General features: G+C 65.6%; 98 protein-coding genes, 2 tRNA genes, 2 other RNA genes and 2 pseudogenes. 51 read left to right on the top strand and 53 right to left on the bottom strand.

Annotation, left to right across the window (positions count from 1 at the left end; all coding sequences use genetic code 11):
* Window positions 1-79 precede the first annotated feature (79 nt).
* Both groL and BJD12_RS15320 read right to left on the bottom strand, forming a co-directional pair.
* Window positions 80-1720: a chaperonin GroEL gene (gene groL, locus BJD12_RS15325; RefSeq protein ID WP_039421754.1), complete on the bottom strand. Its 1641-nt coding sequence runs from the start codon at window positions 1718-1720 to the stop codon at window positions 80-82.
* A gap of 146 nt (window positions 1721-1866) precedes the next feature.
* Window positions 1867-2154 carry a co-chaperone GroES gene (locus BJD12_RS15320; RefSeq protein WP_003483210.1) on the bottom strand — a complete coding sequence of 96 codons (288 nt, stop codon included), beginning with the start codon at window positions 2152-2154 and terminating at the stop codon, window positions 1867-1869.
* A 424-nt stretch (window positions 2155-2578) separates the two neighbouring features.
* Here BJD12_RS15320 and BJD12_RS15315 point away from each other — a divergent pair, with 424 nt between their 5' ends.
* The 7 genes and pseudogenes from BJD12_RS15315 (at window position 2579) to accC (ending at window position 11132) form a co-directional block, all read left to right on the top strand.
* Complete coding sequence (locus BJD12_RS15315) at window positions 2579-4372, top strand: endonuclease (RefSeq protein ID WP_005997576.1); 1794 nt, start codon at window positions 2579-2581, stop codon at window positions 4370-4372.
* Between the two features lie 590 nt (window positions 4373-4962).
* On the top strand, window positions 4963-5295 hold the full coding sequence (gene cutA / locus BJD12_RS15310; protein ID WP_005997572.1) for a divalent-cation tolerance protein CutA: 333 nt from the start codon (window positions 4963-4965) through the stop codon (window positions 5293-5295).
* Between the two features lie 5 nt (window positions 5296-5300).
* Window positions 5301-7625 carry a protein-disulfide reductase DsbD family protein gene (locus tag BJD12_RS15305; protein WP_005997570.1) on the top strand — a complete coding sequence of 775 codons (2325 nt, stop codon included), beginning with the start codon at window positions 5301-5303 and terminating at the stop codon, window positions 7623-7625.
* Between the two features lie 661 nt (window positions 7626-8286).
* Window positions 8287-8733 carry a type II 3-dehydroquinate dehydratase gene (aroQ, locus tag BJD12_RS15300; RefSeq protein WP_005997569.1) on the top strand — a complete coding sequence of 149 codons (447 nt, stop codon included), beginning with the start codon at window positions 8287-8289 and terminating at the stop codon, window positions 8731-8733.
* 100 nt (window positions 8734-8833) lie between these two features.
* The gene (gene accB, locus BJD12_RS15295; RefSeq protein WP_005997567.1) at window positions 8834-9316 is read left to right on the top strand and encodes an acetyl-CoA carboxylase biotin carboxyl carrier protein; all 483 of its coding nucleotides are present in this window, start codon (window positions 8834-8836) and stop codon (window positions 9314-9316) included.
* 77 nt (window positions 9317-9393) lie between these two features.
* A pseudogene (locus BJD12_RS15290) lies at window positions 9394-9722 on the top strand (four helix bundle protein).
* A gap of 42 nt (window positions 9723-9764) precedes the next feature.
* Window positions 9765-11132 carry an acetyl-CoA carboxylase biotin carboxylase subunit gene (accC, locus tag BJD12_RS15285; protein ID WP_005997562.1) on the top strand — a complete coding sequence of 456 codons (1368 nt, stop codon included), beginning with the start codon at window positions 9765-9767 and terminating at the stop codon, window positions 11130-11132.
* Window positions 11133-11261: 129 nt separating this feature from the next.
* Here accC and BJD12_RS15280 read toward each other — a convergent pair whose 3' ends face one another.
* Window positions 11262-11627, bottom strand: a complete 366-nt coding sequence (locus BJD12_RS15280) for a hypothetical protein (protein WP_005997560.1) — start codon at window positions 11625-11627, stop codon at window positions 11262-11264.
* On the bottom strand, window positions 11624-12550 hold the full coding sequence (locus BJD12_RS15275; RefSeq protein ID WP_039421748.1) for a hypothetical protein: 927 nt from the start codon (window positions 12548-12550) through the stop codon (window positions 11624-11626). Before BJD12_RS15275 ends, BJD12_RS15280 begins: the two co-directional genes overlap by 4 nt.
* A 501-nt stretch (window positions 12551-13051) precedes the next feature.
* Here BJD12_RS15275 and prmA point away from each other — a divergent pair.
* Window positions 13052-13972: a 50S ribosomal protein L11 methyltransferase gene (gene prmA, locus BJD12_RS15270; protein WP_005997556.1), complete on the top strand. Its 921-nt coding sequence runs from the start codon at window positions 13052-13054 to the stop codon at window positions 13970-13972.
* Window positions 13973-13985: 13 nt separating this feature from the next.
* Here prmA and BJD12_RS15265 read toward each other — a convergent pair whose 3' ends face one another.
* Entirely contained in the window at window positions 13986-14483 is a 498-nt protein-coding gene (locus BJD12_RS15265; RefSeq protein ID WP_039421745.1) for a hypothetical protein, read from the bottom strand.
* A 145-nt stretch (window positions 14484-14628) separates the two neighbouring features.
* On the opposite strand from BJD12_RS15265, the gene BJD12_RS15260 reads away from it, so the two are divergent.
* The 3 genes from BJD12_RS15260 (at window position 14629) to fis (ending at window position 16780) form a co-directional block, all read left to right on the top strand.
* Window positions 14629-15006 carry a helix-turn-helix transcriptional regulator gene (locus tag BJD12_RS15260; RefSeq protein ID WP_005997552.1) on the top strand — a complete coding sequence of 126 codons (378 nt, stop codon included), beginning with the start codon at window positions 14629-14631 and terminating at the stop codon, window positions 15004-15006.
* A gap of 441 nt (window positions 15007-15447) precedes the next feature.
* Window positions 15448-16392, top strand: coding sequence for a DUF3426 domain-containing protein (locus BJD12_RS15255; RefSeq protein ID WP_005997550.1), 945 nt, complete (start codon window positions 15448-15450; stop codon window positions 16390-16392).
* Between the two features lie 115 nt (window positions 16393-16507).
* On the top strand, window positions 16508-16780 hold the full coding sequence (gene fis, locus BJD12_RS15250; RefSeq protein WP_002804983.1) for a DNA-binding transcriptional regulator Fis: 273 nt from the start codon (window positions 16508-16510) through the stop codon (window positions 16778-16780).
* A gap of 402 nt (window positions 16781-17182) precedes the next feature.
* On the opposite strand, the gene BJD12_RS15245 is transcribed toward fis, so the two are convergent.
* The 9 genes from BJD12_RS15245 to BJD12_RS15205 form a co-directional block, all read right to left on the bottom strand.
* Entirely contained in the window at window positions 17183-21472 is a 4290-nt protein-coding gene (locus BJD12_RS15245) for a beta strand repeat-containing protein (protein WP_074059411.1), read from the bottom strand.
* 936 nt (window positions 21473-22408) lie between these two features.
* On the bottom strand, window positions 22409-23383 hold the full coding sequence (locus tag BJD12_RS15240; RefSeq protein ID WP_005990757.1) for a phosphatidate cytidylyltransferase: 975 nt from the start codon (window positions 23381-23383) through the stop codon (window positions 22409-22411).
* A complete protein-coding gene (locus tag BJD12_RS15235) occupies window positions 23380-24012 on the bottom strand; it encodes a lysophospholipid acyltransferase family protein (RefSeq protein WP_005990755.1) in 633 nt (210 codons plus the stop codon). Before BJD12_RS15235 ends, BJD12_RS15240 begins: the two co-directional genes overlap by 4 nt.
* Entirely contained in the window at window positions 24009-24653 is a 645-nt protein-coding gene (locus BJD12_RS15230) for a CDP-alcohol phosphatidyltransferase family protein (RefSeq protein ID WP_005990753.1), read from the bottom strand. Before BJD12_RS15230 ends, BJD12_RS15235 begins: the two co-directional genes overlap by 4 nt.
* Window positions 24653-26143: a TIGR04222 domain-containing membrane protein gene (locus tag BJD12_RS15225; protein ID WP_005990752.1), complete on the bottom strand. Its 1491-nt coding sequence runs from the start codon at window positions 26141-26143 to the stop codon at window positions 24653-24655. Before BJD12_RS15225 ends, BJD12_RS15230 begins: the two co-directional genes overlap by 1 nt.
* Window positions 26140-26583, bottom strand: coding sequence for a hypothetical protein (locus tag BJD12_RS15220; RefSeq protein WP_005990750.1), 444 nt, complete (start codon window positions 26581-26583; stop codon window positions 26140-26142). The genes BJD12_RS15225 and BJD12_RS15220 overlap by 4 nt, the downstream gene beginning before the upstream one ends.
* Window positions 26580-27923 (bottom strand): phosphatase PAP2/dual specificity phosphatase family protein, encoded by a 1344-nt coding sequence (locus BJD12_RS15215; RefSeq protein WP_005990749.1) that lies wholly within the window; start codon window positions 27921-27923, stop codon window positions 26580-26582. Before BJD12_RS15215 ends, BJD12_RS15220 begins: the two co-directional genes overlap by 4 nt.
* A complete protein-coding gene (locus BJD12_RS15210; protein WP_005990747.1) occupies window positions 27920-29674 on the bottom strand; it encodes a bifunctional alpha/beta hydrolase/class I SAM-dependent methyltransferase in 1755 nt (584 codons plus the stop codon). The genes BJD12_RS15215 and BJD12_RS15210 overlap by 4 nt, the downstream gene beginning before the upstream one ends.
* Window positions 29675-29759: 85 nt before the next feature.
* Window positions 29760-30374 carry a CDP-alcohol phosphatidyltransferase family protein gene (locus BJD12_RS15205; protein WP_005990744.1) on the bottom strand — a complete coding sequence of 205 codons (615 nt, stop codon included), beginning with the start codon at window positions 30372-30374 and terminating at the stop codon, window positions 29760-29762.
* A 75-nt stretch (window positions 30375-30449) separates the two neighbouring features.
* On the opposite strand from BJD12_RS15205, the gene purH reads away from it, so the two are divergent.
* The 4 genes from purH (at window position 30450) to yccS (ending at window position 36689) form a co-directional block, all read left to right on the top strand.
* Complete coding sequence (gene purH / locus BJD12_RS15200) at window positions 30450-32033, top strand: bifunctional phosphoribosylaminoimidazolecarboxamide formyltransferase/IMP cyclohydrolase (protein ID WP_005990742.1); 1584 nt, start codon at window positions 30450-30452, stop codon at window positions 32031-32033.
* 22 nt (window positions 32034-32055) lie between these two features.
* Window positions 32056-32904 (top strand): hypothetical protein, encoded by an 849-nt coding sequence (locus BJD12_RS15195; RefSeq protein ID WP_005990740.1) that lies wholly within the window; start codon window positions 32056-32058, stop codon window positions 32902-32904.
* Window positions 32905-32938: 34 nt separating this feature from the next.
* Window positions 32939-34234 (top strand): phosphoribosylamine--glycine ligase, encoded by a 1296-nt coding sequence (gene purD / locus BJD12_RS15190; protein WP_005990738.1) that lies wholly within the window; start codon window positions 32939-32941, stop codon window positions 34232-34234.
* A gap of 241 nt (window positions 34235-34475) precedes the next feature.
* Entirely contained in the window at window positions 34476-36689 is a 2214-nt protein-coding gene (gene yccS / locus BJD12_RS15185) for a YccS family putative transporter (RefSeq protein WP_005990734.1), read from the top strand.
* Window positions 36690-36836: 147 nt separating this feature from the next.
* Here the strand turns inward: yccS and BJD12_RS15180 are convergent, their stop codons facing one another.
* On the bottom strand, window positions 36837-38027 hold the full coding sequence (locus BJD12_RS15180) for an MFS transporter (protein ID WP_005990732.1): 1191 nt from the start codon (window positions 38025-38027) through the stop codon (window positions 36837-36839).
* A gap of 97 nt (window positions 38028-38124) precedes the next feature.
* On the opposite strand from BJD12_RS15180, the gene BJD12_RS15175 reads away from it, so the two are divergent.
* The 4 genes from BJD12_RS15175 (at window position 38125) to BJD12_RS15160 (ending at window position 42058) form a co-directional block, all read left to right on the top strand.
* Window positions 38125-39027 (top strand): LysR family transcriptional regulator, encoded by a 903-nt coding sequence (locus BJD12_RS15175; protein WP_005990731.1) that lies wholly within the window; start codon window positions 38125-38127, stop codon window positions 39025-39027.
* A 66-nt stretch (window positions 39028-39093) separates the two neighbouring features.
* The gene (locus BJD12_RS15170; RefSeq protein ID WP_005990729.1) at window positions 39094-41016 is read left to right on the top strand and encodes an MFS transporter; all 1923 of its coding nucleotides are present in this window, start codon (window positions 39094-39096) and stop codon (window positions 41014-41016) included.
* A 287-nt stretch (window positions 41017-41303) separates the two neighbouring features.
* Window positions 41304-41648: a CD225/dispanin family protein gene (locus BJD12_RS15165; RefSeq protein ID WP_005990727.1), complete on the top strand. Its 345-nt coding sequence runs from the start codon at window positions 41304-41306 to the stop codon at window positions 41646-41648.
* The gene (locus BJD12_RS15160) at window positions 41648-42058 is read left to right on the top strand and encodes a DUF2752 domain-containing protein (protein ID WP_005990725.1); all 411 of its coding nucleotides are present in this window, start codon (window positions 41648-41650) and stop codon (window positions 42056-42058) included. The genes BJD12_RS15165 and BJD12_RS15160 overlap by 1 nt, the downstream gene beginning before the upstream one ends.
* Window positions 42059-42274: 216 nt before the next feature.
* Here BJD12_RS15160 and ampE read toward each other — a convergent pair whose 3' ends face one another.
* From ampE to BJD12_RS15135, 5 genes are all read right to left on the bottom strand, one after another.
* The gene (gene ampE / locus BJD12_RS15155; protein ID WP_005990723.1) at window positions 42275-43168 is read right to left on the bottom strand and encodes a regulatory signaling modulator protein AmpE; all 894 of its coding nucleotides are present in this window, start codon (window positions 43166-43168) and stop codon (window positions 42275-42277) included.
* Window positions 43169-43301: 133 nt separating this feature from the next.
* Entirely contained in the window at window positions 43302-44201 is a 900-nt protein-coding gene (gene nudC / locus BJD12_RS15150) for an NAD(+) diphosphatase (RefSeq protein WP_039425823.1), read from the bottom strand.
* A gap of 327 nt (window positions 44202-44528) precedes the next feature.
* A complete protein-coding gene (gene erpA / locus BJD12_RS15145) occupies window positions 44529-44915 on the bottom strand; it encodes an iron-sulfur cluster insertion protein ErpA (RefSeq protein WP_005990719.1) in 387 nt (128 codons plus the stop codon).
* 78 nt (window positions 44916-44993) lie between these two features.
* Window positions 44994-45443: a bactofilin family protein gene (locus tag BJD12_RS15140; protein WP_005990717.1), complete on the bottom strand. Its 450-nt coding sequence runs from the start codon at window positions 45441-45443 to the stop codon at window positions 44994-44996.
* Between the two features lie 3 nt (window positions 45444-45446).
* Window positions 45447-46184, bottom strand: coding sequence for a DUF6776 family protein (locus BJD12_RS15135; protein WP_039427069.1), 738 nt, complete (start codon window positions 46182-46184; stop codon window positions 45447-45449).
* Between the two features lie 128 nt (window positions 46185-46312).
* Between BJD12_RS15135 and BJD12_RS15130 the strand changes: the two genes are divergently transcribed.
* From BJD12_RS15130 to BJD12_RS15120, 3 genes are read left to right on the top strand one after another with little or no spacing between them, the layout of a single operon-like run.
* On the top strand, window positions 46313-46939 hold the full coding sequence (locus tag BJD12_RS15130; RefSeq protein WP_005990713.1) for a DUF4126 domain-containing protein: 627 nt from the start codon (window positions 46313-46315) through the stop codon (window positions 46937-46939).
* A 38-nt stretch (window positions 46940-46977) separates the two neighbouring features.
* The gene (locus tag BJD12_RS15125; protein ID WP_005990711.1) at window positions 46978-48942 is read left to right on the top strand and encodes an EAL domain-containing protein; all 1965 of its coding nucleotides are present in this window, start codon (window positions 46978-46980) and stop codon (window positions 48940-48942) included.
* 39 nt (window positions 48943-48981) lie between these two features.
* Window positions 48982-51240: an ATP-binding protein gene (locus BJD12_RS15120; protein WP_039428934.1), complete on the top strand. Its 2259-nt coding sequence runs from the start codon at window positions 48982-48984 to the stop codon at window positions 51238-51240.
* Between the two features lie 267 nt (window positions 51241-51507).
* On the opposite strand, the gene bfr is transcribed toward BJD12_RS15120, so the two are convergent.
* From bfr to BJD12_RS15105, 3 genes are all read right to left on the bottom strand, one after another.
* Window positions 51508-51978 carry a bacterioferritin gene (gene bfr / locus BJD12_RS15115; protein ID WP_005990707.1) on the bottom strand — a complete coding sequence of 157 codons (471 nt, stop codon included), beginning with the start codon at window positions 51976-51978 and terminating at the stop codon, window positions 51508-51510.
* Window positions 51979-52254: 276 nt separating this feature from the next.
* Window positions 52255-52464 (bottom strand): (2Fe-2S)-binding protein, encoded by a 210-nt coding sequence (locus BJD12_RS15110; RefSeq protein WP_005990704.1) that lies wholly within the window; start codon window positions 52462-52464, stop codon window positions 52255-52257.
* A gap of 80 nt (window positions 52465-52544) precedes the next feature.
* A complete protein-coding gene (locus BJD12_RS15105) occupies window positions 52545-53162 on the bottom strand; it encodes an RNA pyrophosphohydrolase (RefSeq protein ID WP_005990702.1) in 618 nt (205 codons plus the stop codon).
* A 118-nt stretch (window positions 53163-53280) separates the two neighbouring features.
* Here BJD12_RS15105 and BJD12_RS15100 point away from each other — a divergent pair.
* Window positions 53281-53357: transfer RNA gene (locus BJD12_RS15100), tRNA-Met, on the top strand.
* Between the two features lie 52 nt (window positions 53358-53409).
* Window positions 53410-53484 (top strand) — tRNA-Gln (locus tag BJD12_RS15095).
* A gap of 511 nt (window positions 53485-53995) precedes the next feature.
* Here BJD12_RS15095 and rpsI read toward each other — a convergent pair.
* Together rpsI and rplM are read right to left on the bottom strand one after the other, a co-directional pair.
* Window positions 53996-54388 carry a 30S ribosomal protein S9 gene (rpsI, locus tag BJD12_RS15090; RefSeq protein WP_005990700.1) on the bottom strand — a complete coding sequence of 131 codons (393 nt, stop codon included), beginning with the start codon at window positions 54386-54388 and terminating at the stop codon, window positions 53996-53998.
* 2 nt (window positions 54389-54390) lie between these two features.
* Complete coding sequence (gene rplM / locus BJD12_RS15085; RefSeq protein WP_003483082.1) at window positions 54391-54819, bottom strand: 50S ribosomal protein L13; 429 nt, start codon at window positions 54817-54819, stop codon at window positions 54391-54393.
* A gap of 181 nt (window positions 54820-55000) precedes the next feature.
* Here rplM and coq7 point away from each other — a divergent pair, with 181 nt between their 5' ends.
* The gene (gene coq7, locus BJD12_RS15080; RefSeq protein WP_039423233.1) at window positions 55001-55654 is read left to right on the top strand and encodes a 2-polyprenyl-3-methyl-6-methoxy-1,4-benzoquinone monooxygenase; all 654 of its coding nucleotides are present in this window, start codon (window positions 55001-55003) and stop codon (window positions 55652-55654) included.
* 178 nt (window positions 55655-55832) lie between these two features.
* Here coq7 and BJD12_RS15075 read toward each other — a convergent pair whose 3' ends face one another.
* The gene (locus BJD12_RS15075) at window positions 55833-56147 is read right to left on the bottom strand and encodes a DMT family transporter (protein ID WP_005990694.1); all 315 of its coding nucleotides are present in this window, start codon (window positions 56145-56147) and stop codon (window positions 55833-55835) included.
* Between the two features lie 163 nt (window positions 56148-56310).
* Window positions 56311-57105: an adenosylmethionine decarboxylase gene (gene speD, locus BJD12_RS15070; RefSeq protein WP_005990692.1), complete on the bottom strand. Its 795-nt coding sequence runs from the start codon at window positions 57103-57105 to the stop codon at window positions 56311-56313.
* A 137-nt stretch (window positions 57106-57242) separates the two neighbouring features.
* Between speD and crp the strand changes: the two genes are divergently transcribed.
* Entirely contained in the window at window positions 57243-57935 is a 693-nt protein-coding gene (gene crp / locus BJD12_RS15065; protein ID WP_029218612.1) for a cAMP-activated global transcriptional regulator CRP, read from the top strand.
* Window positions 57936-58238: 303 nt separating this feature from the next.
* Here the strand turns inward: crp and BJD12_RS15060 are convergent, their stop codons facing one another.
* The 11 genes from BJD12_RS15060 to rpe all read right to left on the bottom strand — a co-directional run bounded on the left by BJD12_RS15060 (window position 58239) and on the right by rpe (window position 68685).
* Window positions 58239-58955, bottom strand: a complete 717-nt coding sequence (locus BJD12_RS15060) for a haloacid dehalogenase-like hydrolase (protein ID WP_005990684.1) — start codon at window positions 58953-58955, stop codon at window positions 58239-58241.
* Complete coding sequence (gene trpC / locus BJD12_RS15055) at window positions 58948-59745, bottom strand: indole-3-glycerol phosphate synthase TrpC (RefSeq protein ID WP_005990682.1); 798 nt, start codon at window positions 59743-59745, stop codon at window positions 58948-58950. Before trpC ends, BJD12_RS15060 begins: the two co-directional genes overlap by 8 nt.
* Before the next feature lie 141 nt (window positions 59746-59886).
* Window positions 59887-60924, bottom strand: a complete 1038-nt coding sequence (trpD, locus tag BJD12_RS15050; RefSeq protein WP_005990680.1) for an anthranilate phosphoribosyltransferase — start codon at window positions 60922-60924, stop codon at window positions 59887-59889.
* Window positions 60925-61052: 128 nt separating this feature from the next.
* The gene (locus BJD12_RS15045) at window positions 61053-61685 is read right to left on the bottom strand and encodes a flavin reductase family protein (protein ID WP_005990678.1); all 633 of its coding nucleotides are present in this window, start codon (window positions 61683-61685) and stop codon (window positions 61053-61055) included.
* Window positions 61686-61860: 175 nt separating this feature from the next.
* Window positions 61861-62439, bottom strand: a complete 579-nt coding sequence (locus BJD12_RS15040) for an anthranilate synthase component II (RefSeq protein ID WP_005990676.1) — start codon at window positions 62437-62439, stop codon at window positions 61861-61863.
* Between the two features lie 10 nt (window positions 62440-62449).
* Window positions 62450-63238, bottom strand: coding sequence for an SIMPL domain-containing protein (locus BJD12_RS15035; protein ID WP_042827829.1), 789 nt, complete (start codon window positions 63236-63238; stop codon window positions 62450-62452).
* A 5-nt stretch (window positions 63239-63243) separates the two neighbouring features.
* Window positions 63244-64332: a threonine aldolase family protein gene (locus BJD12_RS15030; protein WP_005990672.1), complete on the bottom strand. Its 1089-nt coding sequence runs from the start codon at window positions 64330-64332 to the stop codon at window positions 63244-63246.
* Window positions 64332-65807 carry an anthranilate synthase component I gene (trpE, locus tag BJD12_RS15025; protein WP_005990671.1) on the bottom strand — a complete coding sequence of 492 codons (1476 nt, stop codon included), beginning with the start codon at window positions 65805-65807 and terminating at the stop codon, window positions 64332-64334. The genes BJD12_RS15030 and trpE overlap by 1 nt, the downstream gene beginning before the upstream one ends.
* 427 nt (window positions 65808-66234) lie before the next feature.
* Window positions 66235-67164, bottom strand: coding sequence for a lipid kinase YegS (yegS, locus tag BJD12_RS15020; RefSeq protein WP_005990669.1), 930 nt, complete (start codon window positions 67162-67164; stop codon window positions 66235-66237).
* A 361-nt stretch (window positions 67165-67525) separates the two neighbouring features.
* Entirely contained in the window at window positions 67526-68017 is a 492-nt protein-coding gene (locus BJD12_RS15015; RefSeq protein ID WP_005990667.1) for a GNAT family N-acetyltransferase, read from the bottom strand.
* Complete coding sequence (gene rpe / locus BJD12_RS15010; RefSeq protein ID WP_005990665.1) at window positions 68014-68685, bottom strand: ribulose-phosphate 3-epimerase; 672 nt, start codon at window positions 68683-68685, stop codon at window positions 68014-68016. Before rpe ends, BJD12_RS15015 begins: the two co-directional genes overlap by 4 nt.
* 129 nt (window positions 68686-68814) lie before the next feature.
* Between rpe and BJD12_RS15005 the strand changes: the two are divergent.
* Window positions 68815-69653 (top strand): annotated as a pseudogene (locus BJD12_RS15005) (outer membrane protein).
* A gap of 56 nt (window positions 69654-69709) precedes the next feature.
* A non-coding RNA gene (locus tag BJD12_RS15000) (sX9 sRNA) lies at window positions 69710-69784 on the top strand.
* Between the two features lie 149 nt (window positions 69785-69933).
* On the opposite strand, the gene BJD12_RS14995 is transcribed toward BJD12_RS15000, so the two are convergent.
* Complete coding sequence (locus BJD12_RS14995) at window positions 69934-70263, bottom strand: J domain-containing protein (RefSeq protein ID WP_005990661.1); 330 nt, start codon at window positions 70261-70263, stop codon at window positions 69934-69936.
* Window positions 70264-70469: 206 nt separating this feature from the next.
* Between BJD12_RS14995 and BJD12_RS14990 the strand changes: the two genes are divergently transcribed.
* From BJD12_RS14990 to BJD12_RS14970, 5 genes are all read left to right on the top strand, one after another.
* The gene (locus BJD12_RS14990; RefSeq protein WP_005990659.1) at window positions 70470-71396 is read left to right on the top strand and encodes a phosphoribosylaminoimidazolesuccinocarboxamide synthase; all 927 of its coding nucleotides are present in this window, start codon (window positions 70470-70472) and stop codon (window positions 71394-71396) included.
* A gap of 221 nt (window positions 71397-71617) precedes the next feature.
* The gene (locus BJD12_RS14985) at window positions 71618-72289 is read left to right on the top strand and encodes a hypothetical protein (RefSeq protein ID WP_074059408.1); all 672 of its coding nucleotides are present in this window, start codon (window positions 71618-71620) and stop codon (window positions 72287-72289) included.
* A 51-nt stretch (window positions 72290-72340) separates the two neighbouring features.
* Window positions 72341-74203, top strand: coding sequence for a C40 family peptidase (locus BJD12_RS14980; protein ID WP_042827827.1), 1863 nt, complete (start codon window positions 72341-72343; stop codon window positions 74201-74203).
* A 436-nt stretch (window positions 74204-74639) separates the two neighbouring features.
* Window positions 74640-76235, top strand: coding sequence for a M4 family metallopeptidase (locus tag BJD12_RS14975; RefSeq protein ID WP_042827826.1), 1596 nt, complete (start codon window positions 74640-74642; stop codon window positions 76233-76235).
* Between the two features lie 109 nt (window positions 76236-76344).
* On the top strand, window positions 76345-76830 hold the full coding sequence (locus BJD12_RS14970; protein WP_005990648.1) for an Mpo1 family 2-hydroxy fatty acid dioxygenase: 486 nt from the start codon (window positions 76345-76347) through the stop codon (window positions 76828-76830).
* A gap of 132 nt (window positions 76831-76962) precedes the next feature.
* On the opposite strand, the gene BJD12_RS14965 is transcribed toward BJD12_RS14970, so the two are convergent.
* Window positions 76963-77865, bottom strand: coding sequence for an NAD-dependent epimerase/dehydratase family protein (locus BJD12_RS14965; protein WP_039425384.1), 903 nt, complete (start codon window positions 77863-77865; stop codon window positions 76963-76965).
* 169 nt (window positions 77866-78034) lie between these two features.
* Between BJD12_RS14965 and BJD12_RS14960 the strand changes: the two genes are divergently transcribed.
* The 6 genes from BJD12_RS14960 to BJD12_RS14935 are packed head-to-tail and all read left to right on the top strand — an operon-like array spanning window position 78035 to window position 83999.
* Window positions 78035-80863, top strand: a complete 2829-nt coding sequence (locus BJD12_RS14960; RefSeq protein ID WP_005990642.1) for a monovalent cation/H+ antiporter subunit A — start codon at window positions 78035-78037, stop codon at window positions 80861-80863.
* On the top strand, window positions 80863-81237 hold the full coding sequence (locus BJD12_RS14955) for a Na+/H+ antiporter subunit C (RefSeq protein WP_005990640.1): 375 nt from the start codon (window positions 80863-80865) through the stop codon (window positions 81235-81237). The genes BJD12_RS14960 and BJD12_RS14955 overlap by 1 nt, the downstream gene beginning before the upstream one ends.
* The gene (locus BJD12_RS14950; protein ID WP_005990638.1) at window positions 81234-82793 is read left to right on the top strand and encodes a monovalent cation/H+ antiporter subunit D; all 1560 of its coding nucleotides are present in this window, start codon (window positions 81234-81236) and stop codon (window positions 82791-82793) included. The genes BJD12_RS14955 and BJD12_RS14950 overlap by 4 nt, the downstream gene beginning before the upstream one ends.
* The gene (locus BJD12_RS14945) at window positions 82790-83296 is read left to right on the top strand and encodes a Na+/H+ antiporter subunit E (protein WP_005990635.1); all 507 of its coding nucleotides are present in this window, start codon (window positions 82790-82792) and stop codon (window positions 83294-83296) included. Before BJD12_RS14950 ends, BJD12_RS14945 begins: the two co-directional genes overlap by 4 nt.
* Window positions 83293-83577, top strand: a complete 285-nt coding sequence (locus BJD12_RS14940; RefSeq protein ID WP_005990632.1) for a K+/H+ antiporter subunit F — start codon at window positions 83293-83295, stop codon at window positions 83575-83577. The genes BJD12_RS14945 and BJD12_RS14940 overlap by 4 nt, the downstream gene beginning before the upstream one ends.
* Complete coding sequence (locus BJD12_RS14935) at window positions 83574-83999, top strand: Na+/H+ antiporter subunit G (protein ID WP_005990629.1); 426 nt, start codon at window positions 83574-83576, stop codon at window positions 83997-83999. Before BJD12_RS14940 ends, BJD12_RS14935 begins: the two co-directional genes overlap by 4 nt.
* A 389-nt stretch (window positions 84000-84388) precedes the next feature.
* On the opposite strand, the gene BJD12_RS14930 is transcribed toward BJD12_RS14935, so the two are convergent.
* Window positions 84389-85036 (bottom strand): hypothetical protein, encoded by a 648-nt coding sequence (locus tag BJD12_RS14930; protein WP_042827825.1) that lies wholly within the window; start codon window positions 85034-85036, stop codon window positions 84389-84391.
* Window positions 85037-85174: 138 nt separating this feature from the next.
* Here BJD12_RS14930 and BJD12_RS14925 point away from each other — a divergent pair, with 138 nt between their 5' ends.
* Complete coding sequence (locus tag BJD12_RS14925) at window positions 85175-85732, top strand: hypothetical protein (RefSeq protein ID WP_005990625.1); 558 nt, start codon at window positions 85175-85177, stop codon at window positions 85730-85732.
* Window positions 85733-86095: 363 nt separating this feature from the next.
* Here BJD12_RS14925 and hmgA read toward each other — a convergent pair whose 3' ends face one another.
* The 3 genes from hmgA to hppD form a co-directional block, all read right to left on the bottom strand.
* A complete protein-coding gene (hmgA, locus tag BJD12_RS14920) occupies window positions 86096-87409 on the bottom strand; it encodes a homogentisate 1,2-dioxygenase (protein ID WP_005990624.1) in 1314 nt (437 codons plus the stop codon).
* Window positions 87410-87463: 54 nt separating this feature from the next.
* The gene (locus BJD12_RS14915; RefSeq protein ID WP_074059407.1) at window positions 87464-87856 is read right to left on the bottom strand and encodes an endonuclease domain-containing protein; all 393 of its coding nucleotides are present in this window, start codon (window positions 87854-87856) and stop codon (window positions 87464-87466) included.
* Window positions 87857-88157: 301 nt separating this feature from the next.
* Window positions 88158-89273 carry a 4-hydroxyphenylpyruvate dioxygenase gene (gene hppD, locus BJD12_RS14910; RefSeq protein ID WP_039425377.1) on the bottom strand — a complete coding sequence of 372 codons (1116 nt, stop codon included), beginning with the start codon at window positions 89271-89273 and terminating at the stop codon, window positions 88158-88160.
* Window positions 89274-89395: 122 nt separating this feature from the next.
* Here hppD and BJD12_RS14905 point away from each other — a divergent pair, with 122 nt between their 5' ends.
* Window positions 89396-89884 carry a MarR family winged helix-turn-helix transcriptional regulator gene (locus BJD12_RS14905; RefSeq protein ID WP_005990619.1) on the top strand — a complete coding sequence of 163 codons (489 nt, stop codon included), beginning with the start codon at window positions 89396-89398 and terminating at the stop codon, window positions 89882-89884.
* 285 nt (window positions 89885-90169) lie between these two features.
* Here the strand turns inward: BJD12_RS14905 and BJD12_RS14900 are convergent, their stop codons facing one another.
* The 3 genes from BJD12_RS14900 to BJD12_RS14890 all read right to left on the bottom strand — a co-directional run bounded on the left by BJD12_RS14900 (window position 90170) and on the right by BJD12_RS14890 (window position 93738).
* Entirely contained in the window at window positions 90170-90760 is a 591-nt protein-coding gene (locus BJD12_RS14900; RefSeq protein ID WP_005990617.1) for a thioredoxin family protein, read from the bottom strand.
* Between the two features lie 11 nt (window positions 90761-90771).
* On the bottom strand, window positions 90772-92292 hold the full coding sequence (locus BJD12_RS14895) for a peptide MFS transporter (protein WP_042827823.1): 1521 nt from the start codon (window positions 92290-92292) through the stop codon (window positions 90772-90774).
* Between the two features lie 549 nt (window positions 92293-92841).
* Window positions 92842-93738 carry a tryptophan 2,3-dioxygenase gene (locus BJD12_RS14890; RefSeq protein ID WP_005990614.1) on the bottom strand — a complete coding sequence of 299 codons (897 nt, stop codon included), beginning with the start codon at window positions 93736-93738 and terminating at the stop codon, window positions 92842-92844.
* 584 nt (window positions 93739-94322) lie between these two features.
* On the opposite strand from BJD12_RS14890, the gene BJD12_RS14885 reads away from it, so the two are divergent.
* The 8 genes from BJD12_RS14885 to BJD12_RS14850 all read left to right on the top strand — a co-directional run bounded on the left by BJD12_RS14885 (window position 94323) and on the right by BJD12_RS14850 (window position 104705).
* Window positions 94323-97910, top strand: coding sequence for a lamin tail domain-containing protein (locus BJD12_RS14885; RefSeq protein WP_058564011.1), 3588 nt, complete (start codon window positions 94323-94325; stop codon window positions 97908-97910).
* Window positions 97911-98087: 177 nt separating this feature from the next.
* The gene (pdhA, locus tag BJD12_RS14880) at window positions 98088-99176 is read left to right on the top strand and encodes a pyruvate dehydrogenase (acetyl-transferring) E1 component subunit alpha (RefSeq protein ID WP_005998103.1); all 1089 of its coding nucleotides are present in this window, start codon (window positions 98088-98090) and stop codon (window positions 99174-99176) included.
* Window positions 99169-100239, top strand: a complete 1071-nt coding sequence (locus BJD12_RS14875; RefSeq protein WP_005998105.1) for an alpha-ketoacid dehydrogenase subunit beta — start codon at window positions 99169-99171, stop codon at window positions 100237-100239. The genes pdhA and BJD12_RS14875 overlap by 8 nt, the downstream gene beginning before the upstream one ends.
* A gap of 1 nt (window position 100240) precedes the next feature.
* A complete protein-coding gene (locus tag BJD12_RS14870) occupies window positions 100241-100624 on the top strand; it encodes an SH3 domain-containing protein (RefSeq protein WP_042828781.1) in 384 nt (127 codons plus the stop codon).
* Entirely contained in the window at window positions 100621-102114 is a 1494-nt protein-coding gene (locus tag BJD12_RS14865) for a dihydrolipoamide acetyltransferase family protein (RefSeq protein ID WP_005998108.1), read from the top strand. Before BJD12_RS14870 ends, BJD12_RS14865 begins: the two co-directional genes overlap by 4 nt.
* A 287-nt stretch (window positions 102115-102401) precedes the next feature.
* On the top strand, window positions 102402-103007 hold the full coding sequence (locus BJD12_RS14860; protein WP_005998109.1) for an SMI1/KNR4 family protein: 606 nt from the start codon (window positions 102402-102404) through the stop codon (window positions 103005-103007).
* 139 nt (window positions 103008-103146) lie between these two features.
* Window positions 103147-103208, top strand: a non-coding RNA gene (locus BJD12_RS14855) — sX9 sRNA.
* 207 nt (window positions 103209-103415) lie between these two features.
* Entirely contained in the window at window positions 103416-104705 is a 1290-nt protein-coding gene (locus BJD12_RS14850) for a DEAD/DEAH box helicase (RefSeq protein ID WP_005998111.1), read from the top strand.
* Between the two features lie 305 nt (window positions 104706-105010).
* On the opposite strand, the gene BJD12_RS14845 is transcribed toward BJD12_RS14850, so the two are convergent.
* Window positions 105011-105343 (bottom strand): DUF6172 family protein, encoded by a 333-nt coding sequence (locus BJD12_RS14845; protein WP_005998112.1) that lies wholly within the window; start codon window positions 105341-105343, stop codon window positions 105011-105013.
* Between the two features lie 382 nt (window positions 105344-105725).
* Window positions 105726-106130 carry a winged helix-turn-helix transcriptional regulator gene (locus tag BJD12_RS14840; RefSeq protein WP_005998113.1) on the bottom strand — a complete coding sequence of 135 codons (405 nt, stop codon included), beginning with the start codon at window positions 106128-106130 and terminating at the stop codon, window positions 105726-105728.
* A 129-nt stretch (window positions 106131-106259) separates the two neighbouring features.
* On the opposite strand from BJD12_RS14840, the gene BJD12_RS14835 reads away from it, so the two are divergent.
* Window positions 106260-107015 carry an SDR family oxidoreductase gene (locus tag BJD12_RS14835; protein WP_126936647.1) on the top strand — a complete coding sequence of 252 codons (756 nt, stop codon included), beginning with the start codon at window positions 106260-106262 and terminating at the stop codon, window positions 107013-107015.
* Window positions 107016-107503: 488 nt separating this feature from the next.
* Here the strand turns inward: BJD12_RS14835 and BJD12_RS14830 are convergent, their stop codons facing one another.
* The 4 genes from BJD12_RS14830 to BJD12_RS14815 form a co-directional block, all read right to left on the bottom strand.
* Window positions 107504-108310, bottom strand: coding sequence for an oxidoreductase (locus BJD12_RS14830; protein ID WP_005998117.1), 807 nt, complete (start codon window positions 108308-108310; stop codon window positions 107504-107506).
* A 135-nt stretch (window positions 108311-108445) separates the two neighbouring features.
* On the bottom strand, window positions 108446-111538 hold the full coding sequence (locus BJD12_RS14825; protein WP_005998119.1) for an efflux RND transporter permease subunit: 3093 nt from the start codon (window positions 111536-111538) through the stop codon (window positions 108446-108448).
* On the bottom strand, window positions 111535-112683 hold the full coding sequence (locus BJD12_RS14820) for an efflux RND transporter periplasmic adaptor subunit (RefSeq protein ID WP_005998121.1): 1149 nt from the start codon (window positions 112681-112683) through the stop codon (window positions 111535-111537). The genes BJD12_RS14825 and BJD12_RS14820 overlap by 4 nt, the downstream gene beginning before the upstream one ends.
* A 75-nt stretch (window positions 112684-112758) precedes the next feature.
* Window positions 112759-113376, bottom strand: coding sequence for a TetR/AcrR family transcriptional regulator (locus tag BJD12_RS14815; RefSeq protein WP_005998122.1), 618 nt, complete (start codon window positions 113374-113376; stop codon window positions 112759-112761).
* Between the two features lie 87 nt (window positions 113377-113463).
* Here BJD12_RS14815 and BJD12_RS14810 point away from each other — a divergent pair, with 87 nt between their 5' ends.
* Window positions 113464-114924: an efflux transporter outer membrane subunit gene (locus tag BJD12_RS14810; protein ID WP_074059406.1), complete on the top strand. Its 1461-nt coding sequence runs from the start codon at window positions 113464-113466 to the stop codon at window positions 114922-114924.
* Window positions 114925-114981: the final 57 nt, after the last annotated feature.

Below are 114981 nucleotides of genomic sequence, written 5' to 3'. Positions count from 1 at the left end.
ATGATGCGGCTTGCTCGGCACAAAAAAACCCCGCCGTTCGGCGGGGTTTTTCGTCAAACAGACAACCGATGGGGCTGGATCAGAAATCCATGCCGCCCATGCCGCCCATGCCACCGCCGGCCGGCATCGCCGGCTCGTCCTTCTTCGGTGCATCGGCCACCATGGCTTCGGTGGTGATCATCAGGCCGGCGATCGAGGCTGCGTTCTGCAGCGCCGAACGGGTGACCTTGGTCGGGTCCAGGATGCCGAACTCGACCATGTCGCCGAACTCGCCGTTGGCCGCGTTGTAGCCGTAGTTGCCGGTGCCTTCCTTGACCTTGTTCAGGATCACGGACGGCTCTTCGCCGGCATTGGCCACGATTTCGCGCAGCGGGGCTTCCATGGCGCGCAGGGCGATCTGGATGCCGTGGGTCTGGTCTTCGTTGGCACCGGTCAGGTTACCGACGGCCACCAGCGCACGCACCAGGGCCACGCCGCCGCCCGGGACCACGCCTTCTTCGACCGCTGCACGGGTGGCGTGCAGGGCGTCTTCGACGCGGGCCTTCTTTTCCTTCATTTCGATTTCGGTCGACGCGCCGACCTTGATCACTGCAACGCCGCCGGCCAGCTTGGCCACGCGTTCCTGCAGCTTCTCGCGGTCGTAGTCGGACGAGGTGTCTTCGATCTGGGTCTTGATCTGGCCGACGCGCGACTCGATCGCGGCCGAATCGCCAGCACCGTCGATGATGGTGGTGTTTTCCTTGGAAACCTGCACCTTCTTCGCGCGGCCCAGGTCCTTGATGGTCGCCTTCTCAAGCGCCAGGCCCACTTCCTCGGAGATCACGGTGCCGCCGGTCAGCACGGCCATGTCTTCCAGCATCGCCTTGCGACGGTCGCCGAAGCCCGGGGCCTTGACGGCTACGACCTTGACGATGCCGCGGATGGTGTTGACCACCAGCGTCGCCAGCGCTTCGCCTTCGACTTCTTCAGCCACGATCAGCAGCGGCTTGCCGGCCTTGGCCACGCCTTCCAGCACGGGCAGCAGATCGCGCACGTTGGAGATCTTCTTGTCGTGCAGCAGGATGAACGGGTCGTCCAGGTCGGCCGACTGGCTCTGCTGGTTGTTGATGAAGTACGGGGAGAGATAGCCGCGATCGAACTGCATGCCCTCGACCACGTCCAGCTCGTTTTCCAGGCCCGAGCCTTCTTCAACGGTGATCACGCCTTCCTTGCCGACCTTCTGCATCGCTTCGGCAATGATGTTGCCGATCGATTCGTCCGAGTTGGCCGAGATGGTGCCGACCTGGGCAATCGCCTTGTCGTCGGTGGTGGGCTTGGAGATGTTCTTCAGCTCGATGACGGCGGCCTTGACGGCCTGGTCGATACCGCGCTTGAGGTCCATCGGGTTCATGCCGGCGGCCACGGCCTTGGCGCCTTCGCGGATCAGGGCCTGGGCCAGCACGGTGGCGGTGGTGGTGCCGTCGCCAGCGTTGTCATTGGTCTTGGAAGCAACTTCCTTGACCATCTGCGCGCCCATGTTCTCGAACTTGTCAGCCAGTTCGATTTCCTTGGCGACGGAGACGCCGTCCTTGGTGATGGTCGGCGCGCCGAAGCTCTTTTCGAGCACGACGTTGCGGCCCTTCGGGCCCAGGGTGGCCTTGACGGCATTGGCAAGCACGTTCACGCCACGAACCATACGGGTACGTGCGTCTTCACCGAAACGAATGTCTTTAGCAGCCATTTGTATGTAACTCCGGAAATGGGGAATAGGAAATGGGGAATCGGTAGATCAACAGCGTGAATCGGGGCGGGGTGGATGGCGAAGGGCGCTAGCCGCTTTGCCTATTCCCGATTCCCAACTCCCGATTCCCGGCGCATAGCGCCTGATCAGCCGATGACGGCCAGAATGTCGTCTTCGCGCAGCACCTTGTACTCGACGCCTTCGGACTTGTAGCTGCTGCCGGCGTACTGGCCGTAGATGACCTTGTCGCCGACCTTGACCACCGGCGCGCGCAGGCTGCCGTTGTCCAGGGGCTTGCCGGCGCCGATGGCGACGACTTCACCCTTGGTGGACTTTTCCTTGGCGGAGTCCGGGATCACGATGCCGCCGGCGGAAACTTCGTCGGCTTCGATCGGCTTGACTACAACGCGGTCGTGAAGCGGCTTGATGCTCATAGAGAAAGACCCTCTTAAGTGATTGATTGGCCTGGAAATTATCGGCGATGTTAGCACTCGTATGTGACGACTGCCAGCACAGCGCGCGGAAAAAACCCGACAGAGCGGGTGCGGGCCAGAGATTGTGCTGCGCGGGCGGGTTTCAAGGGCCGGACGCAAAATTTTTTCTTCGGCTGGTCTCCTTCGGAGGCCGGGCGGCGGCGGCAGAACGCAGCGAACCGTTGTCGGCCGGGCGGGGATCGCACGAAGGAAGACGGACACCGTGCGCGGGTGCCGTCACTGGCTGCAGGCGACCATCCATTTGCCGATCCGAGGCCACTGCCGCCCGGGCGCCACTCGCTCTAAAAATGGAACCAGGTTCCATCACTTGTCATGCGCAGCCTCTACAGTCGGGAACGCATTCCCCGATCACAAGGAGCTGTCGATGAGGTTGCCGTCCCGTGCTGTATCGCTGCGTTGCACCCTTCCCCTGGCCTGCGCGTTTGCGCTGACCGTCACCTCCGCCAATGCGGCGGTGTTCATCAATGAACTGCATTACGACGACGCAGGCGCCTCCGGCGACACCGGCGAAGGCGTGGAAGTGGTGGCCACCGCCGGCGAATCGCTGAGCGGCTACCGCATCTACCTGTACAACGGCAGCGCGCCCAGTGCGGCAACCGTCTATGCCAACACGGCGGTCCCGGCCGGCAGCCTGATCAGCTGCGGCAGCCAGGTGCGCATTGCCACCGTCAGCTACGCCAGCAACGGCGTGCAGAACGGGCCCAACGACGGCGTGGCGCTGGTGGACCCGGGTGGCCAACTGGTGCAGTTCCTGAGCTACGAAGGCGCCATCACCGGCAGCGGTGGCCCGGCGGGCGGTGTCACCAGCCAGAACCTGCCGGTCAGCGAGAGCAACAGCAGCGCGGTGGGCAGTTCGCTGCAACTCACCGGTACCGGCAGTGCCGCAGCCAACTTCAGCTGGGCGGGCTCGGCAGCGCAGACCTTCGGCGCGTGCAATCGCGGCCAGACCTTCAACGGCAGCGGCGGTGGCGGCGAAACCGGCGCCGCGCCGACGATCACCAGCACCACGCCCGCCCAGGGCGCGAGCGGCTTCCCGGCAGCCGGCGATCTGAGCGTTGGCTTCAGCGAAGCAGTGACGCTGAGCGGGGGCGCCTTTGCGCTGCGCTGCGCCAGCTCCGGTACGGTGGCGCTCAGCTACCCGACCAGCGGTACCCGCTTCACCCTGTCCACCAACACCGCGCTGGTCGGCGGCGAGCGCTGCACCCTGGCGATCACCGCCAGCGCCATCCGCGATGCCAGCGGGCTGAGCCCGGCGGCCAATCAATCCATCGCGTTTACCGTGGCGACCGCCAGCGGCGGCGGCACCGGCTACTACTCGCGGGTGAACACCACCAGCCCCAGCCAGCTGCGCTGCTCGCTCAACGCCACCATCCGCGGCCACACGGTCTACCCGTACAGCGGGACCGGCACCAACACCTGGACCATCCTGGAGATGGCCGACGAGGACCCCAACAACAGCGGCCGCATCCTGGACGCCTACCGCAACCGCAGCTACGCCAAGGTCAGCGACCGCGCCGGCACCGGCAGCGGGCTCACCTACAACCGCGAGCACACCTGGCCCAACTCGCTGGGCTTCGGCAGCGCCACCGGCGACCGCGGCCTGCCGTACGCGCCCTACACCGATACCCACATGCTGTACCTGACCGACACCACCTTCAACGCCGACCGCGGCAACAAGCCTTACGCCACCTGCACCAGCAGCTGCGGCGAGCGGGTGACCGAGGTCAACGACGGCAGCGGCGGTGGCAGCGGGCGCTATCCGGGCAATTCCAACTGGGTCCGCACGCCGGACGGCAACAGCGGCACCTTCGAGGTGTGGGGCCGGCGCAAGGGCGATATGGCGCGCGCGGTGATGTACATGGCGATCCGCTACGAAGGCGGCCTTGATGCGGCCACCGGCCAGTCCGAGCCGGACCTGGAACTCACCGACGACCGCAGCCGGATCGTGCAGACCTCGGCCTCGTCGGCCTACATGGGCCTGTTGTCCACCTTGCTGGCCTGGCACCAGGCCGACCCGCCGGACGATGCCGAGCGCGCGCGCAACCAGGTGATCTTCAGCTTCCAGGGCAACCGCAACCCGTTCGTCGACCATCCCGAATGGGCCACCGCCGGCCTGTTCACCTCGGCCAAGCCGGCCAGCTGCCAGCTGGCCAACTGAGACCTATCGGCCCGACGCAGGGTGCGTCGGGCCGCTACGGCTTCAGTGGTGTTCCGCGTGTGCCGAAATGGCGCCGTGCCGTGGGGCGTCGGGCGCCAGTGGCGGCGATCGCCACGCAGTAGCACCTCGCCGGTCACAGGTTGGACCCGCACTGCATCGCGGGTCCGATGCCGCATGCGGCACGACCACCACCGTCGGCACCAGGCGCTCATACACCAGCACACCCTGCGCATCGCGATGCCGGGTTGGGGCAAGTGGTCGCTCCAACCCACGTTCCTGGAGTAACGGGGCTCTGTTGCTAATCGTGCGCCAGCCTCGCTTTTCTCTGCGCGAACCCGACGTTGGCGCGGAGCATGGTCCAGGCACGTCTCGGCCAGCGGTATTCGGCGCTGGCGAGTCACCCGGCGTGTTACGTTCATGGGCGTACGCACAGACGCCGTCATGGCCGCCCAGCGCACCTCTCTGGCTACCCAACCACCAACAGTCGCTACCGCCCGGCCCGCCTGCGGCGCCAATCCAGCGAAGTTGACGCCCTATTGCGGAACGCGCAGTCGATCCCCCGCAGGCAGGGGATTACACTGCCGGGCCGAATGAACGCCTCTTCCCTCCATTTGTTGTTCAGCACCTGCCCGGATGCCGACAGTGCCGACCGCATCGCGCGTGCCTTGCTCGACGAACGGCTGGCCGCCTGCGTCACCCAGCTGCCCGGCGCGCAATCGCTGTACCGCTGGAATGGTGCGATCGAGCGCAGCACCGAGGTGCAGCTGCTGATCAAGACCTGGGAAGACGTCCTGCCCGACACCATCGCGCGGCTGCGGGCACTGCATCCGTATGAACTGCCGGAGGCGGTCGCTGTCCAAGCCAGCGCCGGGCTGCCGGCCTATCTCGATTGGGTCCGGGCCGACACCCGCAAGGAATCCTGACGTCCATGAAGTTTCTGTCCCGCTGGATCGCCCGCTGCGCACTGTTGTCCGCCCCTGTCATCGCCGCCTCGCTCGCATTGGTGGCGCCGGCCGCGCAGGCGGTCAGCGAGGCCGACCTGCTGCCGGTGGACCAGGCGTTCGTGCTCAGCGCCCAGGCCGACAGCCGCGACAGCATCGGCCTGACCTGGAAGATCGCGCCGGGCTATTACCTGTATCGGCACCGCATCAGCGTCAAATCCGGACAGGGCTTTTCTGCCGGCGAACTGGCGCTGCCGGAGGGCGAGAGCAAGCACGATGAGTTCTTCGGGCAGGTGCAGACCTACCGCAAACAATTGCAGGCCACCTTGGCCGGCAAGGCCGATCCGGCGCTGAAAACCGCGGTGTTGCAGGTGCAGTACCAGGGCTGCGCCGATGCCGGGGTGTGCTACCCGCCGCAGCGGCGCGAGATCCGCGTCACCCTGCCCGGCGCACAGACAACGGCGGCAGCCACCGGCATGCCGCAACGCGAGAATCTGGGCGCGCTGGTGCCACGCGCCGTGCCCGGCCCGCGCCTGTTCGGGTCGCCCGGCCAGACTGCCGGCGTGGACGCGTTGCCACTGCCCGCCGAGCAGGCGTTCAACTTCGAAGCCATCGTCGGCGACGGCAACAGCCTGCTGCTGCGCTTCACCCCGGCACCGGGTTATTACCTCTACCGCGACCGCACCTCGCTGGCGCTGGAAGGCAGCAGCGGCGTGCGTACCGGGCTGCCACGCTGGCCGCAAGGCAAGACCCATCGCGACGAACACTTCGGCGATGTGGTGGTGTATTTCGACCAGGCCGAGGTCACCTTGCCGCTGCTGCGCGAGCATCCCGACCCGGCGCGCGTGACCCTGGTGGCCACCTTCCAGGGCTGCCAGACCGATGGCATCTGCTACCCGCCCATGACCCGCCGCGTAACGCTGGACCTGCCCGCCGGCACGGTGTCGCCGCAGAACCAGGCGCAAGCCGCCCCGCTGATGATCTCGCCGCTGGCCGCCGGGCAGGCGCCCCCCGAGCCAGCCCCGGCACAGCGGTCAGACAGCGAGACACAGTCCGCGCCGACGGCGGCAGCCGATAACCCACAGCGCACCCAGCCGCCGCACACCGACAAGAGCCTGCTGGCGATGCTGGCGCTGGCGCTGCTCGGTGGCCTGGTGCTGAATTTGATGCCGTGCGTGCTGCCGATCCTCTCGCTGAAAGTACTGGGTCTGGCCCACAGCGGCGAGAGCCGCAGCCACGCGCGCAGCCATGCCATCTGGTATTCGCTGGGCGTGCTGGTGTCGTTCGCCGCCATCGGCGGGCTGGTGATCGCCCTGCGCGCGGCCGGCCAGGCGGCCGGTTGGGGCTTCCAGTTACAGCAGCCGTGGTTCGTGGCAGCGTTGGCATATTTGATGTTCGCAGTGGGCCTGAGCCTGTCGGGCGTGTTCACGCTGGGCAGCAATCTTGGCGGCATCGGCCAGTCGCTGGCCGCGCGCAACGGCCCGCTGGGCGATTTCTTCACCGGCGTGCTGGCCTGCGTGGTCGCCAGCCCCTGCATCGCCCCGTTCATGGGCACCGCTCTGGCGTATGCGTTCACCGCGCCTGCGCTGCTGGCGATGCTGGTGTTTCTGGCGCTGGGCCTGGGCCTGGCGCTACCGTTCCTGCTGATCGGCTTCATTCCGTCGCTGGCGCGGCGCCTGCCCACGCCCGGTGCGTGGATGGAGACGCTCAAGCAGGTCCTGGCGTTCCCGATGTATCTCACCGCGATCTGGCTGCTATGGGTGCTGGGCAAGCAGCGCGGCGTGGATGCGCTGGCGCTGATGCTGGTCGGCGCCACCCTGCTGGCGCTGGGCCTGTGGTGTTTCGAGCGCAGCCGCTGGAACAGCAATCGCGCGGGCATGCGCCTGGCCGCGGTGATGCTGGTGCTGGCCATCGTGCCGGTGGTGGGTGTCACCCGCCTGCGCCTGCCGGCCGCCACCGCCGCCAGCGAAGGGGCAGTCGCGTTTTCGCCGCAGTTGCTGGATCGCCTGCGTGCCGACAACCGCGTGGTGTTCGTCAACATGACCGCCGACTGGTGCGTGACCTGCAAGGCCAACGAAAAGAACGTGCTGGGCGGCGCCGACTTCCGCGATGCGCTGCGCCGTGTCGATGCGGTCTACATGAAAGGCGACTGGACCAATGTCGACCCGGCCATCAGCACCTTCCTCGACCAGCACCAGGCAGTCGGCGTACCGCTGTACGTGGTCTACGGCCCCGGCGCGCCGCCGGCGATCCTGCCCACCGTGCTGACCAATGCGATCACCGAGGATGCGTTGCTGCGCGCGGCGCGTTGAGCCGCGTTTCGGAATGCGGGCAAGAACGTGGTGTTCTACGAACGCATCGAGGCCGGCGTACCAACCCCGCCGACGACGTCCAGGCGGCGCATGGCGCTGCACTGACATGGAGCGTTGCCGTGGCGGCGCTCCGCTGCGGAGCGCAAGCAGATCCGGCGACTAACGGCGCGCATCCGCTTGCCGTCTGTGGCGCCGACAGACGCCAGCCGCGACCGGCGGCATCGCTGGCGGCACGACTTGCGGCACGCCATTGCGGCCACTGCGCCGATTTCCGCGGCAAGCCCCCGGGCGATCCACCATTGCATGGGCAGCACAATTGAAGACCCGAACGATGACCTGCTGCTGCCGGAACAAAATCCTGACGCGCGGCAGTGGAGGATGCGAACCTGCAGACCGGCAGCGCTGCCGTCGTGGCCGTGTCTCACGGTTGCCGCGCCCCAGCGCATCGCGCCTGACTGCATGCCCCTGCGAGGATGCTGCACGCAGGGCAGGTAGCAGACCTCGCAACCGGACCTGTTCTGCCCGGATGCCCGCCAGCACTCGCACCGGCCGCGACCCGCGGCCATTTAAAACATCTGTTTAAAACACGCATAACTTCTGCTATCTGGACAGCATCGCCAGCATCGCGCAGACTTCCGGCCTTTCCGCTCTACTGGATGTCATGGCCCACCTGCTGCTGCTGCACGGCCCTAACCTCAATCTGCTCGGCACCCGCGAGCCGGAGGTCTACGGGCGCACCACGCTGGCGCAGATCGATGCGGCCCTGGTGGACCGCGCGCAGGCCGCCGGGCACACGCTCAGCAGCCTGCAGTCCAACGCCGAGCATGTGCTGGTGGAGCGCATCCACGCCGCCCGCGAGGACGGCACCGCCTACATCCTGATCAACCCGGCCGCCTTCACCCACACCTCGGTGGCGCTGCGCGACGCGCTGCTTGGCGTGGGCCTGCCGTTCGTGGAGATCCATCTGTCCAATCCGCATGCGCGCGAGCCGTTCCGCCACCACAGCTATCTCAGCGACAAGGCCGACGGCGTGATCTGCGGCTTCGGCGCAGATAGCTACCGGCTGGCGCTGGAGGCGGTGATCGCGCGCCTGGAGCGCGACGCATGACACCTGCAGCAACGACCACGGCAGCCATGCCGACGGTCTGACCCCCATTCCGCCGGCAACCCCGCCGGCACTCTCCACCGATTCACCTCATGAGGCCCTTATGGATCTCCGCAAAATCAAGAAACTGATCGACCTGCTCGAAGAATCCAATCTCGCCGAAATCGAGATCAAGGAAGGCGAAGAAAGCGTGCGCCTGGCGCGTGTACCCAAGGGCACCCAGGTGATGAGCGCACCGGTGCAGCAGTACGCCCCGGCCCCCGCCGCGCCGCCGCAAGCGGCCTCCATGCCGATGCAGTCGCCCACCGAGGCCTCCACGGGGGGCGCCAAGCAGGCCGCCGCGTTGCCGGAAGGCCATGTACTGCGTGCGCCGATGGTCGGCACGTTCTACACCTCGCCCTCGCCGGACAAGCCGGCCTTTGTCACCGTCGGCCAGCAGGTCAAGGCCGGCGACACCCTGGCGATCATCGAGGCGATGAAGATGTTCAACCCGATCGAAGCCGACGCCTCTGGCACCATCGTCGCCATCCTCGGCGAAACCGGCCAGCCGGTGGAATTCGACCAGCCGCTGTTTGTGATTGGCTGAAGCGCCGGGAATCGGGAGTGGAGAATCGGGAATCGGCAAAGCGGCCTCATGAACGTCTTGAAGCGTGGCGCGATTCCATGGAGTTAGTTGAGATGGTCTACCGACTGGCCGAAGTTTTTCCTGAGCAGGAGCGCTATGGCCTGACCGCGCAACTGCGTCGTTCGGCCGTCAGCATTCCGTCGAACATCGCCGAAGGTGCCGCGCGGCGCTCCACCCCCGACTACGCGCGCTTTCTGTCGATTGCGCGGGGTTCGCTGTCAGAACTCGACACGCAAGTGCAGATTGCCGCACGACTGGGCTATAGCACCACCGAAGACGACGACATTGTCGGCCGCAAGTCGACCAAGTCTTCGCCAAGCTCACCGCATTGATGAATGCCTTACGCAAACGTGGAGCCGCACCATGATGCCCGCTTCTACCCATTCCCCATTCTCGACTCCCTATTCCCATGCTCGATAAAGTTGTCATTGCCAACCGAGGCGAAATCGCGCTACGCATCCTGCGCGCGTGCCATACGCTCGGCATCCGCACGGTCGCGGTGCATTCCACGGTCGACCGCAACCTCAAGCACGTGGCCATGGCCGACGAGTCGGTGTGCATCGGCCCGGCCGCGTCCAGCGACAGTTACCTCAACATCCCGGCGTTGATCGCTGCGGCCGAGGTCACCGATGCGCAGGCCATCCATCCCGGCTACGGCTTTTTGTCGGAAAACGCCGACTTTGCCGAGCGCGTGGAAGAATCCGGCTTCATCTTCATCGGCCCCAAGGCCGACACCATCCGCCTGATGGGCGACAAGGTCGAAGCGATCCGCGCCATGAAGGCCGCCGGCGTGCCGTGCGTGCCCGGCTCGGGCGGCCCGCTGGGCGACGACATCGTCGCCAACACCAAGGTGGCGCGCGAAATCGGCTACCCGGTGATCATCAAGGCCGCTGGCGGCGGCGGCGGACGCGGCATGCGCGTGGTGCATTCCGAAGCGGCGTTGAAGGCCGCGATCGAAACCACCAAGTCCGAAGCCAAGGCCGCTTTCAGCAACGACCAGGTCTACATGGAGAAGTTCCTGGAAAATCCGCGTCACGTGGAAATCCAGGTGCTCGCCGATGGTCAGGGTGGTGCGATCCATCTGGGCGAACGCGATTGCTCGATGCAGCGCCGCCACCAGAAGGTGGTGGAAGAAGCGCCGGCACCGGGCATCACCGAAGAACTGCGCGCTGAAATCGGCAAGGTGTGCGTGGATGCCTGCATCCGCATTGGCTACCGCGGTGCGGGCACCTTCGAGTTCCTGTTCGAAGGCGGGCGTTTCTACTTCATCGAAATGAACACCCGTATCCAGGTGGAGCACCCGGTCACCGAGCGCATCACCGGCATCGATCTGGTCTGCGAGCAACTGCGTATCGCCGCCGGCCACAAGCTCAGCATCAAGCAGAGCGACATCGTGCTGCGTGGGCATGCGATCGAGTGCCGCATCAACGCCGAAGACCCGGAAACCTTCATGCCCAACCCGGGCCTGATCACCGCCTTCCATCCGCCCGGTGGTCCGGGGGTGCGCGTGGATACGCACATCTACGCCGGCTACAAGGTGCCGCCAAACTACGACTCGATGATCGGCAAACTGATCGTGCATGGCCCCGATCGCGAGACCGCGATCGCGCGTATGCGCGTGGCGCTGAGCGAGATGGTGGTGGACGGCATCAAGACCAACATCCCGCTGCAGCAGCGCATCATGCGCGACAAGGGTTTCCAGGCCGGTGGGCAGAACATCCACTACCTGGAAAAGCGCCTGGCCGAACGCAAGAACAAGTCGATTGCGCTGACCTGATCGCAGGCACGATTGATGAGCACAAAAAAGCCCGGGAAACCGGGCTTTTTTATGGCTGCACGATCGTTGCACTGCTGCGCCATGCCTCGACAGACAGCGATCGAAGCATCGCGCCGTCAGCTACGTCGCTCAACGTGTTGGCGCAGGCGCCTGCTGACTGCCGCGCACCGGCACGATGCCGCTGGACGATGCCGGGTCGACCACCATCATGGTCTCGGTGGAGCCATCCGGCCAGACCACTTGAAACGTCGAGCCGGCCGACAAGGTGGAAAACGGCATCGCACTGCTGGCGCGGTATACCGCGGCCACCTGGCTGGCGCCATGCCGTCGCTGCTGCTCGTCGGCACCGACCGTGGTCGATTTGATCGACAGCGGCTGGTAACGGTGATCGGCGGTATCGATCATCACGATGCCCACCGCCGCAGCCGAATACGCCACGAACAACGTCACCCAGAACCAGAACTTGGCGCCATGCGCCAACCGACGGTAATTCATGACTGTGCTCCCGGATCGGATACCAATCTATCGACCATCTCATCCACCCTGTCTGCCCCCTGCCGCGGTACCGCGGCATCGAATACGAACGACACGAAATCCTGTGCGCTGTCGCGCGAGCAGATGCCCGCGTTGGCGCAATAACTGGTGACCAGCGTGCTGTCTGCGCTGCAGTCCAGGCCCAGGCGGCACGCGGCCACCTGCCAGGCGAGTTCGGCGAACTGATCGCCGGCCACATACCCATCCAGGCTGTCATCGCCGCTAGCGCGCGCGCCCATCGCCGGCGCCAGGGCCAAGTACGCCTCCGGGTCGCGCGAGGCCAGTACACGGTGCACCAGCGCGCGCTTGTAGGCGGGCGTTGCCTGCAACGGTTCGCCCAGGGCCAGCAATGCGGCCTCGGCAGCCAGACTACCGCCGCGCGCGGCGCTCAGCCGTTGCTGCGCCACGAGGTGCGCCCCAAGCCCATCGCTGGGGGCGAAACCGGCGCAGCGCTGCGCCACTCGATCGCGTGCTGCGTGCATCGCGGCCACGCCCGGCGTCTGATGCGCGGCGATCCATTCGCTGTCGGCGGCATAACCGGCCGGGCTGGACGCATATGGCGCGCAATAATCGTAGACGCGGCTCAGGCGCCAGCCTGCCTGCGCATCGCCGGCACGCACCTGCTGCTGCAACTGCTGCGCGTAGCGATACAGATCCCGCTGTGCATCCACCGCATCGCGATATGGCAGATGCAGCGCGTTGCCACGTTCGGAAGATGTGCGACGCGCCGGTGGTGCCGCAGCCGCGCGCGCGGAAGTGGTACCGACGGCGGGCACAGCAGTGGCGCGTTCCGCGGGCTGCGCGCGTAGATGCCACCACGCAGCCGCCGCGAGCGCGACGGCAGCGAGCAACAGCCAGAGATGGCGGGCACGGACAAGCGGCATGACAGCGTCAACCCAGCTGCGGAAGACGCCCGCAGCGACGGCGCGGAGTCTAGCACCCGGCCGTGCAGGCAGGGCCGGCAAGCGAACGCTGCCTTCCGGCCCCGCAATGGTGGGCAATGCTTGCCTTAGCGGCTGAGAGCGGGCGATCAGCTCATTGGGGAACACGTGTAGATCTTCCAGTCACACAGTGCCGCCTAGTGCCCACAGCGAGCGATATCGGCCGTATCGCTGACAAAAAAGCGCTGTCTTCCGGCCCCGCAATGGTGGGCGATGCTTGCCGTAGCGGCTGAGAGCGGGCGATCAGCTCATTGGGGAACACGTGTAGATCTTCCAGTCACACAGTGCCGCCTAGTGCCCACAGCGAGCGATATCGGCCGTATCGCTGACAAACACGCGTGCGTATTCGCTCGATCTCCACGCCAAGGTCGGCCAGGCGAAACGCCTGAGCGCGCCGACGCGAATGGTCTACGATGCACGCCTTGATGATTGCCGACCGCCACGATGCCGTTTCTTGAACTGACCCTGCCCTGCTCCGATACCACCCAGCCCCGCTTCCAGACCGCGCTGGAGGAGGTTGGCGCGCTGGCGGTCACCCTGCTCGATGCCGATGCCGATACCAGCAACGAACGTGCCATCCTGGAGCCCGGCGTGGGCGAGATGCCGCTATGGAATGCGCTGGTGCTGACCGCGCTGTTCGATGGCGAGAGCGACGCACTGGAGGTGCTTGCCGCGCTGGAAGCGTTCGACCCGGCGCTGGACTGGAGCCAGGTGGCGCTGCGCATGGTCGAAGACAGCGACTGGGAGCGCGCCTGGATGGATCTGTTCAAGCCGATGCAGTTCGGCGTGCGCACCTTCATCGTGCCGTGGAATCACGACCTGCCCGAGGAGGCCAACACGCCGGAGGCCGCGGTGGTCCGTCTGGATCCGGGCCTGGCCTTCGGATCGGGCACGCATCAGACCACCGCGCTGTGTCTGCGCTGGCTGGACAGCCTGGCCGGCAGCGGCGAACTGCAGGGCCGCAGCGTGCTCGACTTCGGATGCGGCTCGGGCATTCTCGCGGTCGCCGCGCTGAAGCTGGGCGCGGCCAGCGCCGTCGGGGTGGACAACGACCCGCAAGCGCTGCTGGCAACGGCCGACAATGCCGAGCGCAACGCCGTGGCCGCGCAGCTGGCGGTGTATCTGCCCCAGGACGAACCGGTGCAGACCTACCCGGTGGTGGTCGCCAACATCCTGGCGTCGGCGCTGGATGCGCTGGCCGACACCCTGGCCGCGCGCGTGACGCCGGGCGGCCGCATTGCCCTGTCGGGCATCCTGCACGGGCAGGAAGACGAGTTGCTGCAGCGCTACGCACCATGGTTCGACCAGCTGCGTTGCGAGCGCGACGAAGACTGGATGCGCATCGACGGCGTTCGCCGCAGCTGATCGCAGATTCGGCTCACCGCCGCGGGCGGCTGGCGCGGATCTGTGCCGTGGTCACCGCATCGGCCACGCTGATCGCACGCAGGCGGGTCACCGCCTGCCAGCCTGCACGCTGTAACGCCGCACTGCGCCAGCGCCCGGCCTGCCGGGCCGCACCCACACGCAATACCAGCTCGGCCAGCAGCAGCGCCACCCAGGCGCCCGCCGGCCACGCCTGCATGCCGGCCAGCACTCCGCCTGCGGCCAGGGCTGCAAGCGCCGCTCCCGCTCCCAGCAACGGCCAATGCCGGTAGCGCAATGCCCATCCGCGCGGCGCCAGCGCGGCTGACCAATGTGCGCCCTCGGCGACGGCGGCCCACTCATGATCTCTTCGCCAGACCTGGTAGCACCGCGCCCCACGAAAGCGCGCAGCCGCCGGATCCAGCGGCGAATCGGCCGGCCAGGGCGCGCACGGCGGCGGGGTCTGGCCACGCTTACGGCCAGGTGTTGGAGTGACAGGCTCGACCATGAACATCCTCCTTGAGTTCGCTGCGATCACATCCTCGGTGTCGTCACGACAGTATCGCAAACATATGCCGATATGAAAGGCATACGAACTATCCCTCAGCGCTGCTAGGGCTATATCTCCCGGCCCTGCCTGCCTCCCATTCGGGTGCCGTGTGAGCAAGCTGTACGAACGAGTACGCGAAGCCCGCAGCTTCACCAAGCTGACCCAGGAAGCCCTGGCCGGTGAGCTGGGCGTGACCCGCAGCGCGGTGGCGCAATGGGAAATGGCCGAAGGCACCGCGCCGTCGGTGGAGAACCTGATCGGCCTGGCCAAGCGCAGCGGTATGGCGTTCGAATATCTGGCCACCGGCCGCGGCGAGCGCGTCTTCGGTCCACCGGTATCGGCGATCGCCGAGGAGCCGGCCCAGTACCGCCGCCTGGACGACCAGCAACGCGTGTTGCTGGCGCGCTTCGACACCCTGGCACCGCGTCAGCGCAGCGGGCTGCTGGATCTGTTGCTGGCCGAGGGCAAGACGCGGCGCAGGCGGTGAGCCTGAAGGCGGATCGGGAATCGGGAATCAAAACAGCGTGCTTGCTGCAGTGTCGTGTGAGCTGCGGTGGTGTTGGCGTTTGCTGTAGGCAGACAGCGAGTTTCCGTGAATCCATTTCGCGTAAGCGCCGTCGCATCGCTGGCAAGGCGCGGAGCCGCAGACAGCGGCTTGCCGTGAATCCGTATTCCTCGGTGGCGTCGCGACATTGTTACTAGGGCGCTGCGCCAGTGAGCACGCGTCCCACTTCCCCATCCGGACGTTCGCCCATCGCCGTCCCCGTGGTTGAATAGCGGTCTTCCCGCTGCCCGCCTGCCGATGTCAGAGACTCCGCCACCGCGCCGCCCCCTGGCCACATTCCTGCGGGCAACACCGCCGCCTGCACCGACGTTGATTCAACCGCCTGTCGTGCCAGCCACCGCGCCAGCGGAGCAGGTGGTGCCGATGCCCGTCGCCGAGTTGCCAGCTGCGCCCGTGTTGCACCCGGTGCCGGCGCCCGAGGTCGCTGCACCAGGCGCGTCGGCCGTGGAAGCACCACGCACTGCGCAGCTGCAGACGCCGCCACCAACCAGCGGATACGGCAGTACCGCGGCAGACGACGCAGAACTGCAAGAAAACACAACGATTGAACGCGAGGCACCGCAGCTGCCGGTGGGGCGGCGGGCGGCAGACGAGGCGCCAGACCAGGCCGCTGCCAACACCGCTGCCAACACCGCATCCGACATCGCGCGCGAGGCCGCAGACCGGCAGGACATCGAAGCGCTCGATGTCGGCGGCAACGACGCGTCTACCACCGGCATCGCAGCCGACGGCACCGCCGCCCACGACGCGCGTACCAGTGCAGCGCAATTGCATCCCTTGCCCGTGCCCGCTCTGGCAGCGCCTGCCTTTGCGCGCCGTGGGCTCAGTCGCCCGCGGCTGCGTGCCAGCGGGCGGCAGTGGGCGCTGTTGCTCGGTCTGGTCGGGTTGCTGGGTCTGCAGATCATCATCGCCGACCGTGCGCATCTGGCTGGCGACGCCCGCTGGCGCCCGCTGGTGGCCAGCGCCTGTGCAGTGGTGCGCTGCACGCTGCCAGCGTGGCGCGAGCCGGCCGCCCTGACCTTGCTCAATCGCGAGGTGCGCCCGCTGCCAGGTGTGTCCGGTGTGCTGGAGATCCAGGCCAGCTTCCGCAACGATGCGCGTTGGGCGCAGGCCTGGCCCTGGTTGCAGCTGTCGCTGTCCGATGCCGATGGACGGGTGATCGGCACCCGGGTGCTGTCGCCGCAGGAGTACCTGGGCCAGGCGCCGGCCGTGCACGACACGCTGGCGCCGGGGCAAGCCGTGCAGGTGGCGTTTCGCGTACGCGAACCGGCCGCCAGTACCGCTGCCTTCAGTTTCGACTTCCGCTAAGCGGACGCGACCTCGCGCGATGACCACATGGGCGTGGCGAGCAGTGAGGTCACGCGCTAGACTCACTCCCCCTCGCCGGCCACGCGCCCCGGCCTCGTGACACTGGGAACTTCCTTTGAACGCAGCCCCCTCTCGTCCTGACACCAGTCGTGGCGCCCCGAAGTCGCCGCTGCGCGAACACGTGGCGCAGTCCGTTCGCCGTTATCTGCGCGATCTGGACGGCAGCGACGCGGACGATGTGTACGAGATCGTGCTGCGCGAAATGGAGATCCCGTTGTTTGTCGAAGTGCTCAATCACTGCGAAGGCAACCAGAGCCGCGCCGCGGCGATGCTGGGCATCCACCGCGCCACGTTGCGCAAGAAATTGAAAGAGTACGGGCTGACGTGAGTCGGGAATCGGGAATCGGGAATCGGGAATCGCAAGAGCGTCCCGCCTGCATACATCCCCGGTGAGCCTGGATGGCCCGAAAACCAGAACACGGTGCGTCGTGGCAATCACGCCAAGCATGGTTGCTTGATTGCGACCACGGTACGCGCTGCGCTTGCCGGCAATGAGGCCATCAATTGCATGGCGCGCGCATGTCCCGGTCAATCGCGTTGTGCTGTCGCCTGTCCGCACCACGCATGCGCGCACCGGACCGCCGCAACGACGACCGCGCCCCGGTCGTCGCCTGGCCTTGCCGCACGACGTGCCTGCCGGTGTCCGCGGTCCAGCTGCCGCTCGTGGGGCAGCTGGCCGATGCCCATCATCCGCAGCGCGAATCGCTGGGGCGCGCTTTTCTGCTCCTGCTCAATTGGGCGCCTGCTCCACCAGCGTCTGATCGGCCGCAGAAGCAGGCCCGCCGTCGTGCCGAAGCACGATGGTGTCGAACGGGTCGTCGAATTTTTCGACGACGTTCTTTTCGTCGTCGATCTGATAGGCGGTGTCGGCCTCGACGCCCTCCTCGCCGGTCTTGGCGATGATGTTGGTGTAGCGCTTGCCGTCCCAGCACCGGAAGATCAACACCGAGTCTTCGCCACCGGTCAGGGTGGACCCCAGGCTACCGATCAGTCGGCTGCTGGCGCCCGCGGTCAAGATGCTGTTCTTTCCTGCTGTCAACTTGCTGCGGTCGCCTGCCATCAGCGTGCAGTTGTCGCCTGCAGTCAGTTTGCTGCGGTCCCCAGCCGTGAGGAAGCTGTTGCTGCCGGCCAGCAACTTGCTGCGATCGCCAGCGATCTGGGTGCTGTCGGCACCGGCGATCAGCTTGCTGCGGTCGCCCGCCGTCTGCACGCTGCCCATGCCGGCGATCAGCGTGCTGCGCGAACCGGCCGTCTGCGAACTCAGCTTGCCGGCAATCAGCATGCTGCGATGGCCGGCAATCTGGGTACTTTCGTGTCCCGCGATCAACGAGCTTCCGTAGCTTGCGATCTGGTTGCTGCCATAGCCGGCCGTCAGATAGCTGCGCACGCCACTGGTCAAGGTGCTGCCATAGCCGGCGATCAGCGAGCTGTCCTGCCCTGCGGTCTCGGTGCTGCCGTAGCCGGCGGTCAGCGTGCTGTTGTCCAGAGCCATCAGCGTGCTGCCGTAGCCCGCAGTCAGCGTGCTGTCGCCACCGGCGGTCTGGCTGCTGCCGTAGCCGGCGATCAGCGTGCTGGATAACCCGGCGATTTCAGTGCTGCCGTAGCCGGCAGTGAGCGTGCTGTTTTCCAGCGCGGTCAGCGTACTGCCGTAGCCGGCGGTCAGGGTACTTTCGTAACCGGCGGTCTGGGTGCTGCCATAGCCAGCGATCAAGGTGCTTTCGTAACCGGCGGTGGAATTGCTGCCGTAGCCGGCAGTCAAAATGCTGCCGTGTCCGGCGGTTTGGGTACTGCCGTAGCCGGTGGTGAGCCAGCTGATTTCCTGCGCCGTCTGGGTGCTGCCATAACCGGCGGTCAGCGTGCTTTCGTAGCCGGCCGTCTGCGTGCTGCCGTAGCCGGCGATCAAGGAGCTTTGGAAGCTGGCGGTGGAGGTACTGCCGTAGCCGGTGATCAGCCAACTGCTGCTCTGGGCGGTTTGCGTGCTGCCGTATCCCGCCGTCAACGAGCTGTCGTAACCGGCGGTCTGGGTACTGCCATAACCGGCGATCAGGGTGCTGTCCGGGCCCGCCATTGAAGAACTGCCGTAGCCCGCGATGAGCGAGCTGCTCTCCTGCGCGGTCTGCGTGCTGCCATAGCCGGTGGTGAGAATGCTCCTGTAGCCGGCCGTCTGCGTACTGCCATAGCCGGCGATCAACGCGCTGTCGTGCCCTGCGGTGGACGTGCTGCCGTAGCCGGTGGTGAGCGTGCTGCGTTCCTGCGCGGTCTGCGTGCTGCCGTAGCCGGCGGTCAGGATGCTCTTGAAGCCGGCCGTCTGCGTGCTGCCATAGCCGGCGATCAGCGAACTGTCCGAGCCGGCGGTGGAGGAACTTCCATATCCGGCCGTGAGCAGGCTGCCCTCTTGCGCAGTCTGGGTGCTGCCGTAGCCGGTGGTCAGGATGCTCTTGAAGCCGGCCGTCTGCGTGCTGCCATAGCCGGCGATCAGCGAACTGTCCGAGCCGGCGGTGGACGTGCTGCCGTAGCCCGCGGTGAGGTCGCTGCCGCTGCGTGCCGTCTGCGTGCTGCCATAGCCGGCAGTGAGCGAGCTGTCGCCCCCGGAGGTCTGCGTGCTGCCATAACCGGCAATCAGCGTGCTGTGGGCGCCGGCCGTCGAGGTGCTGCCATAACCGGTAGTGAGGTCGCTGCCCTTGCGCGCGGTTTGCGTGCTGCCGTAGCCGGCGGTGAGCGAGCTGTCGCCTCCGGAGGTCTGGGTGCTGCCGTAGCCGGCAATCAGCGTGCTGTCGGCGCCCGCCGTCGAGGTGCTTCCATAACCGGTGGTGAGGTCGCTGCCGCTGCGCGCGGTCTGCGTGCTGCCATAGCCGGCCGTCAGCGAACTCTCTCCACCGGAGGTCTGCGTGCTGCCGTAGCCGGCAACCAACGTGCTGTCGGCGCCCGCCGTCGAGGTGCTGCCATAACCGGTGGTGAGGTCGCTGCCGCTGCGCGCGGTTTGCGTGCTGCCATAGCCGGCCGTCAGCGAACTCTCTCCACCGGAGGTCTGCGTGCTGCCGTAGCCGGCAACCAACGTGCTGTCGGCGCCCGCCGTCGAGGTGCTGCCATAACCGGTGGTGAGGTCGCTGCCGCTGCGCGCGGTTTGCGTGCTGCCATAGCCGGCGGTGAGCGAGCTGTCGCCCCCGGAGGTCTGCGTGCTGCCGTAGCCAGCGATCAGGGTGCTGTCGGCGCCGGCGGTAGAGGTACTCCCGTAGCCGGCGGTCAGATCGCTGCCAGTACGCGCCGTCTGCGTACTGCCATACCCGGCCGTCAGCGAACTGGCATTACCCGATGTCTGCGTACTGCCATAGCCGGCGATCAACGAACTGTCCGCCCCGGCGGTCGCGGTGCTGCCGTAGCCGGCGGTCAAATCGCTGCCCTTGCGTGCAGTCTGCGTGCTCCCATAGCCGGCCGTGAGCGAGCTGTCGCCGCCCGACGTCTGGGTACTGCCGTAGCCGGCAATCAGCGTGCTGTCGGCGCCGGCGGTAGAGGTACTCCCGTAGCCGGCGGTCAGATCGCTGCCAGTGCGCGCCGTCTGCGTACTGCCATAACCGGCCGTCAGCGAACTGGCATTGCCCGATGTCTGCGTACTGCCATAGCCGGCGATCAACGAACTGTCCGCCCCGGCGGTCGCGGTGCTGCCGTAGCCGGCGGTCAGATCGCTGCCCTTGCGTGCAGTCTGCGTGCTGCCATAGCCGGCAGTGAGCGAGCTGTCGCCGCCCGACGTCTGGGTACTGCCGTAGCCGGCAATCAGCGTGCTGTCGGCGCCGGCGGTAGAGGTACTCCCGTAGCCGGCGGTCAGATCGCTGCCAGTGCGCGCTGTCTGCGTACTGCCATAACCGGCCGTCAGCGAACTGGCATTGCCCGATGTCTGCGTGCTGCCGTAGCCGGCGATCAACGAACTATCGGCACCTGCGGTTCCCGTGCTGCCATACCCGGCGGTCAGATCGCTGCCGTCTTGCGCTGTTTGCGTGCTGCCATAACCGGCGGTGAGCGAGCTTTCTCCGCCAGAGGTCTGGGTACTGCCGTAGCCGGCGATCAGCGAGCTATCGGTACCGGCGGTGCTGGTGCTGCCGTACCCGGCGGTGAGGTCGCTACCGCTTTGCGCGGTCTGGGTGCTGCCGTAACCGGCGGTCAGCGAGCTGTCGCCACCGGACGTCTGGGTACTACCATACCCTGCGATCAGCGAGCTGTCGGCCCCGGCGGTTTCGGTACTGCCGTAGCCAGCCGTCAGATCGCTGCCGTTGCGCGCGGTCTGCGTACTGCCGTAGCCGGCCGTGAGCGTGCTTCCGCCTCCGGCGGTTTGAGAACTGCCATAACCGGCCACGATGGTGCTGTCCGATCCAGCAACACCGGTGCTGCCATAGCCTGCGATCAACTCGCTGCGGTTACCGGCGGTCTCGGTGCTTCCATAGCCTGCAATCAGCTGACTTTGATCGGCGCCGGTGAGCGTGCTGCCATAGGTGGCGATCTCGCGCGTGCGCGCTATGTCCTGCGGATGCGGCGGCATCTGCGGACCGCCGATGTCGCCCGGCCGCGGCGTGGGTGCGGCGGAATGGCCCGCCTGCTCGACTGCTGGCGCAATGAACTGCGCCTGCGCCGTCTTAGGAATGAATTCGGCGGCAATCACCGTCTCTGCAGGCAGCTCCGGTTGGGGCGGCACATGCTGCGCGATGCCGGCGGCGATGCACTGCAAGGCGCCGACACGACTGCCGGCGTAAACCACCTCGGCCCTGGGGAACTTGATCATTCCCTCCTCGCCCAGCCAAATGATGTCGGCGGTATCCACCATGCAGACGACCCAATGCGCATCGGCATGCATGTTCAGATGCGCATCGGTCCCCTGTCCCCACAACAGGCCGGTCAAGCCATTTTCCTGCTTGATGCTGGGTTGCCAATGCCGGCATTCGACAGCGCCTGCCCGTGGCCAGATCAGCCCGCAATGATCGGACATGTTGTTCGTGCATGTGCGTAAGGCCAAGACTTTTTCACGATTCATAAAGTTGATCTCATCTGAATGTTCCGAGCAGCGGCGCAAACCGGCATGGGTGCCCTCTCCGATCGCGGGTGCGGATCATCCCGCCATCATGGCGAGACGCATCCTCCCGTCGGCACGGGCAGTACCGGCACTGCGATGGTTGGTCGTCGACGAGCGCCCCGAGGCGCACGTGCGCTGCAGTGTCTTGCTTGAATCGCAGGGTCATGGACGGCCGTGACTGCAAGACGCAGCTGGGGTGATGGCAAGGCTGGCTCCTGCGCGACAGCCGTTGCAACAGATAGCGAATGGACGCATCGCCGGAAGCGTCGTTGCCGGTGAACAGGTTGGGTAGAAAAGAGCGGCGAGCCCAGATCGTCGGTCAGCCGTGCTCGGCAACGGTCATCGCAACAGAAGACAGGTTCGCATTACCGAAGATCAAGGACCGCCCATGCCCCCGAATGTCGGCTTTTTTTTCAATATGCGATCGGTTCCGGATTATGTTCACCGGCGAAACTACCGAGGTCCGGAGAGGCTTGCGTGCCCATCGAATTCCGCAGCGAAATCGCCTCGCAAGAAACACGCAACGCATGAACACGCGCATTGCATCTCCGGCGCACCATGGCAGCGACGTACGAGGTTTTTAATGAGACCTACGTCGTTGAATTCCTGTGATCCATCGCCGTTTTCAGACAGTGCACCCTCGGCACTTCCCACCCTGCCGATGATCCATAGGCGAGGATCTGGACACGCTGCGCTGCGCAAGCGACGACTAGGCGCTCCGTCTCCTCGCTGCGAGCAGCAAAAAACCTTCTGCGCCTGGGTGCCTGCCGGATGGTCAAACGCAGCGTCGAACGGATCGATCTTTTCGACATGCCGCGTGACGATCCAAGCCCTGGCGGCAGCGGAGCCGAGCATCGCGGTCCCGCTGCCGGCGTTGCGCCGGAGCGCGTCACACGCTTACGCCCAGCTGTAGCGGATCAGGTGGAAGAACACCGGCGCGGCGAAGCACACCGAGTCCAGGCGATCCAGTACGCCGCCGTGGCCTTCGATCATGTGGCCCCAGTCCTTGATGCCGCGATCGCGCTTGATCGCCGACATCACCAGGCCGCCGAAAAACCCCATCAGATTGGCCACCAGCGCCAGCCCGAAGGCGTGCCACGGCGCGAACGGGGTGATCCACCACAGCGCCATGCCCAGCAGGCTGGCCGACAGCACGCCGCCGATGAAGCCTTCCACCGTTTTGGACGGCGACAATCTCGGCGCGATCAGATGGCGGCCGGCCAACTTGCCCCACACGTACTGCAGCACATCCGAGGACTGCACCACGATGACCAGGAACGCGATCAACAACAGATTGCGCCCGGCATACCCGGGGATTTCCAGATTCAGCAATGCGGGCACGTGCGAGATGCAGAACACGCTGATCATCAAGCCCCACTGCACCTTGGCGGTGCGCTCCAGGTAGCGCGTGGTGTCGCCGCCGATGGTGGCCAGGATCGGCAAGACCAAAAATGCGTAGACCGGAATCAGCAGCGTGTACATGCCATACCAGCCGGTCCACACCAGGCCGTATTGCCACGGCAGCACGATATAGAACGCCGCCAGTAACGCGTAGTAATCGCCGCGCCGCGTCGGCGTGAGCGTGATGAACTCGCGCAGCGCAAACAGCGACACCAATGCGAACAGGCCGATCACGCCGGCGCGTCCGAAGACGAACGCGATACCGACCACCCCGGCCATGACCCACCACGCACGAATGCGTGCAACCAGGTTGTCCAGAACCGCGCTGGGGCGTTCGCGCGCGCGCCAACGCAGCGTCTCGGAAATCAACGTGGCGATGATCAACACCAGGGCGATGCCACTGAACAACCACAGCGTCTGCTGATGCATCGAAGACTGCTGCAGTTGCCCGCTGAAGACATACGGATTCATGCGCGTGCCTCCAGTTGATCCGGCGACAATGCCAGCAGCGCTGCGCGTGCGCGCGCCAGGAACGCGTCCTTGTCTTCATCGGCCTCCAGCCGCAACGGCGCACCGAACGTGGTAGTGCACAGCAACGGCAAGGGCAACCATTTGCCCTTGGGCATCACGCGCTTGAGGTTGTCGATCCACACCGGCACGAACTCCAGTTCCGGGCGTTGCCGCGCCAGGTGATACAACCCGCTCTTGAACGGCAGCACGCCTTCGTCCGGGTTGCGCGTGCCTTCGGGAAACAGGATCAGCGAATCGCCGGCATCGACCGCATCGCACAGGCACTGGATCGGGTCGCGGGTGCGTTGCGCCGGGTTGCGTTCGATCAACACGCCATTGAATACCGCGTGGATCAGATAGCGCCGTAGCGCGGTGCGTTGCCAGTAATCGGCTGCGGCCACCGGGCGCACCTCGTGCCGCAGGCCGGCCGGCAACGAGGACCAGATCAGCACGAAATCGCCGTGGCTGGCGTGGTTGCCGTAATACACGCGGCGCTCGTTGGACGGCGCACAGCCGCGCCACAAGGCGCGCGCGCCGGTCAAGGTACGGATGGCGCCGCTACAGGCACGCGCAATCAAACGGGCAATCATGTCCACTCCAATGTGCGCACGATCATGCGCAGCCGCAGCACCACCGTCAGCAGCGCACCGGCGATCAACACCGCCAGCGCACACATCAACAACCATGCCGCAATGCGCGGCTGGCCCATCCACTGCCACCGCATCGCCAGCACGGTCATCAGCGACAGCCAGTGCATGCGCTGCACGCGCGCCATTGGTCCCTGCCGTGGCTCGGCGGTGCCACAGGCCAGACCGAGCATGCGCACGTAGGCAGTGGCCACGCAGCACAATGCCGCCGCCCAACCCAGTTGCGCGGCCCACGGCACGCTGGCCTGCAGGCCGTAGCCCAGCCCGACGCAGACCAGCACATCCGACAGCCGGTCAGGCGCATCGTTGTAGACCTCGCCGACGCGCGAGACCAGCCGCGCCTGTCGCGCCAGCACGCCATCCAGGCGGTTGCACCACAGCCGCCCCTGCAGGCCGAGCAAGGCCAGCAGCAGGGGCGCGGCGCCTTCGCGTGCCGGTGCGCTCAAGGCGATGTAGAACATCACCCCGGCCAGTGCGGCGAAGGCGATTCCCGCCCACGACACGCCATTGGGCGTGGCGCCGCGGCCGCGCAGGGCGCGTGCCCAGCGCTGGGGTCGTCGCAACAGGCTCTGTTTGCGTTGCATCAGTCGCCTCCTCCACCGCACCCACCACATCCACCGCCACCGTCACCATCGCTATCGCCACCACCATCGCCGCCACCGCCACAGCTAGTGCCGCTGCTATCGCTGTTGCTGGACGTGGGCGCGCGCAGCGTGTGGTAACTCACCCATGGCGTGCCCACCAAGGCGACGGTGCCGTACAGCGCCACCGCTTCGCCGGGATCGTTGCCAGTGCGCGCCGCATCGGGCCTGACCGCGGACCTGCGTTCGCGCAGGCGCGCGTCGCCCGCTCCGCTACGGCGCACCGGCACCAACAAAAATCCCAGCACCAACATGCTGACCAGCACCATCAAGGCCAGCAGATAGCCCACCGGGTAGCCCCCCTGCAAACCGATCACCAGCTTGCACGCGCCAAGGGCCCATAGGGCGACCACCGGCAGTGCGCTTACCCCGCGCACCAGCAGCGCCATCGGCCGATCCAGCAACAACCCCTTGTCGATCAGACGCTGCTGCACCGGTGCGGCCAAGGTGCGCAGCGCCTGCCATGCCTGCACCGGATCCTCTCCATTGCGCACGCACTGCAGTGCCGGTTGCAGCGCCGCCGGCACTGCAATGGTGGGATCGCACCGGACCCACTTGCGCGCCTGCGCATCCTCATCGCGTTGCAGATGCACCGCATCGCAGGCCAGCAATCGAGCGAACAGCAGATCCGCTACACGCCCGGCGCCACCGCTTAGACAAGCCAGTTCCATCGCATCCACTGCATTCACCGGCCCGGCGTGGGCGCTGCCACGCAGGCGGCGGCGCAACCACGCCGACGCCGACCAGGCCAGGCCAATGCCCACCGCAAACACCGCCAGAAAACTGCTGCCGCGCCAGTGCAGCGGCGAGGCGGCCTCTCCGTTGCCGGCAACCACGCCAATCACCAGCGTTGCCACGGCCCAGACGAGCAGCGTGCCGAGGCCAGCACCGCGCCGCGTGCGCATCGGCTCGCCCCGCAGCGCGCGCAAGCTGGCTTCGGCATCGTCGTGCTGCACAGGCGTGGCGGCAGACTGCGGCGGTGGCGCCGGCCAGACCTGCGCCGGCGGCGGCCCGAAGTGCATGCGGTAACGCTCCAGCGTCTGCCGATACTGCGCCTGGAAACGCGCAGTGTCGTCGCTGCCACCGCGTCCGGGCTGATGATGCAGCGTGGTCTGCAAGACCTGCGGGCAGAACTGCTGCCAATACTCGCGGGTATCGGTGAGATGGGTGTGCCAGACCTGATCGACCAACGGGCTGGGCGTGACATCGTGGGTGTCGCTGCAGGCCAGAAAACAGAAGCGCCGGTATTCGTCCACCGCTTGCTGCGCCTGCGCCACGCTGCAGTGGGCCTGCTTGGCGACACGCCGCACGAACGCCGGCAACGCATCAGCATCGCTGCCGAAACGATACGCCTGCAAGCGCTGCCACAGCACCAGCTGCGCTGAGGTGGCCTGCATCGGTTCTGCCTGACCGGGGGCATGCGCGCTGCTCATCCAAACACCCGCAGTGCCAGTGCCGCGACCATCCACAGCAGCTGCGACGCCACGCTCGCCAGTTGCCAGCGCAACAAGCGGCGCATGCCGATCCAGCGCGCCGACCAATCGCGGGTGGGTGGCAGCGTTGCGCGCAGGCCGAGGGCATGCAGGGCCGTATCTAGGTGTTGCGCAGCCTGTGTCTCGTCGTTGCCGTGCGCGACCTGTGCGATCACGCCGTCCAGCAGGTCGACATCCAGGCCGACACGGAACGCCCAATAGCGCTGCATCAGACCGGCCGCTGCGCTGAGTGCAAAACTCAGTTGTATCAATGGCGGCGCTTGCGCAACGCCCAATAAGACAATGGCGACGGCCAGCAGCAGCAATGAGAACCGGTCCAGTGCCGCGCCTTGGCGCAACACCGCGCGCATGGCTGCCAAGGTCATCACGGATGTGTTCATTGCAGGCTCCGCTCGGCCGCGCTGCGGCTGTCGTTGTCTCGATGACCTATGCACGCAGCGACGATGGCCGCGCGATGTGCTGCGCCGAGCACGATCGACGCGCGTGCGGTGCGCAGTTGCGCAATGGCCGCGTCCACATCGCTGCTGCGGCCACTGCGCACCAACCAGGTCGCAACGCTGGCGGCGCTGCGCGAATAGCCCAGTGCGCAACACACCAGCACCGGGCCGTGCATGCGCGCGGCCTCGATCGCGTCAGCGGCGGCGCATAGTTGCGTCGGCGTGGGCGCCACCAGATCCAGCATCGGCAGCACGCGGTCGTGCGAGCGCGCCCCATGCAAGGACAACTCCGCACTCACGTCCACCACGACGGAGAACGCCGCGCGCTGGCCAGGCAGCGGAAGACGCCCCAGCCACACGCCAGCGCAGACCGCGCGCGGCAGCGGGTCGTGCCGCGTCCATAGCCGCGAGTTGCACCAGGCCGCCAGCAGATACGGCGCATACAACCAACGCGCGGCAAGACTCAGCCCGCCATCGCTGCGCTTCTGGAATCCGAGCGCGCCAAGCGCTGCATAGTTCAGCGCGACCAGGCCCAGCGACAGGCTCACCCACAGCGCCCATAACCCGGCGCCGCCGCTCCATAGCGCCGCCGCCGCGCTGGCGATTGCGCCGAGCAGATACAACGCCGCCAATCGCCACCGTCGCGGATCGCGTGCCAGTTGCGCCTGCGCAAACGGTGCGGCGATCCGCTCCGGCCAGAGCCACACGCACAGCCAACCGGCGGCAAGGCCGGTGGGGATATCCAGAAAATGATGCTGATACGTGGTCAGCACCGACACGCCGATCAAGCCGAACCAACCGTGCAACAGCCAGCGCCATACACCGGAAAGATGCTGCGCGTAGCGCACCCATAGCACCACCAGCAACACGATGTGCAGAGACGGCGCTTGATTGAACGGCTTGTCGAAGCCCAGCAGCACGGCAAACAACCAGCCGAACACACCGTCCGTGTCCGGGCGCACGAAGCTATAGCGCAACGGCCACAGCACAAAGCAGGCCACGCAGAGCACTTGCGCGCTGAGCAGGCGCAGCGCGTGCGTATCCAGTTCGCGCCGGGTACGGCAGACGAAGAACGAGGCGGCGTAAAACAGATCGATCGTCCAGTACGGCACGATGGTCCACGGCCAGAACGGCATGCCGTGTTCCCAGCCGAACACCACCGACGGCACCTGCTCCGCGCGCCCGGCCAGCGTATTGGCCAGGCCATAACTGAGGAAGAAAAACGGCCCCAGCAACGCCAGCCAGAGCGCAGCACGACCGGTGGGGCGCGCGCCGTGCGTCATGCGTCGATCCGCTGCGCCATCGACACGGTGAAGATGCCGAACGCGTCGATGCGCTGCGCCACCTTGCGGAAGCCGGCCGCCTCCACCAAGGCATCCATCTCCTGCTGGCTGCGCCGGCGCATCACCCAGGCCACGCCATCGCGGTGACTGGTGAGCGCGCGCGCGATGAATTCCAGCTGCGGATGCCACGGCTGGCCGGTGTAGAGCAGATACCCACCCGGCTGTACCGCCGCAGCCAAGCCGGCCAGCGAGCGCGCCACCTGGTCGTTGTCGGCAAACAGTTCGTACAACCCCGACACCACCGCCAGGGTGGGTGCCGGCTGCACCGCGGCCAAGGCTGACGGGTCGAACGCATCGCCTTGTTCGAAGCGGGCAATATCGCCGGCGCCGAGCGTGCGAATCAGCTCACCACCCTGGGTGACGTTGAGCGGGCTGAAATCGCGCAGCACGATGGCATCGGCGCGTTGCGCACCGCTGCCGAGTGCTTCGAGCACATAACGGCCGTGGCCGGCGGCCACATCGAGCACGCGCACCGGCTGGCCGGCCTGGCGCAAGCGGCCCGCCGCATCGCGCAGCAACTCGCCCAGATGCGCACCGCGGATACGGATGCCACGCCAGCCGATCGCATCGAGATAATTGCGGTCGATCATGCGCCCCAGCGGGCCACGTCCACGCGCCTGATTGCGGTAGATGTAATCCAGCGTGCTGCCGGAATCGAAGCCGGTCTGCAGGCCCAAGGCAATGCCTTCGGACAGCTTGCCACCCAGACGCAAACCGGCGCGCACGCCACGCCAGCGCAGGTCCTGCGGGCTGTTGCGCTGCGGCGGCCAGGCCAGGCGTTCGGCTTCTTCAAAGCTGGGACCGGCGCGATGCGCGTCGCGCAAATCCGCGCGCACCGGCGGCTGTGCGAAGCGCGCTTCGACGAAGTCGCGGATCGGTGCGATGGCCAGCGCGCGATCGCGCTCGCCCAGGGTGTCGTGGAAGAATCCGGGCAGCCAATGCCGCTGTTTGATCGGCGAGCGCAGGTTCTCGTAGAAGCGGTCCTGCGGGCCGCGGTGGACCACGAAGTCCGACCCGGACACCAGCAACTGGGTCGGTACGGTGATCGCCTGCGCATCGGCCACCACGCGGTCGGCTGCCGCATACAGGCCCAGCAGCACGCGCACCGAGATCGGACGGGTGATCAGCGGATCGGTGCGGTAGCTCTCCACGCGCTGCATATCGTGGGTGAGCCACTGCGGCTTGACGTAGCTGTTGACGAAGAAGTTGCCGCGCAGCGCATGCATCAACCTCAGTCCGGCACGTGCGAACGGCACGTACAACTTGACCTTGAACGCCGGCGAGGCCAACACCAGCGCGCGCAGCGGCGGTGCGTAATCGTGCACCCAGGTGGCCGCGACCACCGCGCCCACGCTCTGTGCGATCACCGCGATGTCCTGCACCGCGATGCCGTGCGTGCTGCCGATATGCGCGATGAAACTGTCCAGATCGCGCACCAGTGCCTCAAAGCCCGGCGCATCGCCACGCGCCCCCGGCGAGCGCCCGTTGCCGCGTGCGTCCCACGCAAAGAATTGCGCATCGGGCAGGTGCAATTCTTCGGCCAGATGCATCACCCGGCCGGAGTGCTCATGCCCACGGTGCAGCAGCACCACCGCCTTGGGTGCGGCCCCTGCCAGCTGCGCCGGCCAGTGCCGATAAAACAGCTGCGTGCCATCGAAACTGGCGAACTCGCGCTCTACGACATCACGCATCGGATCATCCTGAAATCAGTGAAAAAAAGTGAGAGCAGCGCAGCGCCCATGCGACGCGGCAGCGCATGGCGCGTTGCGTTAGCGATCAGTTCGCCGGTGCCTCGGCCAGCCCGGCGCGCACCCGCCGCCATACCGTGGCGCTGCAGGCAAGACTCAGGGCCATGGCGGCCCAGGTAACGCTGCGCGCACCCAGCAAGCCGCAGGCCAGGCCCGCGCCCAGCGCGCCGATGACGAAGGCACGGTCGCTCTTGCCCATCGGCCCGTCGTAGCGGCGGCTGGCGCCGACCATCAGCCCGAGCACGCCAGCGTATTCGGTCAGTGCCGCCAGCAGTGCAAAGATCCACAGCCAGTGCGCGCCAACGCCTGGCACGCCGAGCAAGCTCAAGTACAGCGCCGCATCGGCCACCACATCGCACAGCTCGTTGAGGTAGGCGCCCAGGCGCGACTGCTGGCCGAACTCGCGCGCCAACATGCCATCCACCGCATTGAGCGCCATGCGCAGCAGCATCCACACCGGCAGCAACAGATACAGCAGGGGCCAGCTGGCGCCGGCGCGGTAGACCACCGCGGCCACGATCAACGACACCGCTGCGGCGATGAGCGTCACCTGGTTGGCGGTAATGCCGCCGCGGTAGAGCGCACCGACCATGGGCCGCAGCAGGTCCTGGAAGCGTCCTTTCAAAGCATAAATCGAGGCCATACCAGTGGTTGAGTCCATTCGAGCGCTGGCGCAGCCTACAATATCGGCTGCCCCGCAACGACTGTTCCCTCACTCATGGCCTCCGATTTCCTGCCCGTGCGCCGGGCCCTGCTCTCCGTTTCCGACAAGACCGGCCTGATCGACCTGGCCCGCGCGCTGGTGGCGCGCAAGGTCGAGCTGCTGTCCACCGGCGGCACTGCCAAGGCGATCCGCGACGCCGGCCTGCCGGTCAAGGACGTCGCCGACCTGACCGGTTTCCCGGAAATGATGGACGGCCGCGTCAAGACCCTGCACCCGCTGGTGCACGGCGGCCTGCTCGGCCGCCCCGGCATCGACGAGGCGGTGATGGCCGAACACGGCATCGCCCCGATCGATCTGCTGGTGCTCAACCTATATCCGTTCGAGTCGGTCACTGCCAAGGCCGATTGCACGCTGGCCGACGCGGTGGAAAACATCGACATCGGCGGCCCGGCGATGCTGCGCAGCGCGGCCAAGAACTTTGCGCGCGTGGCAGTGGCCACCGACCCGGCGCAATACGCCGACCTGCTCGCCGAGCTGGACGCCAACGACGGCCAGCTGTCGGCCGCCAAGCGCTTTGCGCTGTCGGTGGCCGCGTTCAACCGCGTGGCGCAGTACGACGCGGCGATCAGCAACTATCTGTCGGCCGTGGCCGACAGCGCGGAAGACGTGCCTACGCGCAGCCCGTTCCCGGCGCAGATCAATTCCAACTTCATCAAGGTCATGGACCTGCGCTACGGCGAGAACCCGCATCAGTCCGGCGCGTTCTACCGCGATCTGTATCCGGTGCCGGGCACCTTGGCCACCTTCCAGCAGCTGCAGGGCAAGGAGCTGAGCTACAACAACCTGGCCGACGCCGACGCGGCGTGGGAATGCGTGCGTCAGTTCGATGCCCCCGCCTGCGTGATCGTCAAGCACGCCAACCCGTGCGGCGTGGCGGTGGGCGTGGCCTGCGGCGATGCCTACGAGCTGGCCTATGCCACCGACCCCACCAGCGCCTTCGGCGGCATCCTGGCCTTCAACAAGGCGCTGGATGCGGCCACGGCAAAAGCGGTTCTGGACCGCCAGTTCGTCGAGGTGCTGATCGCCCCCGACTACGAGGCCGGCGCGCTCGAGTACGCCAGCAAAAAAGCCAACGTGCGCGTGCTGAAGATTCCGCATGGCGCCGGCCTCAACAACTACGACACCAAACGGATCGGCTCTGGCCTGCTGATGCAGTCGGCCGACAACCGCGGCATGTCGCGGGGTGAATTGAGCGTGGTCACCCAGCGCGCGCCCAGCGATGCGGAGCTGGGCGATCTGCTGTTCGCCTGGCGCGTGGCCAAGTACGTCAAATCCAATGCGATCGTCTATGCCAAGGACAGCCGCACCATCGGTGTGGGCGCCGGGCAGATGAGCCGCGTGGTCAGCGCCAAGATCGCCGCGCTCAAGGCCGAAGAAGCCAAGCTGGAAGTGGCCGGCTCGGTGATGGCATCGGATGCGTTCTTCCCGTTCCGCGATGGCATCGACGCCGCCGCCGCTGCCGGCATCAAGGCGGTGATCCAGCCGGGCGGTTCGATGCGCGATGGCGAGGTGATCGCCGCCGCCGACGAACACGGGATTGCGATGGTGTTCACCGGCGTACGGCATTTCCGCCACTGAGCCGAACGACAAGGACAGGTCCATGTACCAATTGCGCTCTCTCGCCACCCTGGTGGCCGCTGCCTGCCTGCTCGGCGGGTGCAAGCAGGATCCCGCGCCTGCGGCACCGGCCGCCACCGCAGCGCCCACCCCTCCTGCTGCCGCCACCACGCGGTTGAGCCGTACCGAGCGCCTGGATGGTTTTTTGCGCACACGCTATGGCGCCAAGGCCGGCCTGGCCGCGCAGTGGAACGGCGAGGCCGATGGCTTCAAGGCCGACAGCCAGGTCTGCGCCGAGCAGCCGGTGGTGGTCGGCGAGCAGGTGCAGCAGCTGCTGGCGGTGTGCCATAGCCTCAGCGACGGCGGCCACGGCAATCCGGGGCTGATCGACTTTTTCGTACTGCGCGGCGACGGCGACAGCTTCAAGGTGGTGGCCGAAAAACTGTCCGACACTTTCGGCAGCGATGGCAATCCCGGCAGCGTGGACGTGCTGCGCCTGGGCAGCGATTTTTACGGTTTCATCGTGCACAGCTTCTGGATGGGCCAGGGCCTGATCCTGGAATCGCAGGATCTGGTGGTGCCCGGTCCCAAGGGGCTGGTAGGCGCTGGCTCGTTGCGCGCGCATATCGACAACAGCGGCGCGCTGGCCTGCGACGACGATGCACGCGAGCCGGATCAAACCCAGGCGCAATGCATGGCCGAAGCGTTCGATGTGGACTTCACCCTGGACGTGGATAGCAGCAACGCACAGGCGCGCACCTGGCCGCTGCGCATCCACGAGCACGGCAGCGACTGCGGCCAGACGCTGGACACCACGCATGTGTTCGCACTCGACCCCAAGAGCTGGACCTACCCCTTCCCCAACGCTCTGCAGCGCGAAGGCTGCAAGTAGCGCGCCCCCTCCCCCGTCCTAGCGAGCAGCTCTCTTGAAAATCCTTGTCATCGGCTCCGGCGGCCGCGAACACGCCCTGGCCTGGAAGATCGCGCAGTCCGCGCGCGTGAGCGAGGTCCTCGTGGCGCCGGGCAATGCCGGCACCGCCACCGAGGCCAAGTGCCGCAACGTGGCGATCAAGGTCGACGACCTCGACGGCTTGCTCGCGCTGGCGCAGCGCGAGGACGTCGCGCTCACCGTGGTCGGCCCGGAAGTGCCGCTGGTGCTGGGCGTGGTCGACCGTTTCCACGCCGCCGGCGTGCGCATCTTCGGGCCCACCGCCAAGGCCGCGCAGCTGGAGGGCAGCAAAGCCTTCGCCAAGGATTTCCTGGCCCGCCATGGCATCCCCACTGCGTATTACGCCGTGCACACCGAGGTGGACGCGGCACTGGCCTACGTGCGCGAGAAAGGCGCGCCGATCGTGGTCAAGGCCGACGGCCTGGCCGCCGGCAAGGGCGTGATCGTGGCGATGACGCTGGGCGAGGCCGAAGACGCAGTGCGCGACATGCTCTCGGGCAACGCGTTTGGCGATGCCGGTGCGCGCGTCGTCATCGAGGAATTCCTCGATGGCGAAGAAGCCAGCTTCATCTCGATGGTCGACGGCACCCATGCCTTGCCGATGGCCACCAGCCAGGACCACAAGCGCGTGGGCGATGGCGACACCGGCCCCAACACCGGCGGTATGGGCGCGTATTCGCCGGCACCGGTGGTCACGCCCGAGGTGCACGCACGCGTCATGCGCGAGGTGGTCGAGCCCACCGTGCAGGGCATGATCGCCGACGGCGTGCCGTTTACCGGGTTTCTGTATGCCGGGCTGATGATCGATGCGCACGGTGCGCCCAAGGTGATCGAGTTCAACGTGCGCTTCGGCGACCCCGAAACCCAGCCGGTGATGCTGCGCCTGCAGTCGGACCTGGTGGATCTGCTTGACGCCGCCATCGACGGGACGCTCGACACTGCGCAGGCGCAGTGGGACCCGCGCCCGTCGCTGGGCGTGGTCATCGCCGCCAAGCCGTATCCGGAAACCCCTGTCACCGGCGAGGTCATCACCGGCCTGGACCAGGTACCGGCCAGCGCCAAAGTCTTCCATGCCGGCACCACGTTGAATGCCGACGGGCAGGTGGTCAGCGCCGGCGGCCGCGTGCTGTGCGTGGCCGCCCTGGGCGACAGCGTGCAGGACGCACAGCGCACCGCGTATGCCGGCCTGCAGCCGATCCACTGGCCCAATGCCTTCCAGCGCAGCGATATCGGCTGGCGTGCGATCGCCCGCGAGCGCGGCGCGCAGGGCTGAGCACTGGCAACCACACGTTGCGAGGCGTCAAGCGCGGCAGCCGCTCATGCCGTTGTCTGGACGGCTAGTGCAAGCGGCTGCGTGCCGGCACGCTCAGCTGGGCTGCGGCGCAGGCGCCGTCATCGCGCAATCGGCTCCACTGCGCACAAACGCCGGCTACTGACAAAGAACTAGCCACTCTCCACACCGGTGACGCGTGCCTGCGGCAATAATGCCCGGGCACGTTTGCCCCTCAGAGACCGTGGCCACCACTTCCTTCGAATCCCGCCTCAGCCGCCTATGGGCCCATGAAAAGGCCAGCTATGGCCTGCGTGTGTTCATCGCGCTGGCGGTGGCCATGGGCGTGTGCTGGCACTGGCAGCAACTCACTGCGGTACCGGCGTTGTTTCTTGGCGCGATTGCCAGCGCCATCGCCGAGACCGACGACAACTGGCTGGGCCGCATCAAGTCGGTGCTGCTGTCGCTGCTGTGTTTCGCCGCCGCTGCGGCGTCGGTGGTGCTGCTGTTTCCGTATCCACTGGCGTTCGTCATCGGCATGGCAGTTGCGACGTTTTCGCTGACCCTGCTCGGCGCACTGGGCGAACGCTATGCCTCGATCGCGCAGGCCACGGTGGCCTTGTCGATCTACGCCATGATCGGCATGGACCAGCACGGCAGCCACGATCCGCTGGTGGCCTGGCATGGCGCGGCGTTGCTGTTGGTCGGCGCCACCTGGTACGGCGTGCTGTCGATCCTGTGGACCATCCTGTTCGCCAATCGCCCGGTGCGCGAGCGGCTGTCTCGGTTGTTCTTCGAACTGGGCCGTTATCTCAAGCTCAAGGCCGACCTGTTCGAACCGGTGCGGCAAAGCGACCTGCATGCGCGCCGGCTGGCGCTGGCCGAACAGAACGCCAAGGTCGTCGGCGCACTCAATGCCGCCAAGACCGCGATCATCAGCCGCTTCGGGCGCTCGGGGCGGCCGGGCGTGCAATCGGGGCTGTATTTCCGGTTGTATTACATGGCGCAGGAATTCCACGAACGCGCCAGTTCCTCGCACTATCCCTACGAAGCGCTGACCGATGCTTTCTTCCACAGCGATGTGCTGTACCGCTGCCAGCGCCTGCTCGCGTTGCAGGGCAAGGCCTGCGCCGCATTGGGCGAGGCAATCCGGCTACGGCAGCCGTTCGACTATGGCGACAACAGCCGCCTGGCCACCGAAGACCTGCGCCAATCGCTGGATTACCTGCATGCGCGCGCCGATCCCGCGCTTGCCCGCCTGCTCGGTGCGCTGGAATTGCTGGTCACCAATCTGCAGACCATCGAACGCAAGCTCTCGGAAGCGGCGCAATCCGATTCCACCAGCGACAACCTGGACACCCGCCTGCGCGATTCTTCGCCACACACCTTGCGCGAAATGTCTGCGCGCCTGATACAGCAACTCACGCCAGGCTCGGTGCTGTTCCGCCACGGCCTGCGCATGGCCATCGCGCTGGTGGTTGGTTACGCCATCATGCAGTCCATCCATGCCGACAACGGCTACTGGATCCTGCTCACCACTGCCTTCGTGTGCCGGCCCAACTACGGCGCGACGCGCCTGCGGCTGGTGCAGCGCATCGCCGGCACCTTGATCGGCCTGGTCGCCACCTGGGCGCTGATGCAGCTGTTTCCCGGTACCGAAGTGCAACTGCTGCTGGCCCTGGTCGCCGCGCTGGTCTTCTTCATCACCCGCACCGATCGCTACATGCTGGCCACCGCCGGCATCACCGTGATGGCGCTGTTCTGCTTCAACCTGCTCGGCGATGGCTTCGTGCTGATCTGGCCGCGCCTGATCGACACCGTGATCGGCTGCGCCATCGCTGCGGCCGCCTCGTTCCTGATCCTGCCTGACTGGCAGGGCCGCCGCCTCAACCAGGTCATGGCCACCGTGCTGGCCAGCTGCGCGCGCTATCTCACCCAGGTGCTGGAGCAATACGCCAGCGGCATGCGCGACGACCTGCCCTACCGTATCGCGCGCCGCGACATGCATAACGCCGATGCGGCACTGTCGGTGGCGCTGTCCAACATGCTGCGCGAGCCAGGCCGCTTCCGACGCAATCTGGATGCGGGTTTCCGCTTCCTGGCGCTGTCCAATACCTTGCTGGGGTATCTGTCCGCGCTGGGCGCGCACCGCGCGGCACTCGATGGCGAACACGACCCCACTATCGCCCGCGCCGGCGACTACCTGCAGCGTGCGCTCGGCGACATCGCCACCGCACTGAGCCAACGCCAGCCACTGCCGGCGCATGACGAAACCGAAGAGTTGGCGATGGCCGATGCGCTGGAGCAGCACGCCGTGCAGCTGCCGCCCAAGCAGCGCCTGGTGCGCGACCAGCTTGCGCTTACCTTGCGCCTGCTGCCCAGGCTGCGCGCCGCGGCAGTGGCGGTGACCGATGCGCCGGCCGAGAGTGCCGCGCGCCTGGCGGCGAGTAAAAACTAGCAGCCCTTGCAGGCAGCGTGCGCTACCGCCGGGCGTCGACCACGCCGTTGCACTCCTGCGGCGTTTGCGTAACAAACGCCGAAGCCGAGCTGCCAGACGAAAGCAGCATCACATCTGCAACGGCGCGTTGCCATGCGTCGGCAGCCCTCACTTCCAGCGATTGCGCGACACGCTCCACCCCACCCAGCCCAAGGCGGCCACCGCCAGCAGCGCACCGCCGATCACCACACCGCTCCAGCCAGCCTGCGCATACGCTGCGGTGCTCAAGGTCGACCCCAGCGCGCCGCCAATGAAGTAGCAGGTGATGTAGGCCGCTGTGATGCGGTTGCGCGCCTGCGGATTGCGCTGATAGATCACGCTCTGGTTGGCGATGTGCACGCCCTGCACCGCAATATCCAGCAGCAGCACACCCACGATCAGCAACGCCATCGAGTGCGGCGCAAACGCCAGCAGCCCCCACGACACCAACAGCATCACCAGACCGCCCCAGCTCACGCGGTCGCCATGGCCATGGTCGGACCAATGCCCGGAGCGATTGGCCGCCAGCGCGCCGGCTGCACCGATCAGGCCGAACAACCCGATCACCGCGGTGCCATAGCCATAGCTCGGCCCGGACAGCAGAAACGCCAGCGTGGTCCAGAACATGCTGAAGCCGGCAAAGATCAATCCACCCAGCACCGCGCGCGCGCGTAGCACCGCATCGTCACGCAGCAGCGTCAACACCGACCCTACCAAGTGCGAATACGACAGCTGCGCGTTGCCCGGATGCCGCGGTAGGCCCCGCCATAGCAAGGCCGCAGTGACGAGCAACAAGCCCGACGCGATCCAGTACACCGTCTGCCAGCCACCCACGCCGGCCAGCAGACCGGCGGCGGTACGCGCCAGCAGGATGCCCAGCAGCAGGCCGCTCATCACCGTACCGATCACCCGCCCACGCTCGTGCGGCGCCGCCAACGTGGCGGCGAACGGCACCAGGATCTGCGCCGCTACCGAACTGGCGCCGGTGACGATCGTGCCGACCAGCAACATCGCAAAGCTGTGCGAGCTCGCACTGATCAGCAGGCCCAGCGCGCTGAGCACGAACAAGCCGACGATCAAGCTGCGCCGCTCCAGCCTATCGCCCAGCGGCACCAGCAATAGCAGTCCCGCCGCATAGGCCAGTTGCGCAGCGGTCACCACTGCCCCTGCGCTACGCACCTGGATGCCGAAGGTCTGCGCCAGCGTTTCCAGCAGCGGCTGGGCGTAGTAGTTGCTCGCCACCGCCAGCCCGGTGGCGGCGGCCATCAACAGCACTAGGCGGCGTGGTAATGGCGGATGGGCGGTGGTGTCGACGGTCATGGCAAAGCCCTGTTGAAGGAATGGACGCAGTGTGGGCAGCGGCGATGCATCTTTCCAATGTATTGTTTTCACTGTGTCCATCTTCTTTCGAGATCGCATGCTCACCCTGCGCCAACTGGAATTTGCCGTGGCCGTCGCCGACGAAGGCGGCTTCACCGCTGCCGCACGTCGCTGCAACACCGTGCAATCGGCGCTCAGCCACCAGGTCGCCAAGCTCGAAGAAGCCCTCGGCGCGCGGCTGTTCGAGCGCGGCACCCGTCGGGTGCGCCCCACGGCGGCCGGCGAAGTGTTTCTGCACAACGCCCGCGAAACCCTCCGCGCGGCCGAACGCCTGCACGAGGAAATGGCCCAGGCCCTGGGCACCGTACGCGGCCGGCTCACGCTGGGGCAGATCTCCTCGCTGAGCACGGTGCAGGTGCCGGTGCTGCTGCGCCAGTTCCGCACCGCCCATGCGCGGGTGGACGTGCACCTGCGGACCGCCATGAGCGAGGCCTTGCTGCACGACCTGGGCGAAGGCCGCCTGGATGTGGCCCTGGTCGGGGTCGGCCCGCAGGTCGCGGTGCCGGAACAGCGCCTGCTCCTGCACGAAGAACCGCTTGCCCTGATCGTCGCTCCCGGCCATCGCTTCGCCGCGCGCAAGCGGGTGGCCCTGGCCGAGCTGGAAGACGAACCCATGGCCGGGTTGGTGGCCGGCGCCGGGGTCCGCGGCATCATCGATACGGCCTTCGAGCAGGCCGGGCTACGGCAACGCCAGCAATACGAAGTCACCCACGCCGATCTGATGCGCGAACTGGTCGCCGCCGATCTGGGCGTGGGCATCGTGCCGCACACCATGGCCAGCGCCATGCGCGAGGTGGTGACGGTCGCGCTGAAGGAGCGCTTCCGCTTTCTGACCTACGCGGTGTGGCGGCCCGATCCCACCCCGGCCGCACGCGCCTTCGTCGCACTGCTGCGTGACCATGCAGCGCAGCGTGCGCCATCGCCTGGCCGGTCGCGCTAAGCGCACTGGCCATCCACCAGCGCCGTGGAAGCCTGCTAGGCTGCGCGCGTTCGCAAAGGAAACTGCATGTCCGGTCACAGTCAGTTCGCCCTGCTCAGGCAGCGCCGCTTCTTGCCGTTCTTCGCTGTCCAGGCCCTGGGCGCGTTCAACGACAACGTGTATCGGCAGGCCATCATCGGCCTGCTGTTCTATCTGGGCATCGATGCGGCGCAGCGCACGCTTTACACCAATCTGGCGCCGGCGTTGTTCATCCTGCCCTACTTCCTGTTCTCCGCGCTGGCCGGCCAGATCGCCGAAAAACTGGAGAAGCAGAAACTCATCGTGATCACCACCACGATGGAGATCGCCATCATGTCGCTGGCCGCGGTGGGCTTCATCACCGAGAACATGGTGATCCTGCTGGTCGCGCTGTTTTGCACCGGCCTGCAGTCCACGCTGTTCGGACCGGTGAAGTATTCGATCCTGCCCTCGGTGCTCAAACCCGAGGAACTCACCGGCGGTAATGGTCTGGTCGAGATGGGCACCTCGATCTCGATCCTGTGCGGCATGATCTTCGGTGGGCTGATCTTCCAGATCGCCGGCAGCCACGGCCCGATCGCTGCGGCCACTGCGGTCATTGCGATTGCCGTCACCGGCAACCTGGTGGCGCGGCTGGTGCCCAAGGTCGATGCCGGCGCGCCGGACTTGAAGATCAACTGGAACCCCATCCCCGAATCGCGCGCCATCATGCGCCTGACCCGGCGCACGCCGGCCGTGCGCAACTCGGTGCTGGGCGTGTCGTGGTTCTGGTTCGTCGGCACCGTGCTGACCGCGCAGCTTCCCACCTACGCGCAGCTCAATCTCGGCGGCCAGCAGGACCTGTACGTGTTCGCGCTGGCACTGTTCTCGATCGGCACCGGCGTGGGCTCGCTGCTGTGCGAACGGCTATCCGGGCGTACCGTGGAGATCGGCCTGGTGCCGCTGGGCGCGTTCGGCATCAGCGCGTTCCTGCTGGACCTGTATTTCGCCCGCCCCGGTGCCGCGCCGGTAAGTGAGCTGTCGATCGGCCAGTTCGTGCAGCAGGCCGGCAGCGTGCGCTTGATCGTCGATCTGGTCGGCATCGGCCTGTTTACCGGTCTGTTCGTGGTGCCGTTGTTCGCGCTGATCCAGAGCCGCACGCCCAAGGCCGAACTCTCGCGCGTGATCGCCGGGCTCAACATCCAGAACTCGTTGTTCATCGTGGCCGCCGCCGTCATCGGCATCGCGCTGCAGCTACCGCAGCTGGTGCTGTTCGGGCACCGCATTCCAATGCCGGGGCTGAGCATTCCACAGGTGTTCCTTGCGCTGGCCATCGCCAACACGCTGGTGGCGCTGTGGATCTTCACCCTGGTGCCCGAGTTCCTGATGCGCTTCCTCAGCTGGGTGCTGGTGAGCGTGTTGTACCGGCTGCGCGCACGCGACATCGACGCGCACGTGCCCGACGACGGCGCCGCATTGCTAGTCTGCAACCACGTCAGCTACATGGACGCGCTGATCCTGTCAGCAGTGATTCCGCGCCCGGTGCGTTTTGTCATGTACTACAAGATCTTCCGCATCCCGGTGATGCGTTGGATCTTCCGCACCGCCAAGGCCATCCCGATCGCCGGTGCGCGCGAAGACCCGGCGCTGATGCAGCAGGCCTTCGACCGCATCGATGCCGCACTGGACGATGGCGAGCTGGTGTGCATCTTCCCGGAAGGTGCGTTGACCAAGGACGGTGAGATTGCCGCGTTCAAATCCGGCGTCGAAAAAATCCTGGAGCGCCGCAACGTGCCGGTGATTCCGATGGCCCTACGTGGCATGTGGTCGAGCATGTGGAGCCGCCGCGACACCCGTCTGGGCCGCATGCGTGTGCCGCGCCGGATGCGCGCACAGATCGAAGTGGTGGCCGGCCCCGCCATTGCCGGCGATCAGGCCAGTGCTGCGTTGCTCGAACAGCAGGTCCGGGCGCTCCGCCAGGACCAATCATGAGCCGCACGGGCGCGGGCTTTGCGTCCATCGCGCACCGCGAGTAGCCTGTGCGCCACTGCACGCTTTGCCGCCGCGCCCGCCAAGCGGACGCGGCAGGTCGTACCGGGGGATGTCGTCGTGCTCAATCGCGTATCTGAGGCATCTGCCGCAACCGGCAGCCGTCGCGCCTGTCGGCAGGGCGATGCTGCAGCCACAACGCACGTTGCCATGCGTTGCGCTGCGGCCGCCATTTCCTTCCCCACGCACCCGATCCGTTTGTTGTCGTTTACCACCCAAGGAGCTTCACCATGAGTGCCGTCCCACCGCCGATCCACACCTCGCCCACCGCTGCCCCCGGCCCGGTGCCCAATCACCTGATCTGGGCGATCGTCTCCACCGTGCTCGGCTTCTGCCTGTGCTGCCCGGCCCTGATCAGCGGCATCGTGGCGATCGTCTTCTCCAGCAAGGTCAACGGCCTGCTCAACCAGGGCGATATCGAAGGCGCGCGCCGCGCCTCCAACACCGCCAAGACCTGGTGCATCGTGACCAGCGTGTTGGCCGCGATTGGCTTGCTGATCAACATCGGCATGGTCGCCACCGGCGGCATGCAGGGCTACATGGATTACATGCAGCAGCTGCAACACATGCAGTAATGGAACTGCGTCCACGCCATTGGCTTGGACTGGGGGCGGCCACCAGCGTGGCCGCCTTTGGCGTATCGCTGCTGTACCGCTTCGACCCGAACGCGAGCAACAGCCCGTTCCCGCCCTGCGTTTTTCGCGCCGTCACTGGCTGCTATTGCCCCGGCTGCGGCATGACCCGCGCGTTGTACGCGCTGGTGCATTTCGATCTTCCCGGCGCCTTCGCAATGAACCCCGCCGCCGTGCTCGGCCTGTTCACCCTGCCCGGCCTGATCGCCTGGAAGGCCGGCTGGCGCGCCCGCTGGTTCGCACCGGTGGTGGCCGTGATGTCCGAACCGAAGTTCTGGTTATGGGCATTGCCCACGTACTGGATTGCCCGGAATCTACCGTGGTACCCGTTTACGCTGCTTGCGCCGGGTTAGGCCGTAAGGATCAGCTCTGCGAACCTAGAGGAAGAATCCAGGCACCACTGAGCTACTGGTCGGAAAAATTATTGAGACTGTTAGACGTCACCGACCTGGCGAAGTCGTCATTCAGTTCAGACGGAAGCCGGCTCTTCGCGGACGCCAATGGCGATGCCCTTGAGCGTTCCTTCACCCACTACACAATTGGTTGGCTGCCTCCAATCGGACACGGCGTTACCGCACCCAACCCGCAATCACCAGCAATGCCAGCACCACCATCCACAGCAGCAGCACGCGCCACACCAGGCTCATTGCATCGCGCACTTCGGGCAGCCGGCGCCAGACCGGCACCAGACCCGAATCGGTGTAGTCGTGCGCTTCTTCGCGTAGCTCGGCACTGACGCTGGCACGCGCAACGGCACCGAGAAAATGCGGTTCCAACGTCCAGCGATTGCCGTGCGCCTCCCGCCACGCGCGAAACACCGTGTCGAAGTTGCCGACCAATGCCATCGACACTGTGATCAGCTGCGCCACCGGCCATTCCAATGCTGCCAGCAGCCAGCGCGCGCCAGCCAGATTGCGCGGCGGCAGCAGCACGGCCAGGGGGCTTTCCACCGCCAGCGCGGTCAGGCGATACAACACCGCGCCGAACGGCCCCAGCAACAGAAACCACCACAGCACTGCAAACCAGCGCCGCAGGCCGTTGACCACCACCGCTTCGACCAGCGACGGCGCATCCTCGTGCACGCTGCCGCCGGCGGCCTGTAGGTGCGAGATCGCATCGCGCCGCGCGCCCGGTGCATCGGCATCGATCACTGCTTCGACATCGCGATCCAGATCGCGCGGTCCCCAGGTCCAGGCCAATACCGCCATGCCGAACAGCAGCGACAGGAATCCGTGCCAAACACCGTCCAGCAGCCACTGCAGCAACAACACGACAGCCAGAGCCGGCAACAGCGCCAGCAGTACCCCATAGCGGCCCTGCCAGGCGCCACGCCCGGCGGCATAACTGTCCAGCCGGCGCAGCCAATGACCAAACCATTCAAAACGGCGCAGCCTAGCCACCTGCGCCGGGACCAGATGGCCCAGCGTGAGTGCGACGACGACGGCAACCAGGGTGGTGAACATGGGTGTTCCTCCTCAGCCGAGTCTAGCCGAGCGGGCACAACCGGCCTGTAACGCGTTTGGCGTGCCGGCACAGGGTGCACCGGGCAGGGGCGCAAGAGCGCTTTCCAGCTGCGTGCGCTCGCGGCTGGCACCGTCAGCCATGCGTGCGATGCCACTGCTCGATCAGCGCGCGCGCAATCGAAATCGCAGGCGGCAGCCCGATCCCGTCTTCACCAGCTTGCCCGGCCAGCGCTGCGCCGACCTCGGCGTGACTCACCCAGCGCGCATCTTCCAGCTCGCCGGTCACCTGCGGCACTTCGCTCGCCGCGGCATGTGCAGTGAAGCCCAGCATCAGCGCCCCCGGGAACGGCCAAGGCTGGGCGTCGACGTAGCTGCAGTGCTGGATCTGCACACGGGTTTCTTCGTGCACCTCGCGCGCCACCGTCTGTTCCAGCGACTCGCCCGGCTCCACAAATCCGGCGATCACCGAATAACGCCGCGGCGCCCAACTGGCCTGACGGCCCAGCAGCAAGCGCTGCCCGTCGCTGACCGCAACGATGATGGCCGGATCCACGCGCGGATAATGCTCGGTCTGGCACTGCGTGCAATGCGCGATGAAGCCGGCGCGGCGGAACACGATCGCCCCGCCGCACACGCCGCAAAAGCGCGTGCGCGATTGCCAGTGCAGCATGGCCCGCGCATACGAGACAGCCGTGGCGATCTCCGCAGGCCACTCAGCCGCCGCCTGGCGCAGATCCACGCGTTGTGGCGCCTTGATGTCCAGCGGGTCGGCCGACAGGCAAAACCAGCCCTGGCCGTCGCGCACGCCCAGGAAGATTGCCGCCTCCGGCCCATCGGCAAGCGACGCGCCCTGCAGCAACAATGGCTGCCCCTGCGCATCGGCCAGGGCGGTGCCCTTGGCATCGATCAACAGCACCTGGCCTTGCGACCATAGTTGCGCCAACGCGGCCGGGTCGTCACGCAATGCGTCGCCACGATCGAGCGGCGCCTTGGTGAAGGCAAAACCGGACAACGGAAAAGTAGATTCTGACATCGGCGCAAGCCTGCCGATAATTGGCGACACCCGCAACCAGCAGTGCATGACGATTGCCGTCATGACGATTGCCGCGGCGTAGGCGCACGCAGCGGGGCCTCGCACTCGCGCCAGGCACCATTGATGACAACAAGCTCAATAACGCCCGTGCCATGCATCCGCAGTGCGAGGTGTCGCAGCGCTTCGCCATCCGTATCGCGCAGTGCAACAGCGCCTGCCGACGAGGCTTGATCGGGACGCGACGGCCAATCCTTACTGCATGCCACTTGCCTGCGCAGTCGATGCCCCATCGACCGACCACGTCAGCGCGGCCGCAGCCGCGCAGCTTCAGATGCTGAAACTGCTACCGCACCCGCAGGTGGTCTTGGCATTGGGATTGCGGATCACGAACTGCGCACCGGTCAGGCTTTCGGTGTAGTCCACCTCGGCGCCCATCAGGTACTGCAGGCTCAGCGGATCGACCAGCAGCGTCACACCGTCGGTGGCCACAGCCAGATCGTCTTCGGCGCGGTTCTCGTCGAACTCGAAGCCGTACTGGAAGCCGGAACACCCGCCTCCCTGGATATACACGCGCAACGCCAAATCGGCGTTGCCCTCTTCCTGGATCAGCTCGCGCACCTTGGCGGCGGCAGCTCCGGAAAAATTCAGCGGCCGGTCGATGGACTGATAGTCCGGGGCCGGGGCGGCAGTGGGAAGCGAAACGAGCTTACTCATGGTGTCAGCATGGGGGCCAGGCGGCTCCACTTCAAGCCGAATGTGCCAGTCACACGGTCCCGCTTCAGCCGCGGCAGCTCAGGCGTCGGCGGTTTCCGGCTGCGCGGCCTTGGCCAGCTCGACGCGATGGCCTTCCGGGGCCGGCAGCGCCGCGGTAGCGCCTGCGGCGGCAGCATGGATCAACCGCCCGGTGAGTTGCGCACCGGCGCTCATCTCCACTACCTGGTAGTGCACATTGCCCTGCACGCGCGCATTGGCGGCCAGTTCGACCCGCTCGCCCGCATGTACATCGCCGGTCAGCTGACCGTTGATGATCACCACCGGTGCACGCACTTCGCCCTCGATGCTGCCCTGCTCGGCCACCGTCAAGGTGGCGCTGGCGCCGTCTTCGGCAATCACCTTGCCCAGGATGCGGCCTTCCACATAGAGCCCGCCGCTGAACATCAGGTCGCCGCGAATCACCACCTGCGGCCCGATCAAGGTATCGACCACGGTCTGCGCACCACGGTTGGATTTATTTCCGAACATGAGCTACTCCCCCGCGCCATTGCCGGCGACTTTCCAATCGAATGTCTGATTGACCGGCGCCCCATCGCCGCTCAGGGAGATTTTGACACGTTGCGGGGTGAAATCCTTCGGCAGGATCACGCTGCCGTCCAACTGCTGGAAGTAGCGGAACGAATAGGGCTGGCCGGCCGCGTCCGACTTCTGGTGCAGCTCGTTCCAGCTCACCGTGACCAGCTTGCCGGCGCGCACGCCCTCCACCGCAAAGCGCAGCTGGCCCTGGCTGATCGCGCCGCGGTTGAGGTTCTGGGTCAGCACCACGCTGTAGTTCCAGGTGCCGCCGGCCTCGGCAGTGAACTGCACCGAGTGCGCATTGAGCCCCTTGCGCTGCGCGGTGGAGCCCACCAGCCGCTCGTAGAAGGCCACATCGGCGCGCAGCGCGGCGATCTGCTCGTCGCGCTCGGCCAGCGAGGCCTGCACTTCGGTATTAGCGGCGCGGCTGATCTTGTCGGACATCGCCAGATTGACCTGCCGCTGCTGCAATTGTTCGATCAGCCGGCGCTGCTGGGCCTGGCTGCGCTGGGCCTGTTGCAACGCCGTCTCGGCTTCGACCAGCCGTGGCGCGGCGGTGCGTGTAGCCATCCACCACACCCCGCCCAGCGAGGCCAGCCAGAGCAGGATGATCACACTCCACAGCCAACGGCCGCGGGAAGGACCACCGCCCGACTCCCGTTGGACGATCTGAACGCGTGCGGCTGGTCTCATGGGCATCGGGTCCGGACGGGCCGGCGCTGTGGGCGGCGGCGTAGTGTGCCAGAGCGCCAGCGGCCGTCGCGCTGGCGCTGGGCCGGCGGTTATCCGATAGTTCCGCATTGTTCGCAGGAAGCAACGCGATGAGCGAAGCCCATCTGTTCGTGATCGGCATCCTGCTGGCCTGGCTGGCCGGCATCCGGGTGTATCTCACCGTGTTCGGCGTCGGCCTGGCCGGCCTGCTCGGCTGGATCGAGCTGCCGCCCGCCCTGCACCCGGCCCAGTCGTGGTGGGTGCTGGGCACGTCCGGCGCGCTGGCGGTGGCCGAATTCTTCGCCGACAAAATTCCCGGCGTGGATTCGGGCTGGGATCTGCTGCAGACCCTGGCACGCGTGCCGGCCGGCGCATTTCTGGCCGCCGCGACGCTGTCGCCGGACGGCGACCTGGGCGCAGGCGCGCTGGCGGCAGGCGCCGGTGTGGCGCTAACCAGCCACACGCTCAAGGCCGGCACGCGCGCATTGCTCAACACCTCGCCGGAACCAGCCAGCAACTGGGTCGCGTCGCTGGCCGAAGACACCATCGCCACCACAGCGCTGGCGTTGGCCTTGGCGCACCCGTGGCTGGCGCTGAGTCTGGCGGTGGGGTCCAGCCTGCTGGCCGCGCTGGTGGTGTGGTGGGTGTGGCGATTGCTGTGGCGTGGCATGCGCCGACTGGTTGCGCCGATGCGCGCGGCAAGCACGCCGGCTGCACGCCGCTCCCCGCTATCGTGAAGTTCATCGCATAATCATCGCGACTGCAGGGAGTATCGATGGCCGCCCGAGATCCGGTTCCTTTCACCACCCGTGACGACACCGCCACGCGTAATCGCCCGCTGCGCGCAGAGACGCCGCCAGCCGATTATTGGCGTCGTTGGGCCGACGAGGCCGCTGGCGCGCCAGACGACAGCGCGCCGGTGAGTGCGGCGATCATTCCCGCGCCCGCCGCTGCCAATCTTCCCAGCCATGCGACGCCCATTGCACCGGCGCGTGCCGCGTCCAATGCCGGCGCCACGCGTGTTGCAACGACGTCGCCCCCTTCCTCGGCAATGGCCGCAGTCAATGCCGATGGCGGCGACAATGTTGCGGCCGATGCGCCGTATCGCGTCTTGATCGTCGAAGACGACCGCTCGCAGGCCTTGTTCGCACAAAGCGTGCTGCATGGCGCCGGCATGCATGCCCAGGTGGAAATGACTGCCGCCAGCGTGCCGCAGGCGATCCAGGACTATCACCCGGATCTGATCCTGATGGATCTGCACATGCCCGAGCTGGACGGCATCCGCCTGACCACCTTGATCCGCCAGCAGCCGGGCCAGCAGTTGCTGCCGATCGTGTTCCTCACCGGCGACCCGGATCCGGAGCGCCAGTTCGAAGTGCTCGACAGCGGCGCTGACGACTTCCTGACCAAGCCGATCCGCCCGCGCCACCTGATCGCTGCGGTGTCCAACCGCATCCGTCGCGCGCGCCAGCAGGCCCTGCAGCTGGCCGGCGAGCAGGTCAGCGTGCGCAGCAACCCCGAGACAGGCCTGCCCACGCGCGGTCATGTGATGGAGCTGCTCGCCAATGCGCTTGAGCGCAAGCAGTCCGGCGGCCTGTTCTTCATCGAGATCGCCAGCGCACTCGGCTTGCGCGAACGCTACGGCTATGCCGCCTACGAACGCCTGATGACCCAGGCCGGGCATCGCCTGGCCGCTGCCGCCCAGCCTTATCCGCTGGCGCGCCTGAACGACAACAGTTTCCTGCTGCTGGCCGTGGAAATGGACGAAACCGGCCTGGAACAACGCGCCCTGGATATCCGCGAGCGTCTTTCTGCCCACGCCTTCCCGGTACGCGAAGAAGAATCGGTGCATGTGCGCTGCGCCATCGGCGCCGCGCCGCTGGGCCTGGGCTTCGACGACACCGGCAGCGCGCTGGAAGCGGTCGAACGCACCGCGCTGCAGGCGCGCCTGCGCAGCAACGGCGTGCAGACCTATCTTGCGCCCAGCCAGGCCGAGCAGCAGGAGCAACTGCGCCTGGTCGAAGGCCAGCTCGAATTGGCCTATCAGCCCATCGTGGCAGTGGCCGGCGGCGACACCGCGCAATACCAGGTGCTGCTGCGGCTGCGCCAGGCCGATGGCACGCTGCTGTCGGCCGGCCAGGTGATTCCCGCCGCCGAAGCGGCCGGCCGTATCGCCGACCTGGACCAGCAGGTCATGGACCACGCACTGGGCCTGCTGCATCTGTACCAGCACGCCAGCCCGCCGCTGCGCCTGTTCGTTTCGCAATCGCCGCGCACGCTGGCGCGCGATGCGTTCGCCGACTGGTTGCTCAAGGCATTGGTCGAACGCGGCGTGGCCGGGCAATCGTTGATCGTGGACCTGCGCCTGGACGATGCCCTGATCCACGCGGTCACCGTGCAGCAGTTCTGCGCCAAGCTGATGCCCGCCGGCGTGCAGTTCTGCCTGAGCCAGTTCGAACCCGGCGACGAAGCCAATGCACTGCTGAGCCAGTTACCACTGAGTTTCGTGCGCATGGCCAACCGCTTTGCCGATGCGCACGGCAATGCCGCGGTGCGCGACGAACTGCGCAGCGTCATCGACATCGCCCACCAGCGCGGCCTGTTGATCATTGGCCAGCGTATCGAAGACCCGCAGGCAGCCGCGGCAATGTGGATGAGCGGCGTGGATTTCATCCAGGGCAACTTGGTACAGACCGTCGGCAAGGAACTGGATTTCGACTTCACGAACGCGGTGCTCTAAATGACGGCGCAGGCAGGAGGCCTTCGCGCCTGGAGCGCTCTGGCCACGGTTGCCGCGCTCACCGTCGCGGTGGGCGCGAGCCTGCAATGGAGCGACATCCAGGGACCCTGGCGCGCGCTCACCGCCAGCGCTTCGGCGCTGGCCGTGGTGTTCGCCCTGTGCGCGACGGTCGCCGCCCAGCGTAGCGCCCGCACCCAGCAAGGTTTGGTGCAACGTTTGGGCGAGGCGGAGCTCGCCCGCGAACGCCTGCAACAGGAACTGCAACGCCACGGCGAACTCGAACAGGAGCTGCTGCGCGCCAAACAGGCAGCCGAAGCCGCAACCCTGGCCAAGGGCGAATTTCTGGCCACCATGAGCCACGAGATCCGTACCCCGCTCAACGGCATCATTCCGATGCTGGAGCTGATCTCCAGTGGCCAGCTCAGCCTGGACCAACGCGACATGCTGCAGACCGCCACCGGCAGCTCGCTGCAGCTGCTGCGCATCGTCGACGACATCCTCGACTACTCCAAGCTCGAAGCGAACAAGCTCGAACTGGAGATCACCACCTTCAATCTGCGCGAGTTGCTCGACGGTGTGGTGCAGCTGCTGCAACGCACCGCAGAAAGCCGCCAGCTGCGCCTGGGCCTGGACATCGAACCGTCGGTACGCCTGCTGGTGCGCGGCGACCCGATCCGCCTGCGTCAGGTGCTCGGCAACCTGATCGGCAATGCGATCAAGTTCACCGAGCGCGGCAGCATCGATATCCAGCTGCGGCGCCTGGGCGAAACCCGCGCCCAGCACCTGCTGCGGTTCCAGGTGCGCGACACCGGCATCGGCATCGCACCGGATCAGCAGGCCCGTCTGTTCCGCTCCTTCGCCCAGGCCGACGCCTCCACCACCCGTCTGTACGGCGGCACCGGACTGGGGCTGGCGATCTGCAAGCGCATCATCGATCTGATGGGCGGGCGCATCGGCGTGGAATCCGAACCCGGGCGCGGTGCCACGTTCTGGTTCGAGATCCCGCTGCTCAAGGTGATCGGCGACCTGCAGCAGAGCACCGGCGCCGATGCGGCGCGGGTGATGGTGATCAGCTCCGACGCACGCCTGTCGCAGCGGCTCAAGCGCTTGCTCGACAGCTGGGGCGTGTCGCACGTGCTGATGGAAACCACGCAGGAAGCGCTGGAACGCGTGCGCCGCCATAGCGACGGGGAAGGCTTCCGCTGCGTCATCGCCGACCACGACACGCTGCGCTACAGCGCGCGGGCCGTGCATCGCGCGCTGGCCCGCCCGGAAGACATCAGCGGCTCCAAGCTGATCTGGCTGTACGGCGACGAGCCGGTGCCGGCCGAACTGCAGGACAATGCCACCCTGGCGCCGCGCCAGAGCCCGGACGAGGTGCTGCGGACCCTGGTGCTGCCACCGGACGCCAAGCCCGTGCATGCGCTGGCCGCGGCGATGATCCCCGAACCGCTACCGCCACCGATGGCCAATGCGCGCGAGATGCGCATCCTGCTGGTGGAAGACAACCCGGTGAACCTGCTGGTCGCGCAGAAGCTGCTGGCGGTGCTGGGCTTCGAGGCCGACACCGCCACCGACGGCGAAGCCGCGCTGAGCAGCATGGAATCCACCCGCTACGACATGGTGTTCATGGACTGCCAGATGCCGGTGCTGGACGGCTATGCCGCCACTCGCCGCTGGCGCGCGATGGAAACCGAAAGCGGCGGCCGACCGATTCCGATTGTGGCGATGACCGCCAACGCCATGGCCGGCGACCGCGAACGCTGCCTGGCCGCCGGCATGGACGATTACCTCTCCAAGCCGGTCGCCCGCGAACAGCTCGATGCCTGCCTGCAGCGCTGGCTGCCGCGTCAGCCGCTGCTGCCTGGCCCAACCAGCGGCGCAGCCCCGGTCGATCCCGAAAGCGCCAGCGCCGGCGCCCAGGCGCGCGCGCTGCCGATCCTGGACAGCAGCGTCATCGATGAGCTGTACGAGGTCGCTGGCGCCGACACCATCACCATCTTGCAGCTGTTCCTGGACGATGCCCCTGGCATCATCGAGCGACTCGAAGCAGCAGCCGCCAACCGCGACAGCATGCAGCTGCGCGACTTGGCCCACACGCTCAAATCCTCCAGCGCCAACGTGGGCGCTCAGGCCGTGTCCAACGCCGCGCGGCGCATCGAACTGGCCGCCCGCACCGGCACCATCGAACGCCCCTCGGTAATGGTCGCCCTGGTGATCGCCGAATACGCCCGCGCCCGTCTGGCCCTGCTGGGCCAGGTCGCCCGCCTACAAGCCGCAACCCGCGCAGCCGGTTGAGCGGCCAGGTGTAAGAGCCGGCGACAAGAACCGGCCAGGCAACGCAATAGAAGAAATCCCGCAGCGAAAGAAAAACTGAGCCCTTCTCCCGCCGGAAGACGGGTTGGGGTGAGGGTACGCGTAAAGCCACATGCAGCACGCAGCCAATCGGCTATAGCACAACACTCACGCGCGACTGCAGCGCTTACATGCTCCCCAGCAGTGCAAGCGCCAACCTCAACACCCCATTGCCCCACACAATGCCGCTCAACACTGCGCTGAACGCGCTCAGTCGTCCAGCTTGGTCAGCAGGTAATTCGGCTCGCCGATCCGTGCCACCAGATCCAGCTGGGTTTCCAACCAGTCGATGTGCTCTTCTTCCGACTCCAGGATGTCCACCAGCAGCTGGCGGCTCACGTAGTCGTTGACGGTTTCCGCATACGCCACGGCTTCGCGCAACACCGCGACCGCTTCGCGCTCCAGCGCCAGGTCGCAGCGAAACATCTCGGTCGGGTTCTCGCCGATACGCAGCTTGCCCAGCGCCTGAAAATTGGGAAGCCCTTCGAGAAACAGGATGCGGTCGGACAACTTGTCCGCATGCTTCATCTCGTCGATGGATTCCTTGTACTCATGCTCGGCCAGTTCTTTCAGGCCCCAGTTCTTCAGCATCTTGGCGTGCAGAAAATACTGGTTGATCGCAGTGAGTTCGTTGTAGAGCACCTTGTTGAGGTACTCGATGACTTTGGTATCGCCCTTCATGCGATGTCTCCGAGACAGTGAGCCGGCCGCACTCTAACGCGTTGGCGCGGCGCATGAAGGAACGCGAATCGTGATCAGTTGCGTGCTGCCGCCCCGGCATGCGGCAAGACCACGCATGCCGCATCGGAGGTGACTGGGAGGTGCGGAAAGAGCCAGGCACCTGTCCAAGCACTGCTCGACGCCAACATGCATCCCAACAGTGGAGCAGGCGACTAGAGCAGTGAGATATGCATCACCTGTTGAGGCGCCCGGCGCGCCGAGCGCGCGCCGCACCAGTCAGGCGGCGCTGGCCAGACCCAGCAGCGGCAACGGCAACGCGCAGGTCGCGTGCGCCTTGCTCAGAAGATCGCCGGCCATCTCCAGGCATGAACCGCAATTGGACCCACAGCCCGTGCGCATGGTCAGCTCGGCCAAACTGGCGCAGCCATTTTCGGCCGCTTCGCGGATCTGGTGGTCGGTGACCCCATTACAGATGCAGACGTACACGGTATCGGTCGGGTGCTGGCGATCCGGAGAGGACCGGTGCTGATTGCACCGCAAACGAGAATAGGTGTCAATTCCAAACGTTAATCATTATTAATCCGCACGGGCTGAGGCCCGCCACGCTTACGTGGACGCTTCCGCGGGCTGTCGTGGCCTGCGGCACTGCTACCGGGCAACCAGGCTTCCAGCGCACGCTCGGGCATCACACCAACCGCCGCAGGCCCTGCCAAGTTCTGGGCAAGCGGCGCCAGATGGCGCAACGCACGCGCATACACACCACGCTTGAAGATCACCACGTGCTCGACCGGGTACCAGAAATCCACCCAACGCCAATGATCGAACTCGGGGGTATCGGTGTGGTCGAGCTTGAGATGGGATTCGTCGCCAGTGAACTGAAGCAGGAACCACACCTGCTTTTGGCCGATACACACCTGCCGCTCGTTGCGACGGACCGCCCGGCTCGGCAGGCGATAGCGTAACCAGCCAGGCGTGGCGCCGAGCAATTCCACATGCTCGGGCAACAACCCGGTTTCTTCTCGCAACTCGCGGTACATGGCTTCAACGGGCGTCTCATCGGTGTTCATGCCGCCTTGCGGGAACTGCCAGCCGTCCCTGCGCACACGGCGTGCCCAGAACACCTGACCGTCCTTCCGCATCAGCACGATGCCAACGTTTGGCCGGAAGCCGTCCGGATCGATCACGATGCGGACTCCTGAAAATCTACTGTCACCGACTCTGCCACGACGACGGCCGGCTCACAAGCTGAAAACGAAATGCTTGACAACACCCAGGCGCATCGCGAGAATTGCCGGCTCCCTAGGCTATGTAGCTCAGCCGGTTAGAGCACAGCACTCATAATGCTGGGGTCGGTGGTTCGAGTCCACCCATAGCCACCACGGTATTCAGGCCTGCACAGGCGTGCGATACTCTGGGACAACACGTTTTTATTGCCCCGTCGCCAAGCGGTAAGGCACCTGACTCTGACTCAGGCATTCGGTGGTTCGAATCCATCCGGGGCAGCCAAACACAGAAGGTCCGATCAACGATCGGGCCTTTTTTGTTGCCTGCGGCCCCCATGGCGACGGCCGAATCCGCACGGCAATTGACTCGAATGCAGACGCCGCGCATGCATTCGGCCATTGCCTGCACCGGGAAGGCCCAACCTCTAAAGCCCTCGACACCCGAGTGACATACGCACTGTGGCGCGCCCGAACAGATCATGGATACCGTCTTGTCGTGCCGGACGACAGGCATCAATCCCGCCCCTATTCGCTCGCCTGAAGACAAACATCTCAAACGGCACCCACGCACGGCGTCCCGCCACAAAACACGGAAGAGGCCTAAGTGATCAACCTCTCCTGCATTAGGAGTCACCCTCAGAGCCGCCGGCCACTGCCACTGCCACTGCCACTGCCACTGCCACTGCCACTGCCTTCAATTATTCAGGCCCACAGCCAAAAACGACAAAAGCCCGGCAATACCGGGCTTTTGAAGCACACGCCCCGGCGAGCCGGGACGCAGCAAACGCGATGGATCAGCGCTTGGAGAACTGAGTCGCGCGACGGGCCTTATGCAGACCGACCTTCTTACGCTCGACTTCACGGGCGTCGCGGGTCATGAAGCCGGCCTTGCGCAGCTCGGACTTCAGCGTTTCGTCGTACTCGACCAGTGCACGGGCGATGCCCAGACGGATCGCACCGGCCTGGCCGGTGGTGCCGCCGCCAGAGGCGGTGACCAGGATGTCGAAGCTTTCGGTGTTCTTGGTCAGCTCCAGCGGCTGACGCACGATCATGCGCGCAGTCTCACGGCCGAAGAACTCGTCCAGCGGACGGTCGTTGACGGTGATCTTGCCGGTACCCTTGCGCAGGAACACGCGAGCGGTGGAGGACTTGCGGCGGCCAGTGCCGTAGTTTTGCGTGATAGCCATGATTAGATATCCAGAACTTGCGGCTGCTGGGCGGCGTGCGGATGCTCGGCACCCGAATAGACCTTGAGCTTGCGGTACATGGTGCGGCCCAGGGGGCCCTTCGGCAGCATGCCCTTGACGGCGATTTCGATCACGCGCTCCGGGTGGCGCTGCAGCGCCTGCTCCAGGCTCTCGGTCTTCAAATTACCGATGTAGCCGGTGAAGCGGTGATACTTCTTGTCTTTCAGCTTGTTACCCGTGACCACGATCTTCTCGGCGTTGATCACCACGAGGTAATCGCCGGTATCGACGTGAGGGGTATAAACCGGCTTGTGCTTGCCGCGCAGACGGCGGGCCAGTTCGGTGGACAGACGGCCGAGCGTCTTGCCGGCGGCGTCGACGAGATACCAGTCGCGCTGGACGGTCTCGGACTTGGCGGTGAACGTAGTCATGAGAAAACTCTTGAGTGGTCGGGCGGATTGCAGCGGCAATGACCGCTGGAACTTTGCCACGCGTTGTGAAGGCGAAACAGAAGAGGCGGGATTGTACGCGGCAGCCTGCGACGGCGCAAGTCACGCCGCCGCGAGGGTCGCGCTAGTTGGCAGCAGATCGGTCGGGCGCCAGAATCGGGCCATGACCCAGACCTCCCCTACCCGACTGCACAGCCCGCTCGATCGGCTTCTGGTCGAAGCCCAGCGCGCGCTGGAAACCGTCTTCGGCAACCCGCCCGCCGAGCGCCCCAATCCAGCTATCGACACCCCCGACGTCGTATTGCAACCAGACCAGCGGCGCCATGCTGCGGGGCTAATGCGCATCAACCATGTCGGCGAAGTGTGCGCGCAAGGCCTGTACTTCGGCCAGGCGGCCGTCGCCCGCGACGCGCACACCCAGCATCACTTGCTGGAAGCCGCGCAGGAGGAAACCGACCACCTGGCCTGGTGCGCCGATCGCCTGCACGAACTGGACAGCCGCCCCAGCCTGCTCAACCCGGTCTGGTATGCCGGCAGTTACGCGCTCGGTGCCCTGGCCGGACTGCGCGGCGACGACTGGAGCTTGGGCTTCGTAGTCGAGACCGAGCGCCAGGTGGAAGCCCATCTGGACGAGCACCTGGAGACCCTGCCGGAGATCGACCAACGCAGCCGCGCGATCCTGCGTGTGATGAAAATCGACGAAGCCCGCCACGCCGACCAGGCCGAACAAGCCGGTGCTCGCCCCCTCCCGCCGCCCATTCCCACCGCCATGGCCCTGGCCTCTAAGCTGATGAAGACCCTCGCCTACAGGCTCTAGGGATTGCGGATTATCGGCCGCCGACACCCGCAACCACGCGCCGCACCCTGCAGCACCGAAGCAGCCCCCCCCTTTTGTCAAGCGGGGCGCGCCAAAGGCGTGGGGATAGGTAACTACGAAGTCGGTGCCCAAGATTTGCAAAGCGAAATTTGGGAACAGGTCCGCGAAGCGGAACTGACTACGACACCAACTTCAATCCGATCACACCAGCAACGATCAGCCCGATGCACGCCAGACGCGACCACGATGCGCTGTCGCCGAACAGGGCGATGCCGGCGATGGTCACACCCAGCGCACCGATGCCGGTCCAGATCGCGTAGCCGGTGCCGACCGGAATGGTCTTCAGGGCCTGAGTCAAAAACCACAGGCTGATGCCGGCCAGACCGATCGTCAGCACGGTTGGCCACAGCCGCGTGAAGCCGTCGCTGTATTTCAGGCCCATGGCGAAGCCGATTTCGAACAGGCCGGCCAGTACGAGATAAATCCAGGGCATTGCAGTACTCCTCAACAGAAAAACGGACAAAAAAAAAGCGACCCAGTGTCTGCACACTGGGCCGCCGTCGGCTGTGGAACGCGAGGTCATCGCGTGGCGGGCCGTCCCGCCTTGAGTCGTTGACGCACCTGCGGACAGGCACGCGATACGTCGTTCTTTGCGATTACTCGCTCAGATTACGCCCATGAAACAGTTCCTCGATCTCGCGCTTGAGCAACGTCTCGATCTTCATGCGTTCCTTGAACGACAGGTTCTTGGCGCGCTCTTCGAACAGGTATTGATCGAGATCGAAATCCTTCAGGTGCATCTTCGTGTGGAAGATATTTTCCTGGTAGACATTGACGTCGAACATCTCGTAGCGCGACTTCACGTTCTTGGCGAGAAAGTGCTGGATCGAGTTGATCTTGTGATCGATGTAGTGCTTTTTACCCTTCACATCGCGTGTGAAGCCGCGCACGCGGTAGTCCATGATCACGATGTCCGATTCCAGACTTTCGATCAGGTAGTTCAGCGCCTTCAACGGCGAGATGACGCCACAGGTGGCAACGTCGATATCGGCGCGAAAGGTAGCGATGCCTTCCTGCGGATGGGTCTCGGGATATGTATGGACAGTGATATGGCTCTTGTCCATATGAGCAACCACAGCATCGGAAATGAGCTCCTTGCCGGCCTGCTTCTTGTCGATCACCGGCTCTTCGGAAATCAGGATCGTGACCGAGGCGCCCTGCGGATCGTAGTCCTGACGTGCGATATTGAGGATGTTGGCGCCAATGATCTCGGCCACATCGGTCAAGATCTGCGTCAGACGATCGGCGTCGTATTGCTCATCGATGTACTCGATGTAGCGCTGACGCTCCTCTTCGGTACGCGCATAACAGACGTCGTAGATGTTGAAGCTCAACGCCTTGGTGAGGTTGTTGAACCCCTGTAGCCTCAGGCGAGGCAACGGCTTGACCACGTCGGTCTGTCCTTATGGAAGGCGGGAAAGGAACCAATTATGAGCCAAAGATCCCAGCAACGAAATGCCGATGTTAAGAATGGTTTACCTTGCATGACTCATGCCGTTAAGCTTCAGGAATTACACGCGGAACTACCATGAGCCCAGGAAACACGACGGTTGTCACTACGACGGTACGTAACGCTACCCCTTCACTGGCGCTGGACGCGGGCACCATCGAGCGTTTTCTGGCCCATAGCCACCGCAGGCGCTATCCAACCCGGACCGATGTGTTCCGGCCAGGAGACCCGGCCGGCACCCTGTACTACGTCATCAGTGGCTCGGTGAGCATCATTGCCGAGGAAGATGACGATCGTGAGTTGGTGCTGGGCTACTTCGGTAGCGGCGAGTTCGTCGGCGAGATGGGGTTGTTCATCGAGTCCGATACGCGCGAAGTGATCCTGCGTACCCGTACCCAGTGCGAGTTGGCAGAGATCAGCTACGAGCGCCTGCAGCAGCTGTTTCAGACCAGTTTGTCGCCGGATGCGCCCCGCATCCTGTACGCGCTGGGTGTTCAGCTTTCGAAACGGTTGCTCGATACCACAAGGAAAGCCAGCCGCCTGGCGTTCCTGGATGTGACCGATCGCATCGTGCGCACCCTTCACGATCTGTCCAAGGAGCCGGAGGCGATGAGTCACCCGCAGGGCACGCAGCTGCGTGTGTCGCGGCAGGAGCTCGCACGTCTGGTCGGTTGCTCGCGCGAGATGGCCGGACGCGTGCTCAAGAAGTTGCAGGCCGATGGCTTGCTGCATGCACGCGGCAAGACCGTGGTGCTGTACGGCACGCGTTAAGCGCGTAGTGCAGCCAGTGCCCCGTGCGCTGGCTGCATGCCGAGACGGGAGAATCAAGGCGACGCTGCTGTGCTCTCAGGCTCGCTTGATGGCCTACAGCGGCGCAGCTTTGCGCGATACTTCTTATAAGTGTGTTTTCAACCGATCAGGCCGCACAGTCTGCATCGCGACTGCATCACAGTCTTGGCTATTGGTTGATCGCAGCGAACTCATGTAGTTGCCGCCAGCACCGACGACGGGAGCCGGCAGGCGAAACGCACGAACCGCAGCATTCCCTCCGCCACAAAGACACCTGTGTCTTTCTCAGAGCGCCTTGCCGCCCCGATCGCGGCAGCCCCAGTTGAGGATCGGCGTGCCAGCGGGCAACACCTGGCGGAACAGATCCTCGCGATTGGCCTTGGGGTTAACCACTACTGGTGCGCGTGCGGCCTTCAACAGCGGCAGATCTGCGGTGCTGTCGGAATACGCGATGGCAATGTCGGCGTAGCCGCGTTCGCGCAGCATGCGCATCTTTTCTTCGTTGTGGCAGTGGCGCCGCGCAGTGACCGCGCCCAGTCGAGGCCCGACCAGACTGCCGATCACCGGCACGTCCTGATGGGCGACGAATCCGAGAATGGCGCGCGCAAGCTCGGGCGGCGCGCCGGTGGCGACCACTACGCGATCGCCGGCAGCGCGGTGGTCGGTAAAGACCTTCAACGCATGCGGAAGCAGGCGCTGCCGGATCTGCGCTTCGTGCTTGAGCACGTAAGCATCGATGAAGCGATTGAACTCGCGCGCACGGTGCAGGCCGAAGGTGGCGATCCAGACATAGCCGGACACACCACGGCGGCGGGTGGGCAGCATGGCCACCATCGGGCCTAGGATCGGCGAGGCCAGCAACGCCACCAGCAGGCGCAACGGATTGCGCTTGATCAGCCAAGCGAACAGGTGGCTGCCGGAATCGCCGTCGTACAGCGTGTGATCGAAATCGAAGACCACCAGCGGTGCATCGTCGCGCGGTGAGGGAAACGACTCAGTCATGCGCAAAGAATAGCTGACGCAACGACTCGCCGGGTTCTGGCGCGCGCATGAAGGTCTCGCCAACCAGAAACGCGTTCACACCATGGCTACGCATCAGCTGGACATCAGCGTGGGTGACGATGCCGCTCTCGGTGACCAGGATGCGGTCGCGCGGCACCGCAGCGCGCATGTCCAGGGTGGTCTGCAGCGAGACCTCGAACGTGCGCAGATTGCGGTTGTTGATGCCGATCAGCGGCACCGGCACCTGCACCGCGCGCTCGAGCTCGTCGATGTCGTGCACTTCCACCAGCACGTCCAGCCCCAACTGCATCGCCAGCCCGGACAGGTCGGCCAGCTGCGCGTCTTCCAGCGCCGAGACGATCAACAGAATGCAGTCGGCACCCAGCACGCGCGCTTCGTAGACCTGGTACGGGTCGACGGTGAAATCCTTGCGCAAGACCGGCAACGTGCAGGCGTCGCGCGCCTGGCGCAGGTAGGCGTCGGCGCCCTGGAAGAAATCCACATCGGTCAGCACCGACAGGCAGCTTGCGCCGCCGAATTCGTAGCTGACGGCAATGTCGGCAGGGTGGAAGTCGGGGCGGATCACGCCCTTGGACGGGCTGGCCTTCTTCACCTCGGCGATCACGGCCGGGTCGCCGGCGGCGATGCTGGCCTGCATGGCGGCAGCGAACCCGCGCGTGAGCGGCAGGTCTGCGCTGCGGGCGATCAGCTCGGCCAGCGGCACGCGCGCACTGCGCTCGGCGACTTCGTCGGCCTTGCGGGCGAGGATGGTGTTGAGGATATCGCTCATCGTATCGGGTCCTGGCGGGCGGGCATTATCGGTCAAGACGGCCGCAACGGGCCGCAGCTGCGCGCAAACGTGCGCAGCATGCCAGCGGAAGGGTAAGGATGCCGCCGCGGGATTGCGCAAGCGTTGCGGCGAGATCCATGGTCAGGAAGCGCCGCCGAGTTTGCGCGTAAAGGCAACGTACGCGTCCAGCCTGGCACGCGCCGAGCCATCGGCCAGCACTGCGCGGGCGCGCACGACACCGGCAGCGATGCTGTCGGCGACGCCTGCGACGTACAGCGCAGCACCAGCGTTGAGCGCCACGATATCCAGCGAAGGGCCAGGCACGTTGTCCAGCACTTGCAGCAGCATGGCGCGCGACTCGGCGGCATCGGCCACCTTGAGGTTGCGGCTGGCCGACATGGCAATGCCGAAATCTTCCGGATGCACCTCGTACTCGTGCACTTGGCCGTCGCGCAGCTCGCCCACCAGGGTACCGGCACCGAGCGAAAGTTCGTCCATGCCGTCGCGCCCCCACACCACCAACGCGCGCTCGGCGCCCAGCTCCTGCAGCACGCGCGCCTGGATCCCGACCAGGTCCGGATGGAACACGCCCATCAGGATGTTGGGCGAACCGGCCGGGTTGGTCAGCGGGCCCAGGATGTTGAAGATGGTGCGCACGCCCATTTCGCGACGTACCGGCGCCACCACCTTCATGGCCGGGTGATGCACTGGCGCGTACATGAAGCCGATGCCGGTCTGCGCCAGAGACGCGGCGACTTGCTCGGGCTGCAGTTCGATCACCGCGCCCAGTGCCTCCAGCGCATCGGCGCTGCCGGATTTGGACGACACGCTGCGGTTGCCGTGCTTGGCCACCCTGGCACCGCCAGCGGCGGCCACGAACATCGCGCAGGTGGAGATGTTGAAGGTATGCGACCCATCGCCGCCGGTGCCGACGATGTCGACCATGTGCTGGCGATCACCCACCTCCACGCGGCGCGAGAACTCGCGCATCACGGTGGCGGCGCCGGCGATCTCGCCAATGGTTTCCTTCTTGACCCGCAGCCCGGTGAGGATGGCGGCGACCATCGTGTCGGAGACTTCGCCGCGCATGATCGTCCGCATCAGATCCACCATTTCGTCATGGAAGATTTCGCGGTGTTCGATGGTGCGTTGCAGGGCTTCTTGGGGCGTGATGGGCATGGGAACGGCCATAGACATAAGAAAAACGGCTGCAAGCAGGGCCTGCAGTGTGTCGCGCAGGGTCCACCGCGCATGGCTGGCACAGGTAGCCAGGGGCGCAGGACCGAATCGACGCGGTCAGTCGTCGGTCATTGGCCGGGCCGACGCATGCGGAAGCGCGCCTGCGGCTGCACTTCGAAATAATCGGCCGGGCCACCGGCACGCAGAATGGTCTGCACCTTGGCCGGGTCGTAGATGCCGTCATCGAGCGCAGCATGGGCAAGATGCACGCCCACCACCTCGCCAAGCACCAGCCAGGTTTCTACGGCCTGACCGCTGGCACTGTGCAGCTGCAGCAGCTGGCTCAAGCGACATTCGAAACTGACCGGGCTTGCCGCGACACGCGGCGCATCGATCACGCGCGACGGCGCCATTTCCAACCCGGCAAGCGCGAACTCGTCGACCTCCGACGGCACCATCGCCGCGCTCGCGTTCATGGCCTCGGCAAGCGGCCGTGTGGCTAGATTCCAGGTGAACTGACCGGTCGCTTCGATATTGCGCAAGCTGTCCTTGCGCCCGATGCTGGCAAAACCGACGATCGGCGGGGTGTAGTTGAAGGCGTTGAAGAAGCTATAAGGCGCCAGATTGGCGATGCCCTCGGCGCTGCGCGAGCCGATCCAGCCGATCGGGCGCGGGCCGACGATGGCATTGAACGGGTCGTGCGGCAGCCCGTGGCCTTGCGCCGGCTCGTAGAAATGCATGCTGTCGTTGGACGTGTTCATCGCGAAGCGCCTTTGGGGAATTGCCGGGTGTGTACGCCTTCCTCGGCAAAGCAGCCATGCTTGCGTGCGGCAGCAACGCCGTCAGCGGTCCACCGGGCATTGCGACGCAATGCATGTGCATGGATGCCGATGCACGCTGCGCTGCGTGCGGCAACAGGCCTGGCGACCATCGCGATCAACGCTCCAGAAAGTTTTTCAGCAGGGCATGACCGTGCTGGGTCAGGATCGACTCGGGATGAAATTGCACGCCTTCCACCGGAAACTGACGGTGGCGCAGGCCCATGATCTCTTCCACCGAGCCATCCGGATTTTCGGTCCACGCGGTGACTTCCAGCGCAGCCGGCAGGGTGGTCTTATCGACCACCAGCGAGTGATAGCGCGTGGCCTCGTAACTGTCCGGCAGGCCGGCGAACACGCCCTTGCCTTCGTGGCGGATCGGCGAGGTCTTGCCATGCATGATGTTGCCAGCGCGAATCACATCGCCGCCGTAGACCTGGCCGATGCTCTGATGCCCCAGGCACACGCCCAGGATCGGCGTGGTCTGGCCCAGCTGTTCGATCAGCTGCAGCGAAATCCCCGCCTCGTTGGGCGTGCACGGGCCGGGCGAGATCACGATGCGCTCGGGCTTGAGCGCAGCAATCTGCTCGACGCTCATCGCATCGTTGCGCACCACCGTGACCTCGGCACCCAGCGCCTGCAGGTACTGCACAAGGTTGTAGGTGAAGCTGTCGTAGTTATCGAGCATCAGCAGCATGGCAAGGGACTCATTGCGCGATCAGGAAGACCGCATAGATGTATTCGGTATAGGTAATGGTGCCGGTCAGCAGGCTTTCACCCAGACTCTGCGCGCCCGCACCTGGCGCAGGTGGCGGCGGAGGGGGCGGTGCCGGTGGCGACGGCGGCGATACCACCGAGCCTTGCCTTGGTGCGTTGGGGGCGGCCCAGGTGCCTGCCTCGACACCATAGGCAAAACTCGGCGCTACATCGGAGATGCTGTAGATCCCGCCAAGCCGCACACCGTAGGCGGCGGCAAGCCCCTGCGCAGATTCGCGCGACTGCGTGGCGGCTTCGCGCTTGAGCTCTGCACGCAAGGCGGCGGCATCGGCGTAGCCAGTCTGCATCGACAGCACCTGCACGTTTTCGTTGGCATCCAAGCCACCAAGGAAGGCGCGCACATCTTTTAAGGATGTAAATGTGCCGCGGATCTTGCGCTCCACCCGGGTGCCTTCGAAGACGGACTTGCCCGCTTCATAACGTGACTGCGGCGCGATCGACAACGCGGAGGCATACAGCGAATCCTTCAACACATGGTTGCGTTGCAATCCGTCCAGGACCACGCGTGCGCGCTCCTCCACAAACTTGCGTGCCAGATCCGGCTGCAGTTCGGTCTTGCTGACCTTGAGATCGATGATGAACCGGTCCGGATCGACGGTGCGGAATGCCTGCCCTTTCACCAGCAAATGCGGTTGCGATGGCAAGGTATTGATCTGCGCCGATGCCATCGCGGGCAACAGCAGAGCGCCAGCGAGCATCCAACCTGCGAGTCTTTTCATCGTCATCATCCTTGTGTCCTGGAAACGGCCCTGTGTGTGGGGTCTCGTAAAAGCGCAGCAACATCCGCACACAGACGATCGACGGCATCAGCTGTGGTCGCCCACGAGGTCACGAAGCGAATGACCAGCCGCCCATCGCCGCGCGTTTCCCAGCGTTCGAAGTCGTAGCGGCGTGCGATCTGCTCGGCCTGCTGCGCGGTGACCGCGATGAATTGCTGATTGGTTGGTGAGTCGCTGGTGAATTCCACGCCCGCGGCCAGCAGTCCGGCGCGCAGGCGCTGCGCCATGGCATTGGCGTGCGCGGCCAGTTGGAAAAATAAGCCATCTTCGAACAAGGTGGCGAATTGCGCGCCGAGCACCATGCCCTTGGCCAACAGCGCACCGCGTTGCTTGATGAGGTAACGCAAATCGGCCTGCAAGGCAGGATGGATCACGACCAAGGCTTCGCCGAGAAGCGCACCGTTTTTGGTGCCGCCGATGTAGAACGCATCGGTGAGCGCGGCGATCGTCGGCAGATCCAGATCGTTACCGTTAGCAGTGAGTGCCGCACCTAGCCGCGCGCCATCGAGATACAGCAGCAGATCGTGGGCGCGACAGAAGCGCGACAGCGCTTCGAGCTCGGCACGCGTGTAGATGGTGCCACTTTCGGTACTGTTGGAGAGGTAGACCAGCCGCGGCTGCACCATGTGCTCGTTGCTGTGCACCTCCAGTACCGGCGCGATCAATGCGGGCGTCAGCTTGTCGTGCAGTGCCGGCACGGTGAGTACCTTGTGCCCGGTGGCTTCGATGGCGCCGGTTTCGTGCGTGGCGATATGCCCTGCCTCGACTGCAATCACCGCCTGATGCGGTCGCAAAAACGCACTGATCGCAATCAGGTTGGTCTGCGTGCCGCCCACCAGCAGATGCACGGCGGCCTGCGGTTGCGCGATGGCCGTGCGAATCAATGCCGCAGCGCGTTCGCTATGCCGATCGGTGCCATACCCAGCGTTTTGCTCGGCACTGGCGAGCGCCAATGCCTGCAATACGCGTGGATGCGCGCCTTCGCTGTAGTCGTTGCGAAAGCTGATGCGCGCAGCGCTGCCCTGCCCGTCCATCACAGCCCCTTGGCAGCCTGGGCAACGGCGCGAAACAGCGCGCGTCCCTTGTTCATCGTTTCCTGCCATTCCAGGTCGGGGTCGGAGTCGTAGACCACGCCGCCACCGGCCTGCACATACAGATAACCGTCCTGGATGACCGCAGTGCGGATGGCGATGGCGGTATCCGCGTCGCCATGCCAGCCGATATAGCCGACCGCGCCGGAGTAGACGTTACGCTTGACCGGCTCCAGCTCGCGGATGATTTCCAGCGCGCGGATTTTCGGCGCACCGCTGACGGTGCCGGCCGGGAAGGTGGCACGCAGCACGTCGCTGTAATTCAGGCCGGCCTTGAGCGTGCCGGTGACCTCGCTGACGATGTGCATGACGTGGCTATAGCGCTCGATCACGAACTGCTCGCCCACCTTGACCGTGCCCGGTTCGGCCACGCGACCGACATCGTTGCGGCCCAGGTCGATCAGCATCACGTGCTCGGCGCGCTCTTTCGGGTCGGCCAGCAATTCTTCTTCCAGCGCCTTGTCCAGCTCCGGCGTTGCGCCGCGCGGGCGGGTGCCGGCGATGGGACGCACGGTGACCACGCCATCGCGCAGGCGCGCCAGGATTTCCGGCGAGGAGCCGACGACTTGCGTGCCGCCGACATCCAGGAAATACATGTAAGGAGAGGGATTCAACGCACGCAAGGCGCGATAGACATCCACCGGGCGTGCACGGAACGGCACACGCAACCGCTGCGAGGGCACCACCTGGAAGATGTCGCCTGCGCGCACGTATTCCTGCGCCTTGCGCACCACCGCGTGGTACTGCTCGCGGGTGAATGAGGAATGGAAATCCGATTCGTCGATGGCATCGGAAATCTGCGCCTGCGGATAGCCGGCGCCGCCCTGGCGCAGGCGATGCGCCAGCTCGTCCAGGCGGCGGTTGGCGCGTACGTAGGCCTGCGGCTGACGTGGGTCGGCATGCACGATCAGGTACAGACGGCCCTTGAGGTTGTCGAACACCGCCAGCTCTTCGGAGAGCATCAGCAGGATGTCGGGCGTGCCCAGTTCGTCGGGCTTGTCTCCCGTGCCCAGGCGCGGCTCGATGTACTGGATGCACTCGAAGCCGAACCAGCCGACCAGCCCGCCGGTGAAGCCGGGCAGGCCATCGAGTTGCGGCACCGAATGCTCGGTACGCAGCGCGTCCACTTCGGCTAGCGGGTCGGCGACCTGCCGGGTTTCGATGACTTCGCCGTGTTCACTGACTTCCAGCGTGTGGTCGCGGAAGCTGTACACGCGCCGCGCCGGTAGGCCGATGATGGAATAGCGGCCGAAGCGCTCACCGCCTTCGACCGATTCGAACAGATAGGTATAGGCGCCGTCGGCGAGCTTCAGATAGACCGACAGCGGCGTGTCCAGGTCGGACAGCACTTCGCGGACAACGGGGATACGGGTGTGACCTTCAGCGGCTTGGCGCTGGAACTGCTCTGCAGTGATCAAGACGACTTTCCTTCCGGGACTCTGTGGCGGGGCGGACGACGGCAACGGGCCACCATCGCCACCAGCGGCGAGCGGAAGAGAAGGAGCGTGGGGTCGTCAGGCGGGACACGTGACTACTGTAGCGCAAGTGTCGCTTCGGGGCAGCAGGCACGCGGGCGGATGCGGTGCTGATTGCGAAGGTGCGTTGGGTCGGTAGGGTGTTGTCGGGCAGGGCAGCGCGCGGGCTGGTATCACGTTCCGGGCAGTGCGCTCCTCGTCGTGCGCCTGTGCAGGGCGAGGTGCGTGCCTCGGGTGTGGGTGTTGCCGCACCGACCCTCACTCCCCACTAGCGGAGCGGGCCTTTAAGCGGGGCGCACTGCAGGATCAGGTTTTCCAAATCCCAAATTCGACTTCCACCTCCCCGATCACGGCTTCCCAACCCTAGCGCTCACGCGCTGAGCAACGGGCACTCCATCGGTAAATGCATCCGCAGCCGTGCAGGCACGCAGTCGACATGGAAATGCAGCGAGGTTTCCGGTTCGCCATCCAGGTTCAGCGTAAGCGGCTGATGCGAGACGATTTCCAGCCAGGGCAGCCGCGCGCGCACGGCGACGCGCTCCAACGCCGCCTGCTTGCCGCCGGTGACCAGGGTGCCGAGCGTTGCGGCCACCTCGCCGTTGAGTGCAGGCACGATGGTGACATCGAGCAGACCATCGTCGATCACGGCCTCTGGGCACAGCGCCTGACCGCCGCCGGCCTGGCGCCCGTTACCTAAACCCAATGCGATGAATTCGCCTTCCCAGCTGAAATCCGGGCCTGAAAAACGGGCACTGATTGGGTCGATCCGGCCTAGCCGCGACATGCCGGTAATCAAGTAGGCAAGGCCACCGAGCATTTTTTTCAGGCCTTCGTCGGTTTCCACGGTGACCTGGGTCCCGAAGCCGCCGCTGGCGACATTGGCGCACCAATGGGGGCCGTGCGGGGTATCGATGCGCAGCAGGTCGATCGCTTGCGCAGGGCGGTCGGCAATCAGGTTCAGCGCCTCAAGCGGTTCGATCGGAACGTTGGCAGCTGTGGCGAAATCATTGGCGGTGCCTAATGGGACCAGACCAAGCGATGGCAGGCTGGCGGCATCGTCGTCGTGGTGCGCAAGCGCGGCAGCCACCTCGCTCAAGGTGCCATCGCCACCGGCAGCCACCACGGTGTGCACGCCGTCGGCGACCGCTTCGGCGACGTAGCGCTCGGCGTCGCCCTCCTCCCAGGTGGCGCGCACCTCGAGCTGTACGCCGCGGTTGCGTAACTCTGCCACCGCCTCACGCACGTCCAGATTATCGGTGGACTTGCCGTTGAGGATCAGACGCCAGTGGGACGGGGCCATGCGCGCTGCCGATGCTGTGAGATGGGTGTCCGCAGGCTAGCAGTGCGCCAATGGGCGGATCGTGAATACGTAATGCCACCAGGCTGTCATTGCCATGTCATCGATAGCCCGGAGAGTAGAAGGCCATAGCAGGGACGACGGGCGGAGGCAGGATCAGCCTCCAATTTTCTTGAAGGCCGCTCCGGGTGGAGCGGCCTTCTTTTTGTGTGCGATGCGAGGCCCCAAGCGACCACCAACCCCTGGGCTCCGCATCGGGCGGAGCGGGCATTGCTCGGAACGGCATGGACCACGCACACATTCCGACGCTGAGCGCGTCGCCCACATTTCCTTCTCGACTGCTCGCGACGTCTGCGAGCTGCGCTTAACCGCCCGCAGCAAATGCGGCCAGGCGCTCGCCATCGAGCCGGTACACCGTCCAACCTTCCATCGGTCGGGCACCGACGGCCTGGTAAAAATCGATTGCCGGCTGATTCCAGTCCAGCACCGACCATTCGAAACGCCCGCAGCCGCGCTGCACCGCCAGCTGCGCCAGGTGACGCAGCAGCGCCAGGCCGGCGCCCTTGCCGCGCGCTTCCGGGCGCACGAACAGATCTTCCAGATACAGGCCGTTGCGGCCGAGCCAGGTCGAGTAATTGAAGAAATACACGGCAAATCCCAGTGCCTGACCGTCGTGCTCGCAGATCAGCGCATGCGCGGTGGCGCCCTCGCCGAACAGGCTGACGCGCAATGCATCGGGCGTGGCTTTCACCGCGTCCGGTTCGCGCTCGTACACCGCCAGCGCGGTGATCAACTCATGCAGCAGCGGCACATCATCGGGCGTGGCGCTGCGGATCTGCACTGCCTGCCCACTCATCGCACCGCATCCACCGCCGCGCGCATCTGCGCGATCACCTGCGCATAGTCGGGCGCGTTGAAGATCGCCGAGCCGGCCACGAAGGTGTCGGCGCCGGCGGCGGCAATGGCGCCGATATTGTCCGCCTTGACCCCGCCATCGATCTCCAGCCGGATCGGCTTGCCCAGCGCATCGATCTTCTTGCGGATGGCGCGCAGTTTATCCAGCGCCGAGGGAATGAACGCCTGCCCGCCGAAGCCGGGATTGACCGACATCACCAGCACCAGATCCAACTCCGGCAGCACCCAGTCGAGAATATCCACCGGGGTGGCCGGATTGAGCACCAGCCCGGCCTGGCAGCCGTGCGATTTAATCAGCTGGATGGTGCGGTGCACGTGGCGGCTGGCTTCGGGGTGGAAGCTGATGGTGGTGGCGCCGGCGTCGGCGAAGTCCGGCACGATGCGGTCCACCGGCTCAACCATCAGGTGCACGTCGATCGGCGCGGTGATGCCGTGCTTGCGCAGCGCCTGGCACACCATCGGGCCGATGGTCAGATTGGGCACGTAATGGTTGTCCATCACGTCGAAGTGCACCCAGTCGGCGCCGGCCTTGAGGACGTTGTTCACCTCTTCGCCAAGACGGGCGAAATCGGCGGACAGGATGGACGGGGCGATCGCCGTCGATTGCATGGGCAGCTCGTAGGAAGACGGAAACCCCATTGTCGCAACCCCTGCCCGACGAGGAAAGGCGTGCATCCGTAGCGGGCTCAGCTGCGTATGCCCTTGACCGGCGCACTGCGCCCGCCTTGAGAAGACTCCATGAAAACCACCCCGCTCGCCTCCGCCGCCATCGTGTTACTGGCCCTCGCCCCCCCGCCTGGGCACAAACCGGCCCGGCCGACTGGTCCGGCTTCTCCATTGGCGCCAACGTGGGCGGCGCCGATCCTGCCGGCGTGTCCGGCGGCCGTTTCGGCTTCGATACCGATCTGGATGGCCGCGACGGCGACCAGGTCAGCACCGCCACCGGCGCCGATGCGTTCTCGCCCGGATTTTGCGGTGGTGCAGCGGCCGGGCGCACGCCGGCCAGCGGCTGCAGCAAGGACAAGGGCGGCGCCGAATACGGCGCACGGCTGGGCTACGACTGGCAGGCCGGTAACTGGGTCTATGGCGTGGTAGCCGAGTACACCCGCAACGATATCCGCGACAGCGTCAGCGCCTTCAGCACCACGCCGGCGCTGTACACCTTCACCCGCCAGCTCAACCGCACCGCGGCGTTGCGTGGCCGGATCGGCTATGCGTTCGGCCAGCAAGGCAATTACTTGGCGTACTTCACCGCAGGCGTGGCGCGCGGTGAGTTCGACCACAGCTTTGCCAGCAGCAACACCGCCAACAGCTTCACCGGCAGCGGCGGCGACAGCGCCGACGGCTACCAGGCCGGCGTCGGCCTGCAGCGTCGTTTGAGCGACCATGTCTCGGTGGGCGTGGAATATCTGTTCACCCGCCTGCAGGACGAAGACACCCGCGTGCGCGTCGGACTGGGCACCGCGCCGGCCACCAACCCGTTCCTGCGGGTCAACCCGGCCGGCACCGACCTGCGGCGCACCGATACCGACTTTTCCACCAATGCGGTGCGGCTGACGGCGACGTATCGCTTCTAAGAGCAGCTAACGAAGGACTGCGCTCACCGCCAGGGCGGGCGCGGCCGGTGCTCGGAATCGGCAGTCGTAGACTCCGGTTCCTCCGCGCCGTCCGCACCGACCTGACGACCGCCCGCAACGTTCTGTTAGCTGCTCTCATGCCGGCTGTTAGCTGCTCTCATGCCGGGCTGACGGCAGCGCCGCCTGGGCTAGGCCCGGGTGGCGTTGTTTCTTTTTGGGGATGCGCGGCGGCCTTGGGTGCTGCGGACTTTTGGATGCACAACGCGCAGGCGCGATCCAATCAGCGCTTGCGCAGCCGCTGGATGCGGTCGTACGCGGCGTTGATCTGGCTGGCTTTTTTCTCTGCCTGACGGCGCGCTTCCGGCTCGGCATTGGCCACCTTGTCCGGGTGATAGCGCGACATCAGTCGGCGGTAAGCCAGATCGATCTCGGCCGTGGTGGCATCCGGCTCCAGTCCCAGGGCTTCGTAGGGATTTTCCGCGCGCCGCTTGAACCAGCCGGCGTCTACCGCGTGACCGATGGCCAGGCCGATCATCAGCCCCACAAATGGCGCGCCGCGGAACAGCAAGGCGCCGGCCAATGCGCCGAGCAGTTTTCCGTACCAGGACATGGGCAATCGGGGCGGCAAGGCGGGCTGGCGATCTTACCCGAACGCCCGCCCCACCTGGCTGACGCGCCCTCCACAGCCGGGGCACGGTGGCTGCCAATAAATCCAGCGGGACGCGCCGAAGCGCCGTACACTACGCGGCCCGCTGCCCACCCGCGGGCCCGCCGGGTCCCGGGGACAGCGTCATAGCGACGTCCTTAGGAGTGCCTGTGTCGACCACGCTGTTGCAATCCGATCTGCCCGGCCTGCCGTTGCGTCATCGTGGCAAGGTCCGCGATGTCTTCGAACTTCCCCGCGATCGCCTGCCCGCCGACGCACCGCCCGGCGACTACCTGTTGATGGTGGCAACCGACCGCCTGTCCGCGTTCGACGTCGTGTTGCCGGATCCGATCCCCGGCAAGGGCGAGATGCTGTGCCAGGTTTCCAATTTCTGGTTCCACAAGACCGAACACCTGATGCCCAATCATCTGGTGGACATCCGCGTCGAGCAGGTGCTGCCCGAGGGCGTGGACCCGGCGCTGTACGCCAAACGTGCAGTGGTCACGCGCAAGCTCAAGCCGGTGCCGGTGGAAGCGATTGCACGCGGTTATCTGATCGGCAGCGGCTGGAAGGATTATCAACGCACCGGCAAGGTCAGCGGCATCGAACTGCCCGATGGCCTGCGCCAGGCCGAGAAACTGCCCGAGCCGATCTTTACCCCATCGACCAAGGCCGCCGTTGGCGACCATGACGAAAACATCGACTTCGACGCGATGGTCAAGACCGTCGGCGCCGAGCTGGCCGAGCGCGTGCGCGATGCCACCTTGCGCATCTACCGCTTCGCTGCCGATTTTGCCGCCGAACGCGGCATTTTACTGGCCGACACCAAGTTCGAATTCGGCACCGACGCCGATGGCCGGCTGTACATCATGGACGAGATGCTGACCCCGGATTCGTCGCGTTATTGGCCGGCCGACCAGTACGAAGTGGGCACCAGCCCGCCCAGCTACGACAAGCAGTTCGTGCGCGATTATCTGGAGACCCTGGACTGGGGCAAGACCGCACCCGGCCCGAGTCTGCCGGACGATGTCATCGACCGCACACGCGCCAAATATGCAGAAGCGCTGCAGCGGCTGGCTAATATTTCGATTGATTGATGGCTTGCCCCCGATTTAAGGAGGTAAGGCGTCACATCACGCTGACGCCGTTATGACTAAAGCGCTGACACACTCGGTGCGCCCGAGTCCAGTGACTGCCAGCTGAGGCCAAACTAGTAAGTTGCGCGTGAAACCTCATGTCAGCCACTGCACATAATCGCATCCAATTATTTCCACTACGTTCGCCGCGATGGCGTGCTCTTTTGCCCAACGAGGTCGCAATGGCTCGGTCAAATCACCTCTTCCGTATTTTGCCTGCCTTCCGCAGTGCGGTATTTCCCAGTTTATTGTTCGCACTGAGCGCCTGTACACCCGGCGAATCTGCAGCCCCTGCTGCTCGCGCCGCAACGCCAGTTGCACCCGCGAAAACTACGACACCTGCAGCGCCGACGGTCAACGACAGACTTGGTGCGTTGATACAGGCAACAGGCATAACCTGCACGGATGCAAAGGCTGCAAACGGATGCACAGCGGGCAACGTCGATAGCGGTGATTTTTACGATGTGGAGCTTTCACCGGATTGTGGCGATGAGGGATTCTTCGCCGGCGTGGCCCAGGCGAAGGGAGTTGATGTATTGAATGTCGTGCCTACCACCGGTAGCAGAGCAACGACTAATGCAAGCTTGGCGCAAGGCCAGCTCGTCTGCATCCAGGCGATCGGCCGCGCAGGACAGAACCCGCTTTATTACTACGTTGCCGCAATTCCTGCGGACACCATTGCAAAGTGCAAGAACAACGCATTGTGCAAGACCTATGGCGACAGGCCCATCAAGCAGATGAAGCCTGCAAGTGGCGAAAGCTGCCACGCAGCAGCACCAGGACAGTACGTTGGCAATTGCGCGCAAGGATGGGTGAGTGCGGATGCACTCGATGTATTTTCGAACGGATTATGAGCCATCTCATCCTCATCAGGTTCGACCAACCAACCAGCAAAGGAACAGCTCATGTCGGATCCAAAAATTACCCGTGTAGTGAGTAGCGTAGGCACGACGCGCACGCTGGAAATGGACGACGGCAGTATCGTCGCGCGCTCCGGCGGCACCGTATCGTGGCGTAATAACAATCCAGGCAACCTCAAGTTTGAATTCGCCGGCAGTGCAGATACGACCGTCCACAATCCACGCACCCGTGAGCAGGCACTCGATGCTGCGCAGAACCGTTATCAGGGTGTGGTTGGCCTGGACCAATGGGGCAACGCGGTTTTCGAAAGCTACGAGGCCGGCCGCGCAGCCAAAAATCAACTCCTGGAGCGCCGCTTCGCGGAAAAGACCGTCGAAGAAATGCTGCCCAGTTATTCAACCGCTGACTACAGTGGCAAGACCCACCATAAGGAACAGGCGGCTGCGATATTCGCCGAAGGCGACCGACATGGCGTGGATTTGCGCGAGAAAACCGTTGGACAGATGAGTGTGCGCGAACGCGAGGTGCTTGCAGATGGCATTCGGCGTTTCGAGGGCTGGCGAGCAGGAGAGGTAGAGACCATCCAGCAACCCTCGCACACGCCAACAACGGTGCCAGTACAGACACAATCACCCAGCGCGCAGCCTGGGAGCACGCCCGTGGCCGGCCAGTCCGCAGCAGCTGCCAGTGGCGCCGCCGTTTATAACGAGGCCTATCAGCACTTCCTTGGCGGAAGTCAGAAATATGAGTATGGGCGTCCAGATCACCCGCGCCCGGGCCGAGACAGCAGCCGGCTGGAGCGCGATGCCGACGGAGATGGACGGCGGGGAGTAGATTGCTCAGCTTTCGTGTGGCGGGGGCTAAAAAATGCTGGGTACGATGTGCCCGGCGAGAATGCTGCCGCCTTCACGACCGCCAAGTTGTTCAGCGGTACCAACATTACGCCCTATGCGCGCGAACATTTCGAAGTCACGTCGGCCGCTGAGGCGCGCAAGCCGAATGGATCGTTGCATCAGGGCGACATTTTGATGTTCTCCTCGTCGCAGGGCCAGCATGTCGGCATATTCAAGGGCTACGACTCAAAGGGGAATATTCAGTTCATCGGCTCCCAGGGCAGTACGGGGCCGGCCGAGGTCACGATCACTCCCGGCGGTTACTGGGATGGCAGCGGTACGCGTATCGTTGGTGCGTTGACGCCAAAGCCCGAATTCCAAGTGCGTGCACCGCTACATGGCGCGACTGAACCCAGCGCTGCGCGCACTCAGACACCTGCAAATGTGTCGCCAATTCATCAGGGATCGAGTGATACCGCCTCTCATCACATGCTCAAGCGCGGGATCCGTGGGGACGAGGTACAGTCGCTGCAGCAGGATCTCAACCGCCTCGGCGTGCGCGATACACAGGGCAATCGGCTTGCCGAGGACGGGCGCTTTGGCGACAACACGCGCGAGGCGGTGATGGCGTTCCAGAAGCAGCATGGCCTGCAGCAGGACGGTGTCGTCGGCCGTGATACGCGGGCGGCGTTGTCTGCGCCCATGGCCAAAGCGGCCGATGACCCAGCCGCGGCGCCCAAGGGCCCGTCGCTCAACGATGCTTCGCATCCGGACCATGCGTTGCACAATGCGATCCGCAGCAAGCTGCCGAGCATGATCTCTAATGAGGCTGCTGCCAACGTCACTTTGCAGGCCAAGCAGAATGGCATCGACAGCGCGGATAAACTTCAGAACGTGACGGTGCAAGACGGCAAGGCATTCGTGATGGGAACCACGCCAGGGTTCCGTGCAGCAGTGGACCTGAACCAGCCTGCCCCGTCATTGGAGCAGACCAGCGCGCAGTTGCTGGCTGGCCAGTCGCCGCAGCAACAGGCGCACGACGAGCAACAAAGGGTCGCCATCGGCGGCCGCTGAGTTCGCGATGCACGAGAAAGCCGGCCGGCCTGTATGGCCGGCTTTTTCGTATCTGCCTTCCCTGCCGCAGCTTTATGCACTCAGGTGGAAGCGAGACATCACATTTGAATAGTGAATCCGCGGCGCCGCGTCATTGACCGTGATTGTCTGCCGCACGACGCGCACGTCGGCGCGCCCTACTAGACCCGCTGAACGCGAAAGAGGCTGCGCGGATGCGGTCGTGCGAGAGCCTTACGCGCAATGAGGCAGGCACGTCTCTGCGATGCGGTCCGCAGCGCAAAGCGGCCCACCGCACAGAACGCAATACCTCTGTAACTTTTACTACTGTCCCGTTCGGGACTGTGCAAGCGTAGCTACCGGCACCATGGGTGCCATCGGCGACCGGCTGTCGGGGGCGACCGGTCTTTGCATTGCACGTTTTCTGGAGAGAGTCGTCATGCAATTCCATGTACTGGGCGCGGCAATTTGCTGCGCGCTATCGTTTTCTACTGTGGCTACCGCGGCTGATTTGTCGACCACTGCAGCGGTATCGCGCGCGCAGTCCCTGTTGGGAAACAACGCCGCAGCGCTGGCCAATCGTGCGCCGGCCGATGCCTTCATCGCGCGCGACAGCATCGTCGATGCCGATGGCACCGAGCATGTGCGTTTTGACCGCACGTATCAGGGATTGCCGGTGATCGGAGGCGACGTGGTGGTGCATTCGCGTCGCGGCGTGATGCGGCAGTTGAGTCAGACCATGGACACCAGCGTACGGCCCAGCCTGGTGCCGGGCATCGATGCCACCACTGCAGTGCGCGTGGCAGGCGCACAGTTCGATGTGCCGCAAGATGCCGCACCGCGCGCCAGCCTTGCGCTCTACGCGCGTCAGGGAACGCCACGCCTTGCATACGAGGTGATCTACAGCGGCATCAAGCCGGACCAGACCCCGACCGAGATGCATTACATCGTCGATGCAGTGGATCAACGCCTCCTGGAGGCCTGGGACGCTGTCCATACCGCGTGCGCAGGCGGCACCAGTGCCGCCGGTACCGGGCGCTCGCTGTATGCGGGCAGCGTGACGCTAGCCACCACGCGCTGCAGTAGTGGCTTCGAGATGACCGATCTCGGTCGCGGCGGTGGCGCCACCTACACCATGCGCAATGCGACCTCGGGTAACGGGACGCTGCTGACCGATACCGACAACGCGTGGGGCAGCGGTGCCAACAGCGATGCGGCAACGGTCGCGGTGGATGCGCACTACGGCGTGGCGCTGACATGGGATTATTTCAAGAACACCCATGCACGCAGTGGCATTGCCAACGATGGCAAGGGTGCACGCAGCCGCGTGCACTACGGCAGCCGATACAACAACGCCTTCTGGTCCGATAGCTGTTTTTGCATGACCTTTGGCGATGGCGACGGCAGCACGTTCACCCCCCTGGTCTCGGTGGACGTGGCCGGGCACGAGATGACCCACGGGGTGACCAGCCGCTCTGCGCGGCTGGTGTATTCGGGCGAGTCCGGCGGATTGAACGAAGCTACCTCCGACATCATGGGCGCGATGGTGGAATTCTCGGCCAACAACAGCGCGCAACCCGGCAATTATCTGATCGGCGAGAAGCTCATCGCTGGCAACAGCGGCGGCACGCTGGCTTTGCGCTACATGTTCAAGCCGAGCCTGGATGGCGATTCGCCGGATTGCTATCGCAGCACGCTGGGTTCGCTCGACGTGCATTACAGCTCCGGTGTTGCCAACCACTTCTACTACCTGTTGGCCGAAGGTGCTGTGGTGCCGAGCGGTTTTGGCGCGGGCACTAGCTACAACGTGACCCCGGCAGGGCTGGTCTGTAACGGCAATACCGCGTTGACGGCGATCGGCCGGGCCGCAGCCAGCCGCATCTGGTATCGCGCGCTCACGGTCTACATGACCTCCTCGACCAACTACGCGGCCGCACGCCGCGCCACGTTGAGCGCAGCCACCGATCTGTATGGCAGCACCTCCACCCAATATCGCGCGGTGGCAGCCGCATGGAGTGCGGTGTCGGTCAACTGATGCGGTCCGGGCCTCCCCACGCCAGTGTTGCGTGGTGGGGCCTGGTCACCGGCGTAGCGCCACTGCGGCCGTTTGCACGCGTATGCTTGGGTCATTCCTGGGAGGGAACATGACCGAACGCACCACGACCGCGCGACCGATCGAGCGCTATTTCGCCAGCTATTCCGACGATCACCGCAACGACACCAATCAGCTGATCCATGTGGTCGCGGTGCCGGCAATCCTGTGGTCAGTAGTGGGGCTGCTGTGGTGCATCCCGGTCGGCGGCACCTGGTTCAGCAGCGGTGTGTGGGCGGCGCTGTCGATGTTTGCGGCATGGTCGTATTACAACCGGCTGTCGCGTCCGCTGGGGCTGGGCATGCTGGGCATCTTCTTTTTCTTCGGCTGCCTGTGCCGGTTGATCGAAGGCCGGATCGGGCTGGCCGGACTGTTCGCCACCGCGCTGTCGGTCTTCGTGCTGGCGTGGATCGCGCAATTTGTGGGCCACAAGATCGAAGGCCGCAAGCCGAGCTTTCTGACCGACCTGACCTATCTGCTGATCGGGCCAATCTGGGTGCTGGCCAAGGTGTATCGGCAATTGGGTTGGCGCTATTAAGTCCGGCGACGGCGACGGCGCACTTGGCGCATCTCACCTGGGCGCAGGCGTGTTCTTACTGAGCCACCTGCCAGCATAACGACTGTGTGCACGTCGACGTTGCTGCGCTTGTCCCACACCGCATGCACTGCCTTACTCGCCAATACCGAGCTCTTCCGGCAGCGGGCGAAACGCGCGCGGGGCATAGCCGAAATCGCGACGTGCCGGCTCCAGGTCGAACACCAGGTCGTCGCGCATGCGTTGCAGCGCCGCGGCATTCATGCCACGTAGGCGGCCCAGGCGCTGCGCTGCAGTGAGCGCAAGCCCGAACAGGCTCGGCGGCACCTGGTACAGCCGCGCCGGCCGTGGCAGCGCTGCCAGCACCCGTTCCACCATCTGCGTATATGCCAGCACTTCGCCGCCGCCCACCGCGTAGCTGCGTTGCTGGGTCGCCGGCTGGCCGATCACCGCCAACGCCGCGCTGGCCAGGTCGTCCACGTGCACCGGCTGACGCAAACCGATGGCATTGGCCGGCAGCACGAAGGCACCGGTGCGCTGCGCCAGGCCAGCAATCTGGGTGAGCGTCTTATCGCGCCCGGCACCGTAAACCAGCGTCGGGCGCAGCACGGTGGCGGTCGCGCCGCGCGCCATGGCCGCGGAAAACAGCGCCAGTTCGGCATGCGCCAACCGTTGCGCCACGTCGCGCTCGGCCGCATCGATCGAATGCTCCTTGACCTCCACGCTGGTAGAGCCGAACGCTACGATGCGCGGCGCAGCCACCGGGTTTTCGGCATACCAGCGGGCGAAGTGATCCAGCGGTCCGCAGCTGAAGATCCCCTCAAAGGCATCGCCTGCAGCGGCCGGCACGGCCAGATCGCCTTGCCGCCAGATCAACCCGGAGCGCGCCGCACGCGGCTGCCGCGACCATGCCGTGACCTGCCAGCCGCGGCTCAACAGCCGGGTCAACAGGCGCTCACCAATCTGCCCGCTGCCGCCGAAAACCAGGGCGCGCGGCGCAGACACAGCGGTGGACGGAGCGGGATGGGCGGCGGTCACGGGGGGCAGCTACGTGGTCATGGATGACAGCAGCATACCCAGTCCCTCATGCCGATGCGCGCGCGGTTTGGCAGGGAATTGCGCACCGACACGACACCGGCGTTGACGCGGACGTCAGTCAACGGTTTGTTAAGCTCTCTGGCCTGCTCGCGAATCTCGTGTTCCCTGCATGCCTGCACCGTTGGAAATCCTGCTCGCGCTGCCGTTCCTGATGGCGGCCGCCGTGGCGCTGTCGTGGCGCACCTCCCGTTCGATCACTGCGTGGTTGGCGGCGGCCGCGCCGTTGGCCGGCCTGGGCATCCTGGCGCTGCTGACACCGGCGGTGCTGCGCGGGGAAATCATCCGCAGCGAACATGCCTGGTTGCCGCAGATCGGACTGCTGTTCTCGCTGCGCATGGACGGACTGGCGTGGATGTTCACGCTGCTGGTGCTGGCGATCGGCGCCCTGGTGGTGATGTACGCGCACTACTACCTGAGCGCACGCGATAGCGCGTCGCGCTTCTTCGCCTATTTGCTGTTGTTCATGGGCGCGATGCTGGGCATGGTGCTCTCGGGCAACCTGCTGCTGTTGATGGTGTTCTGGGAACTCACCAGCCTCAGTTCCTTCCTGCTGATCGGCTTCTGGTCACACCGAAAGGACGCGCGCGAAGGCGCCCGCATGGCCTTGGTGCTCACCGCAGGCGGCGGACTGGCGTTGCTGGGCGGCGTGCTGTTGATCGGCCGCATCGTCGGCAGTTTCCAGCTGGATGCGGTGCTGGCCTCGGGTGATCTCATCCGGGCCAGCGCGCTGTATCCGTATGCGCTGGTGCTGGTGCTGCTGGGCATCTTTACCAAGAGCGCGCAGTTTCCGTTCCACTTCTGGTTGCCGCACGCGATGGCTGCACCGACACCGGTATCGGCGTATCTGCATTCGGCCACAATGGTCAAAGCCGGCGTGTTCCTGCTGGCGCGCCTGCACCCGGCGTTGGCAGGCACAGACCTGTTTCTGTACACGGTCACCAGTATCGGCGCGATCACCGTGCTGCTGGGTGCGTGGCATGCGATCTTTCAGCACGATCTCAAGGGCGTGCTGGCGTATTCGACCATCTCCCACCTGGGCCTGATCACGATGCTGTTCGGCTTGTCGACCCCGATGGCAGTGGTGGCAGGCGTGTTCCATATCCTCAACCATGCGGTGTTCAAGGCATCACTGTTCATGGCCGCCGGCATCATCGACCATGAAACCGGTACCCGCGACATGCGCAAGCTGGGCAACCTGCGCCGGTTGATGCCGTTTACCAGCGCGCTGGCGATCACCGCTTCGCTGGCCATGGCCGGCATCCCGTTACTCAACGGCTTCTTGTCCAAGGAAATGTTCTTTGCCGTGGCGTTGGAAGCCGAGGGCCCGCAGTTGCTGCGCCTGCTCGCCAGCGGCGCGGCGTTGATGGCCGGGCTGCTGGGCGTGGCCTACAGCCTGCGTTTCGTGCATGACACCTTCTTCGGGCAAGGGCCGCGCGGGTTGGACCGCACCCCGCACGAGCCGCCGCGCTGGATGAAGATTCCCGTCGAAGTGCTGGTGCTGACCTGCGTGGCGGTGGGCATCGTGCCGGCATGGACGGTGGCACCGGTGTTGCGTGCCGGTGCCAGCGCCATCCTTGGCGATCGCCTGCCCGACTACAGCCTTGCGCTGTGGCACGGACTGAACTGGCCCCTGGCGATGAGCATCGCCGGGGTGGTGGGTGGAGCGTTGCTGTACATCGCGCTGCGCAAGCTGCTGGATCTGTATGCGGTGGAAAACCGCTCGCCCGGCAAGGCCGCATTCAACTGGAACCTGCGTGCGCTGTTTGCTGCGTCCACGCGCGCCACCGACGCGATCACCAACGGCAACCTGCAGCGCATGCTGATGCTGCTGGTGCTCAGCGCGGTGGTGGTGGCGTGGGTTCCCTTCCTGCAGGGCGGCACGTTACCGGCCTGGCCCGCAACTGCACCGATGCCACTGCTGGGCTGGGCGCTGTGGCTGCTGATGCTGGCCTGCGCACTGGGTAGCCTGTTCCTGTATCGCCAGCGGCTGTTGGCCGTGCTGGTGCTCGGTGGCACCGGGTTGGCGGTAAGCCTGACCTTCGTTTTCCTGTCTGCACCGGACCTGGCATTGACCCAGTTGCTGGTGGAGATGGTGACGCTGGTGCTGATGCTGCTGGCGATGAATTACCTGCCGGAAACCTCACGCCCGGAGCGCGCGCCGCTGCGCAAGTTCCGCGATGCCTGCATCGCCACCGTGGCCGGCGGTGGCCTGGCCGCACTGGCCTACACCCTGATGACACAGCCTAGCCCGACCATTGCCGGCGAGATGCTGCAGCGCGCCTTGCCGGAGGCGTACGGGCGCAACGTGGTCAACGTGATCCTGGTGGACTTCCGCGGCTTCGATACGTTTGGGGAAATCACCGTCTTCGCCATCGCCGGACTGGTGGTGCACGCCCTGTTGCGGCGCTCGCGCATGGCGCCGGAGCGCACCATGCCCGGCCCGGCCATCAAGCTGCCGGTGCCGGCGGATCTGGCGCAGATCATGTTCCCGCTGACGCTCACGGTGTCCTTGTTCCTGTTCCTGCGCGGCCACAACGCGCCCGGCGGCGGTTTCATTGCCGGTCTGGTGCTGGTGGTCCCCCTGCTGATGCAGTACGTGATCCAGGGCGCGGCGTCGGTGGAGTCGCGCTTCGGCTTCGACTACATCCGCTTGATCGGCATCGGCCTGTTGTGTGCCCTGGTGAGCGGCGCCGGCTCACTACTGTTCGGTAGGCCGTTCCTGACCAGCGGGCATGCGGAAATTCCGCTGGGCTGGCTGGGCGAGCTGGAGCTGGCCAGTGCGCTGGGCTTCGACACCGGCGTGTATCTGGTGGTGTTCGGCGCGGCGATGTTGATGCTCTCGATGATGGGCACGATCAAACCCTCGCGCACGCGCGACTCCCATCGCGGCGAGATCGACCCTAGCCAACGTTCGACACGCACCGCGGAGCAGCATTGATGGAACTGGCACTGGCAAGCGCGATCGGCGTACTCACCGCCCTGGCGATCTACTTGCTGCTGCGTGCGCGCAGTTTCGATGTGATCCTGGGTCTCACCTTCCTGTCGTACGCGACCAACCTGCTGATCTTCGCCGGCGGGCGCCTGCGCAGCGGGCAACCACCCGTGCTGCGCGACGGCATCGCCGCAGACCTGAGCCAGCACACCGACCCGCTGCCACAGGCGTTGGTGTTGACCGCGATCGTGATCGCGTTTGCGATGACCGCGGTAAGCCTGGTACTGGCAATCCGCAGCCGTAGCGACAACGGCAGCGACCATGTGGATGCGCACGAAGACGCGGATACCGGCGAAGACACCCGCGAGGCGCGCCGATGACCCATCTGCTGATCCTGCCGATCCTGATTCCGATGCTCGGCGCATCGGCATCGTTGTTTGTGGAACATCGCCGTTATGGCCCACGCGTGCAGCGCACCGTGGCCTGGGCCAGCATGGCCCTGCTCGCAGTGGCGGTGATCGCGCTGTTCGCGCGTGCCGCGCACGGCCAGGTGCTGGTGTATCTGCTCGGCGACTGGCCGTCGCGGCTGGGCATCGTGCTGATGGGCGACCGGCTGGCCGCATGGATGCTGGTGACCACGCTGGTGCTGGGCGCGGCCTGCCTGCTGCATGCCTGCGCCGGCTGGGATCGGCGCGCGCCGCATTTCCATGCGTTGTTCCAGTTCCAGCTGATGGGGTTGAACGGCGCATTCCTGACCGGCGACATCTTCAACCTGTTCGTATTCTTCGAGGTGATGCTGATCGCGTCCTACGGGCTGCTGCTCAGTGGTGGGCGCGGTTTGCAGATGCGTATCGGTCTGCACTACGTGGTGTTCAACGTCTGCGCATCGACGCTATTCTTGATTGCGCTGGGGCTGTTGTTCGGGTTGTTCGGCACACTCAACATGGCCGAGATCTCGCAGCGCATTGCCGTATTGCCCGCGCAGGACGTACCGCTGGCAAAGGCCACCCTGGGTCTGTTGCTGCTGGTGTTCTGCAGCAAGGCCGCGCTGCTACCGCTCTACCTGTGGCTGCCGGAGACCTATTCGCGCGCGCCGGCATCGGTGGCGGCCTTGTTCGCCATCATGACCAAGGTCGGCCTGTACGCGGTGTTGCGGGTGTCTTCGCTGTGGTTCGGTGCTGGCGCAGGCATGCTGCACGGCTTCGGCCGGCATGCATTGTTGTGGTTGGGCATCGGCACGCTGGTGATGGCGGCCTTCGGCGTAATGGCGGCCTCGCGGCTGCGGGTGATGGTCTCGTACCTGGTGGTGTTCTCGGCAGCGACGTTGTTCATCGCGTTTTCGCTCGACGATGCGCGCGCACTGGGCGCTGGCCTGTATTACCTGCCGCATAGCTGCTTCGTGGCGGCAGCGTTGTTCATGGTGTCGGATTTGATCCGTCGCCGCCGTGGTCGCGCCAGCGATCGCAAGGAAGTGGTCGCCCCGCTGCCCGGGCGCGCAATTCCCGGCACGATGTTCATGATCGCGGCCGTCGCCGTGGCCGGCCTGCCGCCGCTATCCGGGTTTCTGGCCAAGGCCGCGCTGCTGCAGCATGTGCCGGACGCTCTGGTGGCGCCAGTATGGAGCGCGGTGCTGGGCAGCAGCCTGCTGGTGGTGATCGGCCTGACGCGTGCAGGCGTGCGCCTGTTCTGGCGGGTGCCCGATGCGGTGGAAGACGCAGTCGAGGACGCCGCACCGGCACGCCTGCCGCAGCGGCGCGCGCGTATGCGTCCGGTAGAAACCGCCGCCACCGTCATCCTGCTGGGCGGCCTGGCGGGGATGACCCTCGGCGCCGGCCCGTTGATGCGCTACACCGATGCAGCCGGCGCGCAGCTGCGCGATCCTGGCGCATATCTGGACCAGGTCCGCGGGACCACGCCGCAACGGAGGCTGCCATGAGTGCGCAGGTGTCCTGGCAACGCCGGCTGTTTCCCTCACGTCCGTTGAGCGTGATGGTGTTTCTGTTCTGGCTGCTGCTCAGCGACAGCTTCGGGCCGCAGCAATGGGTGCTGGGCGCGCTGCTGGGCGTGGTGGTGCCGATCTTCGCCGCGCGTCTGGACCGCGAATTCGCCCGCATCGGCTCGCTACGCTCGGTACCGCGCATGTTGCTGGTGGCGGCCGGCGATATCGTGCGCTCCAACATCAAGGTGGCCATCCAGGTGCTTGGCCCGGAATCGCGCATCCATCCAGGCTTCATCTGGGTGCCCCTGGACATCGCCAACATCCACGGGATCGCCGCGCTCACCAGCATGATCACGCTGACCCCAGGCACCGTGTCGGCAGCCCTGTCGGACGACCGCAAGTACCTGCTCGTGCATGTGCTGCATCTGGACGACCCGGATGCGCTGATCGCCGAGATCAAGTCACGCTATGAGAAGCCACTGATGGAGATCTTTCCATGACCGGCCACACCTTCATCGAGACGACCATCGTGGTGTGCATGCATGCGGTGGCGCTGGCCATGCTGCTGTCACTGTGGCGATTGCTGCGCGGGCCCACCGTGCCGGATCGCATCCTGGCGCTGGACACGCTCTCCATCACCGCCATCGCCGAGCTGATGCTGCTAGGCATGTATCTGGATTCGCCGATCTACTTCGAGGCTGCCCTGGTCATCGCCATGCTGGGCTTTGGTAGCACCGTGGTGCTCAGCAAGTACGTGCTGCGCCGGGATATCGTCGAATGATCGCGCTCACCGAATACCTGCTCAGCGCGTTGTTGCTGGTCGGCACCTTTTTCATCCTGATCGGTGCGTTGGGGCTGGTGAAACTGTCGGACTTCTTCAAGCGGCTGCATGCGCCGACCAAGGCCAGCACGCTGGGAGTGGGCTGCGTATTGCTGGGCTCGGTGGGGTATCACCTGTTCCTGGGGGTGGATCCGCAGCCGCGCGAGCTACTGATCACGGTGTTCTTGTTCATCACCGCGCCGATCAGCGCCCACATGATGGCCAAGGCCGCGCTGTCGCTGATGATGGAAGACCGCCCGGAAGTCCCCAACCACGGCAACATGGAAAAGGAAGGCCTGCCCTCGCCATCCACCGAAGGCGATGTTGGCGAGAATGCAGAGACTGCCAAGCAGCATGAGCGACCTGCATCGCAGCCGCGCTGATTCCAAGCGGCGCCGATTCACGTGCGTCACCCGATCTGGTGACCCTACAGCGCAGCGCTGTAGTACCGATGCTTGCGCCGCGATGGATACAGCGTTACGTCGGGATCCGATGCGGCGCCTCTGCGGTCGCAAAAATCGTCCGCACGTCTGCGCCGATAGCACGCCTTTAGATTTCAACCACGTGTGGTTACATCGCTCATCCACCGCACCTGGCGGCGGCTTACCCCGCAAGTCACCGCCAAGCGACGGGCTGCACTGCTGCACTGCTGCACTGCTGCAGCGACGCTGATGCCAACAGCGCAATCGACGCCAGCGTAATCCCACCGCGGAGCGCTGCAGCGGCTGCGTCTCCGGCGGCATGCTTGCACCATTTCAACGTGACGCTTAGCTCAACCGCAGCCTTCCACATAATCGACCTGCGGCGGCTGCCCTACCCGCCAGCTGCTGACCGTGCCGCCGGCATCGGTCTCGAAGACCAGCGCAGACTGCGCCGCGGCATCGGCATGGCGCAGTGTCTGCGCACCGGGCAGGTATTTGTGCGGTTGTGCATCCAACCCACCCGGATACAGCGCGCGCAGCTGCGCCAGCGTCATGCCGACCTTGCCGCCGCCGGGCGCGATTTCCTTCGGCTCGTTGGTCTGATAACGCACCAGGTGATCGCCTTCGAACATGAAACCGAATCGACGCGCGTCACCGGCCCACTGCGGCCGCAACACGTAACAGCCGCCGTCGCTGGCGGCGTCGCCACGCAAATCGCCACTCCACGCCTTGCGTGCCTGTGCGGCGCCCATGCCCAACCGCACGTCGCCGTAGCCATCCATCCGCGCTAGCGTGGTGGGCTCCTGACGCAGATGCGGCGGAAATGTGCCGGCCGGGGCGGTCGCCGGCGGCACTGCGTCTGCGGGCTGATCGTTGGCAGACGCCACCGGGGCATGCGCGGCATCGGCCGGCGCTTGCGCCGCCGGCGCGTCGTCGCCGCGGTGGCAGCCGGCCAGCACCAGCACCACACCTGTCCAACCAAGCAGTCTGCGTGTCATCGATGCACTCCGTTATGCCGTGGCCCAGCCTACACAGCCGGCATCGCGGCGATGTGCAGGCGCCCAGCTGCCGTCGCACTGGTGTCATCGGCGCTTCATTGGCAGCGGTCACGCTGTCGGCTTCGCAGGACTGCCGCCATGACCCCACGCAAGACCGAGCTCGCCCTGACCGCGCTGCAATCGCACCGCAGTCCACTGACGTTATTGCAGCGCCGTGCGTTGATCCTGGCCGATGGGCAGCGCGATCTGGCAGCGCTGGCGCTACTGCTGGGGGAGAACGGAGCCGCCTTGGTGCAGACGCTGTGCACGATGGGATATCTGACCGATGTTGAAGAGGCAGCGGCCGGCGCGTCGCGCCCGGCCGCGTCCATGGGCGTGGTGGCGCCGATTGCTGCGGCACCTTCGACCGTCCAGGCACCGCAAGTCGCTGAGTCCACCGAGGAAGATCTGCAACGCATGCGCCGGCGCGCTGTCACCAATGCGCGCCTGTACCTGCTCGACATCCTGCAGTTGCAGCGCAACCCGGTGGCGGTGGTGTTGCACCGGCAGTTGCAGGCCGCGCGTGCAGAAGAAGAGATCGGCATCGCCATCACTGCGGCGCTGCGTGAGCTACCGCAGTTCACCTCGGCGTCGTATGCGCAGCGGGTGCGCAGCCGGATCGAAGAGCTGCTTCCGGATGCATTGCAGGCTGCGTAATGCCGGCGGGTGTGCGTCGACAACAGGTCCGTCGCTGCGATGATGTGTCGCCGCACGCTGGGAGCACGCCACTCCCCCATTGCGTTGATTGCACGCTAGCAGTAGTCAGTGCCGGTGAAGCGACGGAACGGCATTGCCCGCTTGCAACATGCCGACCTCACGCATCGATTGCGCGCCATTGCCCGGTAGCACACACCGGTTTGATCAGCTTGCTTGTGGCGGCTATTAGCCCTTAGCGAGCAGCGGTCGAGTGTGTGGGCTGCACCCTAAGAACCCGGCTGTGCGGGCGATGCGTGGTGCATGCCGCATTGAGCAACAGCTGCACTCGTCTGATGGCGAGCACAGCGGTTTTGCGACCCGCGCTCAATCCGCCGGGCCAGACGTCGGCGCCTTGAATCCTGCGCGTAGGCCGGACCAGCACTGCTGGTAATCGCCTTGTCGATGGGTTGCCTGTAACGCCTGCTGGGTGGGCCGCAACACCGCACGGGTCTCGAACATGAAGGCCATGGTGTCGGCGATGACATCCGGGCGCGACAGATCCGCCTGCGAGGCCTTGTCGAAGGTCGCCGCATCCGGGCCGTGCCCACTCATGCAGTTATGCAGTGACGCACCGCCCGGCGCGAAGCCTTCGGCCTTGGCGTCGTATACGCCATGCACCAACCCCATGAACTCGCTGGCCACATTGCGGTGAAACCACGGCGGGCGAAATGTGTGCTGCGCCACCAGCCAGCGGGGCGGGAAGATCGCAAAATCCATATTGGCCGTGCCGTGCGTATCGCTGGGCGAGGTCAGCACCGTGAAGATGCTCGGATCGGGGTGATCGAAACTGATCGAGCCAATGGTGTTGAAGTGGCGCAGGTCGTAGCGATACGGCGCGTAATTGCCGTGCCAGGCCACCACATCCAAGGGCGAATGACCGATGTCCGCACGCCAGAGATGCCCCTGAAATTTGGCGACCAGTTCGAACGCGCCTTCGCGCTGCTCGAAGGCGGCGCATGGGGTCTGGAAGTCGCGCGGATTGGCCAGGCCATTCGCACCGATCGGGCCCAGGTCCGGCAGGCGCAGCAACCCGCCGAAGTTTTCGCAGACATAGCCGCGCGCGGTGCCGTCGAGCAACTCGACGCGAAAGCGCACGCCACGCGGAATCACCCCGATCTGCTGCGGCTCCAGCTCCAGCACGCCGAGCTCGGTATGCACCCGCAGCCGGCCCAGCTGCGGCACCAGCAACAACTCACCATCGGCATCGTAGAAAAAGCGATCGTGCATGGAGGCGTTGGCCGCATACAGATGCACCGCCACCCCGGTCATTGCCTCGGGCCCGCCATTGCCGGCCATGGTGTACAGGCCATCGACAAAATCGGTGGAGGTGGATGGAAGCGGCAACGGACTCCAGCGCAGTTGATCCGGCGGCACCGGTCCGCTGCCAAAATCGTTGTGGAACTGCTTCTGCTCGATCAAGCAGAAGCTGCCATGCACGGCCGCCGGGCGAATGCGGTACAGCCAACTGCGCCGATTTTCGCCGCGCGGTGCGGTAAACGCGGTACCCGACAACTGCTCGGCATACAGCCCGTGCGCGACGCGCTGCGGCGAGTTCTGCCCGACCGGCAGGCTGCCTGGCACCGCTTCGGTTGCGAACTCGTTGCCGAAACCGGTCATGTAGGAAAATTGGTCTTGCATGGACGTGGGCTCTTAAAGTTTGGTCCCGCCTTAGCGAGCGCAGGACGGCCGGTGCTAAGCCCCTCTCCCCTCGGGAGAGGGGTTGGGGTGAGGGTACGGCGGTGCGGCTATCGTGAAGATCGCCTCAACCACAGCATCCAGCGAAAGCAACACATCGTTATTCCAGAAGCGCAGCACGATCCAGCCTTTCGATTGAAGCCAACGCGTTCTTGCCTGATCGATGGATGCCTGATGCTGCGATCCGTCCAGTTCAACAATCAACTTAGCTTCAATGCAACAAAAATCTGCGATGTACGGCGGAATCGGATGCTGACGTCTGAACTTGACTCCTTCTAGCTGATTGCTTCGCAGACAGCGCCAGAGTGCGCGCTCTGAGTGGGTCATCTCGCGACGCAATGCGCGTGCGTGGGCTAGTGCAACCGTGGGCAATGGCGGTTTGATCTTCATCGCTCCACCGTACCCTCACCCCAACCCCTCTCCCGTGGGGAGAGGGGCTTTAAGCATGTGCGTTTTTATTGCTTGGTAATGTCAGGCAACTGCGTTACTAAGTGCGTCGGCGATTGACTACGAGCTGCGACCTGATCTACATCGATACGTGATCCATCTGCTTTTGCGTCGTTGCCTGATCTATCCCGAGCGACATCTAGCATTCTGGCTGCGACGTTCGGCATCACACGCAATACCACGCCACTACGTGTCAACCGGCGCCTGAAACCAATCCCGACTCACCAATCACCACTCCCAGCCCTCAAAGCACCCCGCGCTTGATCTGATCGCGCTCGATGCTTTCGAACAGTGCCTGGAAATTGCCTTCGCCAAATCCCTCATTGCCCTTGCGCTGGATGATCTCGAAGAAGATCGGGCCGATGCAATTGGTGGTGAAGATCTGCAGCAACTTGCGCTGCTTGGTGTCCACATCGGCATCGATCAGGATCTTGTTGCGGCGCAGGCGTTCGACATCTTCGCCGTGGTCGGGAATGCGCAGGTCCACCACGTCGAAATAGGTGTCCGGCGTATCCAGGAAGCTGACGCCAGCGGCGCGCATCTTCCCCACGCTGGTGTAGATGTCGTCGGTGAAGCAGGCGATGTGCTGGATGCCTTCGCCCTGGTAGGCGTCCAGATATTCGTTGATCTGGCTCTTGGGGTCGGACGATTCGTTGAGCGGAATGCGCACGATGCCGTCCGGGGCGGTCATTGCCTTGGACACCAGGCCGGTCTTGGCGCCCTTGATGTCGAAGTAGCGGATCTCGCGGAAGTTGAACAAGCGCTCGTAGTAGTCCGACCAACGCTGCATGTTGCCGAAGTACAGGTTGTGCGTGAGGTGGTCGATAAAGGTCAGGCCGAAGCCGGCCGGGTGTTGATCGGCGCCTTCGATCGGCTCGAAGTCGGCATCGTAGATGCTGCCGGCATCGCCGTAGCGATCCACCAGATACAGCATGCAATCGCCGATGCCCTTGACCACCGGTGCCGGCACCGCGCGCGTCTCGGGTTTGTTTTGCACCGCTTCGCCGCCATTGCCCAGCACCGTCTGCAGCACGGTGTCGGCCGCGGTGCGGAAGCGGATGGCAAAGCCGCAGGCGCAGGGGCCGTGCGCGGCGGCAAAGTCGGCAGCGAACGAATCGGGATCTTCGTTGAGCAGGAAATTGACCCCGCCCTGGCGATAGACGGTAATGGCGCGGCTACGGTGACGCAGCACCGCGCTGAAGCCCATGTTGCGGAAATAGTCGTGCAGTTGCGCAGCCTGTCCGGCAGGGGCGGCGAATTCGACGAATTCGAACCCGTCGATTCCCAGCGGATTTTCGAAGGTGGTGACCTGCATCCCCAAATTAGGGCGGGCTACAGTGCTGTTCGGTTGTGCGCTCATCGTCGTTTCTCCACGCTAGGCGGCCCGCGGGGCTATGCGGGGTGGCAGAAGACCCGCGAGAATGCGCAGGCCACCCCTCGTTTGTAGTTGCAAATGAAACCAAAATCAAGACACAGTGCAACATGAGCGATCACGACACCTCCAACGCGCCGCAACATCCCGTACTGCTCAACCTCGAGCAGTTCCTGCCGTATCGCCTCAGCGTGCTGTCCAACCGCATCAGCGCCAACATCGCCAAGGTGTACGGCGACCGCTACGGCATGGCCATTCCCGAGTGGCGGGTGATCACCATCCTGGCGCTGTATCCGGGTTCCTCGGCCAGCGAGGTCTCCGACCGTACGGCGATGGACAAGGTTGCAGTGAGTCGCGCGGTGGCGCGGTTGCTGGAACGTGGCTTCATCCGCCGCGAGACCCACGGCGACGATCGCCGCCGCTCGATGCTGGCGCTGTCGCCAGCCGGGCGCCAGGTGTACGAAACCGTCGCACCGCTGGTCAACGAAATGGAACAACGGCTGATGTCGGTGTTCAGTGACGAAGAACAGCAGTTGCTGGAACGGCTGATCGACCGGTTGGCCAAGGATGGGCTACCGCGCATGGCGGGCAAGGACTGAGCTTCGCTTTGCAGGACGGCAGATGGCGTTCGGGCAGCGCTGCGTTGATCGAGTTGGACGTGGGGTTGTCGCACTGCTAGTCACGTGGCTGACGCCAACGCAGAGAGCGTCGGTTGTAGCTGCTGGCCGCGTGTCGTTGCAGGCAGTGAGCCCACCGGCTCGCATCACCCTGCACCGCATGCAAGTGCCCCCGTGCATCTGCGTGGTCATCAGACATCGCACCTGACAGATCCCATAAAAAACCCCGCAGCAGTGCGGGGTTTTTTATGACGCGCTCGCAGCAGATCAGGCTTCCGGCGGCGCCCACTGCTTGAGGAAATCGAACAGCTTCTTGCGATCGAAGCCCTCGCCCTTGCGCAGCTCCGGGCCGGCCTGCGTGGTCAGCAGCTTGCCATCGTTGTCCAGCACCAGCAGCGACGGGTAGTCGTTGAGCTGGGCGAATTGCGACAGGAACGCGGCGTTTTCGTTGGCCGCATCGCGATTGACCTTGACCACCACGAAGTGCGCATCGCGGAAGCTGCGTAGTTCGGCGTCGCCACCCATCAGCTCGTCCAGCGCCTTGCACGGCTCGCAGGCGGCATTGCCCACGTTGAGCACGATGCGCTTGCCACCGCGTTTGGCCTCGACCTTGGCCGTTTCCAGATCGGCGGCCGGATCGCGCGAGGGGTCGTATTGCGCGTTGAGCGCTGCGGCCGCCGCGATATCGGCAGCGGTGGGCGTGTTGCCCGAGGACACCGGCTGGCTGGGGTCGGCGCTGGGTGGCTTCTGCATCGACGTATCCAGCGGCCGTGGCGCTTCCTGTTGCTCGGCGTGTTGCCCGCAGGCGCTCAACAGGCCGGCCAGCAGTAGGCCACAGACAATGGGTTTGATCGGCATTGTTTTTCTCCTCACTTCACACCATGCATCAGTTTGTTGATCAGCGGCGCGATCAGGAACAGCAGCGCGCCGGCGCCCACCAGCGCCCAAAACCCGAAGGTATACCCGCCCAGCGCAGAGGACACGCTCATGCCTTCGCTTCCGCTGACATGGCCGGCAAAGATACCCGACAGGTTGTTACCGATGCCGGTGGACAAAAACCAGCCGCCCATGCCGAACCCGACTAGGCGCACCGGCGCCAGTTTGGTCACCATCGACAAGCCGATCGGCGACAGGCACAGCTCGCCTACCGACTGGATGACGTAGACCATGAACAAGGTCCAGAAGGGGATCTTGCCGGCATCGTTGACCAGGCTGGACAGCGCAAACATCAGCAGCAGGAAGGCCAGGCCGTTGAACAGCAGGCCCAGGCCGAACTTGCGCGGAATCGACGGATTGAAGCGACCGGACTTGACCCAGATCCAGGCGATGACCGGCGCCAGCGCAATGATGGCGATCGAGTTGACCGACTGGAACCACGCGGTCGGGAAGGTCCACTCGCCGAAGTTGCGGTTGACGATGTTGTCGGCCAGGAAGGTGAACGAGCTGCCGGCCTGTTCGAAGAACATCCAGAACAGCACGTTGAACGCGAAGATGATCAGCATCGCGATCACCTTGTCGCGCTGCACCTTGCCCTCGCGGATGCCTTCGACCAGCAGCATCACCGACAGGCCGATGAACAGCACCGTCAGCACGATTTGCAGCACGTCGGCCCCAACGGCCAGCAGGAAGTACACCACCGGAATCGCCAGCACGCAGCCGGCCAGCACCATCAACACGCGGCCGATGCCCTGCGCGTTCGATGCGGGCGCGCCGATGCCCTTGAGCTGGGCACGGCCGATCCAGAACCACACCAGGCTGATCAGCATGCCAGCGCCGGAGGCCATGAACACCATCTTGTAGGCCGGCATGGCCTGGGTGCCGAACACCTTTTCGGCCAGTAGTTGGGTCAATACCGGCGAGATCATTGCGCCCAGGTTGATGCCCATATAGAAGATGGTGAAGCCGCTGTCGCGGCGCGGATCGGCCACCGAGTACAGCTTGCCGACCATGGTGGAGATGTTCGGCTTGAACAGCCCGTTGCCCACCACCACCGTGGCCAGGCCGATCTCGAACATGGTGTGGTCGGGGATGGCGATCAGGAACAGGCCGGTGGCCATCACTGCCGCGCCCACCAGGATCGAGCGCTGGTAACCGAGCACCCGGTCGGCCACGTAACCGCCGAAGATCGCCGCCGCATACACCAGCGCCAGATATGCGCCATAGGTGCGCCCCGCCGGCGCCTGGCCGGTGGCGTCGCCGCCGAAGAACTGCGCCACGATGTACAGCACCAGCGCCCAGCGAATGCCGTAGAACGCGAAGCGTTCCCAGAACTCGGTCATGAACAGCATCCACAGCGGCCGGGGATGGCCCAGCAGCGTGGGGAACTCGGGAGGCGCAGGCGGCTGCGGCGGAGTGGAAGCGGATGTCGGCGCAGTTGCGTCAACGCTCATGTGGTGTCCCTTGCGTATTCAGTAATGGCTGGGTGCACCAGGGCGGAACCCTGGGCGACGCGCGAGGATCACTTAGACGTCATGTACGCGTCAAATTCGCAGGAGTCGGCAGCCTGATGGGGATGGGTGGAGTGGCGGGCGTTGTTGGGTTTGCTGTGCATCCTCCACCAGCGTGCGCGAAACCATTTCCACATCTGTGATGTTCTTTTGACGGCCCTTGGGTGATCAGTGGGTTGGTCGGCAGGCGGCCAAGCGCTGCCGGTCAGCCGTACCCAATGCCCACATCTCCCACCGCCCCATGCCCGCGTCCCCTTCTCCCGCCGGGAGAAGGTGCCCGTAGGGCGGATGAGGGTGCGATGCCGCTGGGTGGTGCCGATCGCCGAAATAAGAGCATCAGCAAGCGGCTGATCCCGGGGAGGAGGCCCGTACCCTCACCCCAACCCCTCTCCCGGCGGCAGAGGGGCTTCAAGCGCCTGCTTTCCCGAGTAAGTGCTCTCCCGGGTTTCAGCGCGCGACACCCCCTGCGTTGCTGAGCCTTTTTTGCCTCGCTCAGCGCTTCCCAGCGTCCGCATTGCCCTGCGGCGCCCGGCTCTCCACACCTACCGAAGTGCGCACGTCGAACAGCTCCGGGAAGAACGTCAGCGCCAACGCCTGCTGCAAAAACCCGACGCCACTGGAACCGCCGGTGCCGCGCTTGAAGCCGATCACGCGCATCACCGTGCGCATGTGGCGGAAGCGCCAGAGCTGGAATTGGGTTTCCACATCCACCAGGTCCTCGCATAGCGCATATTCGCGCCAGTAGCGGTCGGTGTTTTCGTAGATGCGCTCGAAGACCGGACGCAAGCTGTCGTCGGCCACATGCGCCGCTGTCCAATCGCGCGCCTGGTACTGCGGCGGAATCGCATGGCCGAAGCGCGCCAGGTAGCGCAGGAATTCTTCGTACAGACTGGGCGCTTCCAGCACGTCGCGCAGACGCTCCTGGCCCTGCGGGTCGTAAGCGAACACCTGCAGCATCTGCGGGTTCTTGTTGCCCAACAGAAACTCGATGTAGCGGTATTGCAGCGACTGAAAACCCGACGACGGGCCGAGCACATCGCGAAAGCCCATGTACTCGCTGGGCGTCAGCGTCTCCAGCACCGACCATTGCTCGGTCAGTTGGCGCAACACCTGTTTGCTGCGCGCCAGCACCTTGCGGCACTGCCAGACCTCATCGCGCTGCAGATGCACGATGGCCGCGCGCAATTCGTGGGCCAGCAGCTTCAGCCATAGCTCGGACGTCTGGTGCTGGATGATGAACAGCATCTCGTCGTGATGCGCCGGCTCGGACAGCGGCTGCTGCGCGGACAGCAACTGATCCAGACGCAGATAGCCGCCGTAGGTCAGTCGGCCTTCCAGATCGGTGTGGATGCCGGGTTCCAGGTCACGCAGGTTCTTGTCGACGGGCATGGCAGTGCAGATGGATCGGGCCGGTCAGGGTAGCTCAGCGGCGGGGATTGGGGATTGATTGGCGGGTGGCAATGGAATAGGCGTTGCTACCAAAGTGGCGCCGAAAATCCGCAAGCGAGGTCGGCCGGCGATTCGGGGGGCGGCCCAGTGCTGCCATGTCCACGCGGGTTGGGTGGATGAAACGGGCATCCGTTGCCCCGCACCCCTGACAAAAGGACGGATGTCGGCAGCCCTCTGTTGCGTCTGGTTCGGGGCTGAGATCGGGCACGGTGCGCCTTGCCAGGCTGCCTGGCTGCTTGAAGCGCCAGGCCGACCGGTTTGGGCCAGCCGTCGTCTGCACAGAATGCCGCGCAGATCCGGCAACGCACCGGACGCCCCGCGTCTGGCGGTGGACGACGTCAGGACTTATTTCGCTTCTGAACCACCGAGCCAGTCGCCGACGCAGTCGCAGCCACTGCGCCGCTGTCACCATATCGTCAACCAAGGTCTGCAAATTCATGCAGAATCGAACGGCACTGCCGGCCAGGGACGTGGCCGGACCAGGGGAGCGTTTCACGTCTCAAGGATCAGGGGACTCTCATCTCATGCATGTGTTGCAGCGTCGTGCAGCCGTATTTTTCTGTGCGCTGGCCGTTGCCGGCCACGCCAATGCCCAGGTCGTCATCAGCCAGGTCTACGGCGGTGGCGGCAATAGCGGCGCCACCCTCCGCAGCGATTTCATCGAGCTGCACAACATCGGCAGTACCCCGGTCAGCCTGGACGGCTGGTCGGTGCAGTACGCCTCGGCCGCCGGCAGCAGCTGGCAGCTCACCCCGTTGGCAGGCAGCGTGCCGGCCGGCGGCTATTACCTGGTCAAGCAGGCCGATGGCAGCGGTGGCAGCGTGGCGCTGCCCACGCCGGACGCCACAGGCACGCTGGCCATGAGCGGCACCGCCGGCAAGGTGGCGCTGAGCACTGGCGCCTCCGCGTTAAGCGGCGCTTGCCCCACCGGTAACGCCGATTTGGTGGGCTACGGCAGCAATGCCAGCTGCGCCGAAGGCAACGCACCCACACCGGCCCCCAGCAATACGCTGGCGGTGCTGCGCGGCAACGACGGTTGCACCGATACCGACAACAACGCCGCCGATTTCGCCACCGGCGCGCCCGCGCCGCGCAATAGCGCCAGCGCCGCGCGCTTGTGCAGCGGCGGTGACCAGCCGATCGCCACGCTGGCCGATGTCAGCCAGGCCGAAGGCAATAGCGGCACCCGCAGCGTCGTGTTCACGCTGAGCCTGAGCCAGCCGGCCGGTGCCGGCGGGGTGAGATTCACTGCCGCTACCGTCGATGGCACCGCCACCGCCGGCAGCGACTACGTCGCCCTACCCGCCACTAGCCTGCGCATTGCCGCGGGCGAGCGCACGGCCAGCATTGCGGTGGATGTGCTGGGCGACACCGTCTCCGAGCCGGACGAACGCTTCAGCCTGCAGATCAGCGGCCTCACCGGCGCGCTGCCGGCCTCGCTCAGCGCCACCGGCACCATCGTCAACGACGACTTCAGCCTGCTGCCGATCCACGCCATCCAGGGCAAGGGCGCCCGCTCGCCGCTGGACGGCCAGGTCGTCGCCACCTCGGGCATCGTCACCGCACGCCGCAGCGCCGGGTTCTTCCTGCAGGCCCCGGATACCGAAGCCGACGGCGACCCGGCCACCTCCGAAGGCGTCTACGTCTACACCGGCAGCGCACCGCCGGAAGCGGCCGCTATCGGCAACCGGGTGCGCGTGCAGGGCACGGTGATCGAATACGTGCCCACCGCCGACCCGACCCAGCCACCACTGACCGAAATCGGCGGCAGCGTCACCGTGCTGGCCGATTCCACCGGCAACCCCTTGCCGATGCCAGTGGCGTTAAGCGCGAACTTCCCCAACCCCAACGGTGCCTATGATCAGCTCGAAGCGCTGGAAGGCATGCGCGTGGCCGCCGCCAGCCTCACTGTCAATGCGCCCACCGGCGGCAGCGTCAACGAGACCAATGCGACGGCGAGCAGCAATGGCGTGTTCCATGCCGTGGTCACCGGCGTGCCGCGCGCCTTCCGCGAGCCGGGCGTGCAGTTGCCCGACCCGCTGCCGGCCGGTACGCCTGCGGGGGTGCCGCGCTGGAACACCAACCCGGAAGTGATCGCCGTCGGCAGTGCCGGCGTCGGCGCCGAGCGGCTGGATCTGGCCTCCGGCTGCCTGGTGCTCAATGTGGTCGGCCCGCTGGATTACAGCTTCCGCCGCTACACGCTGTATCCGGAACGCACCCCGCAGGTGAGCTGCAACGGTGCCGACCAACCGCGCCCGGCGCCGTTGCCACAGGCCGACGACGTGGCCGTGGCCACCTACAACATGGAACGCTTCTTCGACGACCAGAACGACCCGGCGATCGGCGAACCGGTGCTCACCCCGGCCGCGTTCCAGGCCCGCCTCAACAAGGCCTCGCTGGCGATCCGCAACTACCTGCATGCGCCCGACGTGCTGGGCACGGTGGAAGTGGAAAACCTCAGCGTGCTGCAGACCCTGGCCGCGCGCATCAATGCCGACGCGGTGGCCGCCGGCCAGCAGGATCCGAGGTACGTGGCGTATCTGCAGGAAGGCAACGACGTTGGCGGCATCGACGTCGGCTTCCTGGTCAAGACTGCCGAGGTTGCCGGTGGCGTGCAGCGGGTGGAGGTGCTCTCCATCGCCCAGGAAGGCAAGACCACTACCTGGACCGAGCCGGCCGGTGGTGTCAGCCTGCTCAATGACCGCCCGCCCCTGGTGCTCACTGCCAACGTGCACCAGGCCGACGGCCGCACGCTGCCGCTGACCGCCATCGTGGTGCATCAGCGCTCGCTCAACGGCGCCGAGACCGACGACGCGGCCGGTACCCGCATCCGCGCCAAGCGCCAGGCCCAGGCCGAGTACCTGGCGCGCCTGCTGCAGACGCGTCAGCAAGTGAACCCTGACGAAAAAGTACTGGTGATGGGCGACTTCAACGCCTTCGAGTTCAACGACGGCTATGTGGACGCGATGGGCACGGTCACCGGCAAACCGGCGCCGGATGCGCAGACGGTAGTGGGCGGCGATGGCGCCGATCTGGTCGACCCGGACTACACCGACCTGACCTGGTTCAACACGCCCAACCAGAGCTACTCGTACGCCTTTGACGGCAACGTGCAATCGCTGGATCACATCCTGGCCAGCGATGCGCTGATGCGCGCGCCGCAGATCGCCTCGTTGTTGGTAGGCCATGCGCGCATCAATGCCGACTTCCCCGGCACCGCGCGCAACGATGCCAATACGCCCACGCGCTTGTCCGACCACGATCCCACCGTGGTGTTGTTACGCATGAGCAAGCAGGTCAACGCGGACCTGGGCGTGGCGGTCACTGCCGCGCGTGATCAGGTCAGGGAAGATGAGCCTATCGACTACACCGTGGATGTGGAAAACCGTGGGCCGGATCGGGCACCGTTCACAGCCCTGGCACTGGTGTTCGATCTCCCGGTACGGGCGCGTATCACAGCGCCGGTGGGTTGGTTCTGCCAAAACCTGACCAACGCCACGCAGACCACGTTCACCTGCAATCTGCCGGCGCTGAACCCCGGCGCCAAGCAAAGCTTTACGGTGCACCTCGATGCCAGCCCGGAACTGGCTGGACGCACCTTGATGCTGGCTGGGTCGGTCGCCTCGCAATCGCCCGATCCGCAACCCGATAACAACACCGACACCGCAACGGTCACGGTACAAGCACGTCCGCAACCCCGCAGCGACCTGGCGGTGCGCTTCGATGGACCGACCAGCCTGCCGACCACCGCCTTCAATGCCAGCTACCGCGTGCTGCTGGACAACGTCGGCGCCGCACCGGCGCAACGGCCCAGCCTGGTGATCGAAGGCAATACGGTATCGGCGTTGTCGCAGCTGGTGCCACCGCAGGGCTGGCACTGCGACAAGCAGGTGCAATCGCTGCGCAGTGCGCGCTTTGTGTGCAGCAGTGCGGCAGTCGTGCTGCCCGGCGCGCAGCTGGCCTTCCAGTTGAGCGTGGCCGCCAAGCCGATCCCGGCCGACGGCGCCATCCGCGTACAGGCGACTGCGACATCGGCATCGCCGGACGCGAACCCGTCCAACGATTCGGCGCTGATCGTCACCCCGATCGGCGGAGGCGCCGGGCGCCGCTGATCGCAGTGCACCACGTCGCAGTTCTTTACTGCGACAAAGGGCGCGGCCTGGTCCGCGCCCTTTTTTTTGTGCAAGCCAGCATCATTGTGTGCTGCGGTGCAGGACAGCGTTTTGCTCCGCCGTCCTTAACATGGCAACTCATATCATTTGAAACTTCTTGATGAAGGTGTCGCCGCAATGAGCGTAGCCGCGCAGTTCCAGATCGACTATCTGCAATACATGGACGCCGACGGCAACTTCGTCCGCGATGACCTGCCGGCCGACGCCGCCAACCCGCAAACCCTGCTCGCCCTGTTCAAGCGCATGCTGTTCGTGCGCACTTTCGACAGCAAGTCGGTGGCCCTGCAGCGCACCGGCAAGCTCGGCACCTACGCCGCCTGCCTGGGCCACGAGGCCACGCATGTCGGCATCGGGGCGTCGATGCGCAGCGGCGATGTGTTCGCGCCTAGCTACCGCGAGTACGGCACCATGTTCGAACGCGGCGTGCGCCCGCGCGACGTGCTGCTGTACTGGGGCGGCGACGAGCGCGGCAGCGACTATCCGCGCGATGCCGACGCGGCCATCGACTTCCCGATCTGCGTGCCGATCTCCACCCAGTGCCTGCATGCAGCCGGCTCGGCGCTGTCGTTCAAGCTGCAGAACAAGCCGCAGGTGGCGGTGGCCTGCTGCGGCGATGGCGGCAGTTCCAAGACCGACTTCTACGCCGCGCTCAATTCGGCCGGCGCCTACAAGTTGCCGCTGATCCTGTGCGTGATCAACAACGGCTGGGCGATCTCGGTGCCGCGTTCGGCGCAGACCGGCGCGCAGACGCTCGCGCAAAAGGGTCTGGCCGGCGGTCTGCATTGCCTGCAGGTAGATGGCAACGACCTGATCGCCGTGCTCGAAGCGATGCGCCAGGCGCGCGAGCGGGCACTGGCAGGCGACGGCGGCACGGTGATCGAGTTCATGACCTACCGCCTCACCGACCACACCACCGCCGACGATGCGCGCCGGTACCGCGGCGAAGAGGAGGTCAAACAGGCCTGGACGCGCGAGCCGCTGCTGCGGCTGCGCACCTATCTCACCGCGCAAGGCCTGTGGGACCAGGCGCAGGAAGACGCGTGGAAGGCCGAATGCGGCGCGCGGATCGACGAAGAGGTCAACGCGTATCTCAATACCCCGGTGCAGCCGGTGGAAGCCATGTTCGATTACCTCTACGGCGACCCGCCGGCCCAGTTGCTGGCCCAGCGTGCCGAAGTCATGGCCCTGGAGGCGCGTCATGGATGAGCTCAAGCACGTGCATGCGGACACCTCGCAGCAGTCCAGTGCCCCCTACAACGCCGCAGCCACGCGCGGAGAGATCGCCATGAGTTCGCCCATCACCCTGATCGAAGCCATCACCCAGGCGCTGGCCTGGGAGCTGGAGCACGACCCCGCGGTGCTGGTGCTGGGCGAGGACGTCGGCGTCAACGGCGGCGTGTTCCGCGCCACCGCCGGCCTGCAGCAGCGCTTCGGCAGCGAGCGGGTGCTCGACACCCCGCTGGACGAAACCACCATCGCAGGCCTGAGCGTGGGTCTGGCCGCACAGGGCATGAAGCCGGTGGCCGAAGCGCAGTTCGATGGCTTCGTGTATCCCATGGTCGATCACCTGATCTGCCACGCCGCACGCCTGCGCAATCGTACCCGTGGTCGCCTGCATTGCCCGATGGTGCTGCGGGTGCCGTGGGGCGGCGGCATCCGCGCGCCGGAACATCACAGCGAAGCCAACGAGGCAATCTTCACCAACGTGCCCGGTTTGCGCGTGGTGCTGCCATCCTCGCCGCAGCGCGCCTATGGCCTGTTGCTGGCCGCGATCCGCGACCCGGATCCGGTGATCTACATGGAGCCCAAGCGCATCTATCGCCAGTACAAGGAAGTGGTCGCCAACGACGGCGAAGCGCTGCCGCTGGACGTGTGCTTCGTGCTGCGCGACGGCACCGACGTCACCCTGGTCACCTGGGGCGCGCAGGTCAAGGAAGCGCTGGAAGCGGCCGACAAACTCGCCGGCGAGGGCATCAGCGCCGAAGTCATCGACGTGGCCACGCTGCGCCCGCTGGACTTCGACACCATTGCCGAATCGGTGGCCAAGACCGGGCGCTGCGTGATCGTGCAAGAGGCGCCGCGCACCGCCGGCTTCGGTGCGGAGATCGCCGCGCAGCTGGCGGAAAAATCCATGTACGACCTGCTCGCGCCGGTCGAGCGCGTCACCGGGTACGACACGCATATCCCGCTATTCCGGCTGGAAATGAAGTATCTGCCGAGCGTGGAGCGCATTGTCACGGCCGCGCGCCGTGCGGTGGCTGCCGGCTGACATGCGCGCCCGCCTGCTGTGCGAACATCGCGCCGCCTACGCCAACCCGGTCCGCTTCGAGGCCGGCCAGCAGGTGAGCGTGGGCGTGCGCGATGAAGAATGGCCGGCGTTTGCCTGGGTTACCGCCGACGACGGCCGTGCCGGCTGGGCGCCACTGGCCTGGCTGCGCCCGTTGGGTGATGGCGTGGCCGAAGCGCTGCGCGACTACGACGCACGCGAACTCGATGCCCGCCAGGGCGAGGACGTGTTGCTGCATTACGAACACGGTGGCTGGTGGTGGTCCGAGCGTGCCGATGGCGCGCAGGGCTGGCTACCGGCGGCCGACCTGGAACTCCTCGACGACACCACACCGCAGTTGCCTGCGGTGCAAGAGAATCTGCCATGAGCGAAGCAAAGAATTTTCATCTGCCCGACCTGGGCGAAGGCCTGCCCGATGCCACCATCGTCGAGTGGTTCGTCAAGGAAGGCGACAGCGTGCGCCTGGACGACCCGCTGGTGTCGATGGAAACCGCCAAGGCGGTGGTTGAAGTGCCTTCGCCGTTTTCCGGCACCGTGGTCAAGCTGGCCGGTGCGGCCGGTGATGTGATCGTCACCGGCGCGATGCTGGCGCAGTTCGCACTGGATGCATCGCAGCCGCAGCGCGCCGACGGCCAGGACACCGGCCATGGGCATGGCCACGGCGGCAGCGCACAGGCGGCAACGCCGAGCACCGGACAGAGCGCGGCCGGCCCCACCGAACGCGTGGTGGCCTCCGATAACGGCGGCGAAATTGCCGATGCGGATGCGCACGCACATGCAGCTGCCGATGCGGCAGGTGAGCGCGATGACGCCGGCACCGTGGTCGGTGCGATGCAGAGCTCCAACACCGTGCAGAGCGAGCAGGCCATCGCGGTCGGTGGCGTCCGCACCATGCCGGTGGTGCGCGCGCTCGCACGCAAGTTGCGCGTGGATCTGGCCCAGGTGCGCGCCACCGGCCCGGACGGCACGGTGACGCTAGCGGACGTGAAGCAGGCAGCTGCGGCAGGGACTGCGCAGGCAGTGCGCGGTGCAGTGCTCGCGCCGGCCGGCGGCGCAGCTGCGATGAGCATCGGCGGCGATCATGGGCAGCGCCCGGCCCCGGCCGGCAATAGGTCACCCATGCAGGCGAGCAACACGACGCGCACTTCCGAACAGGCACGCTCTACGCTGTCGGCCAGCGGCAAGCCGATGCGCACCCAAGCGCCCGGCACCAGCGTCAAGGGCCAACCCGAACAGCTCAAGGGCGTGCGTCGCAACATGGCGCGCGTCATGGCCGATGCGCACAGCAAGGTGGTGCCGACCACGCTCAACGACGATGCCGACCTGCATGCCTGGCAGCCCGGCAACGACGTCACCGTGCGCCTGGTGCGCGCCATCGTACGTGCCTGCCAGGCCGTGCCCGCGCTCAATGCCTGGTTCGACGGCGACGCGCTCAGCCGCACCCTGCACCACCAGGTCGATATCGGCATTGCAGTGGATACCGAAGAAGGCCTGTTCGTGCCGGCGCTGCGCAATGCCGACATGCTGGATGCGCACGGCATCCGCGAAGGCGTCAACCGGCTGCGCCAGCAGGTGGAAACCCGCAGCATCGCCGCCTCCGAATTGAGCGGCTACACCATCTCGCTGTCCAACTTCGGCATGTTCGCCGGCCGCTACGCCACCCCGGTGGTGGTGCCGCCGTGCGTGGCCATCGCGGCTGCCGGCCGTGCGCGTTACCAGCTGACCCCGGTGATGGGCGGGGTGGAAACGCACAAGGTCATGCCGCTGTCGCTGACCTTCGATCACCGCGCCGCCACCGGCGGGGAAGCCGCGCGCTTCCTGCGCGCGATGCTGGACGACCTGGCGCTGGCGCAGTGATCTGATCGCCAGCAAGTCCAGTGTCGCGGTGGCTCGTTCGCCACTGCGACGGCCGTGACATGTACAACCCGTTCGCGCCATCGCATCCAGCATGCGATGGCGCAGTTTTTTGTTCGACTGTTCGACTGTTCGACTGTTCGACGGCCAGATTGCCAACGCGCGCGACTGCGCGCGGCCGCTGGCGCAATCCACGCGATGGCATGTCGACGCGCTGCGGTAGCATGACGACCCGCTACGTCGCCTGTCATCGTGCAGGCACCGCGCACTGCACTGATGGAACACCCACCATGGATACCAGCTGGCGCCCCGCCGACTGCCCGCCGCTGGCATGGCCAGCTCTCGCCGACGACAACGCACGCCTGCATTGGTATCGCCAGGTCTGCAGCGCATATGCCGCATTGCTCGGCGAAGACGATGCCCCACAACCGGGGACCGGGGCGCTTGCGGTGCAGGCATGCGAAGCCCGCTTGGGCTACGCCTTGCCGCCGCTGTTTGCACGCTACCACTGCGCTATCGGCAGGCTCTCGCTGGCAGAAACGCTGTGCTGCCCGGGCGACCTCGCCCCACGCATCGAACCGTTGCAGGATGCGTATCCAAGCCTCGACGAAATCGACGCCAGCGCCGCGGAGCATGCGTTGGCGACCGACCTGCTCGTGTTCGGCAACTACCTGGGTAACGGCAACCTCTGGTGCTTCCATCGCGTCACCGGTGCGGTGTATTACTTCGACCACGACGACGGCGCCATGTTGACCCGCATGTTCGACTCGGTCGCAGCGTATCTGGATGCCCTGATGCTGCTGTGCCTGGGCGAGGTCTACGACGATGACGACAGCGCAGAAGCCTTGTTGAAAGCGCGTTTTGGCGCGGCAGCCATCCGCAAGTGGCGTTACTGACGCGCGTGCGTTCTGCATCCCTTCCAATGCACACGTACCCTGCAGGAGCATGCTCGCGGCCAAGGGTGTCCAATACGAAAAGCGACGCACAGGACGGGGGCGCGAGCACTGGACAGGCGCGGCCGCTGCTCCGGACAGCATGCACCCGGTTTGTGCACCGTCCACACCCACCTGCCAGCCGCTCGCTCCGTTTTGGCAGCCGCGCTGAATCCTGGGTGGTTTTGGTCAGGTGAATGCCAACCACGCGCAACACCAGATGTCGTACAGAAGGCGTGCCTGCAGGGGCGCGACCATTGCATGGGTGCGTCTGCCACAAGCGGAATAGCACGGTTGGCCATCTCGACCGCAGGTGCAGCGCTGCATGCGCGCCAACGCCCGCTGCAGCGCAAATGCCTGGATAATCGGCCAATGTCATTTACCCATCTTTCGCTGTCGCCACAGCTGCAGCCATTCTTCGATACCGCGCTGAGCAAGGCCGGTCATCGCACGCCCACGCCGATCCAGCAGCAGGCCATCCCGCCGATGCTGGCCGGGCGCGATCTGATTGCGATGGCGCAGACCGGGTCCGGCAAGACCCTGGCCTATGCATTGCCCCTGCTGCAGCAACGCATGCTGGCGCCGGAGACCGCGCCACGCGTGCTCGGTGCCGTGGTGCTGGTACCCACGCGCGAGCTGGCCGTGCAGGTGGACGAGACACTGCGCCAGCTGGCCGCGCATCTGCCGCGACGCCTGAAGACGGTGGTCGCCATCGGCGGCAGTTCGATCAACCCGCAGCTGTTGGCGCTGCGCGGCGGTGCCGACATCGTGGTGGCCACGCCCGGCCGGTTGCTGGATCTGGTGGATCACAACGCGCTGCGCCTGGGCGAGGTCGCCACGCTGGTGCTGGACGAGGCCGACCGCTTGCTGGAGCTGGGCTTCGGCGCCGAGCTCGATCGGATCCTGGCGTTGTTGCCGACGCAACGGCAGAGCGTGCTGTTTTCGGCGACCTATCCGCCGGCCATCGCCGCGCTGGCCAAACGCCGTCTGCGCGACCCGCTGCGCATCACCATCGACGCCACGCCCGAGCAGGCCCCGGCGATCGAGCAGCGGGCGCTTGCGGTGGACGCCGGCCAACGCACGCAATTGTTGCGGCACCTGCTGACCGAGCACGGCTGGTCGCACGTGCTGGTATTCGTGGCCAGCCGCCACACTGCCGACAAGGTCGCCGAAAAACTCGGCAAGGCCGGCATCAATGCCCAGCCGCTGCATGGCGAGTTGAGTCAGGGACGCCGCGCGCGCACATTGCAGTCATTCAAACAGCATGAGGTGCAGGTGCTGGTGGCCACCGATCTGGCCGGGCGCGGTATCGACATCGACGCGCTGCCGGCGGTGATCAATTACGACCTGCCGCGCTCCACCGTGGACTACACCCACCGGATCGGCCGCACCGCGCGTGCCGGCGCCAGCGGCGTGGCGATCAGCTTCATCACTGCCGATAACGCCCAGCAATGGCGCCTGATCGAAAAACGTCAGGGGCTGCGCGTGCCGACCCGCGTGATCGACGGCTTCGAACCGGCCCTGGCGACGAGTGCGCCCGCAGCGGAAACGCCTAAGGCCGGCACGCGCACAGCGGACGACAACGGCGGTATCAAGGGCAAGCGGCCGAGCAAGAAAGACAAATTACGCGCAGCGGCAGCACCGGGAGGTAAGCCGCAGTGAAAGCGATCCACCACGCATAACGTGCCGTTTTCACGCGCATCAGCGAAGCCCCGCAATCCCGCTCGAACATGCAGCACGTGCAGTATTCAGCCCGCACGATGCCGATCTTGCGCACCGCTGCCGCGTTACGCGCTTCGCACGTGGCCGACATCCATCAACGAACGGCGCGTGTACAGGCCAGGCTCTCTGCGCTGAGATTGCGCTGAGACAACACGCGAGGATGGGGCACGCGCGTGGCGGATGGCACCGACGCACACGCAGGCCAACGTAGCGGCGATCAACCGCCACGTTGGTGCGGCCAAGGCTCAGTCCTGCTCGAAATCCAGCTCGCCACCGGCCAACGCATCGCCATCGGCACGCGGCATACGCTTGCCGGGCTTGCGCAGGATTTCCACGAAAAACTGCTCGCCGCCTTCGCTGGTGAGCGCGGTGATCGAGCGGATCAGCTCGGCCGGCGGCAACGGCTGGGCACTGGCTTCATCTACGCCGAAGCGCATGTCGAAGTCCCAGTAATCCGCCCCTTCCGGCAAGTCCTTGCGGCGCTCGCGGCGGATATATTTGCGGATGTCGTTCTTGCTGGACTCCAGCAGACGGTCGCGGTTCTTGCCTTCGAGGTTGAGCTGGTAGGTCTTGCGCATGGCGACATCGGTTGTGAGAGCTGGCCGCCTATTGTGAGGCCATGCGGCCGATCTGGGTGAATCGCCGGCCATTGGCCTGAGTGGAACAGCACCTGCGTAGGCCTGCGCGCGATTGCGTGGCCGCATTCGCGCCGGAAGGGCACCCCGCTGCCAGCGCGCGCATCGCGACGAGCGTGCCGCGATCGGCGACAACGCAGCGCCAGCGTTGCGCATTACGCGCACACCGCCACGGCCTCGGCTGCCGAGGTGCGTAGCCGTGAGCGATCCGCCGTCATCCTCGACGTGCCATCGCGATTCCCTGCGGGCTAAGGCCATGCAGCGCCCCGTGCAAGCCTCTGCCGGGTCTGCTCGGTGAGGCGCATCCGTGCAGCCTCGCAGCGCCTCATCCCACCGTTGCCGCTGTTGGCACCACCATCGGGGTGCCCACGACGAACGCCTGCTCGGCGGCAATCACCTCGTCCGCATGGTCCTGGCACCAGTGCAGCAGCGCGATCAGCGGCGCTTCCAGGGTGTCGCCCAAGGGGGTGCGTCGGTATTGCACGGCCACCGGAGACGAGGAAATCACTTCCCTGCTGATCAATCCGACCCGCTCCAGCCGCCGCAGCGCTTCGGTCAGCGATTTGTGCGTCACGCCGTCCAGCTGGCGCTTGATCTGGTTGAAGCGCGTCGGCCCGTTGCACAGCACCGTCATGATCATGATCGACCACTTGTTGGCGATCGGCTCCAGCACGGTGCGGATATCCGAAATGCGATAGAGATCGCAGGGCGCCTCGGTTTCCTCTGCCATATCTAGTTACCTCCAGGTGCGTAATTGAAACTAAGTATAGGATGGATATCATCTCGCTGGCACTGAAAACCGATTCGACGGGGCAGCGCCGCGTCCAATCCCGGATCGACACCCAACGAGAGAATGTCCATGTCAACGAATGAGCTTCAGGGAAAAGTGGCCTTGATTACCGGTGCCTCCAGCGGCATCGGTAGCGCAACGGCAAAGAAACTCGCAGCGGCGGGAATGAAGGTCGGGCTTGCCGCACGTCGCATCGACCGGCTGGAAGCATTGAAAGCCGACATCGAGCAGGCGGGCGGCCAGGCCATCGTGCTGCAGGTGGATGTCGCCGACAAAGACTCGGTCGCTGCCGGCGTCGCAGCGCTGATCGCGGCGTATGGCGCAATCGATGTGCTGGTCAACAACGCCGGCATCATGCCGCTGTCCAGCATCGACGACTTCCATACCGACGAGTGGGAACAGATGATCGATGTCAACGTCAAAGGCGTGCTCAACGTGGCCGCAGCGGTGCTGCCGCAGATGATCAAGCAGCACTCCGGGCATGTGTTCAATACCTCCTCGATCGCCGGGCGCAAGGTGTTTGGCCAGGGATTTGCGGTGTACTCGGCAAGCAAATTCGCAGTGACCGCCTTCACCGAAGGCCTGCGGATGGAAGTGGGCAAGAAGCACAACATCCGCGTCACCAGCATTCAACCGGGCATTGTCGCAACCGAGCTTCCGGCACAGACCACCAGCGCGGAATATCAGGCCATGATGGCCGGTTATGCCGGCACGGTTCGGATGCTGGATCCGATGGACATTGCCGACACCATCCTGTTCGCAGCGCAGGCACCGGCGAACGTCAACATTGCCGAAGTGTATGTGGTGCCGACCGACCAGGTGTAACGGCTGCCAGGCCATACCATGCAGCCCGATCCTGGCTGCATGGGGTACACGACGCTTTAGAGCGGCCAACAAAACGACTGCTCGGCGGGTTCGGTCGGTGCTGGGAATCGGCATGCAGCCCTCGCGGATGGCGGTCATGCGCGCGCCGCCCACACTCACCTGCCGAACGCTCGCCACGTTCGGTTGGTCGCCCTGACTGCATCGGTCGTTGGCGATCGATGACCAACGCGTGTTACGCGCACGGGCTGGCCGGCTGGCAGTGGTGTGTGTGTCGGCATCCGCTCGGCACACGGTTGCCGCGGGAGCCGCTGATATGCGGCGACCGGTCGCTGCACGTGGATAGGCAACACCCGCAGACCCGCGTTGGATAGGCCGTGATGGACAGGCAGTGCACGTCGCTACCTGCACTGCCCGCATCTGCCTGGCCAGGCGCAGCGTCTATGGATACGCAAGCGTCGACGCATCCGCGCGCCGGCGCGCTTGCTGCGTCAGCCCAACCCGAGCTGCTTGCGCAGGCTGCCATCCACCGCACCGGCGGGCATGAAGCGGCGCAACTTGCTCAGCAACGCTTCCTGCCCGGACGGGGTGCGACGCATGCGCCATCGACCCAGCGCGGCTTCCACCACGGTGGTCGCCACGCCCAGCGGCTCCGGCGCGTTGTCGATATGACCGGTGACTGCACGGCTGACCACGCCACGTTCGCGGTCGTACTCGGCGATGGGGGTCTGCGCCACCGGCGAATTGCTGCCCAGGCTGGTCCTGGTATAGGCAGGTTCCACCAGCGTTACCCGGATACCGAACTGGCGCAGCTCGTGATCGAGCGATTCGGACAGGCCTTCCACCGCGTGTTTGGTTGCGGCATACACGCCCATGTACGGTGCCGGGAGAAATCCCAGCACCGAGCTGACATTGACGATGCGTCCTGCGCGTTTGGCACGCATGTGCGGCAACACCGCCTGGATGGTGCGCAGGATGCCGAGCACGTTGGTATCCAACAGCGCAGCGGCCTCTTCGATGCTGGTTTCCTCCACCGCGCCGACCAGGTTCGCACCGGCATTGTTGACCAGCACATCGATGCGGCCGCTACGGCCAACGATGCCATCGACGGCCCGTTGCACCGATGCGGCATCGCGCAGATCCATCTCGACCAGTTCCACATTGGGCAGCGGTGGTGCGCTGGCGCGATTGCGCACGCTGCCGTAGACGATGCAGCCACGCTGGGCAAATAGCGCGGCGGCAACGCGGCCGATGCCGGACGAGACACCGGTGATCAGCACCACAGTCTGCTGTTGCATTGCAGGTTCCTTGAATGAAAGAGAACGGCGTGCGATCTCGCGCGTTGGCCGGAGCCGGCACTGCGGATCGGTGGAATAGAGGAAGCGATGCCACCACCTCGGCGTCGGCATCGCTGCCGCCGCCGCCGAGGCGGCTTACGCGTGCTGTGCCACCGCAGGCGTGTCGTTGCCGGTGTCGGGCCGGATCTTGAACCAGATCGAATACATCGCCGGCAGGAACACCAGGGTCAGGATGGTGCCGGCCAGGGTTCCGCCGATCAGCGTGTACGCCAGCGTGCCCCAGAACACCGAATGGGTAAGCGGAATGAACGCCAGGATCGCGGCCAACGCTGTCAGGATCACCGGGCGCGCACGTTGCACGGTGGCTTCCACCAGCGCATGGAACGGGTCCAGCCCTTCGGCTTCGTTGTGGTGGATCTGCCCGATCAGGATCAGCGTGTTCCGCATCAAGATGCCCGACAGCGCAATCAACCCCACCAGCGCATTGATACCGAACGGTTGCTGGAACAGCATCAAGGTCGGCACCACGCCGATCAGGCCGAGCGGGCTGGTCAAAAACACCATCACCATCGCCGAGATCGAACGCACCTGCAGGATGATGATGAGCAAGGTGGCCGCCAGCATGATCGGGAACAGCGGCAGCATCGCCGCGGTGGCCTTGCCGGATTCCTCGATGGAGCCCGCCTCCTTGATCTGATACCCGCCCGGCAGTTTTTCGATGAGCGGCTGCAACTGCTTGGTGATCGCAGCCGAGACATCCGGCGGCTGCAGTTGGTCGTCGACATCGCCGCCGACGGTGATCGTCGGCACGCGATCGCGGCGGCGCATGATCGGCTCTTCCATGCGCACCTCCACCTTGCCCACCTGCGACAGCGGCACGCGCTGGCCGTTGGTACCGGCCAGGGTGAAGTCGGCAATACGTGCCGGGTCAAAGCGCGTGTCGCCGGCCGAGCGAGCCACCACCTGCACGCTGCGGATATCCTCGCGCACCAGCGTGATGGGCACGCCACTGAGCAGGAACTGCAACTGCTGGGCCACCGCGGTGGAAGTCAGCCCCACCGCCTGCAGCCGGTCCTGATCCAGAGTGAAATGCAGCGTTGGCGTGCGCGTGCCCCAGTCGGTGTTGACGGTGCGCAGCATCGGGCTGTCCTGCATGACCTGCTTGACCTGGGCGGCAATGCCGCGCAACACCTCCGGGTCGGGACCGCTCACCCGATAGGCCACCGGAAACTGCGAGTACGGGCCGAAGGTCAGTTGCGTCACGCGCACCCGCGCTTCCGGCGCCAATCCTTGCGCAACGGCCTGACGCAAGCGCAGCTTCAATGCATCGCGTTGCCGCTGGTCGTCGGTGCGGATCACGATCTTGGCGAAGGACGGGTCCGGCAATTCCGGGCCCATCGCCAGGAAGAAGCGCGGCGCACCCTGCCCGATATACGCGGTCACGATCTTCGCTTCCTCCTGCCTGGCGAGCCAGGCTTCGAGCTTGGCAGCGGCCGCACTGGTCTGGGTGATCGAGGTGCCGTACGGCAGTTGCACTTCAACCAGGACTTCCGGTCGGTCGGAGATCGGGAAGAACTGCTTCTTGACGATTCCCATGCCGAGGATCGCCAGCACGAACAACCCCACGACGGAACCTGCGACCAACCACTTGCGGGCAATCACCCGGCCCAGCGCATCGCGGAAGCGGTTATAGCGCGGCGTGTCGTACATCGCCGCGTGGCCGCCTTCGACCTTCTTCAACTCGGGGAGCATCTTGACGCCGAGGTAAGGCGTAAACACCACCGCCACCACCCACGACACGATCAGCGCGATGCCCACGATCCAGAACATGTTGCTGGTGTATTCGCCGGCCGTGGAGGCAGCAAACCCGTTCGGCATGAAACCGACTGCAGTGACCAACGTGCCGGACAGCATCGGCGCGGCGGTATGGCTCCACGCATACGCCGATGCGGCGACGCGGCTATAGCCTTCCTCCATCTTCACCACCATCATCTCGATCGCGATGATGGCGTCGTCCACCAGCAAGCCCAGCGCCAGGATCAGCGAGCCCAGCGTAATGCGGTCGAAATTCTTGCCGGTGGCCAGCATCACCACAAACACCGCCGCCAGCGTCAGCGGCACCGCTGCCGCCACCACGATGCCCACGCGCCAGCCCATGCTGACGAAGCACACCAGCATCACCACCAGCAGCGCGACGAAGAACTTGGTCATGAACTCGCCGACCGATGCGTCGATGTTGACCGCCTGGTCGGTGACCTTGCTCAGGGTCATGCCCAGCGGCAACTCGGCATTGATCGCGCTCACTTCGCTGTCCAGCGATTTGCCCAGATCCAGCCCGTTCCAGCCATCGCGCATGATGATGCCGAGCAACAACGCCGGTTCGCCGCCACTGCGGATCATGAAGGTGGACGGATCTTCGTAGCCACGTTTGACGGTGGCGATATCGGACAGTTTGAGCGTGCGGCCCTGGACCACCAGCGGGGTATCGCGAATCTTCTGCAAGCTGTCGAGCGCGCCATCCAGGCGAATGAACACCTGCGGGCCGCGCGTTTCCACCGAGCCGGCGGCATTCAAGGCGTTCTGCGCATTGAGCGCGGCGAACACGTCCTGCGGGCTGACGCCCAGCGTGGCCAGACGCTCGTGCGAGAACTCGACAAAAATGCGCTCGGGCTGCTCGCCGATGATGTTGACCTTCTTGACGCCCGGCACGTGCAGGATGCGCTGGCGCAAGGTTTCCGCATCGCGTGCCAGCAGCCGTTGCGGCTCGCCCTGGGCCTTGAGGGCGAACAGCGCAAAGGTGACGTCGGCATATTCGTCGTTGATCATCGGCCCGATCACACCGGCCGGCAGATTGCCCACTTCATCGCCAGCCTTCTTGCGTGCCTGATAGAACTGCTCCTGCACCTGGTCGGGCGGCGTGCTGTCCAGCAAGGTCAAGGTGGTGAACGCAAGACCGGGGCGCGTATAGGTGTCGGTGCGGTCGTACCAGCGCAGTTCCTGCATGCGCTTTTCGAGTTTTTCGGCAACCTGGTCCTGCATTTCCTGCGGTGTGGCGCCCGGCCAGGCAGTCACGATCGTCATCACCTTGATGGTGAATGCCGGATCTTCGGCACGACCGAGCTTGAGAAACGCGACCAGGCCGGCCAGCGAAATCAAGAAGATCAAAAACAGCGTGATCGAGCGCTCTCGGACTGCAAGCGCCGACAGATTGAATCGGCCCTCGCTCACGGCTGCGCTCCTGCCGCCGTGGCGGTGTTGCCGGCGGTGGTGGCGGTGCTGCCGGCAGCGCTGGCGCCGGCAATGCGCACCTGCTCGCCCTCGCGCAACAGGTGCGCGCCCAGCGCCACGATGCGCTCGCCGCGCGCCAGCGTGCCGGCGACGTTGGCATGGTCATCGTCCAGGCCCAGCACCGTCACCGGCCGCCAGCGCACCTTGGCCGGGTTGCCGGCAATCACCCACACGCCCGGACCCTTGCCGGCATCGAACAGCGCGGCCAACGGAACCTGCAGGCCGGCCTGGGTGCCGGGCGCGGTGGCGCCGGGGACGCGCACGCTGACCGTGGTACCCAGCGGCGCCTGTGCCAGCGCGCCGTCGAGCACGTAGCGTGCCTCGAAGGTGCGCGTCAGCCGGTCGGCGCTCTCGGACAACTGGCGCAAGGTGGCTGGCACGCTGACGGCGGCATTGCCGAACAAGGTGGCCTGCGCGACCGAGCCGACCGGCGGGCGCAGGGTTTCCGGCAACTGGATCACCGCCTCGCGGGCGCCGGCATGCGCCAACCGCACCACCGGCTGGCCGGCGGCGACCACCTGGCCCGGCTCGACCAGGGTCTCCATCACCACGCCGTCGGCATCGGCCAGCAGATCGGTGTAGCGGTTGGCATTGCGGGCGACATCGGCCTGGGCCTGGGCGGCGCTCAGTTGCGCCTTGGCCGCATCGGCGGCGGCCTTGATCTGATCGTACGCAGAGGCCGAGATGGCGCCGGTACCGCGCAGATCGTGGTAACGCGCCTCATCGTCGGCAGTCTGCTGCGCAAGGGCCCGCGCGGCGGCCACGGCATCCTGCTGCGCGCGTGCGGCCAGCTGCAGATCCACCGGGTCGATCCGCAGCAACGCTTGCCCGCGCTTGACGCGCTGGCCGGCGTCGACCAGCCGCTCGGACACCTTGCCGGCGACCCGGAAGCCCAGATCGCTCTGAACCCGTGCCGCGACCGTGCCGGAGAAGCTGCGCGCCGCACGACCGGCCTCGCCCACCGTGGCCACCCGGACCAGCGGCGTGGCAGTGCGTGGATCGGGCTGCGCCTTGCCGCCGCACGCAATCAGTGCCAGCGGCAGGACACACAGAACGGTAGAGGTCACAAGGCGGCGCCGAAGCATGGGAATCCCAGAGCAAGCTGATGAAGGCTCGCATCCTGAGACTTGTGACCATATCAGTCAATAGTCACAGGCAAATTATGGAGCAAGACTCCGGAGCACCAATGCCGATAGCAGCGCTGGAACCTCGCTGGCGTGCTCCAGGCTGTGCTGCAGCAGCACCGGATTGATATAGGGCCGCATGACCAGGTAAACCGCCTGCACCAGCTCGTCCAGCGGCGTCTTGCGCTCGAAATCCCCGTTCTGCCGCCCCTGCAGCAGGATCTCCTGCAACAGCGCCTGGACATGCGTTTCGTAGGCGATCACCGGCGGCCAGCGCTCGATCGCGGCCGAGGTGGCGATCTCGTACAACTTGCGCTCGCGCGAGTACAGCCGCAAGCTGGCCTCGATAATCGCCTTGAAAAGACTACGTAATTTCTCCGGCGGCGACGCCGCGGCAGCCACCGCCGCCAGTACGTCGGTCTCGATCTCGCGCAGGCAGTGCGTGCAGATCATCTCGCCGATGGCCTGCTTGGACTCGAAGAACTTGTAGATATACGCCTTGGAAAAACCGACCGCCTTGGCCAGGTCGGACACGGCAGTCTTCTCGTAGCCATAGCGGCTGAAATGTTCGGTGGCGGCGATCACGATCTGGTCGCGTACTTCGTGGTCGGCCGGCCCGCGGCCCGAAACGGGGTAACTGGATGCGTTGGTCATGTCGACAGCTTAGCGTCGCAGCACTCGACTTACAAAAGTGACCATTTCGTATTAAAGTCACTCACCATCCCACCCTCTGGTCTCGTCATGCCGTCACTCCGCACTCTTGCCGCGCTTACTGTCGCCAGCCTCGCCGCAGGCTGTGCGGTGGGTCCCAACTACGCCCGCCCGGACATGCCGCTCCCCGACCGCTATCTCGGGCAGGCAGACGTTGCTGCGCGCCAAGCCACCACGCAGGCCGAGCTGACAACCTGGTGGGCCGGCTTCAACGACCCGGACCTGAGCCGCTACGTCACCGCCGCGCTGGCACAGAACCTGGACCTGGCCCAGGCCACCGCGCGGGTCACCCAAGCCCGCGCCGGGCTGACCGCCGCCACTGCCGCACTGCTGCCGTCCGGCACCATTAGCGGCAGTGCGACGCGCGCCTACCAGTCGCTGGAAACGCCATTGGGCCAGGTGCTCGACAGCACCCCCAACCTCGACCGCTACGCCAGCGTCTACGAGGCCAACCTGGGCGCAAGCTGGGAGCTGGATCTGTTCGGCGGGCTGCGTCGTGGGCGCCAGGCCGCATTGGCCGACTACCAGGCCACCGAAGCCGGCGCTGCGGCCACCCGCCTGGCGGTGGCCGCGCAGACCGCCGATATCTACATCAGCGTCCGCGGCCTGCAGGCGCGGCTGGACGTGGCACAGCGTCAGGTCGCCGCCCAGCAAGGGCTGGTGGCGATGGTGACGCTGCTGCACGGCAAGGGCCTGGCGGCCGAGCTGCAATTGCAGCAGGCCCAGGGCGCGCTGTCCCAGGCACAGGCGACCGTGCCCGGCCTGGAAGCAGGCCTGGTCGCGGCAATGGACGCACTGGACGTGATGCTGGGCGTGGCTCCCGGCACCCACCGCGCCGAACTGGCCGCCAGCAAACCCATCCCGCTTGCCCCGCAGATCGCCGACAGCGGCTCCCCGGCCGAGCTGTTGCGACGCCGGCCCGACCTGATCGCCGCCGAATGCCGGCTGGCCGCATCCAACGCACGCATCGGCGTGGCGATGGCCGAGTACTACCCCAAGTTTTCGCTGAGCGGCCTGCTGGGCAGCGCCACCGCCCTCTCCGGCGGCAACCTGTTCACCGGCGGTGCCGCGCAATCGTCCGGCGTGCTGGGGTTGCGCTGGCGGCTGTTCGATTTCGGCCGCATCAATGCGCAGATCGCGCAGGCCAAGGGGCAGGAAGCCGAGCAGCTGGCTGCGTACCGCCTGGCTGTCCTGCGCGCCACCGAAGATGTCGAAAACGCCTTCACCGCCCTGGTCAAACGCGAGCAACAAGCTGCTGTGCTGACGCAAGGCGTGGACGCGTTGGGCAAGGCGCGTGGCGCCTCGGCGCTGGCGTATGAAAAGGGCACCGTGAGCCTGATCGAAGTGCTCAATGCCGACGACAGCCTGCTGCGCGCCTCCAATGCGCAGGTGCAGGCACGCACCGAAGCGGCACGCAGCGCGGTCGCCACGTTCAGGGCCTTGGGTGGTGGTTGGCAGACTGGCGGCGATGAAGGGGTGGCGGTGCAGTAATCGCAGTAGCCGTAGCCGCTAACGCCATGACGTACAACGCCGCCGATTGCCAGCGTT

This window comes from Xanthomonas vesicatoria ATCC 35937 (assembly GCF_001908725.1).
Classification (GTDB): domain Bacteria; phylum Pseudomonadota; class Gammaproteobacteria; order Xanthomonadales; family Xanthomonadaceae; genus Xanthomonas; species Xanthomonas vesicatoria.
This window is presented reverse-complemented; position numbering and strand designations above follow the sequence as displayed.

Coding starts and splice junctions, on each gene's coding strand:
- BJD12_RS14940 (WP_005990632.1), top strand. CDS start 83,293: ATGACCGGCCACACCTTCATCGAGACGACCATCGTGGTGTGCATGCAT.
- BJD12_RS15215 (WP_005990749.1), bottom strand. CDS start 27,923: ATGACGCACGGCGCGCGCCCCACCGGTCGTGCTGCGCTCTGGCTGGCG.
- BJD12_RS15030 (WP_005990672.1), bottom strand. CDS start 64,332: ATGGACGGGCAGGGCAGCGCTGCGCGCATCAGCTTTCGCAACGACTAC.
- BJD12_RS14970 (WP_005990648.1), top strand. CDS start 76,345: ATGACCGAACGCACCACGACCGCGCGACCGATCGAGCGCTATTTCGCC.
- BJD12_RS15225 (WP_005990752.1), bottom strand. CDS start 26,143: ATGAGCAGCGCGCATGCCCCCGGTCAGGCAGAACCGATGCAGGCCACC.
- BJD12_RS15235 (WP_005990755.1), bottom strand. CDS start 24,012: ATGATTGCCCGTTTGATTGCGCGTGCCTGTAGCGGCGCCATCCGTACC.
- BJD12_RS15320 (WP_003483210.1), bottom strand. CDS start 2,154: ATGAGCATCAAGCCGCTTCACGACCGCGTTGTAGTCAAGCCGATCGAA.
- BJD12_RS14915 (WP_074059407.1), bottom strand. CDS start 87,856: ATGAAGATCAAACCGCCATTGCCCACGGTTGCACTAGCCCACGCACGC.
- BJD12_RS15060 (WP_005990684.1), bottom strand. CDS start 58,955: ATGACTGAGTCGTTTCCCTCACCGCGCGACGATGCACCGCTGGTGGTC.
- BJD12_RS14930 (WP_042827825.1), bottom strand. CDS start 85,036: ATGACACGCAGACTGCTTGGTTGGACAGGTGTGGTGCTGGTGCTGGCC.
- BJD12_RS14815 (WP_005998122.1), bottom strand. CDS start 113,376: ATGACCAACGCATCCAGTTACCCCGTTTCGGGCCGCGGGCCGGCCGAC.
- BJD12_RS14935 (WP_005990629.1), top strand. CDS start 83,574: ATGATCGCGCTCACCGAATACCTGCTCAGCGCGTTGTTGCTGGTCGGC.
- BJD12_RS15315 (WP_005997576.1), top strand. CDS start 2,579: ATGAGGTTGCCGTCCCGTGCTGTATCGCTGCGTTGCACCCTTCCCCTG.
- BJD12_RS14865 (WP_005998108.1), top strand. CDS start 100,621: ATGAGCGAAGCAAAGAATTTTCATCTGCCCGACCTGGGCGAAGGCCTG.
- ampE (WP_005990723.1), bottom strand. CDS start 43,168: ATGTTCACCACCCTGGTTGCCGTCGTCGTCGCACTCACGCTGGGCCAT.
- BJD12_RS15135 (WP_039427069.1), bottom strand. CDS start 46,184: ATGAGACCAGCCGCACGCGTTCAGATCGTCCAACGGGAGTCGGGCGGT.
- BJD12_RS14850 (WP_005998111.1), top strand. CDS start 103,416: ATGTCATTTACCCATCTTTCGCTGTCGCCACAGCTGCAGCCATTCTTC.
- BJD12_RS15045 (WP_005990678.1), bottom strand. CDS start 61,685: ATGAACACGTCCAACGACAGCATGCATTTCTACGAGCCGGCGCAAGGC.
- BJD12_RS15275 (WP_039421748.1), bottom strand. CDS start 12,550: ATGCCGCTTGTCCGTGCCCGCCATCTCTGGCTGTTGCTCGCTGCCGTC.
- BJD12_RS15305 (WP_005997570.1), top strand. CDS start 5,301: ATGAAGTTTCTGTCCCGCTGGATCGCCCGCTGCGCACTGTTGTCCGCC.
- groL (WP_039421754.1), bottom strand. CDS start 1,720: ATGGCTGCTAAAGACATTCGTTTCGGTGAAGACGCACGTACCCGTATG.
- BJD12_RS15015 (WP_005990667.1), bottom strand. CDS start 68,017: ATGAGTGGGCAGGCAGTGCAGATCCGCAGCGCCACGCCCGATGATGTG.
- rpe (WP_005990665.1), bottom strand. CDS start 68,685: ATGCAATCGACGGCGATCGCCCCGTCCATCCTGTCCGCCGATTTCGCC.
- BJD12_RS15035 (WP_042827829.1), bottom strand. CDS start 63,238: ATGAAAAGACTCGCAGGTTGGATGCTCGCTGGCGCTCTGCTGTTGCCC.
- BJD12_RS14810 (WP_074059406.1), top strand. CDS start 113,464: ATGCCGTCACTCCGCACTCTTGCCGCGCTTACTGTCGCCAGCCTCGCC.
- accB (WP_005997567.1), top strand. CDS start 8,834: ATGGATCTCCGCAAAATCAAGAAACTGATCGACCTGCTCGAAGAATCC.
- BJD12_RS15240 (WP_005990757.1), bottom strand. CDS start 23,383: ATGAATCCGTATGTCTTCAGCGGGCAACTGCAGCAGTCTTCGATGCAT.
- BJD12_RS15160 (WP_005990725.1), top strand. CDS start 41,648: ATGGAACTGCGTCCACGCCATTGGCTTGGACTGGGGGCGGCCACCAGC.
- BJD12_RS14950 (WP_005990638.1), top strand. CDS start 81,234: ATGACCCATCTGCTGATCCTGCCGATCCTGATTCCGATGCTCGGCGCA.
- BJD12_RS14905 (WP_005990619.1), top strand. CDS start 89,396: ATGAGCGATCACGACACCTCCAACGCGCCGCAACATCCCGTACTGCTC.
- hmgA (WP_005990624.1), bottom strand. CDS start 87,409: ATGCAAGACCAATTTTCCTACATGACCGGTTTCGGCAACGAGTTCGCA.
- BJD12_RS15170 (WP_005990729.1), top strand. CDS start 39,094: ATGTCCGGTCACAGTCAGTTCGCCCTGCTCAGGCAGCGCCGCTTCTTG.
- BJD12_RS15040 (WP_005990676.1), bottom strand. CDS start 62,439: ATGCTGCTGATGCTCGATAACTACGACAGCTTCACCTACAACCTTGTG.
- BJD12_RS14885 (WP_058564011.1), top strand. CDS start 94,323: ATGCATGTGTTGCAGCGTCGTGCAGCCGTATTTTTCTGTGCGCTGGCC.
- trpD (WP_005990680.1), bottom strand. CDS start 60,924: ATGCCCATCACGCCCCAAGAAGCCCTGCAACGCACCATCGAACACCGC.
- aroQ (WP_005997569.1), top strand. CDS start 8,287: ATGGCCCACCTGCTGCTGCTGCACGGCCCTAACCTCAATCTGCTCGGC.
- BJD12_RS15165 (WP_005990727.1), top strand. CDS start 41,304: ATGAGTGCCGTCCCACCGCCGATCCACACCTCGCCCACCGCTGCCCCC.
- BJD12_RS15125 (WP_005990711.1), top strand. CDS start 46,978: ATGGCCGCCCGAGATCCGGTTCCTTTCACCACCCGTGACGACACCGCC.
- rpsI (WP_005990700.1), bottom strand. CDS start 54,388: ATGGCTATCACGCAAAACTACGGCACTGGCCGCCGCAAGTCCTCCACC.
- BJD12_RS14875 (WP_005998105.1), top strand. CDS start 99,169: ATGGATGAGCTCAAGCACGTGCATGCGGACACCTCGCAGCAGTCCAGT.
- trpC (WP_005990682.1), bottom strand. CDS start 59,745: ATGAGCGATATCCTCAACACCATCCTCGCCCGCAAGGCCGACGAAGTC.
- prmA (WP_005997556.1), top strand. CDS start 13,052: ATGCCGTTTCTTGAACTGACCCTGCCCTGCTCCGATACCACCCAGCCC.
- BJD12_RS14890 (WP_005990614.1), bottom strand. CDS start 93,738: ATGCCCGTCGACAAGAACCTGCGTGACCTGGAACCCGGCATCCACACC.
- BJD12_RS14860 (WP_005998109.1), top strand. CDS start 102,402: ATGGATACCAGCTGGCGCCCCGCCGACTGCCCGCCGCTGGCATGGCCA.
- BJD12_RS15255 (WP_005997550.1), top strand. CDS start 15,448: ATGCCCGTCGCCGAGTTGCCAGCTGCGCCCGTGTTGCACCCGGTGCCG.
- pdhA (WP_005998103.1), top strand. CDS start 98,088: ATGAGCGTAGCCGCGCAGTTCCAGATCGACTATCTGCAATACATGGAC.
- BJD12_RS14835 (WP_126936647.1), top strand. CDS start 106,260: ATGTCAACGAATGAGCTTCAGGGAAAAGTGGCCTTGATTACCGGTGCC.
- BJD12_RS15195 (WP_005990740.1), top strand. CDS start 32,056: ATGTACCAATTGCGCTCTCTCGCCACCCTGGTGGCCGCTGCCTGCCTG.
- coq7 (WP_039423233.1), top strand. CDS start 55,001: ATGACCCAGACCTCCCCTACCCGACTGCACAGCCCGCTCGATCGGCTT.
- BJD12_RS15265 (WP_039421745.1), bottom strand. CDS start 14,483: ATGTTCATGGTCGAGCCTGTCACTCCAACACCTGGCCGTAAGCGTGGC.
- BJD12_RS15130 (WP_005990713.1), top strand. CDS start 46,313: ATGAGCGAAGCCCATCTGTTCGTGATCGGCATCCTGCTGGCCTGGCTG.
- BJD12_RS14980 (WP_042827827.1), top strand. CDS start 72,341: ATGTCGGATCCAAAAATTACCCGTGTAGTGAGTAGCGTAGGCACGACG.
- BJD12_RS15180 (WP_005990732.1), bottom strand. CDS start 38,027: ATGACCGTCGACACCACCGCCCATCCGCCATTACCACGCCGCCTAGTG.
- BJD12_RS14895 (WP_042827823.1), bottom strand. CDS start 92,292: ATGAGCGTTGACGCAACTGCGCCGACATCCGCTTCCACTCCGCCGCAG.
- BJD12_RS14840 (WP_005998113.1), bottom strand. CDS start 106,130: ATGGCAGAGGAAACCGAGGCGCCCTGCGATCTCTATCGCATTTCGGAT.
- BJD12_RS15230 (WP_005990753.1), bottom strand. CDS start 24,653: ATGCAACGCAAACAGAGCCTGTTGCGACGACCCCAGCGCTGGGCACGC.
- bfr (WP_005990707.1), bottom strand. CDS start 51,978: ATGAAGGGCGATACCAAAGTCATCGAGTACCTCAACAAGGTGCTCTAC.
- BJD12_RS14955 (WP_005990640.1), top strand. CDS start 80,863: ATGGAACTGGCACTGGCAAGCGCGATCGGCGTACTCACCGCCCTGGCG.
- BJD12_RS14975 (WP_042827826.1), top strand. CDS start 74,640: ATGCAATTCCATGTACTGGGCGCGGCAATTTGCTGCGCGCTATCGTTT.
- BJD12_RS14985 (WP_074059408.1), top strand. CDS start 71,618: ATGGCTCGGTCAAATCACCTCTTCCGTATTTTGCCTGCCTTCCGCAGT.
- crp (WP_029218612.1), top strand. CDS start 57,243: ATGAGCCCAGGAAACACGACGGTTGTCACTACGACGGTACGTAACGCT.
- hppD (WP_039425377.1), bottom strand. CDS start 89,273: ATGAGCGCACAACCGAACAGCACTGTAGCCCGCCCTAATTTGGGGATG.
- erpA (WP_005990719.1), bottom strand. CDS start 44,915: ATGAGTAAGCTCGTTTCGCTTCCCACTGCCGCCCCGGCCCCGGACTAT.
- BJD12_RS15210 (WP_005990747.1), bottom strand. CDS start 29,674: ATGCGTGATGTCGTAGAGCGCGAGTTCGCCAGTTTCGATGGCACGCAG.
- BJD12_RS15220 (WP_005990750.1), bottom strand. CDS start 26,583: ATGAACACATCCGTGATGACCTTGGCAGCCATGCGCGCGGTGTTGCGC.
- BJD12_RS15140 (WP_005990717.1), bottom strand. CDS start 45,443: ATGTTCGGAAATAAATCCAACCGTGGTGCGCAGACCGTGGTCGATACC.
- rplM (WP_003483082.1), bottom strand. CDS start 54,819: ATGACTACGTTCACCGCCAAGTCCGAGACCGTCCAGCGCGACTGGTAT.
- BJD12_RS14900 (WP_005990617.1), bottom strand. CDS start 90,760: ATGCCGATCAAACCCATTGTCTGTGGCCTACTGCTGGCCGGCCTGTTG.
- BJD12_RS14870 (WP_042828781.1), top strand. CDS start 100,241: ATGCGCGCCCGCCTGCTGTGCGAACATCGCGCCGCCTACGCCAACCCG.
- BJD12_RS14960 (WP_005990642.1), top strand. CDS start 78,035: ATGCCTGCACCGTTGGAAATCCTGCTCGCGCTGCCGTTCCTGATGGCG.
- BJD12_RS14995 (WP_005990661.1), bottom strand. CDS start 70,263: ATGTCCTGGTACGGAAAACTGCTCGGCGCATTGGCCGGCGCCTTGCTG.
- BJD12_RS15245 (WP_074059411.1), bottom strand. CDS start 21,472: ATGAATCGTGAAAAAGTCTTGGCCTTACGCACATGCACGAACAACATG.
- cutA (WP_005997572.1), top strand. CDS start 4,963: ATGAACGCCTCTTCCCTCCATTTGTTGTTCAGCACCTGCCCGGATGCC.
- BJD12_RS14820 (WP_005998121.1), bottom strand. CDS start 112,683: ATGCTTCGGCGCCGCCTTGTGACCTCTACCGTTCTGTGTGTCCTGCCG.
- BJD12_RS15280 (WP_005997560.1), bottom strand. CDS start 11,627: ATGAATTACCGTCGGTTGGCGCATGGCGCCAAGTTCTGGTTCTGGGTG.
- nudC (WP_039425823.1), bottom strand. CDS start 44,201: ATGTCAGAATCTACTTTTCCGTTGTCCGGTTTTGCCTTCACCAAGGCG.
- BJD12_RS14830 (WP_005998117.1), bottom strand. CDS start 108,310: ATGCAACAGCAGACTGTGGTGCTGATCACCGGTGTCTCGTCCGGCATC.
- yegS (WP_005990669.1), bottom strand. CDS start 67,164: ATGGCCCCGTCCCACTGGCGTCTGATCCTCAACGGCAAGTCCACCGAT.
- BJD12_RS15075 (WP_005990694.1), bottom strand. CDS start 56,147: ATGCCCTGGATTTATCTCGTACTGGCCGGCCTGTTCGAAATCGGCTTC.
- purH (WP_005990742.1), top strand. CDS start 30,450: ATGGCCTCCGATTTCCTGCCCGTGCGCCGGGCCCTGCTCTCCGTTTCC.
- BJD12_RS15205 (WP_005990744.1), bottom strand. CDS start 30,374: ATGGCCTCGATTTATGCTTTGAAAGGACGCTTCCAGGACCTGCTGCGG.
- accC (WP_005997562.1), top strand. CDS start 9,765: ATGCTCGATAAAGTTGTCATTGCCAACCGAGGCGAAATCGCGCTACGC.
- BJD12_RS14945 (WP_005990635.1), top strand. CDS start 82,790: ATGAGTGCGCAGGTGTCCTGGCAACGCCGGCTGTTTCCCTCACGTCCG.
- BJD12_RS14925 (WP_005990625.1), top strand. CDS start 85,175: ATGACCCCACGCAAGACCGAGCTCGCCCTGACCGCGCTGCAATCGCAC.
- BJD12_RS15175 (WP_005990731.1), top strand. CDS start 38,125: ATGCTCACCCTGCGCCAACTGGAATTTGCCGTGGCCGTCGCCGACGAA.
- BJD12_RS14845 (WP_005998112.1), bottom strand. CDS start 105,343: ATGCGCAAGACCTACCAGCTCAACCTCGAAGGCAAGAACCGCGACCGT.